Raw genomic sequence first — 85,082 nt, 5'->3', positions numbered from 1 at the left:
TTATATGGTGTTAATAAGGGTTGTTTACTCATGATTATTTTAATTTTTTGATTAATAATTCGGCTACTTTTTCTGAAGATGCAGGATTTTGTCCAGTAATCAATAAGCCATCTTCAACTGCATAAGGCTGCCATTTTTCAATTTTAGAATACTGACCCCCATTTGCTTTTAACATGTCTTCTAATAAAAAAGGGACCACATTTGTTAATTGAACAGCAGCTTCCTCTTCATTCGTAAATCCGGTCACTTTTTTACCTTTTACTAAAGGTTCATAGCTCGTATTTTTTACATATTTAAGTACTGCTGGTGCATGACATACAAAAGCTACCGGTTTATGGTTGTTATAAAATGACTCGATTAAGCTAATTGATGTTTTATCCTCAACTAAATCCCATAACACACCGTGTCCACCTGGGTAAAAAACAGCATCATAGTCTTTCTGATTTACAGTTTCTAATTTGTGGGTATTTGCTAATTTGTCTTGTGTTACTTTATCTTTGTCAAACCTTACGGTGGCCGGCGTTGCAGCATCATCAGACGCACTATTTGGGTCTATTGGTGGCTGACCTCCTTTTGGAGAGGCTAAGGTAACAATATGCCCAGCATCGGTTAATGTATAATAGGGAGCGGCAAATTCTTCTATCCAAAACCCTGTTTTATGTCCTGTATTTCCTAAAGAATCGTTACTTGTCAATACAAATAATATATTTTTCATTATTTTATTTTTTGTTGTTAACAGATACTATCAAAAATATGATATTATCTTGTCATACGTTGTTCGTATGAATCATATCAAAAGTACAATACATAAAGGCCAATTAAATTGACCTACATCAATTAGTAAAATATTAACGTTTTAATTTGGAGCGTATCCTGCTTAAACTTTCTGCCGATACTCCTAAGTAGTTAGCAATGTCATAATCTGGTATTCTGTCTTCAATATTGGGATATGATTCGCAAAATTCCACATAGCGTTCCTTTGTATCTTTTTCTAATGAGGATAAAATACGTTTCCGTTGAGCAATAAAAGCATTGGTGGTAAGCAACCTAAAATACCGCTCGAAAATCGGACCTGTCTTAAAAAGCTGTTGTAGACTGTCGTAATGTATGGAGAGTAAGGTGGAGTGCTCAATAGTCTCAATATGTAATCGCGAAGGAATACCGTTAAAAAACGCATCAAAATCACCAATCCACCAGTTCTCAATAGCAAACTGTATAATATGACTGTGCCCTTTTTCGTCCAGATAGTAGGCTTTTAAACATCCTTTTAAAACAAAATACTCATGTTTAACCTGCGTGCCGGGTTGTAATAAAAATTTGCCTTTGTCAACAGATATAGAGTTTAAACATGATTGAAACAATTGTAAATCATGTTCTGTAAGATTTATGTATTGTTTTAAATGACTTATAATAGATGGATGCATATTACAAATATGATAAATATTTATAATATTTAGACCTTTAAACTATCAACTAATTTGGTTTGTATAACTTATTTTTAGTTATGACTGAACTGATAAAATGAAGGTTTTTGTAATATAGCGCTAAATTATATTTTTCTTTCAAAAAATAAATTCATTCTTTGCTTGCCAATACCTCTCCCGAATATCTTATGGAGTTTCGGGAGCTCCCATAAATGAGTATGTCCGCTTTTAAATTTGGATAAATTGTGATGGTTGTATTAAATTTTTCTGATTTGCTCGTCGCTTTAAATGTGATGGTATAGCTTTTATTTTTGTTCTTTAAAGCCTCGTAATTCTCGATTAGCCCTTCAAATTCAATGGCTGAGTCACGACCACTATAATCCACTTGCATTTGACGTTCACCATAATAGGGTAAATATGATGAAATACTATCTCCTGATATGGTCAAATAATTGTAATTACCAATCAAGTTGATGGCATTTGCGTTATTGCCAACACCTAATATTCCTGAATTAGCTATCTGTTGCATGGCCACTGTAACTTGCGGATATACCCATTCGGATTTAATACTAAATTCTGGTTTCTCCATAATCGAATCCAATGCCTTAATTTGTGATTCAGTTACAAAAGATTTGGATGATGAACAAGATAAGATCGTCACCATCAATATACCGATTATAACATAATTTGACTTCATTTTTTCTCAACCTCAGGTATTACAGCTTGCAAGCATATAAACTATAAATAATTTTATACTATTAAGATACAGAAAAACACCCATGAAGTCCAGGGTTTTTAAAACTTATTAATATAAAATAGAAAAGTGAATAAATTAAAATTCGCGCTTACCAAATTCACTATCAATAAATTTAGATTTGTTTTTAGCTTTGTTGAAGGTATATGATAGATTAAAAATTATCATATCCACTTCATATGCATAGTTTGTTGTGGTAAAAAACTCATTAGGTCTAGAGGTTGTAATGCGTTGTTCGTTGGTATTTAAAAGACCCATATCAATATGTTGCCATTGTAATGTAGCTACTAACTGATTATCTAAAAATGATTTTTTAAATGTTAAGTTGGGAGAATAGAATCTTGAATCTTCTCCCAAGGCCGTATTTCTATTAGAGAGATAATTAAACGTGAATTGCAGTGATGCATTATCCCAAAAATTATAGGTAGAATTTAAATTGACCGAATATATAGTAGATTTACTATCAATATCATAACTTCTTAAAATACCGTCTCTATGTCTAAAATTTAAAACGCCATCAATAGCATAGTTATAAATATTCACTCCAATAAAATTACTCCAGTTTTTAGTTGGTTTTATGTTAGCTGCAATTTCTAAACCAACAGCATTACTTTTCCCAACGTTAGAATATACACGATTAATAATACTATCTATAACGGCGCCATTAGGTTGATATGCTAAAGTATTTACTCGATTAATAACATTATTTACATGTCTGAAGTATGTCGTGGCATAAACCGAATTTCCTCCCTTTAGTTTTTTTGTAAAGCCCAATTCTATTAAATTAATAAATTCTGGACGTAATGTATTATCCCCTTGTTCGAATACTTCTGAATGTTCTCGTTCTGCAAAACTATTCATTTTAAAAGTTGTGGTACGCTCTACACGCTTGCTATAAGCCACTTTTAAGTTGGTTTTATCATTTAATGCATACTGAATAGATGCTGATGGAAATAACTTTACAAAATCGAAATTATAAACATTTGTATTTGTTTCGCTAGCCAGTTTTTCTTTGTAGGTTCTATTCATAGATTCTAAGCGAACACCTGCTGCATAATCCAATTTATTTTTTGAACCCGTTAATTGTGTATAGCCTGAGTAAATGATGCGTTTTAATTCAATATCACTAGAAAATTCTGGAACTAAATTACCATCTCGTTCATATACAAAATCACCTTCATGGTCTAATTTTCGATATTGAAAACCTGTTTCTAATGTTCCAAATGAAAAGGGTTTCCATGTATAATCTATATTAATTCGTGTTCCGTGTAGTGGATTATCATTGGTATTGAATTCTTGCTGATACATAATACTTTGGTCAGGAAAACCTCGGTTATCATTCTCTGTTGGACCACCTAAAAATGTGTACTCATATAAAACAGATGTTGATAATTTAGATTTGTCGTTAAAACTATGCGCATAATCAAAACTTCCTAAAGCAAAATCTCCTTTTCTAACTCTTAGGTTATGGTTGAAATAGATAAACTCATAGAGTCTATTTTCACTTCCATTTGGTAATACGGCGTAGTTATTATAAACAATATCTGCTAATCTATCTTTAGTTCGTTCTCCGGCAAAAAAACCAAATGAAAAGGTGTTATTATTATCAGGCACAAAATCCACGTTAAATCGGCCGTTATAACTTATTTCATCAAAACTACGTTCGCCATCAGATGGTAAAAACGTGGTTTTATTTTCGGCCTGGTTTAAAATAAACATATCACCTTCTCTCCTACCAGTTTTATCATTACGTTGATAGCTTGCACCTATAGAAATGTTCCATTTGTCAGTTAGCTTATTAACGGTAGCATCAATTCCATAACGCTGTGCTGCTACTTGGGTGTCGTAAGGCTCAATAGATGGTAAACCACCGCGCACATTTACCTGAGCAAAAGTTCCGCTTACAGCCCCCTTTTTAGTAATGACGTTTATAATCCCGCCTTTTCCTTCAGGATCGTATTTTGCTGATGGCGCCGTAATAATTTCGACCGTTTCTAATGCATTTGCAGGAAGTTGTGCTAAAATAGTGCTAACATCACCTTGTGTGGGTTTTCCATTTATTAAAACAGCAAAACCTTGACTACCACGAACACTTATTTCTCCTTGACCATCAACTGTAACCGATGGCAGATTTTTTATAACATCAACGGCATTGCCACCTTGACTATTTTGAAACTTAGTACTATCAAAAACCTGTCTATCAATCTTATTTATAATGGTTGAGCGTTCTGCTTTTATCAATACCTCATTAAGTTCACTTCCTAAAGCTAATTTAATGACGCCTAAATCTATTGACTCATTTCTTTCAGTTACCGTAATATCTTTAACTTTTTTGGATGTGTATCCCATAAATGAAGCTTCCAAATAATACAATCCTGTTTTGATATTTTCAATTAAAAAAGACCCATCATCATCTGTAATAACTCCTGTAACTAAACTATTGTCTTGTTGATTATAAAGAGCTGCTGTTGCATACTCTAACGGAGAACTATCTTGATTATCCATAATTTTTCCAGAAATCTGTGAGTATAAGTTACTAGATATTATAAGAGTTAAGAATACCAATAAACTATGATTTATATTCTTAATAATAGATACATTCATTTAGAAATAATTTTTGGTGATTTTGTTTATAAATCTGCAAATATATGTTAAAACCTAACACTTTTTAAAATAAAATAAATCATGTTAATTGAGAATTTTTTACTTTAATGGATGCAACTAATAAAAACAATAAAAAAGACAAATTAATATAACTTATATAATTGTAGGAGGATAATGATGTAAAGCAAAAACTGAATAAACTGGGAGCAATTGCGCTCGCAATTACCAAAAAACTCATCACTTTTCCGGTTATAGAACCCAAATATTTTCTTCCATAAAATCGAGGCCATGTTACAGCATTTATAACAGCGAATAATCCTGACATCACTCCGAGTCCACCTACCAGCATATACAGACCTGTAGTGGACGATAAAAGCATCAAACCTAAAGATGCTATAATCCCACAGGTAATCATGACGTACAAATAGATTTTATGATGTATGTAATCACTTAATATATTACATAGGGTTGATACAGAAATGGCTATAATGGATATAGGTAAAAAGATAGCTATAGCTTCGGTCTTTGTATAATCTTGACTTCCAAAAATAGATACAATATGAAAGGTAAGGCCTGTAGATAAAAAACTATGAAATGCCAATATAAGTCCGAACATCCAAAATGCTCTAGTTTGTTTGGCTTCGTATAAGGTGAAATCAATTTCTGCAGTTTCCATAGCAACGCTCCCCTCCTTTTTAACAAATCCGTCAGGATGTAAACCAAAGTCTTCAGGTTTATTTCGATACAATTGCAAAATACACATGCTAAAAATAAACAAACATATGGCTATGATTTGCCAACTCATTTCCCAACCATGATTGTCTATAAGTTTATTTATTATTACGGGTGCTATTGAAAAACCCAAGGATACGGTAATGCTACTTATAGAATTAATTTTTCCTCGATTTTTTTTGAACCATATCATTATCATATTCCTGGATGCCATAGTTAGCATGCCTTGACCGCTGAAACGAATAAAGAAAAATAATAGAGTAATAAGCACGAAAGGGATAATCCAAGAATTAAAAGATAATAGCGCTTGAATCCAGTCACTTATTTTAACAGAAACAGACATTAATACTAATGCAGTTCCTAACAGGATAGTTGCAAAAAACGCGGTATACCGTGCTCCGTAGGAATCAAACCAAACTCCTGCTTTTGACACAAAAAAAGCACTTAAAAGAGTGCCAAACATATAGGCATTACTAAATTGGTTTCTTGTTAATCCTAAAGCATCTTTTACAGGGTCTGTAAAAACAGAAATACCCATAGTTTGCCCCGGAATACTTGCTAAAACACCTATGCTTCCTATTAAAAGAATAACATAACCGTAAAAAAAAGGGAATTTATTCGGGTTTATGAAAGAATATTTACTGGGGATTGGCATTTTTATAATTAAAAAAGTAAATGTACTCGATTTATTGGAATTTATGTTTCTAATAGGTATATCTAAATTGTAATTTACTTTTTAAAGAAATATTAAATTTTAGAAAATAGTATGACATTATATCTAGTAAAAACCAACATTGTTATATGCATATTAAGGGGGAATAAAAAAGATGTCATATTTTTTAGTGAATGATTACTTTAAAAAATTTCAATTTAAAAGATTATCATTAAAAACGCAAAAAGATTTAATAATAGTTAGTTAAAATAAAATTTTAACTAAAATTATTGAAACATATACTGTAAATTAGGTGTTTTATTTTCTATATCAATGAATCTAAAATTAATTTCACTAACCATAAAAAATTGAAAAAATGAAACCAACACAAATTAGTAGACGAAATTGGTTAAAAAAAGGAGCATTAACTATGGCAGGTATTGCCGTAATGCCTCAGGATATTTGGGCAAAAACTGTTGAACAGGCACAGTTAGAAAATCGTACTTTTTTATTTAATACATCAAATTCATTTAATGAGTTTACACCGCCTATATTTGACGAACCTAAACTTAAAGCGATTTTAAGAGCCAACGAAAATCCATATGGGCCTCCACCATTGGCTGCTAAAGCGTTTCAAGATGAAGTATTTAGTGGAAATCGTTACGCTTGGCAAACTTTAACTAATTTAATTGAGATAATTTCAAAAAAAGAAAATGTAAAACCAGAGCAAATTATTATGGCTCCAGGATCTTCTGATGTTTTAGAGAAAGTAGCTATGGTGTTTTTTCAAAAAGGAGGCGATGTAATAAGTGCAGATCCTAGTTATATGTCGTTAATGAATGTCTCCCAATCAGTTGGTGGCGTATGGAAATCTTACAAGCTATTAAGTGATTCACAACACGATTTAGATGCTATGGAAGCTGGAATTGATGCAGATACCAAGTTGGTATATATATGTAATCCAAATAATCCAACAGGCTCTATTACCGATGCTAAAAAATTAAAAGATTTTTGCAGTAGAGTTTCAGAAAAAGTACCTGTATTTGTTGATGAAGCCTATATTGAGCTATCTGATAATGGTATTAAAGATAGTATGGTTAGTTTAGTAAGTGAAGGTAAAGATGTTATGATTGCACGTACGTTTTCTAAAATTCATGGTATGGCAGGATTGCGCATCGGGTATCTTCTTGGCAAAGAAGAAACACTAAAACGAATTAACGATGTTACTCGTGGTGGTATGGGAATAACAGGGCCTTCTATTATGGCAGCGACTACAAGTCTTAAAGGTGACGAATTTTTAACCATGGCTAAAACTAAAATAATAGAAGCTAGAAACTTCACAAAAGCTTATTTAGATGAGAAAGGCTATACTTCTTTACCTTCTCAAACTAACTTTATAATTTTTGAAATCCCAATGGAAGGAAACCCTTTTTTAGAAAAAATTTATAGTAAACAAGTCGCCGTTAGAGCTTTTAAATTTTGGGATAAAAACTGGTGCAGAGTGAGTATAGGAACCATGGAAGAAATGAAAATCTTTACGAATGCCATGGATGAAATTTTTGCTTAATGTCAGAAGGTTTTATTAAAGCTTTTTCGTTTGTTCTTTTTATTCTTATTGGTGTTTTGCTGAAGCTTAAATTTACCTCTAAAGATGAAGTTAACGGGCTAAAGAAGATTATATTACTTCTGGCACTACCAGCCACTATATTTATTGCTCTTTTAAAAATAAATGTAAATTTCAATTTATTTTTATTGCCATTATTGGCACTAGGGCTTAATTTCTTTTTGTTCTTTATTACACCAAGCCTATTGTTTGTTTTAGGCATAAAAGATAGGCCCACCATTAATACAGCAAAACTTTTAATTCCGTCACTGGCGCCTGGTTTATCATGTTTTCCTTTTATATTAGAATTTTTAGGAGAAGATTATTTAGCAAAAGCAGCTATGGCAGACCTTGGTAATAAATTCTTTGTGCTATTTATTTTGTATCTAATTGCAATTAAGTGGTATTTAAAAAATCAATCAATCGCCAAGCAACCAATGGGCTCTAAATTAAAATCGCTCGCAAAAGCAATGTTCTTCGAGCCGGTAAACGTGTTTATAATTATCGCTTTGATTCTTATTTCATTAGGAATACATAATAACAATCTGCCATTATTCCTTCAGGAAATATTAAATAGATTGAGTTATATTATGACGCCCTTAGTTCTTATATTTATTGGATTATCCGTTAAAATTGAAAAGAAACAGTTTATACAAATATTTTCAATGCTCATGCTTAGGGCTTCTTTAACTATTTTTATTATCGCGTGTTTGGTTTCAATCTTAAAAATTGGCGTTCAAAAAGATATTCTTTTCTATATTTCCTTCGGGCTTAGTGCTTGCAGTTTTTGGCCTTTTGCTCACATTAGTAATGTCGCTTCAAAAGAAATTGATGTCCCACAAAATAGAAAAACATTTAATATAGATTATGCTTTATCAATACTTGCATTATCACTTCCTTTATCTGTCCTACTTATTTTAAGTATTTTAACCGCTGGTAATACTTTTGGTAATATTAATAACCTTTTATTGCTGTCTCTGTTCTTATTTATCTTAGGAATTATGATTCCATTATACAAGTGGTCGAAAAAAGGAGCTCAAATTAAAGACAAATTTAAAAATGTTAAAGAGTCTTAGTATAAGTAAAATTGAAACTCGTTGTGTCTATTTAAGTAAATTTTAATACAAAGGCATTTCGATATCATAGATCTGATGAGTTATAATTACGATTTCTTAAAGGCTCAGTTCACGATATTTATAACTATAAAACATTAGGTGTTTTTGTTTACAGTTTTTTTATTAATTTATATCTATTCGTAGGCACAAAGTCAACCTACAAAAGTTATAGGAAAAGTAATTGATGTTACAACAGGAAGCTATAGTATTTTTCAGTCAGTTCCGTTAATAAAAAAAGAGCTTCGTTTTGCGAAGCTCTCTAATTATTTATAATATTTCTGCTATTATATAATTATTGAAATATCAATTACCTACTGCATTGAAGGAATACTAATTGCATTAAGTTTAATATCTTTTGTAGCTACATACATATCACCTTCCTTTTCAAGTCTCAGCATACTCATAACCGATTTGGCACGACAGGCTAAAGTTAAATTAGGTATTAATGGATCATCATTAAAAAAGAAAGATGTCAATTCGTATTCTGGCTTACCGGGTTCTTTAACAACACGATGTATTTGTTTTAATTCTTTAGAGCGTAAAAATTTACCAGGCATAAACGTATAAAATGTATAGTGACCGTCTTCATCAGTTTTTATCCAAGCTCTATGGTGTACATAGCGTTTACTAGAGCTATCTCTTTTCATATCGAATTTGCCTTTCTCATCAGGCTGATAGATATAAAGAATCACATCTTTCGCAGGCGTTTCTCCATCACTTTGATAAATAGTACCAGAAATCCTTAATTTATTAGGTTTACTATCAAAATCTGCGATAGTATCTATGTTGTTTAAATGTTGTTCTGAATAATCATAAACAGGACTGCGCTTCTTGTAGTCAATTGGAGCTGCATCTAAATTAGCTACATAATCTTGAGCAACAAGTGCATTAAAAGAACTTAAGAAGTACAAGAAACAGATTAGGGAGATTAAATTTTTCATCAATATGTTTTTTAATAATATTCAAAACTAAATAATTTATTCAGTAGCATATAATAAATCATATGAACTATAAATATTCTCGTTAAAATGATTTTTTTTCTTTAAATAGATACTTTTTAACGTTTATTAACAACAACATTAAAATATGTTTTATTTTTATTGAATTAAGGTTTTAAACAGTATTAACTTTTAGCTATAAAGTTTTTTTATAAAATAATTTAAAATAATAATAGTTATATTAACAAAATTAATAGCTTTACTATTATATTTGCGATTATAAATAATTAATTATGGATAAACTGTTCGCCAATATAAAAATTTCAATTCCTGAAATTATATATATTAAAGACCCGGAAACATCAAATCTTGGAAAAAAAATTATAGAGCATAGTATTCTTTTAATCGATGAATTAGGCTTTGATTGCTTTACTTTTAAAAAGCTAGGTAATAAAATTGGGTCTAATGAAAGTTCAATTTATAGATATTTTGAAAGTAAACACAAACTACTGCTCTATCTAACATCTTGGTACTGGGCATGGATAGAATATCAGTTAGTTTTTGAAACTGTAAACCTACCAGACCATCATTTAAGACTAATAAAGGGGATAGAAGTTATCACCAGAACTATTAAAGAAGATTCTAATTACACTCATATTAATGAGCTAGTATTAAATAGAATAATAATTAACGAAAGTTCAAAATCATTTTTAACAAAAGAAGTAGATCAAGAAAATAAAGACGGATATTTTATTATTTACAAACGTTTGGTGCATCGCTTAAAAGACATGATTCAAGCGGTTAATGAAAATTATAAATTCTCATTGAGCTTAGCAACAACCATTATTGAAGGTAGTTTGCATCAACACTTTTTAAAAGAACACTTCACTTCTATTACAGATTGCAAAGAAGGCTTAACTCCGAAAGATTATTTTATTGACTTAACCCAAAACACTTTAAATTTATAAAAACATGATAAAACCTAGTATGTCTCCGTGGAAACGTTTTATAGGGTTATTACAACTTGAAAAACGAGATATTTTACAAATATTTTATTATGCCATTTTTTCTGGTGTTGTGGCTTTATCTTTACCGCTTGGTATTCAGGCTATTATTAACTTAATACAAGGAGCGCAAATATCAACATCTTGGGTAGTTTTGGTTGTATTAGTAACACTTGGTGTTGCCTTCTCTGGTGCTTTACAGCTCATGCAATTACGGATTATTGAAACTATACAACAGCGTATTTTTACAAGGGCTTCTTTTGAGTTAAGCTATCGGTTCCCTAAAATAAAAATGATGGAGTTACGAAATTATTATCCGCCTGAATTAGCGAATCGTTTTTTTGATACCTTAACCATTCAAAAAGGATTATCTAAAATCTTAATAGATGTTCCCACTGCCATTTTGCAAATATTATTTGCACTTATATTACTTTCATTTTACCATCCATTTTTTATCATTTTTGGTATTCTTTTATTAGGATTAATTTTCATTGTATTTAAGTTTACTGCTAAAAAAGGTTTAGAAACAAGCTTACAAGAATCTAAAAACAAATATAAAGTAGCTCATTGGATTCAAGAAATTGCCAGAACTGTAGTGAGTTTTAAGCTATCTGGAAACACCAATTTAGCAATTACTAAAAATGATACATTAGTTAGTGATTATCTTGTTTCTAGAGAAAATCATTTTAAAATTTTGGTGATTCAGTTTATACAAATGATAAGTTTTAAGGTAATAGTAACTGCAAGTTTATTGTTAATTGGTGGGGCTTTAGTATTAAATCAGGAAATGAATATCGGGCAATTTGTGGCAGCTGAAATTGTGATTATACTTGTTATTGCTTCTGTTGAAAAACTAATTATTGGCTTAGAATCATTTTATGATGTCTTAACCTCAATTGAAAAATTAGGTCAAATTGTAGATAAAGATTTAGAAGATCAAGATGCTGAAAAACCTGCTTTTAAAGATACTTTAACTATTGAATTAAATAAGGTTACGTATCGCGTACCAAACAGAGATACTCCTATTATAAATAATGTTTCGTTAAATATAAATTCTAAAAGCAGAATTTTAATTTTAGGAGAAAGTGGCTCTGGAAAATCTTCTTTATTGCGTCTTATAGCTGGCATAAATCAAGTAACATCAGGACATATTTATATAAATAATTTATCAATAAACAGTTTAAATCTAAATCAGTACAGAGCACAATTAGGATTATCATTAACAGAGGAAACACCTTTTGAAGGTTCTATAAAGGAAAATTTAACTTTTGGAAATGTCGCTATTACAGATGATGCTATTTTTGAGATTTTAGAAAAAGTGGGGCTTATGGACTTTATAAAAGAACAACCAAAAGGGCTTCAAACAATATTATACCCAGATGGAAAACAAATGTCTCATACGGTTTCTAAAAAAATAATATTAGCAAGAGCGATACTTAAACAGCCAAAAGTTATCATATTAGAAGATGCATTGGATAGATTTAATACAGAAGAAACAAATGCTATAATTGATTATTTAACCCATAAAGACAGACCATGGGCAGTAATTGTAGTAAGTGGTAGTGATAGCTGGAGAACTAATTGTACTCAAATAATACAATTGGATAAAGGTGAAATAAAAAACATAAAATTTTAACGCATGCTAAATATATCTCATAATCAGTTAAATAAAAAGATAGAGTTGACCGGTTTTAAATCTGGTAAAACTATATTTAGCAAACAGTATTATAAACAGTTTAATAAATTTTTATTAACGTTTGCTATTATTGTTTTCGTTATCCTTTTTCTTCCATGGACTCAAAATATTACGGGTCAAGGACAAGTAACAACTTTAAAACCAAATCAACGACCACAAACGATTCAATCACAAATTCCAGGACGTATTGAACAATGGTTTGTGCAAGAGGGTGATTTTGTAAAAGAAGGCGATACCATTTTAAGAATCTCAGAAGTAAAAAGTGATTATTTTGATGACAGACTCGTTGAAAGAACGAATGATCAAATTGAAGCTAAATCATCATCCGTTACGGCATATCAGGGAAAAGTAGGGGCTTTAAACAGGCAGATAAGTGCTCTACAGAATGAGCAACAGCTTAAATTTAAGCAAGCTAAAAACAAATTGTTGCAGTCTAAACTTAAAGTTAAGAGTGATAGCATAGATTTTGAAGCAGAAAAAACTAATTTCGAAATTGCACAGCGTCAATTTATCCGAACAGAAACCCTCCAATTAGAAGGGTTAAAAGCAGTAAAAGATGTTGAAGAAAAACGATTAAAATTACAGGAAACCCAAGCTAAACTCATTTCTCAAGAAAATAAATTATTAGCTAGCATAAATAATGTAATTAATGCGGAATTAGAGATTTCAACAATAACCGCTACCTATGCCGATAAAATTTCAAAGGCACAAAGTGATATGTTTACCGCAAGATCCGGACAGTTTGATGCGACTGCTCAAGTTACTAAACTAGAAAATAGTTATTCAAATTATAAGAAAAGAAATAGTTTGCTTTTTGTAACCGCACCACAAAGTGGTTATATAAATAAGGCACTAATAGGTGGTGTAGGATCAACATTTAAAGAAGGAGAATCATTGGTAAGTATTATGCCTTCAAAGTATGATTTAGCGATAGATACCTATGTAAGACCTCTTGATTTACCGCTTATACATATAAATGAAAAAGTACGTGTTCAGTTCGATGGATGGCCTGCTATTGTGTTTAGTGGATGGCCAAATGTATCTTATGGTACTTATGGTGCTAAAGTTGTTGCTATCGAAAATTTTATAAGTGATAATGGAAAATATAGAATTTTATTAGCTCCAGATGAAGAAGATCATCCATGGCCAACAGCTATTAGAGTAGGCTCTGGCGCAAAAACTATTGCTTTATTAGAAGATGTGCCTATATGGTTTGAACTTTGGAGAAATATAAACAGCTTCCCTCCTAACTATTATCAGCCAATGAAAAAGGAAGGTTTATCAGAAAAAAAGAAATAATGAAACAACAATTTTTTACTTTTCTGTTCTTGGTGTTTAGTTCGATGATGTTCAGTCAGATCGATACTTCTGTAATAATGACGCTGAATGAATATTTAGGGTATGTAAAATCATATCATCCCATAGTCAAACAAGCAAATTTAATTATAAATGAAAGTGAAGCCAAACTTTTAAAAGAGCGTGGTGCCTTCGATCCAAAAATAGAAGTTGATAGGTCTCAGAAGATCTTTAAAAATACAGAATATTATGATAAATTAAACGCGGCTTTTAAAATACCTACATGGTATGGTGTTGAGTTTAAAGGAAATTTCGAGGAAAATGAAGGTAACTATTTAAATCCTGAAGCAACTGTTCCCGAAGATGGATTATATAGCGTTGGCGTATCTGTATCACTAGCCCAGAATTTGCTAATCAATAAGCGTATGGCGGTTTTAAAACAAGCTAAATTATATGTTCAGCAGGCTAAAGAAGATCGAACTTTAATGGTGAATGATATTTTATTTGATGCGACCACAACCTATCTAAAGTGGTTGCAGTCGTATAACGAAAAAATGGTGTTTAAGGAATTCTTAGATAATGCAAAGATGCGTTTTGAGGGTATTAAAAAGAGTTATGAAGTTGGAGATAAACCGGCGATAGATACTCTTGAAGCTAGAATAACATTAAATACAAGAGAATTAAATCTTGAGAAGGCTCATATCAATCTTATCAAATCATCATTAGAATTATCTAATTTTTTATGGTTAAATGATACACCGATAGAACTTAAAAGTTCTATTATTCCAGATACGAATACGTCCATAGTAATGGATGAATATTATAATGAATTAAATATTGATTTTAACAACTTTGATCTTGAGGAACATCCTAAATTACAATCACTCAATTACAAATACAAAAGTTTACTAATTGATAAACGATTAAAGCAAAACTATTTATTACCCAAGGTAGATTTACAATATAATTTTTTATCAGAAACGCCGGAAGTTGCAAGAACGTTCAGTACTTCAGCCTATAAAAGTGGATTTAATATAAGTATTCCATTGTTTTTGAGAAAAGAACGTGGTGATGTAAACCTTGCTAAAATTAAGCTTCAAAATACCTCTTTTGAAATTCAAGCAACTAGAGTTTCTCTTAAAAATAAAATTGAAAGCATCAATCAAGAATTAGATTCTTATGTTAGGCAAAATGATTTTACGAAAGTTATAATGGAAGATTATGAAGTCTTGTTAAATGCTGAAGAACGCAAATTCTTTTTAGGCGAAAGTTCGCTATTTTTAGTCAATTCTAGAGAGGCTAAACTAATTGACGCAAAACTAAAAGTGATTGATTTAGAGAATAAATTTTTAAACACTAAAGCGAATTTAGTGAATACGCTTTCTTTAGATACTTTACAATAGTCATTATATAAAATCAAATTATTCTAATTCCTATACTCTAATTGAGTATAAATTCTTCCCTTATAATTATTATATATTGCATAAATTGAATATATTTGTTAACCATATGGTTAAACTATTTAGTTAAATGAATAAAACAAAAGATTTAAACACTGAACAAAATATATTAAATGCAGCAAAACATGTATTTCAACGAAAAGGGTTGGATGGTACAAGAATGCAAGAAATAGCCAACGAGGCAGGAATTAACAAAGCGTTATTACATTATTATTTTAGAAGTAAACAATTACTTTTTGAAGCCGTTTTTAAAAGTGCATTTTCTCTTTTAGCACCACAATTAAACAAGATTTTAAATGATGAATCTTCTATTGAAGATAAAATAAAAAAGTTCACTCACAACTACATCACCTTCATCAGTAAGCATCCATACATACCAAATTTTGTGATTCAAGAAATTAATAGAAATCCAGATTTTATAATGAAATTAAGAGACAATCCAAATTTCCCTAATCTAATTAAATTTAAAAATCAAGTTAACGATGAAGTAAAAAATGGCCTTATAAAACCTATAAAGGCTGAACAATTGTTCATTAATATTTTATCATTAAGTGCCTTTCCTTTTATAGGTTCTCCATTAATAAAAACCATTGGAAACATCAATGATATAGAATACAAACAGCTCATTGAAGAACGGAAAACGCATGTTGCAAATTTTATAATCACTTCTATTAAAGCATAATATCATGAAAAACATAGGTTTATATTTTGTTTTGCTTATAACAGCGGGTACTTTTGCTCAAAACCAATTATCGTTACAAGATTGTTATCAATTGGTTGACAATAATTACCCATTAATAAAGCAAAAAGAACTATTTGAAAAACAAAATGTAATTGATTCTGAAGTTATAACCAATAAGTCACTTCCACAATTAACATTAGACGCTCAAGCAACCTATCAGTCTGAAGTTACTCGCGTACCTATTCCGAATATAAATATCGATCCATTAAATAAAGATCAATACAGAGCAACGGCAACCTTTAATCAATTAATTTATAACGGGGGATTAATAGATGCTTCATTACAGGTAAAATCTGCAGATTTAAAAACAAAACAGCAACAGGTTGAAGTCAATTTATATAAGCTCAAAAAGCAGATTAATGAGTTATATTTTTCAATTTTACTACTACAAGAAAAAAAATCTCTTTTAATGTCTAAGAAAAAGCAATTAGAATCAAGAATTAAAGAGGTAAAATCTGGAATAACATTTGGGACTATTTTGCCATCATCAGATAAAGTCCTTGAAGCTGAATTACTAAAAATAAAGCAACAATTCACAGAAATTGACTTCAATAAGAAAAGCTTATTTGAAACGCTATCATCCTTAACAGGAAAGAACATTAATGTAGAAACTATTTTACAAAATTCCCAGCTTAACTTAATAGTGGAACCTCAATTAAATAGACCAGAAATAATGTTATTTCAACTTAAAAGAGAACAAGTTGAAGCAAATAAAAACCTTTTGTTAAAACAAAATGCACCAAAACTATTGGGGTTTACAACTGGAGGTTATGGCAATCCAGGTTTAAATATGTTAGATAATTCCTTTAAAGGGTTTTATACGATTGGCGTAAAACTTAACTGGAATGTATTTGATTGGAATTCTAATAAAAAAGAAAGAACGTCTTTATTAATAAATAAAGATATTATCAATAATGAAGCTGAAATTTTTAAGCTTAACACAAATATTGAACTACAACAACAAGAAACCGAAATAAAGAAAATTGAAGGTATTATTGCTTATGATTATGATATTATTGAGCTTAGAAAAGATATTCTAAAATCTGCTGAATCCCAATTAAAAAATGGAGTTATTACATCATCTGCATACATTACAGAGTTAACCAATTTATTTGAAGATGAAAACAATTTAAAAACCCATAACATTCAACTATTACTTGCCAAAGCAAATTACAATTTAACTAAAGGTCAATAAACATGATAACAAAACTTAAATACATACCCCTATTTGTAATAATTACCACTACCCTATCTTCATGTGGTAACGGTGATAATAAAGCTGATGGATATGGCAATTTTGAAGCTACAGAAATTACTGTTTCTTCAGAAAGCAGTGGAAAACTAAAAATTTTTAATGTGGAAGAAGGACAGCAAATGAAAAAGGAAACTTTTGTTGGTTATATAGATACTGTTCCATTGAGTTTAAAACGTGAACAGTTGGTAGTTTCAAAGGAAATAACCTCTTCTAAATCTAAAGGTGTATTGTCTCAAATAAGTGTTTTAAAAGCACAATTAGATACTGCAAAAAAGAACCAATCTAGAATAGAAAGCTTATTAAAAGATAATGCGGCTACACAAAAACAATTAGATGATATAAATGGTGAAATCAATGTTTTAAATCAACAAATCATTAGTATTGAAATCCAGAACGCCCCAATTATAAATGAGCAAAAAAATATTGATGTGCAAATCAAACAGGTTGAAGATCAAATAGAGAAAAGTAAAATTATAAATCCTATTGATGGAACCGTTCTTGTTAAATATGCCGAACCTAATGAAATTACATCTTTTGGAAAACCTCTTTATAAGATTGCAGATTTAAACATAATGGAATTACGGGTGTATATAAGCGAATCGCAACTTATAAATATTAAAATTGGCGAGGAAGTATCTGTTAAAATTGATAATGTAAAAGACATGAAAACTTATAAAGGAATCATTACATGGATAGCTTCTGAAGCAGAGTTTACCCCGAAAATAATTCAAACGAAAGAAGAACGCGTTGCTTTGGTTTATGCCGTTAAAATTGATGTTAAGAATGATGGTGGCCTTAAAATAGGCATGCCGGCAGAAATGTGGTTAAAAAAACAAAATAAGTAAATAATATTAATAAAAAATTAAATTTAAACACCATGGACAAACATGTTTATAACGTTGACATAGCTTGGAAACAAGACCGTAAAGGAGTTATGTGTTCACCAGAATTAAAAAAAAACACAACCAATGAAATGAATTGTATTGAGGTGGCAACGCCACCTGAATTTGAAAAAGGAATGCCTAATATTTGGTCGCCAGAACATCTATTTACGGCTGCCGTTAGCAGTTGTTTAATGACCACTTTTTTAGCGATTTCTGAATATTCAAAATTTGAATTCATCAGTTTTAAATGCAACTCAAAAGGTATTTTAGATAAAGTAGACGGAAAATTTGTAATGACTGAAGTATTGCTGTTTCCAGAAGTTTTTATTACTGATGAGAAACAAAAAGATCGTGCTTTACGCATTTTAGAAAAATCAGAAAAGGCATGTTTAATTTCAAATTCCATTACCTCTAAAGTAACTATGGAACCAAAAATTACGGTGCAGGAATAAGATAAGATGAGTATTTCTGTCAGTCATATTAGCAAATCCTATAAAGGTACAAATGCTTTAAAAGACATCTCTTTTGAGGTGAATTCTGGTGAACTTTTTGGACTTATTGGACCTGACGGTGCAGGAAAGACAACGCTTTTTAGAATACTAACCACCCTTTTATTTCCTGATCAAGGACATGCTATGGTTGGTGGAAGTGATGTTGTTGAAGATTATAAAAAAATTAGGAACTCGGTTGGTTATATGCCAGGTAAGTTTTCATTATATCAAGACTTAACCGTAGAAGAAAACTTAACTTTTTTTGCAACTATTTTTGGTACAACTATTCAAGAAAACTATCATTTAATAAAAGATATTTACATTCAAATAGAGCCTTTTAAAAAGCGTAGAGCTGGAAAACTTTCTGGTGGAATGAAACAAAAACTAGCGCTTTGTTGTGCATTAATCCATAAACCGAAAGTTCTTTTTTTGGATGAACCAACCACTGGTGTTGATCCGGTTGCCAGAAAGGAGTTTTGGGATATGTTGAAACGCTTACAACAAACAGGAATAACGATATTAGTTTCAACACCATATATGGACGAAGCTTCTTTATGTGATAGAATTGCATTCATCCAAGAAGGTGAAATTTTGGAGGTTGATTCGCCTAAGCGCATGATAAAACACTTTTCAAGAAAACTTTACAATATAAGTGCTCACAATATGTATGAATTGATTAACACACTAAAGTCCTTTGAACATACCTATAGCGTCTATCCTTTTGGCGAATATGTTCATTATACAGATAGTAGACTTGATTTTGATATCGACCAATTACAGGCGTATTTAGTATCAAAGAGATTAAAAAATATTTCTATTACAAACACACAACCAACGATTGAGGATACATTTATGGAATTAGCAAAATAATAACTATGAAGCCGGTAATAGAAGTTGAAGATTTAACTAAAAATTTTGGAGATTTTACAGCTGTAAATGCCATTTCTTTTACTGTAAATAAAGGTGAAATTTTTGGTTTTTTGGGAGCTAATGGTGCGGGAAAAACAACAGCTATAAAAATGCTTATAGGAATCTCTAGGCCTACTTCTGGAAATGCAAAAGTAGCTGGTTTTGATGTTTTTAAAGAAACGGAAGCCATTAAAAAGAGTATTGGTTACATGAGTCAGAAATTTGCACTTTATGACGACTTAACAGTTCGGGAAAATATCACATTTTTTGGAGGTATTTATGGTTTGTCAAGAGATGTTATTAAAACCAAAACGCAATCTTTAATTGAAGAGTTGCAACTAGACGATATTGCAAATCATTTGGTTGGTTCATTACCATTAGGTTGGAAGCAGAAAATATCATTTTCTGTGGCCTTGTTACATAATCCTAAAATTGTATTTCTAGATGAACCAACTGGAGGTGTTGACCCTATTACAAGACGACATTTTTGGGAAATGATTTATAAAGCCGCTCATCAAGGTACTACCATATTTGTAACGACACATTATATGGATGAAGCTGAGTATTGCGATAGGGTTTCTATTATGGTAAATGGGAATATTGAAGCTATAGATACCCCAAAAAATTTAAAGAATACTTATAAATCTAAAACCATGAACGATGTGTTTTTAAAATTAGCTAGAGGATGAAGTTGTTTATAGGTTTTGTTAGAAAGGAATTTTATCACATTTTTAGAGATAGACGCTCTTTATTTATCCTTTTTGGTATGCCCATTATACAGATTCTACTTTTTGGTTTTGCCATAACCAACGAAATAAACAATGTCGATATTGCTGTTTTAGACCATTCTAAAGATGTTACAACGCACAAAATGATAGGCAAGATATCTGCTTCAAAATATTTTAGTCTCAATCAATTTATTGAGCGTGAATCAGATATTGAAAACGTATTTAAAAAAGGGAAAGTAAAAGCAGTAATAATTTTTGAAAAGGATTTTAATAAGAAATTAATTAAAAATAATAATTCTAAAATTCAGATAATCACAGATGCCACAGATCCCAATACAGCCAATACTATTGCCAATTATGTCAATGCCATTATACAATCATATATAAAAGAGATAAATAAGAATACTAAAATTGCCTATCAAATTGTTCCTCATACACGTATGGTTTATAATCCTGAAATAAAAAGTGTTTTTATGTTTGTACCGGGCGTTATGACAGTAATTTTAATGTTAGTTTCTGCCATGATGACTTCAATTTCTATCACTAGAGAAAAAGAGTTAGGAACCATGGAAGTCATTTTAGTATCTCCTCTAAAGCCTATTCAAGTGATTGCTGGCAAAGTAATACCCTATGTGTTTCTATCGGTTATTAATGCCGTTGTTATCATCCTGTTAAGCATTTTTGTTTTTAAAATGCCAGTGCAAGGAAGTTTAATTTTGTTAGGGCTTGAAAGCATTTTATTCATTATTACAGCCTTAGCTCTAGGAATATTAATATCAACAATTTCTGCAACCCAACAAACAGCCATGATGATTTCTTTAATGGGATTAATGCTTCCAGTCATCATTTTATCTGGATTTATTTTTCCTATAGAAAGTATGCCGCTTCCATTACAAATTATAAGTAACATTATTCCTGCAAAATGGTTTATCATTATTTTAAAGGCCATCATGATAAAAGGTGTTGGACTTGCATATATTTGGAAAGAGACTATCATTTTACTTGGAATGGCCTTGTTTTTTATTCTTCTTAGTACAAAAAAATATAAAATAAGACTCGAGTAATGAAGGTATTAGGTTTTATTATTCAAAAAGAATTTAAACAAATCTTTAGAAATAAAGGCATGCTTCCTATCATATTTGTGATGCCTTTAATTCAGCTTATTATATTGTCAAATGCAGCAACTTTTGATATTGAAAACATCAAATTTTCCTTTATAGATGATGATCAAACATCATATTCGAGAGCATTGATAAATAAATTTGAAGCTTCAAAATACTTTAACGTTATAACTGATTTTCCTTCTGAAGAACAAGCTAGTTCTACGATGCTAAAAGGAGAAATAGATGTTATTTTAGAAATTCCAAATCATTTTGAACGCGATTTACAAAAAGAAAAACTTTCTAATTTAAGTGTTACAATAAACGCCATTAATGGCGCTGCCGCTGGTGTTGAAAATGTATATGTGAGTGAAATTATACAGAGTTTTAATAAAGATGTTAGGATTAAATTGCTGCAACCTGAAGATAGCAAAGTCGTGCCAGTCAATATAACAACCATTCCGTCATTTTGGTATAATAAAACTTTAAATTATAAAACGTTTATGGTTCCAGGTATTTTGGTGTTATTAGTTACCATGATTACCTTATTTCTTTCAGGCATGAACATTGTGCGAGAAAAAGAAATTGGTACTTTAGAACAAATAAATGTAACGCCTATTAGGAAACATCAATTCATTATTGGAAAATTATTTCCTTTCTGGATTATAGGTTTAGTGCTTTTAAGTGTTGGACTCATTATTGCAAGGGTTCTTTTTAATGTTCCTATTGTTGGAAATCTTTGGCTTATGTATTTGTATACCTCTGTTTACATTTTGGTTATTCTCGGTATTGGATTATTTATTTCAAATTTTACAGACACACAACAACAGGCCATGTTTATTTCTTGGTTTTTTATGGTTATTTTTATTCTAATGAGCGGTTTGTTTACTCCAATTGAAAGTATGCCCAAATGGGCTCAAATAATAACAGAGTTTAACCCTATAAAATATTTTGTTGAAGTGATGCGTATGGTAATGCTTAAAGGTTCTAATTTTTCTGATATTTTGCCTCAATTTTTAAAAACCATCCTTTATGCCATTATTATGAATGGTTTTGCGGTCTGGAGTTATAAAAAAACAACTTAAAAAATATATGAGTTATCAAAACGTTGGAAAATCCCAATTAATTTTATGTTTATTGGATCTCCAGGAGATAAATTGCCTTATGAATTATATGAATTAGGTGAAGTAAGATTAATTATTTAATTGCTTCTTTTCTTTATAAACAATATTTAAAACAAGTCCTCCAATAATTAAAGCGATTCCTAATAAACTCCAAAAGGTGTAAATTTCATTAAACAAAAAGATTCCAAAAGAAAGTGTAAAAATCACTTCTATATATTTTAAAGGTGCTACTTGACTGGCTTTTGCTATTTGAAAAGCCTTAGTCATATAAACCTGACCAAAATACCCAAATACTCCCAAACCAAAAAGTAATAACCATTCCATGCCTTTCGGGTTTACCCAGTTGTTAATAGACAAAATCCCCCCAGTTATTGTCGCTACAACCATAAAATAATTAACTATAACTACAGGATGCTCTCTCTTTCCAATCTTACTAATAATAATGTAAACCAAACCACTAAAGACTGATGCTATTAAAACTAAAATAAGACCATATGTATCAACACTAGTATCTAAACCTTTTAATACGAGAACCCCAGAAAAGGCCATGAAAAAGAAAATCCATTGAATTGATTTTATCTTTTCTTTTAAAAATAAAACAGCAAATATTGCTGCAAAAATCGGAGCAATATAACGTAAGGATACAGCAGTTCCTACTGATAAATATTTTACAGATATAAAGAACAATGTCATTGAAGTAACGCCAACTACACCTCTTAATATCAATAGATTATGATGTGTTCCTAAAATTGAAATTTTGTTTTTTAAAAGAAAACCAAATGTAAAAATTAAAGAACTAGCAGACCTAAAAAAAACAATTTGGTAAGCGTTAACATCTACTAAGTATTTAACCGTTGCATTCATACAAGCAAATGCCAAAGTGCTTATAATCATGAACTTTATAGCATTTTTAATTTCCAATAGCTAAATCGGTATTTGTTGACTTAAACAGTGCAAAGTTCCGAAACCCCAAATTAAATCAATAGCACTCAAACCAATAATCTCTCGATTAGGAAAACATGCTGCTATAATATTTAAAGCAATTCTATCATTCACATCATTAAAAGTTGGTACTAATACATATTCATTTAGAATAATGAAATTAGCATAACTAGCTGGAATGGTGATACCATCAAATTTTAATTGTGTTGGCATAGGTAGCTCAACGATCTTAGGTGGTTTTCCATTCTCTAAAACTGATTTTTGAAGTCGTTTTAAATTATCCTGTAATGCCCCGTAGTTTTTACTTTTAGTGTTCTGTTCAACTACCGTAATAATAGTGTCTTCATTAACAAATCGGCATAAATCATCTATATGACCATGAGTATCATCACCTACGATACCATCACCTAGCCAAATAACATTAGTTATACCTAAATACTCTTTAAAAATAGCTTCGTAATCGTTTTTTGTGAAATTTTTATTTCTTACTTGAATTGTTGGATGTAATAAACATTCTTCTGAAGTTAATAAAGTGCCTTTACCATTAACATCAATGGCACCACCTTCAAGAATAACGGGTTTTCCTTTAAAGATAACTTGAGTTAAAGGCACATTTAAATGATGCGCAACTTTTGATGGAACATGTTTATCCAGTTGAAAATTTTTATACTTGGCCCATCCATTGAAATTAAAATTTAAGGCTTCTCGTTTAGAACCATTTTTAACTATAATGGGACCAGAATCACGCATCCAGCTTCTATTGGTTTTATGAATGATATATGACACGTTTTCTATATTAACATGTGCCATTTCCAGCATCCTTTGAACTTTACATTTTAGATCTGCATTAGCAACTACCAAAAAAATGGTTTCAACATGTGCTACTTTTTTAATGTATTCAACAAAAGCCCATTGAATGGCTCCATATTTTCCTGGCCAATCGTTACCATTGTGAGGAAAACAAAGAAGAAGACCTTGTTGTTTCTCCCATTCTGCTGGAAATCGTCTCATTAATCTATAGCTCTTTTAATTATGTCACCAAATGCATCAACCCGTCTGTCCCTAAAAAATGGCCAATTTTGACGCACATTTTCTTGTAAATCTAAATCGACTTCGGCAATTAAAATTTCTTCTTTATCATGAGAAGCTTGTGCTAAAATTTCACCTTGTGGTCCGGCAATAAATGACGCACCCCAAAATTCAATACCTTCTGTATTTGGTAAATATTTTTCTAAGCCTATTCGGTTTGCTGCTGCCACATAAATACCATTGGCTACGGCATGGCCTTTCATAACATTCATCCAAGCACCATATTGATTATCTCCGTATTCTTCTTTTTCTTTTGGATGCCAACCAATAGCGGTTGGATAAAACAATACGTCTGCTCCCTTTAAAGCTGTTAATCTTGCAGCTTCAGGATACCATTGGTCCCAACAAATAAGTACCCCAATGTTGCCCTTTTTAGTTGGGTTTGATTTAAAACCTAAATCACCGGGAGTAAAATAGAATTTTTCGTAAAAGTGGGGATCATCTGGGATATGCATTTTTCGATATAAACCAGCTTCAGTACCATCGGTGTCTAAAATATAAGCACTATTATGGTAGATACCGGACATGCGCTTTTCAAAAAACGGAACTATAATAACGACTCCTAATTCTTTAGCCAACTCACTAAAGGCTTTAAATGACGTACTATAAACTGGTTCGGCCAATGTAAAATTATCTGTGTCTTCACTTTGACAAAAATAATGACTACTATAAAGCTCAGGTAGAGAAATAACTTCTGCACCTTGTTTAGCGGCATCTTTAACCCAACTTAAACATTTTTTTAAATTGTTTTCTGGCGTGTTATTTAAATTTAACTGAATAACAGCAATTTTATATGTTCTATGTCCCATATATAAAAATTATGAATACAAAAATAAGTATTTAGATGTAGCTAACTTAACTTTTAAAATAATTACAAACAGAATATATTAAATAACCTTATTTCTTCTAAATGAACTTCTTGAAGTGTTAATAAAATATACTCCCGTTAGAAGAACGATTGCTGCAATAATAGATTGCATGGTAATTTGTTCATTTAAAAAGTACCAACCTAAAATTAATGCAATAATTGGATTGACATAGGTAGATGTTGCTACTTTTTCTGGAGAGACTACTTTTAAAAGATAATTAAATGATGTGAACGCAACAATACTGCCAAAAATAATAAGTAAAAGCATAGACCATTGCACTTTAACAGACCAATCAGTTGGAGCTGTCCAAGTTTCACCGAAACAAAAGCTAGCTATAGCTAACATAATTCCTCCCATAAGCATTTGATATCCTGTATTTACAAAATAATTTTTAGGTAAATCTGCTTTTCCTACAAATAAGCTCCCATATGCCCAACTTATCATACAGACAAAAATCATTATCATACCAATAATACTGCCTTCTTTACTAATTATTTCCTTCTGACTTACTAAAAGATAAATACCAATAATACCAAGTAATACACCTATTACAGACATAGGTTTTATTTTTTTTCCTTGAAGAATACGCATCATTATAATTACGACTAATGGTTGTGCCGATATTTCTAAAGCCGTGAAACCACTATCGACAAACTTTAAAGCCCAAACTACGACACCATTTCCAAATGTAAGAAACAAAAAACCCGCTATAATGGTATTCTTAAATTGCTTTTTTGTGATAGCAATATTAATGCGCATTAATTTCGCCAAAATAAAAATTAAAGTACCTGCTGTTAAAAACCGAATGGAAGCAAGTTTAAATGGTGGTAATTCTGTAACAGCTATTTTATTGAGTAAATAGGTAGAACCCCAGATGACATAAATAGCAAAAAAGGCTAAAACAACAAGAACCTTTTTACGAGGCAAGTTCATAGATTATAAATTATAAAAAATATTTTGAGACCAATATTAGTAATTCAACTTAAATACTAATTTATAGATTATAATCTAATTCATTAAGAATATTTATTTGATTTTAACACCTTAAATCAAATCTTTTTAACACGAACGGCATTCATGCCTTTTAACCCTTTTTCTAATTCATAAGTCACTTTATCTGCCTCTTGAATAGAATCAATTAAACCACTTACGTGAACAAAATGTTTTTCTTGTGAGTCACTATCTATAATAAAACCAAAGCCTTTAGAGGTATCAAAAAATGATACTTTGCCTTGTCTTATTGGGTCAAGTTCTTCTTCTCTATGTTCTTTTTTAGGAATGCCCAATTCAATACTTTCAGCCTCTACCTTTTCTTTCATAGAAGGATCTGGCGGTGTATCTGTTAGATTTCCATTGTAATCAACATAAGCAAATTGAATACCTTTGTTATTTTCTTTAGCTTCTGCTTTTCTAGCTTCTTTTTTCTTTTGCTTATCTTCTCTTTTCTTTAAACGCTTTTTTTCCTTTTCAATTTTGTTAAACGTTACTTGTGATTTTGCCATAGTTTACTATCTCGTAATTTTAATTAGTTTTTTTAGATGTGAATGAAATTTTTAATAAAATCTTGAACAAGAAACTCTTTTGGTATTGAGTAGAATATATAAAAAATTGCCTTAACATGCTTATTTGCCGTAAATGTAGTACATTTTTTAGGTAAGATAAAAAATAGTTTTAAATATTTAATGAAGTAACGCTTTAATCTTTTGGCGCATAACCATGAATATCCTCAAAGACTTCATCAAAATTCGCTCTTAAATAAGCATTTAATTTTTTTCTATAATCACCTTTTAGCCACTCAACAAAATTAAAAGTACTTTTACTTATACATTTTGTATAGCGATTGATTCTAAAATCAATATCATCACCAAGATGTTTAGCAAGGGCTAAGGAATCATAAACATCTTCACTGTTTTCAATGCAGATTTTCGCGTGTTGTGCAATAGAACGTTCTAACACTACTTTTGAAGATTCCCCATTTCTAATAGAATTAACGTAGGTTTCGTGCACATTAAAGGATACATCTTCCGATTTTGAAAATTCAGCTCTTAATTCATCAGGCATTTCATATCTGAAATTGCTTTCTAATTCTTCATCATTTAATAAATTATCTAAATAATAATTTGGTGATTTGAATATGCGTTGCCAATCTAAATTATCACCCCAAGGACCAAAACGGTGGAAGTTATTACCTAAATCAATAACATCAAATGTCGTTTTATTTTTTAGGATACGTGAGCCACGACCTATCATTTGATAATAAAGTGTTAAAGATTTTGTAGCTCTATTTAATATAATACTTTCTACAGTGGGTTCATCAAAACCAGTTGTTAAAATACTTACTGACGTTAGAATAGCATCTGGTGTTTTTTTAAACCATCTTAAAATGAGAGCGCGTTCTTTTTTTGAATTTGTATTATCTAAATGCGCTATAGGATAACCAGCTCGTCTAAAGGTATCATAAACATGTAAAGATGTATTAATACCATTATTAAAAATAAGCGTTTTCTTTCCTTTACAACGCTCTTCATATGCACCGATTAGTTTAGATAACATATCGTTATCTGTATATAAGTCTTCTGAAGATTTTACTGTATAATCACCATTGGCTCCAACAACTAAAGACGTTAATCCGACATTGTAAGTATACATATTGGCACGAGATAAAAACCCATTCTCTATTAAAGACTCAATAGATTCACCAACAATTAATTCATCATAATTGTCGGTCATAGGTAATTCTATATTAGAACTTAAAGGTGTTGCGGTTACACCTAGGACAAAGGATTTGCTAAAAAACTTAAATAGTTTTGTAAAAGAGTTGTAGTGAGCTTCATCAATAATTACTAAACCTATATCAGAAATATCAAGCTTATCATCATTAAGCCTGTTATTTAAGGTCTCCACCATGGCTACAAAACAACTAAAATCATTCTGGTCATCAAGTTTTGCTTTGCTGTCAATTACTTTGTTTACTACACCAAACTCGGTTAACATAGTAGATGTTTGTTTACAAAGTTCTATACGATGGGTCATCACTAATACCTTTTTATTGTGATGTTTTAAATATTGTCTAACAATTTCAGAGAAAATAACGGTTTTTCCGCCACCTGTTGGTAACTGATATAATAAATGATAATCGTCTGGTGCTTCTTCAAATAGTTTAAAAATTTGATTGATAGCGCCTTTTTGATAACTATATAAATTCTTGCCTTCTTTACGTTCTTCTAATTCTGATTTTTTTGACATACTTGAGTTTGATGGTTTGCAAAAATAACACCTTAAAAGCGTTTATAAACAATGTTTAGTTTAAAATTTTAATAAAATTTAAATTTCATCCTTAAACCGCTTTACATTCATTACAGATAGTAAAAATAAAATCATAAAATATAGCATTTTAAAAATGATGATAGATATGTAAGATTGTTCTATAACTGATTGTAATGGATAAGAAATACTTTTGTTCTATGAATAAATAAAATGTTGTTCGAAAAGAGTTTTAAAAGCAGTAATCAATTAACTTCTAATTAACATTGTTATTCTTTTACAACAATAATAGTTGCTTTAGATCCTGTTGCAAGATTCCAACGATTTGCTGAAACTAAACTTCCAGTATCATCAACCACTTGAAACTCCGCTGTATTGGGGCCAGATTCACCCTGATTAAGAGCAACAAAGTCTATTTTATTAAAGCCCTTTTGGAGGTTTAATTTAAATCCCCTAAAACCACCTGTTAGATAAACACTTGGTTTTATAACATCATCATTTATTCTAACTTGAATTAAATCACCATCTACTACGCCATGATCTCGATAAACAACATTAACAAAAGCGGCATTACTTTTAAAGTCGCCAAAGTATTGATCTGTGGTACTGCCATTTACCTGTTCTACTTGTTGTGGTGTTAGCTTGGTGCTTTCTAAATTTTTATTAACTTGTTTATTATAAAGCTCTCCCGGATTCCCAAATGTTTCTCCAAACATTGAAAATTCCTTCTTTGGGATACTAAAATCTGAATTTGTTTTAGGAATTGTCAATCCATTAAAATTATTTTCTGTATTTGATTTTGATGGAAGTATAGTATTTGAAGAATCATTTTTACTTTCAATCGCAGGAATTGGCGTAGCTTTATTTTGACTATCAATTTGAGAATAAAATGATAGAGAGGAAAATAAAAAGATAAAAAGTATAAAAACATGTCTCATAAGGTAAGGCAAATATACATTCAAAGTTATTTCTTTATTTAATTAGATTCAATTTTTACAATCATTTAACAATAATCGTTCCCAAAACTATTTTAAAATATATTGCTACTACTCTATTTACCTATATAAACGTTAAAATTTGTTAATTTATTACTTTGTTATACATAGTACTGTAACAATTTTAATTTATACTCGTCTATATAGTATAAATCAATCAAAATAAAACAAATAAAATAAGAATTATGAGAACATTAAACAATAATCAATTAACAGAATCATTAAAAAATTCAAAAAGTTATAGTTGGAATCATAAAAGACGTTATAGATAAATGTCATCCAAGTAAAATTTATTCATCAATCAATTAAATTAAGCAATAATGAGAACTTTAAACAACAACCAACTTACAAGTACTTTAAGTACAACCAAAAGCTACAATTGGAATACTAAAAGACGTTACAGATAAGTAACCTCTTATTCTAAAAGACATCATCAATCAAAACATTAATCATCAATCAAAATGAAATCAGAAATAAAAATATCAAAACATTTAAAAAGCATCGTTCAAAATCAAAGAATTGTTAACAGAAGATTGTTTGGATTTAGTTGTTCAAACTCTGAAATATGGACTGGTGTTAAGCGATATGCTCACTAACATGCTAAAGTGATATCTGATTATAACTATAAAAGCCTTGAAAGTACTTTCAATGCTTTTTTTTATAGTTTAATGTAACCAATGTTTTCTAGTTTTTATTTCCTTCTATGCCTAACTTAAAGCTCTTATTAATCAAGGGTAATTATTTAATTTGTTCTACTTTTTATGAGTAATATGTTCCTTTGGAAGTCCATATTCTATAGAAATCTTTTTCCTGCCCCAGGCCCTAGCCTCTTTAATATTTAACCCCATATAAATATCAATATGGTTCTTCATTCGAGGATGCATTTTATCTTTGACATAATAAATACCTTCAAAACCTGGTATTTTAATTGGTGTATTATGTTTTAAGCCTTTTTTAATCAAATCATTTGAAACAGCAATATATTTTAAGCCTGGTTTTAAACTATCTCCAAAAGCAGTAATATTGGGATTGGAATCAGTTTGGGATTTAACCGAATTATATGCTGTTGCAGTCACCCGAATAGTGTGCCAGATATATTTATTTTCAAAATCCTCCTTACAACTTAAGGGAAAAATTGCAAGAAATATAAAATATACTAATTTATACATCCAAGATTAGTGCTCAATAAGGATACAATTTAAACATTCTTTATTAAATCAAGATTAAAATTGCCAGATTAAGAGATTAAATTAATGAAAAAAGAGAGCTTAAAGCTCTCTTTTTATTTTAATAATTTTAAATTTCTTTTTACGAGATTTTTATGTTCTTAATTGGTTTTTTCTTTGCCTCTTCACGTTTTGGTAGCAAAACTTTCATAATACCATCATTGTAAGTAGCCGATATTTTATCTATATCTACAGACTTTGGAATTGTGAAGGTTCGTTTAAATGAGGAATAGCCAAACTCCCTTATTGTATAATTTTCTATTCTTTCGTCTTGTTTTGCTTCTCTGTGAACACCAATGGATAATAGACTATTATCAATATTTATGTCAAAATCAGATTTATTTAAACCTGGTACAGCCATTTCTACTATAAATTCATTATCGGAATCTAAAACATTAACAGCTGGTAATGTTAAACCTGTATTAAAATTTGACACAAATTCGTTACCAAAACTATTGCCTAAAAATTCGTCAAACCAAGATGGCAAACTTGGCAAAGAATTAATACTTGAATCATAAATTTTTTTGTTGCCATTTTTAATTGTTGGAATTAATGTAGTCATATCTAATTTTTTTAAGTTAAACTTTAATAACTAACTTCTAAATATCAAATAAAATACCAAGTAAAAACACCTGAAATATTTTCAGTTCAAACTGACATTTTTTCAGTTTAATATTTTATATAACAACCAATTAGCTAATATTCTAATAACTCTTTTAATTCCTTCTCAAATCTATTTTTAGGAAGATATTGGGCTTCTAATTGCTTGATAAATGGAATGGGGGTTTCTAAACTAGCAACGCGTTTAACAGGTGCATCCAGATATTTAAAACAATGTTCCATAATAAGTGCCGAAATGTCACTCGCGATACCTCCAAATAAGGAGTCTTCTTGTAGTATAATTGCACGACCGGTTTTTATAACTGACTTGAAAATAGTCTCCGTATCTAAAGGTTGTAGTGTTCTTAAATCAATGACATCAGCTTGTATGCCCTTATTATTATCTAAGGTTTCTAAAACCCAATGGACTGCCGCACCATAAGAAATAATAGTCACATCATTTCCTTCCTTTAAAAGAGACGCTATACCGAACGGAATGGTGTAATAGTCTACAGGAACATCTTGTCTTATGCTTCTATACAATGCCTTATGTTCAAAGAATAATACCGGATTAGGATCATTTATTGCTGTTGTTAGCAGCCCTTTAGCATCATAAGGAAATGCAGGGTAAACTACTTTTAAACCAGGTGTTTTGGTAAACCAAGCTTCATTAGTTTGAGAATGAAAAGGACCTGCGGTTACACCACCTCCACATGGCATTCTTATAACCACATCGGCATGTTGATTCCACCTGTAATACGATTTGGCCAAGTAATTAACTATGGGATTAAATCCAGAAGACGCAAAATCGGCAAACTGCATTTCAACAACACTTTTCATACCCGCTATTGAAAGTCCCATACCTGCTTCAATAATAGCCGATTCACAAATAGGGGTATTTCTAATTCTTTCTTTTCCAAAATGTTCAACAAACCCTTCTGTTATTTTAAAAGCACCACCATATTCGGCAATGTCTTGTCCCATAATAACCAAGTCATTATGACGTTCCATGCTTTGTTTCAACGCATCAGAAATAGCATCAATAAATCTTGTTTCTTTAAATTCTGAATTATTTTTAACTTTTTGATATACAAATGATTTGAATACATCACTTAATTCTTCAGTTCTACTAGATGTTATTTCTTTTTCCTCAAAAGCTACTTTTAAATGCTTATTAATGTCATGGATAATATCTTCTTTAATGCTGACTTCAAGCTCCTCATTAATAACCCCTTCTTCCTTCAAATACGCTTGAAAATTTTCTATAGGGTCTTTTAAATCCCAGGCATCCAAAAGTTCTTGTGGTACATATTTTACACCGCTCGCCTCTTCATGTCCACGAGCCCGGAATGTTTTAAATTCCAGTAAAACAGGTCTTGGTGTTTTTCGAATGCTTTCGGCAATCTCATTTACTCTCGTATAGACCTCAAGGACATTATTTCCATCTATCATAAAACTTTCCATTCCATATCCAATCCCCTTATCAGCTATATGCTCGCATTTAAACTGTTCGTAAGTTGGCGTTGATAAACCATAGCCATTATTTTCTACACAAAACATAACAGGTAATTGCCATACAGAAGCCACATTTAACGCTTCATGAAAATCACCTTCACTAGTTCCACCTTCACCCGTAAAAACGGCAGTTACTTGGTTTTTTTTCTTAAGCAAACTTGCTAATGCAATACCATCGGCAACGCCAAGTTGGGGGCCTAAATGAGAAATCATACCAACAATTTTATATTGCTGGGTACCAAAATGAAAGGATCTGTCACGACCTTTTGTAAAACCTGAAGCTTTTCCTTGCCATTGTGAAAACAATCGATATAGAGGGATATCTCGTGTTGTAAATACACCTAAATTTCTGTGCATAGGCAATATATATTCATCGTTATGCAAAGCCATGGTAATTCCGACAGAAATAGCTTCTTGACCAATACCAGAAAACCATTTCCCAATTTTACCCTGTCTCAATAAAATGAGCATTTTTTCTTCTATTAATCTTGGTTTTAGAAGATTTTTATAGATTGAAATTAAAGTTTCATTATTAATATCTTGTCGGTCGTATTGTATATTTCCCAACGCGGATGGTGCACTCATAAATTTTAAAATTCAATTACATCAAATATACCATAAATTGATTATCTGTTTTATGAAAGTTAAGTAAATAATATGGGTATAATACCTTATATAGTTTTTGTACATTTGTAGTTATACCTTTTTAATTATTTAATGCATATGAATAAAATACCTAGTGTTGACCTTAATGATTTTATTTCAAATGATGCGAATAGAAAACAAATATTTGTAAACGAAATAGGAAAAGCCTTTGAAGAAATTGGCTTCGTATCGCTAAAAGGACACTTTTTAGATGACACTTTAGTTGAGAATTTATATACAGAAATCAAGAATTTTTTCAGTTTACCATTAGAAATAAAACGAAAGTATGAAATACCAGGTATCGGAGGGCAACGTGGTTATGTGTCCTTTGGGAAAGAAAGCGCAAAAGGTAAAAAAGAAGGCGATTTAAAAGAGTTTTGGCATTTCGGACAATACGTTGATAACAACCCAACTCTAGAAGCTGAATATCCAAAAAATGTTGAAGTTGAAGAATTACCGCAGTTTAATGAAGTTGGAAAGGAAGCATACAAAATGCTTGAAAAAACAGCGAAATACGTCTTACGGGCTTTGGCATTGCATTTAAAGTTAGATGAAACCTATTTTGATGATTATATTCATAATGGAAACTCCATATTAAGGCCTATTCATTATCCACCAATTACCGAAGAACCAAAAGAGGCAGTACGTGCAGCAGCTCACGGCGATATAAATTTAATTACGCTTTTAATGGGCGCTCAAGGTCGTGGTTTACAAGTACAAAATCATAAAGGTGAATGGATAGACGCTATAGCAGAACCAGATGAACTTATGATTAATGTTGGCGACATGCTTTCAAGACATACCAACAATAAATTAAAATCTACAATTCACCGTGTTATAAACCCTCCAAAAGAACTTTGGGGCACCTCTCGCTACTCTATTCCTTTTTTTATGCATCCTATTAGTGACATGAAACTAAACGTTTTAGATGGCTGTATTGATAAAAATAATCCTAAGGCATTTGATGATATTACTGCTGGAGAATTTTTAACAGAACGATTAATTGAATTAGGACTTATCAAAAAATAATTTTAAATGGATTTACAAGACCAGTTAAAAAATCTGTTTCCCGATCATGTACATGAAAGTCCAAATGAAGATACAAATGACGCTTCTAGAATTTGGATGCAAGAAGACCCTTTATTATGTAAATATGAAAAACGTAAAGGGAAGCCTATTACCATTATTGAAGGTTATACGGGGGCTAATGAGGATTTTAAATTATTAGCCAAAGAAATAAAAACAAGCTTAAGTGTTGGTGGTAGTTTCAAAGACGACAAAATAATCATTCAAGGTGATTACCGCGATAAGATAATGCAAATGCTAAAAAACAAAGGGTTTAACGTAAAACGTGTTGGAGGTTAATTTATGTCAAAAAAAACACTTCATATTACCAACGGTAGCAGTTTAACCGCCATTTTAAAAGATTTAGATTTTAGTGGCGATTTTTTTACATGGGAAGAAATGCTGTGTGAAGGGCCTACAATTTCAAATATAGATTCAGATGAATTTTTCGAACTTAGAGCAGCGTTTTTTAGTTCATTTTATGAGATTGATTTAAATTTAGAAGAAATTAAGGAAGAATTAGAATTGCTCAGTCATTCAGATAATTATTCTGAAATTGTTCTTTGGTTTGAATATGATTTATTTTGTCATATCAACATGCTCGGCGTTATAAATCTTTTACATCAAAAGAAAATAGAACTTCCTCTATATTTAGTTAGTAGCGGAAGAATTCCTGGATCTAAAACCTTAAAAGGATTATCTGAACTCACAACCGATCAACTAAATAAGCATTATAAGAATAAAGTAAGACTGACTGAGGAAGATATTGAAATTGCTTTATCGGTTTGGAATATCTACTGTGGCAAAGATCACAATTTGTTAAAGCCATATATCGTTAAAAGTTCTAATTTCAAATATTTAAGCAATTGTTTAAAAGCTCATTTAGAACGTTTTCCTGATTCTGTTTCTGGACTTAATATTCTGGAAAAAAATTTGCTAGAAATAATTAAGAACAACGATTTAAAGTCTAAAAACCAACTTATGGGTTATGCATTAAACTATCAAGGATATTATGGATATGGCGATCTTCAATTTGAAAGAATTATTAAGAACCTCAATCAATTTATCTCTGAAAATCAAGACGGAATATTCTTGAACCGAAAAGGTCATGAGGCTTTATTAGGTCAGCATAATTTCGCAAATGAGATACATGATAGCATTCAATTTGGAGGCATAAAAAAAATAGATTTCCAGTTCAGTAAACAAGAAAATAAACTTATTAAAACCATATAAAATGCCCATAAAAGAATCTGAACTTATTTTAAATCCGGATGGTAGCGTTTATCATTTAAATTTAAAGCCCGAAAACGTTGCAGAAACCATCATTTTTGTTGGTGATCAAAATCGCGTTGAAAAAATCACGAAACATTTTGACTCCATAGAATTTGAAATTCAAAAAAGAGAATTTAAAACCCAAACAGGTATTGTTAATGGAAATAGAGTTTCGGTAATTTCTACTGGAATTGGTCCTGATAACATAGATATCGTTTTAAATGAACTAGATGCGCTTGTAAACATTGATTTAGAAACAAGACAAATCAAAGAAAGACTAACCAGTCTTAATATTATAAGAGTGGGGACATCAGGCTCTTTACAGGATGATATACCAGTTGATTCTTTTGTTATGAGTTCACATGGCTTAGATTTAAATGCAATGCTACATGCCTATCAAATAAATCCTGTTACAAATCCAGATATTGAAAGTGCTTTTATTAAGCACACTAAATGGAATATGGATAAAGGTAGACCTCTCATTATAGATAACAATTTGACTTTAGAGAGAAAGTTTGAAAGTAAGCATGTATTTAAAGGAATAACAGCGACGGCAGGAGGGTTTTATGGTCCACAAGGTCGTGTACTACGTTTACCAATCGAAGATCCAGAATTAAATCATAAAATAGATTCATTTAAATATAAAAATTTACGAATTACAAATCTGGAAATGGAAACATCGGTAATTTATGGTCTTTCTAAATTATTAGGTCACAAAGCATTGTCTTTAAATGCGATTATTGCCAATAGAGCAAACGGAACTTTTAGCAAAGACCCAGGATTAGCTGTTGCAAACCTTATTAAATATACCCTAGAAAAAATTTAGAAATATTATTTTAATGAAGAGAATTAATATTGGAGGTGTGCCTGAGCATTTTAATCTTGCATGGTATTTAACACTAAAAAATAGAGAATATAAAAACGAGAACATTAACTTACGATGGAAGGATTATCCTGGTGGAACAGGAGATATGAGTAAAGCTCTTCGAAATAAAGAGATTGATTTAGCTGTTATTTTAACCGAAGGAATTATAAAAGATATTATTGACGGTAATGAGAGTAAAATAGTTCAAGTTTTTGTACAAAGTCCTTTAATTTGGGGAATTCACGTAGCACAAAATTCAAACTTCCAATCCGTTAGTGATATCAAAGGAAAAAAAGCGGCTATTAGCCGTTATGGGTCGGGTTCTCATTTAATGGCATATATTAATGCCGAAAATAATGATTGGGATTTAGAAAATGATTTAGATTTTGAGGTCATTAAAAATCTAGATGGTGCAGTTGAAGGTTTAACGAATGGCGCTGCAGATTATTTTTTATGGGAAAAATTCACAACAAAACCTTTAGTAGATAATAAAATATTCAGATGTATTGGTTACTGTCCTACACCATGGCCTTGCTTTGTTGTTGCCGTAAGAGAAGAGTTTTTAAAAACTAACCAAAATGACGTCAAAACTATTTTAAATATTATAAACAGTACAACTTTAGAGTTTAAAGACATTCCAAGTATTTATAAAACAATTGCAAATCGTTATAATCAGAAACTTGAAGATGTTCAAGAATGGTTGTCACTTACAGAATGGTCTCAAAAAAATATTGATAAAAAAACGATTGAAACTATTCAAAAAAAGCTTTTTAAATTAAATATTATTTCTAAAATTGTTGATTATAAAAATTTAGTTCAGAATATTTAAATTAAAAAAACAATTTATAATCAAGACAATAATTAGTCAATTGATTAGATTAAAATCAAAAAAATTATATTTTTACATCTTAAAATCAAAAAAAATGAAAAAAACTATTTTTTTACTTACTGCTTTAGCAATTTTTTCTTGTAAACAAGAACCAAAAGATTATGTAACATTGTCAGGGAAAATTATAGATAAAAGCAGTGATTCGTTGGTGGTTAGAAGTAGAACATATTCTAAAACCATAAAAGTAAATGAAGATGGAACTTTTAAAGATACTTTAAAGGTAGAAGCAGCAATTTATAATTTATTTGACGGAAACGAATCCACCAATTTATTTTTGAAAAATGGCTTTGACTTAAATATGACATTAGACACAAAGATGTTTGATGAAAGTATTTCATATACGGGTGTTGGTTCAGAACATAGTAACTATTTAGTTCAGAAGGGCTTAATAGAAGAAAAGTTATTAAATGAAGAAAAATTTAGTAACCTAGATTTAGCTAGTTTAGAAAGTGAGTTAGAATCTGTAAAAAACGATCTCTATGCCTTTTACACTAAAGATGAAACTATAGATACATTAATTACAGCAAGTGCAAAAAAGAATTTAGAGCCGATGCTGAATATGTATAAAAATTATTTTAAAAACTCGATAGAACTTAAAACCCAATTAGCAAAAGGGACACCATCCCCAGGTTTTGATAATTATGAAAATTACGCAGGAGGAGATGTGTCTCTTAAAGATTTATCAGGTAAATATGTGTATGTTGATGTTTGGGCAACTTGGTGTGGACCATGTAAAAAAGAAATTCCATCTCTTAAAAAAGTTGAAGAAGAATACCACGGAAAAAACATTGAATTTGTAAGTATTTCTATTGATGATGATAGATCACATGGTGGTTCTTGGGATAAAGCAAAAGAAGATTGGAAAGCTATGGTAGCCGATAAAGAATTAGGTGGTTTGCAGCTATTTGCTCCAAACGGTTGGCAATCACAATTTGTATTGGATTATAAAATTAATGGTATTCCTAGATTTTTATTAATAGACCCTGATGGAAATATTGTAACGCCAGATGCTCCAAGACCCTCAAGCGCTCAACTAAAAGAGCTTTTTGATAGTTTAGATATATAAGTTCTATTTTAATTTTATAAAAAAAGCTGCTTAATGCAGCTTTTTTTATAACTATTCATTTGGGTTTTTTTTGAGTTTCTATTGGCTCCTGTTGTTTAAATAAATCTATATAAGCAGGTCCTAAATAGTCTATAACATGACTTGCAATTAAACTCTGATAGCCATAATCTTCAACAGCAATATCGGCCGATTTACCGTGAAGATATACACCAAAAATAGCCGCAGATAAAATATCATATCCTTGTGAAACTAATCCGGTTACAATACCCGTTAACACATCGCCACTTCCAGCAGTAGAAAGCCCAGGATTGCCAGACGTATTTATATAGAACTTGTCTTCATATACAGTGATGGTATTAGCACCTTTAATAATTAATACAACCTTATATTTATTTGAAAAAACTTTAACTTTTTCAAGTTTATCAAAATCGTCTTTCCATAGTCCGATTAAACGTTCTAATTCTTTCGGGTGCGGTGTTAAAATGGTATTCGGTAGTAATAAATCTAATAAAACTGGTTTTTTAGAAAGAATATTAATACCATCAGCATCAATCACTAAGGGTGTTTTGTTACTTTTTAAAAAGATTTCAAAAGCATCGATTGTTTTATCAGCGGTACCAACGCCCATGCCAAATGCAATAACGGTTGGTTTTATATCAAATTTTATATTAGTAATGTTATTTTCATTCGTATCTGTGATAACCATCGCCTCGGGAAACGATGTTTGCATGACCTGATAACCACACTTAGGAATAAATGCAGACACCAATCCAGCGCCTGCTGATAACGCTCCTTTACTAGCTAACGTTACGGCTCCTATTTTACCATAACTTCCTCCGATGATAAGCGAATGCCCAAATTGTCCCTTATGTGAAAATTTTTCTCTTGGTTTGTAAATAGGTATTGCTTCGTATTTTCCAATTAAATGAATATCTGTATTTGTTGCCGATAAAAACTCAGAATCTAAGCCAATATCTAAAACTTCCCAATTCGTTGTATATTTAGCAGTATCAGGAAGAAAAAACACTAATTTTGGAGAGGTAAAACTTAGGGTGTAGGATGCCCAAACGACATCATTTTCGTCTTTTGGAGAAGAATTGGTTTGTAACCCTGAAGGAATGTCAATTGATATCGTAAATGCTTTTGAATTTCTTAAATGCTTAAAGAGTGTTTTAACCCAATCTATAACAGGTCTGTTGAGTCCTATTCCGAAAATAGCATCAACAATAATATCGTCTGGTTTGATTTCTGGTAAAAATGCATCACTGGTTAAAAGGTCTGGCCAATTTTTCGTAACATTTTTAACTCTGTCATAATTAATCAAAAAATCTTTTGAACGTTTATCACTATAATTAACAATATATGTTTTTGCGTTGTAACCTTCTAAACATAAATGTCTGGCTAATACCATACCGTCACCACCATTGTTCCCGATACCACAAAAAATATGGATAGGTACTTGAGCACCTTGCATTCTAATATTAATCCAATTAAAAATTTGAACTCCTGCACGCTCCATTAAATCGGTTGAACTAATATTTTGGCGTTCAGCGGTTATTTTATCGCCTTTATAAATTTGTTCTTTAGAAAATATCTTCATTTAAATAAATTATTGATTTTTCAATTCTTAATTACTTTTGCCATTTTTTTTAAAAGAAAAATGGTACAATATAAGAATACTGTAAAAAAAAAGGTTTTGTTTTTTTATAAACTTAAAAGTAATACATTTGACCTGTATTATTGCAGCTATAATGAATCTTTTAAACCAAAATACGACTAGTTTAATTTCTTTTTTTTTAAAAAGAAACACATCTATTTTTGGTACAACTACAATTATTACAACCCTTTGGGGTTGCTAATTAAATATTCTTCCGGTCATAGTTGTAATTTCAATAGTTACAATTTCAAAAATATTTTTTCAAATCTCAATTCATTATAACATGAAAGTTTTAAAATTTGGAGGAACTTCAGTAGGGTCTTCAAAAAACATAAATAATGTCATTAATATTTTAGAAAATTATTCTAAAAAAGACTCTGTAGTGTGCGTAGTTTCTGCAGTTGGAGGTATAACCGATAAATTACTTTTAGCAGGTAATCAAGCAAAAAATAAGGATGATGGGTATTCAGACTCGTTCAATGGTATTACGAATATTCATTTTAATATTATACATGAATTAAATCCTAATAAAAGTTCAGCTATTATGGATTATGTCGATTCAAAATTAAATGAACTTAAAAGTTTATTAGATGGTATATACTTAATTAATGAACTATCACCAAAAACCTCAGATAAATTAGTAAGCTTCGGTGAGTTATTGTCATCTTACATTATTGCAGAAACCATGAAAAATCGAGGTTTATCTTCAGATTGTAAAAATTCACAGGAGTTAATGATTACAAACTCAAATTTCACGAAAGCGGAAGTCCATTACGCAGTCACAAATTCAAATATTCAAGAGTATTTTAAAACTGCATCGGAACAAATCACCATTCTTCCAGGTTTTGTATCTAAGTCAGTTGTCGGTGAACAAACAACATTAGGTCGTGGTGGATCAGATTTTACAGCCGCCATTGTTGCTGCTGCTTTAAAAGTTGAACAACTGGAGATATGGACCGATGTTAGTGGTATGTTTACTACCAATCCGAAATTAGTAAAACAGGCCTACCCTATTGAAAAAATTTCGTATCAGGAGGCGATGGAATTATCACATTTTGGGGCCAAAGTATTATATCCACCAACCGTGCAACCAGTTTTAGATCTTAATATTCCTATTCATATAAAAAACACCCTAGAACCAAACGCAGTTGGGACTATTATTTCTAATGATGAAACTGGTTCAATGAAGGCTGTTAAAGGCATTAGTAATATTTCAAATATTGCCTTACTAACGTTGCAAGGAAGTGGCATGGTTGGTATTCCTGGATTTTCTAAACGTTTGTTTGAAATTTTATCTCAGGAAAAAATTAATATCATTATGATTACCCAAGCATCTTCAGAACATTCTATTTGCTTGGGTATTGATGAAAAAGAAGCTGATGTTGCGAAAGCGGCCATTGACTTTACTTTTGAAAATGAAATTGCGTTAAATAAAATCGATCCCATAATTATAGAAAAAGATCTTTCTATTATTGCTTTGGTGGGAGATAACATGAAAAACCACCAAGGAATAAGCGGTAAAATGTTTAGCACTTTAGGAAAAAATAACATCAATATTAGAGCGATTGCTCAAGGGGCCTCAGAAAAAAATATTTCTGCCGTGATTGCTGAAAATGATGTAAAAAAGGCATTAAATACATTACATGAACAGTTTTTTGAAACTAAAACAAAACAGCTTAATGTATATATTACAGGTGTCGGTAATGTTGGAGAAAAGTTAATTGAACAGATTAAGCAACAACGTAAATACTTGAAAGATAACTTAAAAATTAATTTACGTATTGCGGGATTATCAAATTCTAAAAAAATGCTTTTTGATAATGAAGGCATCGATTTAAAAAATTGGAAAGATCTATTAGAGCAGGGAGAATCAGCTAGTTTAGAAGGGTTTTTTGAAAAAACAAAAGCTATGAACTTGCGTAATAGTATTTTTGTCGATGTAACTGCGAATAGCGATGTAGCTAATTTATATCCAAGGTATCTAAAGCAAAGTATTGGTGTCGTTGCGTGTAACAAAATAGCCTGTTCTAGCAACTATGAAAATTACAAATTATTAAAAGAATTATCCTTAAAATATAATGCGTCTTACTTGTTTGAAACCAATGTTGGTGCAGGATTACCAATAATAGATACGCTTAATAATTTAATTGCTTCTGGCGATAAAGTAACCTCAATTCATGCTGTTTTATCGGGTAGTTTAAACTTTGTTTTTAATAATTTTAATGATACTACTAAGTTTTACGATGTTGTTAAACAAGCGGCTGTCGAAGGCTACACGGAACCCGACCCAAGAATTGATTTAAGTGGCGTTGATGTTGCGAGAAAAATATTAATTCTTGCCAGAGAGAGCGGGGTTGAAATGAATTTAGAAGATATTGAAAATACGCCATTCTTATCAGATTCTGGAATGACAAGTGATACGGTTGATAACTTTTATAAAACCCTAATTTCAGATGAAGCGCATTACCAAAGTTTATATGCTTCGGCTAAAGCGAAAGGGTGTCAGTTAAAATATGTAGCCCAATATAATAATGGAAAAGCGAGTGTTGGATTGGAAGAAATTCCAAGCAACCATCCGTTTTACAATTTAGAAGGAAAAGATAACATCGTGATGTTTTATACACAACGCTATAAAGAACAGCCAATGATTATTAAAGGTGCTGGTGCCGGTGCAGACGTAACAGCTTCTGGCCTATTTGCAGATATTATTAGAATTGGGAATAATTAAATTAAAGAATTGAGAATATAGAAAAGAGCACCAAGACAATAAAAACCGTCTATTATCTTTTCTCTATTGTCTTTTTTCTATAAAATATGAATGAAATAAAACTATTTTCACCCGCTACCGTTGCTAATGTGTCCTGTGGTTTTGATGTCTTGGGCTTTTGCTTAGATAGTGTTGGTGACGAAATGATTATTAGAAAAATCAATAAACTAGGTATTTACATCACCAAAATTGAAGGCTTCAATTTGCCATTTGAACCCGCATTAAATGTGGCAGGTGTTTCAGCTTTAGCCATGTATGAAGCCGCTAAACCAGATTGCGGTTTTGAAATTGAAATCTATAAAAAGATAAAACCAGGAAGTGGAATTGGCAGCAGTGCCGCAAGTGCTGTTGGAAGTGTTTTTGGCATGAACGAACTTCTTGGAAGACCTTTTAATAAAACAGAATTAACAGCATTTGCTATTAAAGGTGAAGCCCTAGCAAGTAAATGTGAACATGCCGATAACCTTGCTCCTGCTATTTTTGGAGGATTTACTTTGGTGAAATCTATTTCACCTTTACAAATACTAGAAATTCCAAGTCCGGATGATTTATATGCTACCATCATTCATCCGAAAATTGAAATTAAAACCTCTGAGGCCAGAGCTATTTTACCTGAAAATGTGCCTTTAAGTGATGCGATTACACAGTGGGCAAATTTTGGGAGTTTAATACACGCATTACATACGAGCGACTATAGTTTAATTGAAAGTTCACTTCTTGATGTTATTGTAGAACCTTACAGAAGTCAATTAATTCCTTATTTTAATGATGTTAAACATGCGGCATTACAAGCGGGTGCTTTAGGAGTTGGCATTTCGGGTTCCGGCCCTTCAATATTCTCTTTAAGTCAAGGTATAGAAACTGCTATAAATGTGAAAAATGCCATGAATAAAATTTACTCAAAAATAGATATAGATTTCGATATACATGTTTCCAAAATAAATAAACAGGGCATCAAAATATTATTATAATTATTTGTCATTACGAAGAGAAACGACTGGATAACCTTTTTAAATTAACATTAAATAATGAATTATTACTCTCTAAATAAACAAGCACCGAACACATCGTTTAAAGATGCGGTTATAAAAGGGTTGGCACCAGACAAGGGATTATATTTTCCTGAAAGCATAACACCTTTACCAAAAACATTTTTTGAAGCTATTGATGATTTATCATATTCAGAGATTGCTTTCCAAACCATAAAACAATTTGTTGTTCCTGAAATCCCCGAAGATGTTTTAAAAACGATTGTAGAAGAAACCTTGTCTTTTGAATTTCCTATTGTTAAATTGAATGATCATATTTCAATATTAGAGTTATTTCACGGTCCAACCATGGCGTTTAAAGATGTTGGCGCACGCTTTATGGCACGTTGTCTAGGGTATTTCAATAAAAATAACGACCAAGAAGTAACGGTTTTAGTAGCCACTTCTGGAGATACTGGTGGCGCAGTAGCTAATGGGTTTTTGGGTGTAAAAGGCGTGAATGTAGTGATACTTTACCCTAGCGGAAAAGTAAGTGATATTCAAGAAAAACAATTAACCACCTTAGGTCAAAATATAAAAGCCCTTGAAGTTAATGGCACTTTTGATGATTGCCAGGCCATGGTAAAAACGGCGTTTTTAGATGAAGAATTAACCAGAAAAATGCAGTTAACCTCCGCCAATTCTATTAACGTAGCGCGATGGTTACCACAATTATTCTATTTTATGTTTGCTTACAAGCAATTACATAAACAACATAAAAACATAGTCTTTTCGGTACCAAGTGGAAATTTTGGTAATATTTGTGCGGGGATGATGGCACAACAATTGGGCTTGCCTGTCCACCATTTTATAGCCTCAAATAATACTAATAATGTCGTAACACGTTTTTTAATTTCAAGACTTTACGAGCCCAAGCCATCGGTACAAACCATTAGTAATGCTATGGATGTTGGTGCACCAAGTAATTTTATTCGTATTCAAGAAATTTACGAAAACAATTTTAATGAGTTGAGAGAAAATCTGTCTTCTTATAGTTATTCAGACGATGAAACTAGAGACGCTATGTTAGAAATATATAATCTTTACAATTACGTGGCCGATCCGCATGGAGCCGTTGGTTATTTAGGTTGTAAAGACTATTTAGAAGAACATCCAGATGCCTATTGTATTTTTTTAGAAACAGCACATCCTACCAAATTTTTAGATGTTGTTGAAGAAGTAATTAAAGAAAAACAGGTGCTTCCTGAACAAATACAATCTGTTATGGGTAAAGACAAAGCATCGTTTAAAATTAGTACTTACAATGAACTTAAATCATTTCTTTTAACTTAAATTAATGAAATTATATTTTTAATTAAGATGTGTAATTTTAAAAATTTAGAAAGGGATAAGCTTCCTGTTTTCAATTTATGACCAATATAGTCAGGGCAACTTTAAAAGATATCGAAATACTAGCTCAAATAGGTAAATCGTCTTTCATTGAATCACATGGAAGAAGTGCTTCTAAAGAAACTATTCAGAATTATATAAACAAGAATTTTACAATCAAAGAGTTTGAAGAAGAGTTAAAAGAGTCTAATAATATTTTTTATATTATTTACTTTGATAACAATGCGGTTGGATATTCTAAAATTATTTTTAATTGTCAACATCCGAATATTCCCATTAAAAATATCACTAAATTAGAGCGTTTATACGTACTTGAAGCCTTTCATTCTTTAAAATTAGGATTAGAACTTTTTAATTTTAACCTTGATGAATCTGTTAAATACCAACAAGTAGCTATGTGGTTATACGTTTGGACAGAAAACTATAAAGCTATCAATTTTTATAAAAAATTCGGATTTAAAATAGTAGGGCATCATGATTTTCAAATTACAGCGACGCATTCTAACCCAAACCACCACATGCTATTAACTTTTTAAAATCAAAAATATAATTCGATGAATGTTATAGACTGGATAGGATTTTTTGGCGTATTCCAAATATTACTCGCTTATATTTTAAACATAACAGGAATAGCAGCCAATAAAAGCCTAATATTTATAATTTTAAACTTTACGGGGGCTGTGATGGCATGCATTGCCTCTATTCTACTTAACTATTGGCCTTTTATTATTTTGGAAGGCGTTTGGGCTTTGGTGTCATTATACGCATTAATATCTTCAAGAAAATAAAAACACATTAAAGACTTAGTTTTGTTTCAAATTCAAAAAAAATAGAATTCAAATTCTTATCTTTCTATAAACTTTAAAGATTTACAATGACAGACGTTTTAGATGATTATTTAGACAATCATTATATCCACAGAAGTAATTGGTTAAGAGCTGCAGTTCTTGGAGCTAACGATGGTATTTTGTCAACAGCCAGTATTGCAATTGGTGTTGCTGCAGCAAGTGACATAAAAGATCCTATAATTTTGGCGACGCTAGCTGGTTTAGTTGCCGGAGCATTGTCTATGGCGGCAGGAGAATATGTATCTGTAAGTTCTCAAACAGATGTTGAAAAAGCTGATATTGATCGAGAAAAAATAGAATTAGAAGAAATGCCCGAATTGGAATTACAACGACTCGCTGAAATTTACGAAAAAAGAGGCTTAAAAAAGGAAACAGCACTAACAGTAGCGAAAGAATTGACCGAAAATGATGCATTAGCTGCCCATATAAGAGACGAACTTGGAATTAATGAGATCAGCCAGGCAAAACCAATACAAGCAGCACTTGCCTCAGGCTTGGCATTCACATTTGGTGGAGTTTTTCCTTTATTAGTAGTTATTTTTTTCCCTGTTAAGAATATGGAGTATTTTCTTTACGGATTTGCCATTATTTTCCTTGTCATATTAGGGTCTTTAGCTGCTAAAACCGGTGGTTCAAGTATTACTAAAGCTGTTATTAGAATTACATTTTGGGGTACTGTTGCTATGGGATTAACAGCCCTTGTAGGATATTTATTCGGTGTTAATCTTGCTTAATAATACAAAACATTAAATCATAGTCTATTGATATATCCAATTAAATGGATTTAGCTTAAATTAGTATTCATCAATATTAAATTAAAGCAATAACTAATAAAATAAGTATGAAAAAATTATTGATTCTTCTTTTACTTTTTTTAAATGCTCTATCCTATGGGCAAATGACTTCGGAAGATGTGAAAACCTTTACTCTAAAAAATGGAATGAAATTTTTAGTGGTGGAAGATTTTTCTATTCCAAATGCAAATATGTATTTATTTTACAAAGTTGGCAGTAGAAATGAATATCAAGGAATAACTGGTTTGTCCCACTTTTTTGAGCATATGATGTTTAATGGAGCGAAAAAATATGGACCTAAAATGTTTGATCAAGTTATGGAATTTAATGGAGGTGCTAACAACGCTTATACCACACAGGACCTTACCGTTTATACAAACTGGTTTCCTGTATCGTCTACAGAAGTTATGTTTGATCTTGAAGCCGATAGAATTTCCAGTTTAAGTATTGACCCTGAAATGGTTGAAAGTGAAAGAGGCGTTGTTTTAAGTGAACGGAGAACTGGTTTAGAGAACTCCCCTTGGAGAAATATTATTCAATCTGTACAGGCTACCGCTTTTATAGAGCATCCATATCATTGGCCGGTAATAGGCTTTGAAGATGACATGAAAAACTGGACTCAAGAAGATTTAGAACGTTATTTTAAAACCTACTATGCTCCCAACAATTGTGTCGTTGTCGTTTCAGGAGCCATAAAATTAGACAAAGTAAAAGAATTGGCGATAAAATATTTAGAACTTATTCCTTCACAAACAGCGCCTCCAGAAGTTCATATTAAAGAGCCAGAGCAAAGGGGTGAACGAAGAATTACTGTTCAGAAAGATGTAGCCAACCCATATTTAGTTATAGGTTATCATGTCCCTGAAGCACAAAACGAAGATTATTATGCTTTAAGTATTTTAAGCTCTATCCTATCAAGTGGAAAATCCTCTAGATTATACGCTTCATTGGTTGATGAAAAGCAATTAGCCACAACAGTATTTACGTCTTATGGGGAAACGTTTAATCCGAATCTTTTCTACTTCTATTCGTCTGCTAATAAAGATGTGAATGAAAACGACCTAGAAAAGGCCATATATGACGAGTTAGAAAAAATTAAAACTCAAGGAATTTCCGAAAAGGAACTGCAAAAAATCAAAAATCAAAAATTGATAGAATTTTATAATCAAATAGAAACCATTAATGGAAAATCAAATAATATTGGTACCTATGAGCTGTTCTTTGGAGATTATAAAAAAATGTTTCAAGCTCCAGAAAACTTCAACAAGGTTACGGTAGAAGATGTTAAAAATATTACAAATAAATATTTCAAAAAAAGCAATAGAACTGTAGGTGTTTTAAAAACAAACGTAGAAGAATAATATTATGAAAGAAATAAAAAAATTAGTTGTACTCCTCTGCTTTACAGTTTTATCATATTCTGGTATGAACGCTCAAGGCTATAAACTACCAGAATTCACCAAATTCAAATTAGATAATGATTTAACCATTTATTTAATGGAACAACACGATGTTCCTCTAATTAGTGTTTCTGCTATTTTTCCAGCTGGAGCTATTTATGATGATATCAAAGCTGGATTAGCGCGACTCACTGCAATGTCATTGAAACATGGCACTAAAAATTTTACTAAAAACGAAATTGATGAAACTTTAGATTTTATTGGTGCAGGAGTAAGCGTTTCTGCATCTAAAGAATATGCAACGTTATCTTCTAAATTTGCAACAAAGGACAGAAATAGTGTTATGACAATTATCAAAGAACTGCTTAGACATCCTGTTTTTGATGAAAGTGAATTTGACAAAGAGAAAAGTCGTGCACTAGTAGAACTAGAAACAAATAAAGAAAGTCCTAAATCAGTTATAGGAGATTATTTTGATAAACTTTTATTTGGTGATCATGTTTATGGTAATTCGCTGAGCGGAACAAAGGAATCGGTAGAAAGCATTACAATCAATGATATTAAGAACTTCTACAAAACCAATTATACGCCAAACAATACGGCTATAAGTATTGTAGGTGATTTCAATTCTAATGAAATGAAGAAAATGGTTACTTCATTATTTTCCGATTGGAAGAAAGACACTTCAATCTTAAATAAGCTAACATCGGAGCCCATTATAAAGCCTACAGACGGACAAGTGTTATTAGTTAATAAAGACGATGCTAATGAAACCACATTTTATATTGGAGCTCTAGGGGTTACAAGAAAGAATAAAGACATCGTAGCTATTCAAGTGGTTAACACCTTATTTGGAGGTAGATTTACTTCCATGTTGAATGAAGAACTTCGAACAAACTCTGGTTTAACTTATGGTGCCAGAAGTAGGTTTAGATATTTTAAAAATGGAGGAACTTTTTATGTCAGCACTTTTACAGCCAAAGAAACTACAGAACAAGCTATAGATTTAGCTTTGGAAGTTACAAACCGATTACATAATAAAGGCATTGATGAAAAATCTTTAGAATCCGCAAAGAATTATGTTAAAGGACAATTTCCACCAAATTATGAAACAATTAGTCAATTATCAGATCTTTTAATAGAAATGTTTTGGTATGATTTAGATAAAACAGTTATCAATGATTTCGAAAAAAATGTTGATGAATTAACAATTGAAAAATCAAAGAAAATAATAGAGAGTTATTTTCCAAAAGATAATCTTCAATTTGTTCTCATTGGAAAAGCTTCTGAAATTAAAAATATTGCGGAAAAATATGGAACGGTCAAACAAGTTGACATAAAAGATTAATGCGCTTATATTGGATGTCTCCAGTACAAGCTGAAATTCAACAATTTATTGACTTTAGAAATAAATATAATGTACCGATATTAATGGGTAAAAGCGTTGAAAATGATAATACTTGGATTAAAGGTTTTAGACAACTATTGGATAAAAATAATATTCACTGGACATTTTAACCTTACAAGAAAATGGATAATACGCGAGGACCTATGAATTTTGAAAATTGCTACCCAAATAAAGACTATTGTGACGCATTAGGTTTAGACTATAATAAAATATCTAATTAACTAAAACGGCATAACTAACGGTTATCAATCTAAATTTGGTAATTCAAAACTTCCGAAAGGACTTGTTTCTTTCATCAAGGCTTCAATCTCATTCGATTTACGTGGCGCTTCATCAGACAAATTAATAGGGCCATTTTCAGTGATTAAAATATCATCTTCAATTCTAACAGCAATGCCCCACCATTTTTTATTACACGGACTTCCGTCAGGGATATAAATGCCCGGTTCTACTGTAATCACCATATTAGGTTGAAAAGGACCTCTTAAATTCGTATCGTGTACATCTAAACCAATGTGATGTGAAGTTCCGTGGGGAAAATAGCGTCTTGCTTCCTTTTCATCTTTTGCAATGCCTAAAGCAATCAATCCTTTATTAACCACTTTTCTGGCAGCCGTATCTGGCGAACGCAAATTATTCCCAACAACAGTAACAGCAATACCTGCTTCTTGTGCGTCATAAACTAAATCATAAATTAATTTTTGTTCTGGGTTAAATGTTCCATTGGCCGGAATCGTTCTGGTTACATCGGCTGTATAACCATGATATTCTGCTCCTAAGTCCATCAATACTAAATCGTTATCTACTTTCATCCGCGTGTTTTCAATATAGTGCAATACACAACCATTATTTCCAGCACCTACAATACTTGGATAACCTTCATACTCGCTGCCATATTTTTTATAAACATATTCATGAACGCCTTGAATTTCTGCTTCTGACATACCAACGTGCATGGCTTTCATAATTTCGCGTTGTCCCATAGCCGAAATGCGCACTGCTTTTTTTAACAACACCATTTCATCGTCCGTTTTAACTTCACGTAAGCCAGCCATTAATTTTGCTAGGGTTTTATGGTCTTTAGTTACTTTTTTTTCTTTAATCGAATTAGTGTTCTGATTTAACTCAATATCCATATCATCGCTAGTAACAACGGTAGTTTCTGTATAATCAATCTGCGATTTAAAGGTTTGAATTAAATTATATAAATCAGTTTTGTCTCGTTTTGAATCTCTATAATCATCTTTAAATTCCTCAAACATTACGGCATCAAATTTGGTAAAATTAATACCGTTATTTATAAAATCTTCTCCATTAAAAGCATTTTGAAAACCCAATTTTGATTGAGCCCCTTCAATGCCTAAACGTTTCCCTGTCCATTGTTCTGCTAATGCATTTCGTTTTTGCACATAGAACAACTCATTATACGATTCGCCTTTTTTATTTGTTTGATTGTCTGAAAAAATAACCAATACCGCATGAGGCTCTTTATAACCTGTTAAATAATAAAAGTTTGGATCTTGATGATACACATACTCAACATCATTAGCCCTATTTCTAACAGGATTCGCAAAAAATACGGCAACTGTGTTTTTTGGCATGTTAGAACGCAGTGCTTCTCGTCTATTCTTATGAAATTCAGATGATAAATAATCTTGAGGTGCACCGTCTTGGGCAAGTACTGAAAACGTCACTAAAAAAAGGCAAAGGAATTGGAAGATTGCTTTCATAAATCTATTTTATTTTTTTTTGAAAAATAATAATAAAAAATGGAAAAGATGGAATGCCTAAAAATTATGACAAATAATTAAGAATACTTTAACGAAAGTAAGGTTTAATCTTTTTGTCACTCCAAAGTAAATCTATAAATTTTCAATACATTTGCGCTTTAAATTTTCAAGCATTTACAGAACTAAAAACCGTTTTTATGAGAAATACAGCCTTAACAGAAACCCATGTTGCTCTTGGAGCTAAAATGGTTCCTTTTGCCGGATTTAATATGCCTGTTCAATATGAAGGCGTAACGGCAGAACATGAAACTGTACGACAAGCTGTTGGTGTATTTGATGTCTCTCACATGGGAGAATTTTTAATTGAAGGCGAACATGCGTTAAATTTAATTCAGAACGTATCAAGTAATGATGCCTCAAAGTTAACCATTGGAAAAGCGCAATACAGCTGTATCCCAAATGATGATGGTGGTATTGTAGACGATTTAATTATTTACAAAATAAAAGAAGAAACCTACCTTTTAGTGGTAAATGCTAGTAACATTGATAAAGACTGGAACTGGATTCAATCTAAAAACAGTTTTGGAGCTGTTATGCGTAATTTAAGTGATGATTACTCTCTACTTGCTATTCAAGGTCCAAAAGCTATTGAAGCGATGCAGTCTTTAACCAGTCATAATTTAGCCGAAATTAAATTCTACAATTTTGTAGTGGGTGATTTTGCAGGGATAGAACACGTCATTATTTCTGCTACAGGATATACTGGTAGCGGTGGTTTTGAAATTTATTGTAAAAACACTGAAGTCAAGCAAATTTGGGATAAAGTTTTTGAAGCTGGAGCTGACTTTGGGATCAAACCTATTGGTTTGGCAGCTCGAGATACTTTGCGCTTAGAAATGGGCTATTGTTTATATGGAAATGATATAGATGACACAACTTCACCGATTGAAGCGGGTTTAGGGTGGATAACAAAATTTACTAAAGACTTTACAAATTCAGAAGCTTTAAGATCTCAAAAAGAAGGCGGTGTTACTCGCAAACTTATAGCATTTGAATTAGATGAGCGCGGTATTCCAAGACATGGCTATGATATTGTTGATGGTAACGGAAACAAAATTGGAGAAGTCACTTCTGGCACCATGTCACCAAGTTTAGGTAAAGGTATTGGTTTGGGATATGTGTCAACTGTTTTTTCGGATGTAAATAGCAAAATCAATATACAAATCCGTAAAAATACTATTCCCGCGACCGTTGTGAAATTGCCATTTTACAAACAGTAACATGCGAAATTTTCAACCAATTCTGAAAGAAATTTATGCCTCTGTTGCTAATACCAAAGACAAAGGTACTGTAGCCTCATACATTCCAGAATTGGCAATAGTTGATAAACAAAATTTTGGCATCCATTTAAGAACCTTAGATGGTTATGAATATGCCATCGGCGATTTTAATAAGCCTTTTTCTATTCAGAGTATTTCAAAAGTATTAACACTCACGAAAGCAACTTCTATCATAGGAAATAATATATTAAAACGTGTAGGAGTAGAACCTTCTGGCCACCCGTTTAATCAGTTAGCTCTGTTAGAAATTGAAAATGGGATTCCCAGAAACCCTTTTATCAATGCTGGAGCTATTGTGATTGCAGATATATTAGTATCACGATTAAAAAATCCGAAAGAAGATTTTTTAAATTTTGTAAAAGGAATTACTAATGATAATTCTATACATTTTAATAAATCAGTTGTTCATTCAGAAAAAATTACAGGATTCAAAAATTATGCAGCTGCTAACCTTTTAAAATCTTTTGGTAATTTAGAAAATGATGTTGAAGATGTTTTAGATTTTTATTTCCATCAATGTTCCATTGAAATGACATGCAGTCAACTATCAACTGCATTTTATTTATTTGCAAATAAGGGAAAATGCTTGCAAAATATTTTACATCTTACAGAAAGTCAAGTAAAGCGCATTAATGCACTCATGTTAACATGCGGTTTTTATGATGAAGCTGGAGAATTTGCCTTTGAAGTGGGTTTACCTGGTAAAAGTGGTGTTGGTGGTGGTATTGTAGCACTTCTTCCGCATGATTTTATTATCGCCACATGGTCACCCGGACTCAATATTAATGGCAACTCTAAACTTGGTATGCAAGCGTTAGAACAATTTACTACCAAAACACAACTATCTATTTTCTAGTAGATTTTTACATTGAATTATGATAGAAAAAGAAAATAAACATAGAATATTAATTTTAGGAGCCAGTGGTTTTTTGGGGGGTGCTATGTACAAAGAGCTATGCTCCTATTTTAGAACCTTTGGGACATATCATAGAGATAATTTTAGCTTTAGTAAAAACAACCATTTTTTTCAATATCATTTAGAGGAAGATGATGTATTTGAAATTCTAAATATTGTAAAACCAACCATCATTATATCATCACTTAGGGGTAATTTCTCAGCGCAAGTGATTGTACACAAACATCTTTCAGAATATATTTTATCAACCGATTGTAAACTCATTTTCTTATCATCTGCAAACGTTTTTGATGCTTACAGCAAATACCCTAGCTATGAAAATGATAAAACACTAAGCAATAGCATTTACGGGCATTTCAAAATAAAAATTGAAAATATGCTATTGAGACTTCCTAAAAAGAAAGTGGTTATCATACGATTACCCATGGTTTTTGGCACACAATCGCCGCGATTAATTAAGATTACTCAAAGTTTAAAAGAAAAAACTCCTATTGACGTATTTCCTAATTTAATTATGAATGTCACAACAGATTCGAGAGTGTCGCAACAAATTCATTATATTATCAATAGAAACAAGACTGGCGTATTCCATCTTGGAAGTAATGATTTAGTGCATCATGATGACTTTATCAAAGAAATTATTGGTGTTTTAGGGGCTAAAAAGGCCATTTTAAAAAACGTTTATACAACTAACGATGAACGCTATCTAGCTGTATTACCAAAAGACAATAAGCTACCCAAACATTTACAATCAGTGAGTCAAGAAATATTATCAGAATTAGAAAGATAATAGAATATTTTATTTTCAAATCAGTAATTTAGTATCATACATAATTAAAATTAAAAAACGATGAATAAACTTTCAGAACAGGATATAGAAAAAAGACTTTTAAGATTTCCAGATTGGGATTATTTTGAGGATGCTATTCATGCCGAGTTTGAATTTGAAAATTTTAAAGACTGTTTTAGTGCCATGAGTAGAATTGCTTTTGAGTGCGAAGCATTAAATCACCATCCAAATTGGTCTAATGTATACAACGTCCTTACCATTTCCTTATCAACACATAGTGCTAATGGTGTTACAGATTTAGATTTTAAACTAGCAGAAGCAATAGAGACTATTGTAGAACCAGAAGACGAATAATTTTATTATTTCAAGTAGCATTATTACTTTTGTAGGCACAAAAAATTACAACTATAAATTTCCTTTTTTAGGACCCAAAAACAAGATATATGGGAAGAGCTTTTGAATTTAGAAAAGCACGAAAAATGAAGCGCTGGTCTGCAATGAGCAAAGCTTTTACACGCATTGGTAAAGATATTGTCATGGCTGTAAAAGAAGGTGGTGCAGACCCAGATAGTAATGCGCGTTTAAGAGCAGTAATACAAAATGCTAAGGCAGTGAACATGCCTAAAGACAATGTAGAGCGCGCTATAAAAAGAGCAAGTGATAAAAGTCTCGGTGATTATAAAGAAGTTATATTTGAAGGTTATGCACCTCATGGAATTGCAGTTTTAGTTGAAACGGCAACAGATAACAACACCAGGACGGTTGCGAATGTAAGAAGTTATTTTAATAAATGTGACGGAAGTTTAGGCACCTCTGGTTCGGTGGTATTTATGTTCGACCATACATGTAACTTCAGAATTGACGCTGAAGGATTAGATCCTGAGGAAGTTGAATTGGAATTTATAGATTATGGTGCTGAAGAGGTTTTTGCGGATGATGATGGTATCTTAATTTATGCGCCTTTTGAAAGTTTTGGTGCTATCCAAGCTGAATTAGAATCGAGAGGAATTGAAATTTTATCGTCTGGTTTTGAGCGTATTCCTCAGGTTACAAAGAAGCTAACACCTGAAGAAGCTGCAGATGTTGAAAAACTATTAGAAAAATTGGATGATGATGATGACGTACAAAACGTGTATCATACCATGGAGGAAACTGAAAATTAAAAATACTGTTTTAAATAATTTTTAATTAAGAGGATTTTATATCCTCTCTTTTTTAAAATATTCTAAAAAAATAATTAAGGAATTCCATTCTTATGACTTTTGTCATAGGATTTTTTTGATTTACTGCTTACATTTATAAGTCATCTTATAACATATTTTAATGATGAAAAGTAGAATTTTTACTATCGCTTTACTTCTAATTATTCTTCAGTTATATGCCCAAAACACACCTATTGAGAGCATAAATAAAAAAGTAGTTGGTAAAAATTTTATTCTTCAAAATAATATAAATGCTAATGAATTTAATTTCTCGAAAAGAATTCATCGTCTTTATATAGATAGCATTTCAGGTTATGCCACTATTCAATTAAGAAAGCTTAGCAAAAATGGCAAACTACTTGGTGTAAATGGACAAATTATTGTTTATGATTTAAAAAATCAAAAAATTAAATGGACAAAAAAAATTGATTATTCTAATTCTAGCCTGAGGCAGTATAATGATATTATTATTTTATCTAAAGGGAATAATAGTATACGATTAGATAATGAAAATGGTTCTACAATATGGAAAATTAAGAATGATTTTTATTATGTAGATCCTTCTGAAAAAATTGGAATAGGTTATAAATATAATGGCTTAGGTGGCCATTTACATACGTTAGAAAGAATTGATCTTAAAAATGGTAATACTATTTGGGAAAGAGAATTAAATAGAGAATATGGATGGAATAAAATAAAAACCTTAAATGAATCAGACTTACTAATTGTTGCAGGAGGTTTACATGTCCTAAACAAAAAAACGGGGTTGGGTTGGGATTATGAAACAGTCACTGGAAAAAAAGACTATACAGAAACTATTGCTAAAAATGTTGGAGGAATTGCATTAGGTGTTCTAACTGGGACGTATGTGGTTTCATCCGGTTCTAATTTGGTTCGAGATATAAATTCTAATGTTATCATTGATAGTATAAATATTTATTTTGCTTCAAAAGAAAAGCTATCAAAGATTAATCGGGTTGATGGCAGTATTGTTTGGTCTTATAACTTACCCGAGAAATTAATGAGCAAATCTTCTATTTTGGAAAAAGATTCTACTTTATTGCTGTTGAATAAAGGGTATGCCTATTGGAAAAATAAATCAATAAATTTTGGCGAACCATTCATGCTATTGATAGACAAAATAACTGGTAAAAAAATCTATTATAAGACCTTTGATGAGAAAGAAAACCCCATTTATGATTCTAAATTAGAAAATGATAGTTTATTACTTTTATTTAGTAATAAACTTGAAAAATATACTTTAAAAAATGGTTCTTTAGTCAGTTCAAAATCCTTTAATTCTGAGCAATTTGGAACGTTCAAATTCTTTATTGCTAATCAGTTATATACAAAATCTGATGATCCTATTTTAAAATATCATACTCTTAATGATTCAGTAAATTATTTCGCACAAACAAGTCTGAGCAAAACTTTGAAAATAGATACAAATCTCAACCTACTCCACGAATATGATTTTGAAGACTTATATCTCGTTAAAACTTCTAAAATCAATAATACTTTTTTAAATAAAGGTGATATAACAATAATAATAGATTTAAATGGTCATCCTATTGCAGAGTTAAATATGTCTTTCCCTTTTACTATATTCGGTAATAAGTTATACGGTATTAAGGAAAATCAATTATTGGAAGTAGACTTAACTGAATTAATGAATGCCGTTAATCAAAATAACCGTAAATTAATTCATTGAATTTTATTATTACTTTTTATTTTTATTCATCAAATATTATATGTTTAATATTTTTTATTTCGAATGACTATAAAGAACAAATTTATATTCAGTATTGTGTAGATATTAGATTGAAATAATATTGTAAATGACTAAGATGTTTTTTAAAATGAGTAGAATTAAGTATGTAAAGAGTGTTTTTATTTTAATACTAGTTTTCAATTTATCATTTCCTCAATTAATGGCACAAGACCATGAATTAAGGTTGGAGTCTATTGATATTCTAAACTATAAATTTAATCTGACTCTATCCGATGATTCAAATGAAATTCAAGGTATTGCAGAAGTAAAAATAAAATTCAAAAAACCTCTTACGGAGTTCAGCCTAGATCTCGTAGAAAAACAACTTGATAATAATGGTATGAGCGTCTCTTCAATATTAGAAGAAAATAATCAAATAGCCTTCACACAAGGAAATCATAAACTGAAGTTTGATATAGATTTAACTAAAAGTGATGACATAAGAACTTATAAAATTACCTACCATGGCATCCCATCTGATGGTTTAATAATTTCTAAAAACAAGTATGGAGACAGAACTTTTTTTGGTGATAACTGGCCAGATCGCGCTAAAAACTGGATTCCTGTTGTAGATCATCCTTCTGAAAAAGCTACCGTTGAATGGGTGATTATTGCACCTTCACATTATCAAAGTATTGGAAATGGTTTACTCATAGAAAAAACTAATTTGAAAGATAAAAAAATCTTAACACGCTGGAAAACGAATACTCCTATACCATCTAAAATTATGGTTATTGGTGTGGCACAATTTGCTGTTGAATATCTCGAAGAAGTTAATAATATCCCAGTTTCATCATGGGTGTTTCCTCAAGATAGAAATAACGGATTTAAAGACTATGCTGCGGCCATACCAGTTTTAAAATTCATGATGGAACATGTTGGTGCCTATCCGTTTAGAAAATTAGCCAATGTTCAGTCGAAAACACTTTATGGAGGTATGGAAAATGCTGGTAACATTTTTTATAATGAGAATTATATTTCTGGTAAAGGCGATTATGAAGATACAATTGCTCATGAAGTTGCTCATCAATGGTTTGGCGATTCGGCTTCAGAATTAAATTGGTATCACGTTTGGTTAAGCGAAGGTTTTGCAACCTATTTTGAAAATCTCTTTTTTGAAAATAATTATGGTCGTGATTCATTTGTTAAAAAAATGAAAGCTGACAGACAAAAAGCGTTACGCTTTTCCAAATTGAGTCAGGCTCCAATCGTAGACACGTCTGTAACAGATTATTTAAAACTTCTTAATCCAAATTCTTATCAAAAAGGTAGTTGGGTACTTCATATGCTAAGAAAGGAATTAGGAGACGACCTGTTTTGGCAAGGAATTCGAGCTTATTATGAAAAATATAAGTTTGGCAATGCGCTTTCAGAAGATTTTGAGCGTGTTATAGAAACGGTTTCTGGCAAAGATTTCTCAACGTTTTTTAAACAATGGTTATATCAATCTGGACATCCAAAATTGGAAGTTAAATGGGAATTTAAAGATGTTTTGATTTTAGAAATCAAACAAACTCAGGATTATCTTTTCACCTTTCCGATTGATATTAAAATTAATTTTGAAGATGGCAGTTCTTCAATCATCACTAAAACAGTTTTAGAACAAACATTAAAAACAATTTTACCAATGATAAAAAACGTGTCATCCATTGAATTAGATCCGAACACATGGTTATTTTTTGAGAAAATATCAATAATTAAGAAAAATTAAACATATTATATTCTTTTAAAATAATCGTTTATAAAAAATATATCCGCTTGTAAAAGTTATTAAAAAATATTATACTTTTAATATAAATTTTATATCGCTATGCGGCGCTACTAATGAACAAATATATTGTTGTCAATCAACCTGAAAAATGGAGTTTTTCGATTGAGAATATTAGAGTCATTTCTTCACAAGATTATCTTACAAATCCAAAATATTCCTTATTAAAAAAAGCAAGAATCTTTAATCTTTGTAAAGATTATTCCTATCAATCTAAAGGATACTATGTATCACTTTTGGCAGAAGCTAGAGGACATTTACCTATACCAAAAGTTAAAAACTTAGTAGATTTAAAAACTTTAAAGTTAGTTAGATTGGTCTCTGAGGAGTTTGATGATGTGATTCAACAAAGTTTAAAAAACATTAAATCGCAAGACTTCACGCTCAGTATTTATTTCGGACAAAACGTTGCTCAAAAATACAAGGAATTAAGCAGTCTTTTTTATAAGCATTTTCAAGTGCCTTTTTTACGGGCCAAGTTTAATCATACAACCAAATGGAATATTCAGAGTATTAAGGTTATATCAGAATCTGAAATTCCGGAAGAGCATATTGAAAGTGTTCACATTTTTGCAAATCAATATTTTTCAAAAAAACGTTATGATACTTTAAAGGTGTTTAATTCAGATTTTGATTTGGCTATTTTGGTAAACCCTAATGATTCTGCACCACCAAGTAATTCAAAAGCATTAAAAAGGTTTATTGATGTTGCTGAAAAGATGAAAATTTATGTTGAAATTATAGAACCTAAAGACCAACCGCGCTTAACGTCCTTTGATGCTCTTTTTTTAAGACAAAGTACCGAAGTTAATAATGAAGCTTACGCATTTGCTAGAAAAGCACAACAAGAAGGTATGGCTATTATTGATTACCCCGATTCTATTTTAAAATGCTGCAATAAAGTGTATATGGCGGAAGCACTTCAAAATGCTAATATAAATACACCAAAAACAATTATTGTACATAAAGATAATCGCAACATTGTTCTTGAACTTATCGGCTTGCCGTGTGTATTAAAAGCTCCAGATTCTACATTTTCATTTGGTGTAAAAAAGGCAAAAACCGAAGATGAGTATAATACCTTGGTTTCTCAAATGCTCAAGGAGTCAGACTTGATTATTGCTCAAGAGTTTTGTCCGTCAACTTATGACTGGCGTATTGGGATCATTGATGATAAGCCCATTTTTGCCTGTAAGTATTATATGGCAAAAGATCATTGGCAAATTTACAATTGGGACGCTAATAAAAAAGATGATCAAGATGGAAATGCTGACTGTTTACCGATTGAGAAAGTTCCTAAAAAAGTGTTGTCCATGGCATTAAAATCGGCTAAATTAATGGGTAAAGGACTTTATGGTATTGATATAAAGGTTATTGATAACGTTCCTATGGTTATTGAAATTAATGATAATCCAAACATAGACTTTGGTGTTGAGGATGCCTATTATGGTGATACTGTTTATACAGAAGTTCTCAACGCTTTTAAAAAACGTTTAGAGTCGCATGAATAAATATCATTTATTTGAAGTTTACGGTATTGAACTTGAATATATGCTCGTAAATTCTTCCAATTTAAAAGTAGCTCCTATAGTTGATGTTTTATTAACAAAAAAGAACGGAACTTTAACCTCTGATATAGAAAATGGACATATTGCCTGGAGTAATGAATTAGTCGGGCACGTTATTGAACTAAAAACAAATGGTCCAAAAACCAGTTTGGAACATCTTTCGGATAATTTTCATGAAAACATCGTTGAAATTAATGCCATTTTAAAGCCTTTACATACTCAATTACTTTCTACGGGAGCACATCCATTGATGAATCCGTTAACAGATATGCAGCTTTGGGAACATGATAATAATGACGTCTATGAATTGTATAATAGAATTTTCAATTGCAAAGGTCATGGCTGGAGTAATGTACAAAGCACACATATAAATTTACCGTTTTTCGATGATAAAGAATTTGAAAAGCTACATGCTGCCATAAGAATTATTTTACCGCTTATTCCTGGATTATGCGCTAGTTCACCTATTTTGGATGGAAGATCTACAGGATTTAAAGATACACGATTGGAATATTACAAATCCAATCAGAAAAAAATACCAGAACTAACAGGATCTGTTATTCCGGAGCGCGTATTTTCAAAAGGTGATTACTATGCATCAATTTTTGAGCCCATTAAAAAAGCAATAAAACCCTATGATAGTCGACATATTTTAGATTATCATTTCCTTAATTCTAGAGGTGCTATTGCTCGTTTTGATAGAAATTCTATTGAAATACGGTTGGTTGACATCCAAGAATGTCCAAAAGCGGATATCGCTATTTGCTCACTTATTATTGAAGTATTAAGGCTTTTAGTTGATAAAAAGTTAGCTTCTCTTCAATCACAAAAAAAATGGTTAAAACAAGACTTATTTGAAATTTTAAATGCGGTTATCAAGGATGCAGAATCTTTTAAAATTTCAAATATGGAATATCTGGATATGTTCGGCATCCATAATCCTTTGAGTGTTCAAAATATATGGACGCATTTATATCAATTAGCTAAGCCTAACATAAACAAATCATATCAAGAAGTTATTGAATTTATCTTGAAAGAAGGGACCTTAGCAACTCGTATATTAAAGGCTGTTGGATCTGATTATTCTGAAAAAAATATTCAAAAAGTATATTCAAAACTAGCTATCTGTTTGCAGGAAAACAGATTATTTATTCCATGAAACTTTTATTAACTTGTGAGCATGGCGGCAACCATGTGCCTGAAACGTACTATTTATGTTTCAAAGAAAATACAGAAGTTTTAAATACTCATAAAGGATATGATTTAGGTGCTTTAGATGTTTTTAACGCTTTAAAACCGCTTTCTGACTATTCTAAATTTAATAAAACAAGTAGGCTACTTATTGAACTAAATAGATCGTTGCATCACAAGAATTTATATTCGGAATATTCAAAACTCCTTTCAAAAACAAAAAAGAAAAGTCTTAAAGACATGTATTATTTACCATATAGAAATGATGTTGAAATTTCTATTAAAACTTTATTGGAGTCAGGAGAAAATGTACTTCATATTTCTGTGCATAGCTTTACTCCTATTTTGAATACTATAGAAAGGCACTGTGATATTGGATTACTATTTGATTCGTCAAACATTTCGGAATGGCAATTTTGCAAACGATTAAAAGCAGAAATAAAAACATTCAATCCGAATCTAAATGTCAGATTCAATTATCCGTATTTAGGTAAGGCTGATGGATTTACAACATATTTACGAACACAGTTTCCAGAAAACTATTTAGGAATTGAACTTGAAATCAATCAAAAGTTTTCTAAAAACAATAGGATGATGTTAACCATTAAGCAAACTCTTTTTCAAGCATTAAGTCAACTTGTTGATTAACTATTTATTCTTCACATAAATTAGTTTGAAACGTCCATTGCTTTGGTCTCTTTGCTCCATTTCAAACATATCTAAAGATTTAAACAAGGGGGTTAATTTTTCAAAACCAAAATTTCTAGCATCAAAATTAGGTTGCTTTTTAAGAATGAGGGAACCTACATCTCCTAAAAACGCCCAACCATCATCATCAGCGGCATCAGACACGGAGTTTTTAAGCATTCGTATTACTTTCGGTGTAAGATTATATAAATTCGCCTTTTCAGTTTTCTTTCCACCTTCAGCTTTGTCATCGACAGTATGTAATATTTCAAGATAAATAAACTTATCACACGCAACAATAAAAGGATCTGGAGTTTTCTTTTCTCCAATGCCATACACCTGTAGACCAGATTCACGTAAGCGTGTTGCTAATTTGGTAAAATCACTATCTGAAGATGCTAAACAAAACGCATCAACTTTATTGGAATACAAAATATCCATGGCGTCAATTATCATAGCAGAATCAGTGGCATTTTTTCCAGTTGTATAACTGTACTGTTGTATCGGACTAATGGCATTTTCAAGTAATACATTTTTCCATTTTGCTAAATGAGGCTTTGTCCAGTCACCATAAATTCTTTTTATGGTAGGAGTTCCGTATTTAGCAATTTCTTGCATCATTTCAGTAATATATTTTGAGGGGATATTATCGCCATCAATTAATACGGCTATTTTGGTGTCTTTTATCATATTCGTTAAAGGTACAAATTAATAGAGATTTGCTAAATTTATATTTACTAAAAAATGAGTTGTAATTATGAATACTCTGTTATTTTCCCGACGACCCCTTTATAAAAATTATGCATAAAAGCGAAATCTTTTTCTATATCATCTGTTGGGTAAAAAGGCTCTGAAATTTTATTTTGTTTATTTTTGAAATCAAGTGTAAACATAATGATTGGTACATTAGCAGTTTTAGCTATATAATAAAATCCTGTTCTCCATTTATCTACTTTTTTTCTGGTACCTTCGGGTGACATAGTCATTCTAAATTCATCTTTATCTTTAAAAAGTTTAGCAATTGCTTCCACTTTATTTTCTTTGGTATGCCTATCTATAGGAGCGCCTCCTAAAGCCCTAAAAAAACATCCAAGCGGAAAAACAAATAACTCTTTTTTACCTACAAAATTTGTTTTTATATTTAAAACAGATCTCAGTAAAACCCCAATATAGAAATCATGCCAGCTTGTATGTGGTGCCGCAATTATCACAGCCTTCTTAATTTTATCTTTTGAAAAGTCAATATTTCCAACAACTTTCCAACCGAGAACGTTATGATAAATAAATTTGGATAGTCGTTGCATATTACATTTTTTGGTAGAGTGCCTTTAGTTTTTCTTTCGTAATTGTTTTTTTCCAGTTTTTTCCAATAGCATTTTCCCAAAGTGGTTCAAGACTTAACGCTATTTTTATCATTTTATCAAATTCTGAGTCACTCAAATTAGCGCAAATTCCTTTTGGCAATCGAATGTTATGTTTATTCTTTATCTCTTTAAAAAGTTCAACACCTTCAGGATAAAACTCTTCTAAGTGATCAAATACGATACAGTTACCTATTCCATGTTTAATACCTAACAGGTAAGCTAACCCGTAACTCATGGCATGAGCAACACCAACTTGAGAATATGCAATACTCATACCGCCATGCCAAGACGCCATCATAAGTTTATCTTGCATCTCACTTTCAGAAAGATGATCTTCTAAAAATATATTTTTACAAAGTTCATGTGCCTTGTCTCCATAACTTTGACTAAATGCATTTAAATAAGAGCCATTTAATGATTCTATACAATGTATATAACAGTCCATTCCTGTAAAAAACCATTGATTTTTAGGAACTCCTTTCGTAAGTTCTGGATCTAAAACAACTTGATCAAAAGGTGTGTAATCAGAATTTATTCCAAGTTTCATTTCTGGTCCTGTAAGAACTGTTGTTCTCGAAACTTCTGCACCTGTTCCTGATATTGTAGGAATACCAACATGGTAAATCGCAGGATTTTTAACTAAATCCCACCCTTGGTAATCTTTTGCTTCACCTTCATTAGTCAACATAATAGATACGGCTTTTGCTAGATCTAACATGGTTCCACCACCAATTCCAATAATACCTGAAGTACTTTGTTTTGATGTTAATATAATATCCTCTACCAAAATATCTACTTGTTCGGTTTTCGGTTCTTCTTTTGAAGAAATATAAATAACGCGGTCATCATAAGCCAAAGGAATTCTTGATGTTAGCCAGGCATCACCTTTAAACACGTCGTCTACCAAATAGATAAACGGAGCGTTTATATTTAATCGCTTTGGGGAAATTATTTCACTTAACTGATTAAAACTACCTCTACCAAAAACAACTCTTGGTACCATGGGAAAGTTTTTATAATTCATCTAATATATTTTCTTTTCAGAGATTAAAATTAATCATTATTTTAAAATATAGAATTTAAATAGTTTTTAAATTATTATCATATAAAAAACTAAAATATTTAACATCTAGAATCATCATTTTCTTTCAATAAAAGATTTATATTTAATTACATTATTAATGTAACAGATTTAATAATTCTATTAAGCTATTAATCTTTTTATAGGCTTTTCCATTGCTTTCCTTTTCAGAGACTTTTTCATGAACCCATGTCGTATGAAATGGTACATGAATAGCTTTTGAATTTAAATTAACTAATGGCAAAATATCAGACTTTAACGAATTACCTATCATTAAAAACTCAGAAGGTTTAATATCTAAATGATTTAAAAGCTTCGAATAATTAGCTTCTTGTTTATCACTTAAGACTTCAATATGATGAAAATAATCTGTTAAACCCGATTTCTCTAATTTTCGTTCTTGATCAAGTAAATCGCCCTTCGTTGCTAAAATTAATCGATATTTTTTAGACAATTCTTTTAGAACTTCTTCAACACCATCAAGCAATTCCACAGGTTTGTCAAGCATCTCCTTTCCTATATTTAAAATAGATTGAATGGTTGCTTGTGAAACGTTATAATTAGATATTTCTAAAGCCATTTCAACCATAGACAATACAAAAGCTTTAACCCCATAACCATATAATGGCAGATTTTTCATTTCCATTTTAAAAAGTTCTTGGTCTGTTTTATTGGGTGTTTCAAATTCAGACATTAAATCACAAAATGCCACTTCAGCTTCACGAAAATAGGTTTCATTTACCCATAACGTATCGTCTGCATCAAAACCAATTACTTTTATATTGCTATAATCTATTTCCATATATTTTTTGCACGTTCTAAATCTTCTGGGGTATCAATCTCAACCCCTTGAACATCTGTTTCTACCATTTTAATGCGTTTACCATATTCTAAATAGCGAATACATTCAATTTTTTCAGATGCTTCTAAGGTTAACATAGGTAAATGGTAAAAGTCTAATATGGCTTCTTTTCTAAAAGCATAGACACCTTTATGTTTGAAGTATTTTACATTAACATCCTTGTCTCTCGGAAATGGAATCGTACTTCTAGAAAAATAAAGTGCAAAGTTATTTTGGTCTACAATAACTTTAACAGTATTCGGATTACTTATTTCATCCCAATCTGTGATATGAACCATTAATGAAGCCAAATCAATGTTTTTATCAAAATCATCTTTAAAAACGTCAATTAATTTTTTTAACGATTCTTTATCAGTAAAAGGTTCATCTCCTTGAACATTAATGACAATATCAATATCTAAAGATTCAACCGCCTCTGCTATTCTATCGCTTCCACATTCATGTTCTTTAATACTCATCATGGCTTTACCTCCATTATTTACAATTTCATCATAAATAATGTTACTATCCGTAACTACAATGACATCATCAAATAAGTCGGTAGCCAGTGTTGCCTCATAAGTTCTTAAAATAACGCTTTTACCTGCAAGATCTTGCATTAATTTTCCAGGAAATCGAGATGCACTATAACGTGCCGGTATCATTGAAATTATTTTCATTTATAAATGTAAATTCAATTAAGTTTCAAAAATATAATAATTATTAGAGATTCTAGACATTAGACTTCCTAAACTTGTTGTAGAGTCTAAAAGTTATGAATAATAAAAAAATAACTAAAACAAAAGCTAGAACTGGCAAAACAAATGAGATTATTGTCATTACAATTGAGGTTCCAGTTTCTACTATTGAAACAACCGGATTTCCAATTCCAGCTGTAGTTACAGTTGATGCCAGTCTCGTTGCACTAGAAGTTCCTGAAATAGCAATTGCTGTGCCACCACCAGCAATTATAGCCAAGGCCCATGTCATTTCTGGACTTAAGTTCACTATGGTTGAGAGCATAACGACTGTGCCAGCCACTGCTGCTAAAGGCACGGCGATACTATCTAATAAATTATCGATATACGGAATAAAGTATGCAAATATTTCAACGATGGTTGAAACCCCTAAAATAATTAATGCTGAAAGACTACCAATCCATCGCCATGAATCATTCAAATCTAAAACATTAAAATAAGACGCTAAACTTAAAGCAAATAAAGGTAAGAAGACTCTAAAACCTGCTGATGCAGCTAGACCAATACCAAGACAAATACTTATAACAGATTCTATATTCATTATTTAAAGATAATCAAAAACTATTCCTCAAAAAAATCATCTTTAAAACCTATTAAATACAACTTTTCTTTGGCTCTTGTTATGGCTGTATAAAGCCATCTAAGGTATTCTTTATCTATACCATTAGGCAAATACGGTTGTTCCACAAATACGGTATGCCATTGACCACCTTGTGATTTATGACAGGTAATGGCATAAGAAAACTTGACCTGCAAGGCATTAAAATATTTGTTGTTTTTAACTTTTAAAAACTTCTTGTAATTACTGGTTTCAGATTCGTAATCTTTCATAACTTCTTGATACAACTTATTGCCGTCTTCATAACTTAAAGAAGGCGATTCAGATTCAATCGTATCCAATAACAAAACAGTTTCAAATGGTCGCATTTTAGGATAATCAACCATTCTAACCTTAACTTCGGCGAAACGAAATCCGTATAAATCAATTAAATTAAAAATTTCTAGTACTTCAATAATGTCTCCATTAGCGATAAAACCAGCTTCAGATGTTGGTTTTACCCAGAAATAATTATTTTTAACCACCATGATATAATCTCCTGGTGTTAATTCATTTTCATTAAATAATATTCTATTCCTAATTTGTTTATTATATAAGTTAGCTCGTTTGTTACTTCTTACAATGATGGTGGTTTCTTCATGTCCTAGATCACTGTAAGAATCATTTACAGCGTCCATAACCTCTTGTCCGTCAATTAACCTTATAACATCCTTAAACGGGCTTAAATCGAACTTAAATGAATCATGAAACCCATTCGATAACGCTTCACGTAAAACGGTTGCATTTGCCAGAATACCCGAATCAAATTCTTGTCTTACCACTTCATCAAGCTCCATTTTAATCACCTCTTTGTTGTAATTTAGACTTAAAGTGTCTTCATTTAAAGCTGGACTTAAGTCTAATTTTACTGGTGGTAATTGTGCTGTATCGCCTATTAAAACAAGTTTACATTGATGACCAGAATATACATATTGCATTAAATCATCGAGAAGAGATCCGTTTTCAAATAATTTGGATTCTCCTGGTGTATCCGGAATCATAGATGCTTCATCAACAATAAAAATGGTGTTTTTATGTTTATTTGGCTGAAGTACAAATTTTACGCCTCCATTTTTTTCTTTTTTTGGAAAATATATTTTTTTATGAATTGTAAAGGCTTCCTTTCCTGAATAATTTGAGATAACCTTGGCTGCTCTTCCTGTTGGAGCCATTAATACAGCACTTTTTTTTGCTTTCCATAGGTTGGTAACTATAGTTCCAACTATCGTCGTTTTTCCAGTTCCTGCATACCCTTTTAAAACATATAAAGAGTTTGGTTGCTTATTAAAAATAAATTCTGATAATTGATTTAATACAATATTTTGCTTTTGAGTAGGTTCAAACGGAAATTCTTGGTTTATAAGTGAATAAAATTCAGTTGACGTCATTAAACTTGATAAATATTTATAATTATTCAAATATAGAAATGATTTTTACGTACATTGGTTTTTACGATTAAAAAAAAATTGTAGATTTGCGTATGACTATTATTTAAAATATTAATAAATAAACTTACTATGTTTAAAATACTTATTATTGCTGTTGTTGTCATCGTAGTTACATACGGTTTAGTTAAACTAGTTGACAAATTTATCCCTTCAAAATTTAAACCATTATTAATGATAGCTCTTTGGGTTGTTATTGGTTACTTGGGATACCAAACATTCATGTCTGTTTATGAGCCAATTCAATTTAATAAAACCAAAAACAAACGGTATGCTAAGGTTATTTCTAATTTAATTGATATTCGAGATTCTCAATTGGCATACAGACAAGTTACTGGAAGGTTTGCTGATGATTTTGATAAATTAGTTACGTTTATTGATACTGCTAAATTTACAATTACTCAAAGAAGAGATACGACGATTGTTGATGAAGAATTAACAAAAAGGTTTGGTGGTGTTGAAACCACAAAATCTATTGTACTTATTGATACTTTAGGATTTGTTCCTGTAAAAGATTCTTTATTTAAAACCTCTACGAGATATAAAACCATGATGAATGTGCCCGTTGGAAAAGAGGGTGCTAAGTTTGAATTAAAAGCGGGTATGTTAGATCAAAATGGCATCAAGATTCCTGTGTTTGAATCTAAAGTTAAAAAAGATATTATTTTGTCTGATCAATCAAGAGATTTGGTAATTCAAGAAAATCAAGTAGTTTCAGTTGATGGTGTAAATGGTGATGCTTTAAAAGTTGGGTCTATGGATGAAGTGAACACGAATGGTAACTGGCCAAAAGTATATGGCGCAAACGACTAATATTTCAAGTAAACATATAAATCAAGATTTGTCCATTCAAGTTAGCTTGAGTGGACTTTCTTTTTGTATACTACAAAGAGATACTCAGACCATTACATATTTAAAACATATTAATTTTGAAAAAAAGCTAAATCCTTTTGAGGTTTTAGAGAGATTAAAGCATGTTTTTAATACAGAAGATGTATTTAGAAGCACATTCAATGCGGTATATCTTACCCACATCAACGAACTTTCAACTTTTGTACCCAAACCACTTTTTAACGAAGACAACTTAGCCGATTATTTGAAATTTAACTCTAAAATTTTAAAAACAGACTTTATAACCTTTGATTCCATTCCGTTAAATGACAGTGTTAATGTGTATGTTCCATATGTAAACATTAATAATTTTATATATGATACCTATGGTAGTTTTACCTATAAACATATTTCAACAGTTTTAGTAGAAAATATTTTAGCTATTGAAAAAAATTCGGAAGATTTAAAATTATATGTAAATGTTAGTGACTCCCATTTTGATATCGTGGTTATAAAAAAAGGAGCACTTTTAATATATAATACTTTTGAATATTCAACTAAAGAAGACTTTATTTATTACATTCTTTTTACTTCAGAACAATTAGAATTAAACCCAGAAATTTTAAATCTTGTTTTTTTAGGGGACATTGATATAGAATCGGATCTTTATAAAATTGCCTTCAAATATATACGAAACGTCAATTTTGGTGACCGAAAAGACTCCTACAATTATTTAGAAGAACCAAAAACAAATTACTCCGATTTCACATTAATAAAAAGTTTTTAATGAGAATTATATCAGGTTTATATAAAAGCAGAAAAATAGTAGCTCCAAAAAACTTACCTGTGCGTCCTACTACAGATATGGCTAAGGAAGGATTATTTAATATTTTAAATAATCATTTCTATTTTGATGATATTTCCGTGTTGGATTTATTTGCAGGCACAGGAAATATAAGTTATGAGTTTGCTTCTCGAGGCACTGAAAATATTACGTGTGTAGATCAAGATTTTGGATGTGTTAAATTCATAAATCAAACGGCAGATTCCTTTAAAATGCCTATTCAGACCATTAAAAGTGATGTCTTCAAATATTTAGAAAAAGCAACGTTACAGGCTCATGTTATTTTTGCAGACCCACCTTATGGCTTTACCGATGAGCAGTTTAGTAACATTCCTGAATTAGTTTTTAAAAACAACCTCTTATTAGAAGACGGCTTACTCATTATTGAGCATTCAAAACATACCAATTTATCAAATCAAGAACATTACAGCTACTCGAAAAGTTATGGCGGCAATGTTTTTAGTTTTTTTGAATTAAAGTAAATTTTTATTCAATGTAGTATAATTCCTTTTTTTTTAGTAAATTAGATTTCTCCTTAAGAGTCCCAGACTCTACTCATACTTATCTTATAGCCAAGAAACATTTGATTATTGTGGCTCTTACATATGGTTTGATATTAATATTAACTAACAAAAACCATAACAATGAAAAACATTTTATTACTTGGAATGTCTTTGATAATGCTTATAGCATGCGAAAAGCAAAAACAACGTTATTTTATCGAATCACCAGAAATTAATGCTTTTAAAGCGAGTATCTCTGAATATGGCAGTGGTGATTGGGAAACCTGGCGAACCCATTTTGCAGATACGGCTAAATTGTATATTAATTCACTTAAAAATATCTCTGCATCTGATCTTGAAAATGCTCAAAAAGAAATGCTTTCAAGCTTTTCATCTTATGGGTTTCAAGAACAAGGTTCTTTTACTGAAATGGTAATTGATAATGATGATGAAACTTGGGTAAACTATTGGGCGAATTGGCATGGAACATTAAAAGATAATGGTAAAGAAATTGATGTCCCTGTTCATATAACAGCTCAATACATTGATGGAAAAGTTGTTGAAATGTATGATTATTACGACTCATCTCCGATTATTACAGCATTAGCAGAAATTGAAGCATATAACGCGATGCCTGCTGATGAAAAAGCAATGATGGATGCAATTGATAAAGTAGTTGCTGGCTGGAATGCCCATGATATTTCAAACTTAAAGTCTTTATCAATTGATAATTTTATCAGAACTGCGAATGGAACCATAATTGCAAACAATATTGATGAATATGAAGTATTCATGAATACCTTCGTTACAGGTTTTCCAGACTTTGCTGTTAAACTTGACAAATATGATATTAAAGGTAACAAAATGTATATAGACTGGACTTGTACTGGAACACATAATGGAGATTTTATGGGAAATGCTCCTACCGGAAAAAAAATAACTACACACGGTTTTAGTGTTTGGAGTATGGATAAGGATGGCCAGTTAACCAGAGAGGATGCCTTTTATGATAACTTAGAAGTATTTAATCAATTAGGTATTACACCTCCTAAAGTTTAATAATAACAATATTGAAAAACCAACCTAACCAGCCAATCATTTTTTTAAATGAAAAACCCTTCTTTTTTAAAGAAGGGTTTTTTATAAGTAAGCAAATCTATAAGCCGAATTCTGTATTACGCCGTGGCGCAACCCTTATCATTTATCTGAGTGTATTGTTACCAATACACTTTAGCTGCCTACCCTCCAGCATCGAGCGTGCAGCCCTCAAACACTGGTATACATGACATTGCACCATATAGAGTTTACCTGATTTCACTACAGCATTACCTGTACATACTTTCTGTTGCACTTTTCCTAGTCTCTCAACTGGTGGCCATTAACCACTATATTGCACTATGGTGTTCGGACTTTCCTCCATTCATTTACATGAACAGCGATAAGGCGATTTACTTGAGCACAAAATTACAATAAACAAATACCAAAATCTAAATATATCTAAACATTTGGGTGTTAGCCTAGAAGGATATCGCTTTAAATTATATCTTTTTAAAATGTCATAGCGAGGATTATGCGACGTGGCTATCTGTTTAATTTTTTGATTGAAAGCTATTTTAGCGCTGGTCAGATTTAAAAAAGATGCCACTACAATCCTTAACGCTTATTTACTAGTTTTTGTTTTAACAGAAAGGTTTTTTTATAGAATTTCGTTTAAGGCTTATTTATATGGAAAGTTACGTGTTTGTGAGCGAGGATTTTCCGAAGGAAAATCAGAAGCTAGCAAACGAGCGATTAACTTTGCTTTAAAATCAGCTCTCAATTACTTGTTTTTTAACTTAGTTATTTGTTTTCGCTTGTTTATTTAGTAATTTCTTATTTATTTCATTAAACAATCAACTAAAGTATAGGATAAATCATTCATTACCTTTTCGGCTTCTATTTTTAAGGTCTTACTCATTTTGAATACTTCTCCTTTCTTATTAAACATGCGTGCCGGAGAAGTACTAGCAATAACATCTCCATTTTTATCGGTAATATTTCCCTTTTTATCCCCTAACATAAATGTTATTGTAATTTCACCATCGGAAAAATTAATAGTGAATAGATAAGGTAAATCACCAATAATATCCAGTCCCATAATTGTGCTAAATTTTATATTTTTTGCAAAGTCATTAATATTAATCTTGTCATTCGGAACGGAAGTTATGGTCGCTTGATTATGAATCTAACAGAATGAATTGGTCCAATTTAGTGTCTTATTATAAATTTCATTTTTACTCAAATTATTGAGAGCTACAACGACAGGAGCAATACCTTTTTTAGTCATCTCAAATGGTGTAAACAATAATTCAACATTTGGTGCTTTCTCTGTTAATTCAGAGGCACTAATTTTAATTATTTCACCTGATTTTAATACAGGTTAAAAGTCAACTACAACATCGTTAAAAAATATTCCCTCAATAAATTGGTATTCCTTCATATTTATAACTCCCAGAATTTTTTCTCCCTCTTTTTTGGATGATACTTTACTAAAACTTTCGACAATTAATTGTTTGCCTCCAAATCCATTTGAGGAATCGACTCGAATTCAATATCTTTTTCTGTAAACTCTTCTTGAATAATTTTGGAACAATAGGCTTTACTTTATTTTTAGAAGCGTAGATGTATACGAAATTACCAGTCTCTGGGTCACTCCCTTTTGCTAAATGGATGATATCTCCTTGTTTAACGGTAAGCGTGTCAAATAAAACTATGGGGCCTTCAATTTTTTTTCAGGGATTTATCCAAATACAGTATTGCTTAAAATCAATATACCAATTATCAATCTTTTTTTCATATTCTAGATTATTTCAAAATACGCTAACTTTAATGATATGAAATCGTTCAAATATTTTATATCAGAAGTTAAACGAAGTTAGCTATTTTTTTTACAAAGTCAAGAGAAACCTACCATGGTCCTATGTTTTATTTTGTTAATAACTCCTATTAAATTCTAAGTTAAGAATTCTAAATTCTGAATTGAATTTTTAACTTTGTTATTCAAGATTTTTCAATGGAACACTTTGTAGTATCAGCCAGAAAATATAGACCTCAAACGTTTAAGGACGTTGTTGGTCAGCAGGCTATTACAAATACCTTATTAAATGCCATTGAACACAATCACTTAGCCCAGGCATTACTATTTACAGGCCCAAGAGGTGTTGGTAAAACAACATGCGCCAGGATTCTAGCTAAAATGATTAATAGTGATGGAAAAGAAACGGGTGATGAAGATTTTGCTTTTAATATTTTTGAACTCGATGCTGCATCAAACAATTCGGTTGATGATATAAGAAGTCTAACAGATCAAGTTAGAATTCCTCCTCAAATAGGGAAATATAAAGTCTATATTATTGATGAGGTACATATGCTATCTCAATCTGCTTTTAATGCCTTTTTAAAGACTTTAGAAGAGCCGCCAAAGCATTGTATTTTTATTTTAGCCACTACAGAAAAGCATAAAATAATTCCAACCATATTATCACGTTGTCAAATATTTGATTTTAAGCGCATTACTGTTAAAGATGCAAAAGACTATTTAAAGTTTATAGCAAAAGAACAGGGTGTAAAAGCTGAAGATGATGCGTTGCATATTATTGCGCAAAAAGCAGATGGCGCCATGAGAGATGCCTTATCTATTTTTGACCGCGTAGTGAGTTTTTCTGGAAAAAATTTAACGCGGCATTCTGTAACCGAAAATTTAAATGTTCTTGATTACGAAACGTATTTTACAAGTACAGACTCTATTATAGAAAATAAGATTCCAGAACTTTTATTACAGTTTAATGAAACACTTTCTAAAGGGTTTGATGGTCATCACTATATTGCTGGACTGGCATCTCACTTTAGAGATTTATTAGTGAGTAAAACTCCTGAGACTATTGAGTTATTAGAAGTTGGCGAACAGACTAAAGCTAAATATTTAGAACAATCAAAAAAAGTTACTCAGGAGTTTTTACTGGAAGGCATAAAACTAGCCAATGACTGCGACTTGAAATATAAAGGCAGTAAAAACCAACGATTACTGGTTGAACTAACACTGATGCAACTTGCCTCTATCACTTTTGATGGAGAAAAAAAAAAGAGTAATCATTACATAATTCCGCCTTCATACTTTAAAAACAAAGGAATTACTCCGATTCCTGTTAATTTCAAAGAAAAAAACGGCAATAATAAAGTTGAAGAATTTTTAGAAGATAATAATAAAACCATTCAACCTACAAAAGAAAATGAGAATGTCTCTGATTCTGATTCAATATCTGACAACCTAGTCGCTGAATCACCACCAAAACTTATTTTAAAATCAGAAAAAAAGAGGACTTCGGGATTGTCGCTTAGTAGTATAAAGGCGAAAAAAGAGCATCTTATTAAACAAATGGATGTTATTGTTAATGAAGAAGATCTCCCAAAAGAAGACTTTACTGAACAAGAACTTATAGAATGCTGGAATGCATTTACAAAAAAGCTTCAAGATGATGGTAAATATAACTTAGCTTCTATTTTATCAATTGACACACCAAAAGTTAAAGAAACTACAGTTTATTTAGAATTTCCAAATTCAACAAATAAAGTGGAGTTAGAAAGACAACAATTTGAGCTATTATCATATATTAGAAAATCTTTAAATAATTTTGATATCAAATTATCTATTTCTGTAAATGAAGAAAAGGAAAAACAATACGCCTACACTTCGAAAGAAAAATTTGAAAAGCTAAAAGAAAAAAATGCGAATATTGATTTACTTAGGAAAACCTTTGATTTAGATCTTTAATATATATATTTTATGAGAGCTTTATTAACACTTATTTTAATAATTACTTTATCAAATATAGGTTGTGACGGCAGGGATAAGGTATATAAAACCAATAAAGAAATTCTTAAAGAACATAAGCTTTATGAATCTTTTTCAGAGCGTATTACTTACATACCGGAAAATTACCAAGAAACGACTACTGATACTATTATGAGTAACGGTTTTTATGTAAAAATAAGATCTTATACTAACATGAATAATAGTACTTTGATAACGTATGCTAAAAATAATCTACATTATAAAAATTTCCATAGAAACATAAATTCGCTCGTTAGTATTTATAAAAACAATCATAAAACGGCTTCAACGCTTGTTACTAAACAACTTTTTATTGATTATGATAAATCATTCAAAACGCTTCTTATAAATAAAGTAATTCAAGGAGTTTGGTTAAATCAATATGCTTCTATCATTAATAATAAAGTCATTTTAAATGTTCATTTATATGAGCCTGAAACCAAAATTGTAACTAATTTTGTTTTAGGTTTTGATGATGAAGGGAACATATTTATAAATGAAGACTTAAAACAATACGGTTAATATGCTAGGTTTAAAACTTCCAACAGACCCAAGATGGGTAAATATTGTAGAAAAAAATATTGAAGAAATTCTAACAGATCATGCGTTTTGCGAACAAAAGGCTACAAGTACTGCTATTTCACTTATTGTTAGTTTTCCTGAATATTCAGAACTAGTTCAAGAAATGACAGCTTTGGTTAAAGAGGAGATTAGCCATTTTAAAATGGTTCATGATAAAATTATTGCTAGGGGATGGAAACTTGGTAGAGACCGACGTGATGATTATGTAATAGAACTAATTAAATTTTTTCCAAAAGGAGGCAGCAGAACCACTCAATTAGTGCACCGGTTGCTTTATGCCGCTTTAATTGAAGCTAGAAGTTGTGAACGTTTTCGATTACTTTCTGAAGAGTTAAAAGATAAAGAATTAGCAGATTTTTATAAAAATTTAATGGTGAGTGAAGCAAATCACTATACGATGTTTTTAGGATTTGCCAGAAAATATGGTGATAGAAAAGAAGTTGATGCCAAGTGGCAACAACTTCTTGAATATGAATCTGAAATTATGCGTAATTTAGGTAAAAAGGAAACGGTTCACGGTTAGAACTTGTAGCCTACACCTAATTGAACATTAGAATTTGTAGCCTTAACTCCTAATTCCTCGTCAAAAATATTTGAAAAACCATAGGCATATCTGACATCTGCAAATATCATTGGTGTAATATTATAAGAAAAACCTCCAACACCAGAATAGGCAAAGTTTCGTATGCCATCATCAACCTTATTTATTTTTAAACTTACTTGCGGTCCAATCTCAAAAAACAACTTCGGACTTAATTTAAAATCAAACAATAAAGGCGCTTGAATATAATCTAAATTCAAAGGTTCTTCTTTTGCTCCTTCTGCAGAAAATTGTAATTCTGGAGAAAAATTAATACTATTAGTTAGACTGTATTCCGCAAAAAAACCAATAACAAAACCATTTCTATGTTTATTATTCGGAAAAGAAGTACCATCAAAATCTAAATTAGAAATGTTTAATCCGGTACGAACGCCATATTTAGCATCTTGCGAAAATCCGTAAAAAGAATAAACAAGAACTAAAACAAAAAGTAATATTTTTTTCATAATTAATAGGTTTGGGTCAATATTTAATTTGAAAAATGTTAACGAATATATATTTAATAATGCATATATATATATTTAAAAGTTAAAGTGCATAATTTTACTGTGTATTGCTTGAAACCGTTTCAAAGTAGATACTTTTAATAATTCCATCTGCCAAACCAATTTTAGGAACATAAATATGCTTTGCTCCACTCCATTTCATAGCAGACATATAAATACGCATCGCATGAATTATAACATCGGCTCTATCTTGATTTAAGTCTAAAACAGTAATTCTCTCTTCGTACGAATAGCTTTGTAATGTCTCGTAATAGGATGTTAAATAAAAATAGGTTAATGGCTTACCCATTGCCTTTCCTGATATCTTAAATATTTTATTAATGTTCCCACCAGAACCAATCACTTCAATTTTATCAAAAGAACTAGATTGAACTTTTATCCATTGTTCTAATTCTTGCCATGCTTCTTTTTTAACCATATCATTAAGTAACCTAACAGTTCCTATTTTAAATGATTTTGAAGCTACTGAATTTCCCTTGTGAATCATGGTAAACTCGGTACTACCGCCACCAACATCTACATACAAATACGTTTTATTATCATCTATATATTTATGCAAATCTGTAGCAGCAATTATAGCAGCTTCTTCTTCTCCATCAATAATATCTATTTGTATTTTAGAGTACTTCAAAACTTTTTTAACTACTTCGTTTCCATTGAGTGCCTCTCGCATAGCAGATGTCGCACATGCCTTATATTTTACAACTTTATGAGATTTCATTAATAGTCTAAAAGCTAACATTGTATCAAGAATACGCTGGGTATTTTCTTCTGAGATTGTTTTAGATATAAAAACATCTGAACCGAGACGAATAGGAACCCTTACTAATGAGTTCTTTTTAAACATAACGGGGTTACCTTCTTCTTCAATAATATTAGAAATAAGCAATCTTACGGCATTAGAACCTATATCTATAGCTGCATATTTTTGAATTGATAACATATTAGTTTTCTAACTTTTTTAAATAATAATCATAAATAGCAAGTTGAGATCTGGTTTTCTCTTTATTATTTTTTCGATATTGATTTTTTTGAGTTTTATTTATAATTCTTGATTTTACGTTATCATTCCAACTAATTTCAAATGTATCTAAAAGTTCTTGTTTTATATGTTCGTCATAAATTGGACAGCTCACTTCTACTCTATTCTCAATGTTTCTTGTCATCCAATCTGCTGAAGAAATATAAACTCTAGGGTTGTTGTTATTTCCAAATACATAAAGTCTTGAATGCTCCAAAAATTTGTCAACGATACTAATAACTTCAATATTTTCACTCATTCCTTTAATTCCAGGAATCAAACAGCAAATACCTCTAACAATCATTTGTATTTCAACACCGGCATTACTCGCTTCATATAACTTATCTATCATTTTGTAACTAGTAATACTATTCATTTTCGCCTTTATGTATGCCGGCTTTCCTATTTCAGCGTTAAATATTTCAACGTCAATTAAATTAAAAATAGCTTTTTCAGTATAATGAGGCGACGTTATAATATGTTTATATTTAAAAATATGGTAATTCGTTTCAAAAAAAGCAAATACCTTGTTAATATCTTTTAATATGCTTTGATTTGCCGTAAACAAGGTATAATCTGTATAAATTTTTGCCGTAGATTCATTGAAGTTTCCTGTACTAACAAAACCGTATCGTTTTATTTTTTTTCCTTCTTCTCGTTCTATAACACACATTTTGCTGTGCACTTTCAAGCCTTGAACACCAAAAACTAAATGGATGCCTTTTTCTTCCATTTGTTGCGCGTAATCAATATTGGCTTGTTCATCAAATCTAGCTTGTAATTCAATAGAAACCGTTACACTCTTGCCATTAATGGCTGCATTCATTAGAGAACTTGCTATATGTGAAATTTGGGCTAATCTGTAAATAGTGATTTTTATCGTTTTTACTTTTGGGTCTAATGCAGCTTCTCTTAAAAATTTAACAACATAAGAGAATGTGTGATAAGGCGCATAAATTAAATAGTCTTTTTTAGATATTTCTGTAAAAATGCTTCCTTCTAGATGTAATCCCTTTACTGGTAGGGGAATAATTTTATCATAAAGGAGATCTGTTCTTCCTAAACTTGGAAATCCCATATAATCTCTTCTGTTATGATATCTTCCACCAGGAATAATACTATCCGCTGAATCAATTTTCATTTTAGACATTAAATACTTTAGTGTGTCTTCATGAATATTTTTGTCATACACAAAACGAACTGGCTGTCCTATTTGTCGGTGTTTTACACTGTCAGAAATTTTTTCGATAAAGCTTTTACTTAAATCGCTTTCAAAATCAAGCTCTGCGTCACGAGTTATTTTTATCATATGAGCTGAAATCGATTCATAATTAAAAATATTGAAGATGTCATTTAAAAAGTATCTCAATAAATCATCAATCATGATAATGTAATTCATCCCATCATGCTCAGGTAACTCAATAAAACGATTAATGCTTTTAGGTATCTCAATAAGTGCATACTGTTTTTGATCTTCTTCCATAATCATTCTAACGGCTAAATAAGCTGCGCTGTCATTTAAATTGGGAAGATCTACTAAATCATTTAAAATAATGGTTACCAGGGCCGGACTAACCGTTTGAATAAAATAATTTTTTAAAAAGTCATGTTGAAAATCTTGGATTTGAGTTTCATCAATTTTAAATATATTTTCATCCTTAAGTTTATTCTCAATGTTATCTAAAATATTTAAACTATCACTTTGCTGTTTAATAACTATTTTGGTAATAATTTCAAGTAACTCTTCGGCTTTAATACCTCCTAACTGATTTTTACCTTCTTTACCAGCTTGAACAATTCGCTTTACCGTAGCATATCGCACTTTAAAAAACTCATCTAAGTTATTTGAAAAAATCCCCAAAAACCTGAGTCTTTCAATAATTGGAACTGACTCATCCGCCGCCTCTTGTAAAACTCTTGCGTTAAATTGCAACCAGCTTATTTCTCTGTTTATATAACTATTGCTGTGTTTTTCTGTTTTTGTCATTTAAAAATAAATCTTATTGGTCACAAATATATTCTATTTAAATAAAATATATAAACTATAACTAATGAAATAAAGGCCTATTTATTGCGACTTTTAAGAGATATGAAATTTACTTTCCATATTGATTAACCACTAAATAAAAGTTTCCTAAATATTTAAAAAACAAATAAAATTAATAAGTATTAAAATTTTAAATCTCGAGGAAATAGCGTTTTTATTGTTCTTCCCTTTTTGAGTTCCTTCCAAGAATTAATTTCAAAAGTTATTATAGTAACGCCGCATGTTGGAACATTATCAATAGTCAAATCTCCAAAACTATTAACAAAGTTTGTGATAGCATTATTATGACCAAAAATCATTAATTCATCAATTGTATCATTGCAATTTTTTATTACCCTTATTAATGACTCTCCAGAAAAATCATATAAATCATTATTTAAATTGAATTTTTCTAAGCTAAAATTCAGATTTTTTATAAAAATTTCAGCAGTTGTTTTAGCTCTTACAGCTTCACTTGATACTATTAAATCAGGATTGATTTGACTTTTTAAATTATGGGAAATCATATCCGCATTCTTTAATCCTCTTGAGTTTAATGGTCTGCCATGATCTGAGATATCGAATTCCCAAGAAGATTTTGCATGTCTTACTAAAATTAATTTCTTCAAAACAATTATTTATAAGATTATTTTATCGATAAAATGTTGTTTTTGTCGTTAAAATGTTGTTTTTGTCGTTAAAACACCTTTTATTTGTAGATTAATATTAATTGAGTTTGAGATTTTTTTTAAAAAATTTACAAATAAATGGTTGATATCAATATATCGCTAAATTAAATGATAATAACGTTAAAATAAAATGTTATAGCGTTTTGTCGAATATTTATGTGCTATAACATATATTTTTTTTTTAGTTGTAACATGTACGTTATTTTGTTCTACATTTCAAATAGAAATTTATGACCCCAAATCAAATTTCGACTATGATTAAAACATTTTTAATCAATGTTTCTCCCTCACTGTTTTTCCCTCAAAAACTTTTATTGTGTTTATTTTTTTAGTTACCAAGTGTGACTAAAAAAATATATTTGGAATCAAACTGAAAAAGATCATTTTTAATAAAATTTTATAAAGTCATGAAAAATAGTTCAACTTTAAATTTTCGATTATCTCTGTTGGCATTATTTATTTGCTTATTTACTTCCCATAATGTAATCTCTCAAGAAAACGATATCTATGAGTTAGATTCGGGAGTAACTAATGTACAGTATAAAGAAAAAAACGGAAAAAGTGATAGAGCTATATTTAATGACTTAGCCTTTAATATGCATACAACCCATTATATCCAAAACCAAAAGTTAAAAAAGTTATATGGTAAAGGTGTTGTAAAAAAACTAACATTAGAAGATATAAACTCTACTAAATTTATAAATGAGGATTTAGAACTTAACTATAATGATGTTGAATTAATTACGATTTGTTTATTAAATGCAAATGACTTGAATGATCATGTTGATTTATTAGATAAAAATCAAGAATTAAACAAATTAAAGTATGTATTTATAAAGTGCAATTTTGATTGTAATAATGAACAAATAAAAAAGTTTATAAAAGTTGATTCGAATGTCAGGGTGTTTTACAAAATCGAAAAAGCATCTTAATAAGCTTCTGTAAAAAAAAATACGAAATGAGAAAACTCTACACTATCAAAGCAAATATACATAGTCAAACATCAAAATTGATATTATTGGCTGTATTGCTCATATTTTCTGCATTCAATAGTTATAGTCAAGAAATAGTTCCTTTTACGCCGAGGGCATCAAGTGCAGATCCTGCCACTACAGTTTATACTGTAAAAGGTGACTTCTCTATGATTGGGAATACCAATCTTACTCTGGTAAATTATAATGATACTAGAAATAACAATAACGATATGATATATGTTGATGAAGATACTGATGATGATACTTGGAATTCATCTTCTTCAACCTTAACTTTTTCTACTGAAAATGGTGCTGTTCCCGAATGTTCAAATATTATCTATGCAGGATTATATTGGACGGGAAGAGCAGGTAATAGTGAAATATTTAGTGTTACTAAAAATGGTATTAGTAAAGAATTTAACAAAAGAATAGTTTCAATTAAAGGACCAACTTCTGGATTTTATACGGATGTTACGGCTAGTTCTACAAGTCTAGTAAATAAAAATATTTATTTTCCATCTGGAACGGAAGGCAATATGTATTCCGCCTACGCTGAAGTTACAGATTATGTAAAAGCGAATGGTTTGGGAGAATATTTTGTAGCGGATATCGCAACACTAGAAGGTAATCCAGATAGTCAAGGTTATCATGGTGGTTGGGGTATGGTTGTAGTTTATGAAAATTCTCAAATGAAATGGCGTGATGTCACTGTTTTTGATGGTCATGCTTATGTGCAGGGATCTACTACAGTTAATTACACATTTGATGTAGATGGTTTTAACACTGCTCAAAGTGGTGAAATCAATTTGAAGCTTGGTGTTATGGCAGGTGAAGGAGATGTTGGTGTTTCTGGAGATTATTTTGAAATACAAAGACAAGATGATAATTCATTTCAACGTCTAAGTCATTCTTCTAATAGTACTACTAACTTTTTTAACTCTTCCATTAACACGGGTGGAAATAATAAAAATCCAGATTTACTAAATAATACGGGGATAGATATATCCATGTTTAATATTGATAATACAAATAATGGTATTATTACTAATAATCAATCACAAACTACCTTTAGATACGGTTCTACTCAAGATACCTATATAATTTTTAACGTTACATTTTCCGTTGATTCTTATGTACCAGAAGTTACAGGTGTTATAACCAATACCTCTATTAACGGTATTCCAAATCCAGCTCCAGTTACGATAGAACCTGGTCAATCTGCAGAATACAAATTAGAAATAAAAAATGCTGGAACTGAAGCAACTAATAATACTGTAATCACAATACCGCTTCCAAATACAGTAAACCCCAGTAATTTAAATATTGTTTCGAATATTAATTATACACCTTCATCAGATTACTCTGCGCCACAATATGACTCAAATATTGGAACAAATGGAGCAATTGTATGGAATTTAGGGACGCTCCCATTGCCATCTGATCCAACAACTGTTTTAGCAGATATAAGTTTCGAACTTATTGCAACCACTGATTGTACTGTATTAGGAGATATTAATAATGCACCATTAATTGAGCTCTATGGAAGTATAAGTGGAATAGGTGCCATATCAAATGTTACATTTAATACGTCGTTAATTCAAGGGTACTCAGTTGATGATATCTGTAAAGACAACCCAATTCCTATTCCAATAATTATTCCTATAGATTTGCAAAATTTTTCAACGGATCCGCCAACAGCGAGTAATCCTTCTCCTATAAATATTGAATGTATAGATGAATTACCAGCCCCAGATATTGAAGTTGTAACAGACGAAGCTGGAAATAACCCTGTAGTAGCATTTGTTTCTGATGTATCTGATGATAATTCATGTCCAGAAATAATTACAAGAACTTATAGTGTCTCTGATGATTGTGGGAATTCAATAAATGTTGAACAAACTATAACAATCAGTCCCACTACTGCACCAGTAATTAGTGAACCTAATGGAGCAAGCGATGTAGATTGTATTGCTGATGCTACCGAAACGTTCACGCTTCCAACAGTAACAGATGCCTGTGGTAATAATTTAACCCCTTCCGCAGCTGTGATTACTGAAAACCCTAATCCATTAAATTGTGAAGGAACGCGCACGTATACCTATACGTATATGGATTGTGCTAATAATACTGCGCAATGGTCGTATACCTATACTATTGCTACTCCGGCTTTCACTATTAGTGACCTTGACGGAGCTTTAACTGTTGACTGTATCGCTGATGCCGATGGATCTGATATAGTACTTCCTACTGTTACTGATGCTTGTAATAACATATTAACGCCTTCATCTGGTGTAATTACCGAAAATCCAAACCCATTAACTTGTGAAGGAACGCGTACGTATACCTATACGTATACGGATTGTGCCGGTAATACTGATTCTTGGGCTTTTGTGTATACCATTGATGTACCTGACTTTACCCCTGCTGCTGATTCTGGTAGTACGGTAAACTGTCTTGCTGATGCGCAAATACCACCTACAACACCCGTTGTTAATGATGCTTGTGGTAATGCTATCACAC

Annotated in this window: 80 protein-coding genes and 1 other RNA gene; 50 read left to right on the top strand and 31 right to left on the bottom strand. The window is 30.9% G+C overall.

Going from position 1 to position 85,082, the window contains the following annotated elements; all coding sequences use genetic code 11:
* Nucleotides 1-34: 34 nt before the first annotated feature.
* The 5 genes from AC15TD_RS14685 to AC15TD_RS14665 form a co-directional block, all read right to left on the bottom strand.
* Entirely contained in the window at nucleotides 35-715 is a 681-nt protein-coding gene (locus AC15TD_RS14685; RefSeq protein ID WP_484452895.1) for a type 1 glutamine amidotransferase domain-containing protein, read from the bottom strand.
* A gap of 133 nt (nucleotides 716-848) precedes the next feature.
* Nucleotides 849-1,424: a Crp/Fnr family transcriptional regulator gene (locus tag AC15TD_RS14680; protein ID WP_484452894.1), complete on the bottom strand. Its 576-nt coding sequence runs from the start codon at nucleotides 1,422-1,424 to the stop codon at nucleotides 849-851.
* A gap of 151 nt (nucleotides 1,425-1,575) precedes the next feature.
* A complete protein-coding gene (locus AC15TD_RS14675; RefSeq protein WP_484452893.1) occupies nucleotides 1,576-2,088 on the bottom strand; it encodes a DUF4251 domain-containing protein in 513 nt (170 codons plus the stop codon).
* Between the two features lie 168 nt (nucleotides 2,089-2,256).
* On the bottom strand, nucleotides 2,257-4,782 hold the full coding sequence (locus AC15TD_RS14670; protein ID WP_484452892.1) for a TonB-dependent receptor: 2,526 nt from the start codon (nucleotides 4,780-4,782) through the stop codon (nucleotides 2,257-2,259).
* A 79-nt stretch (nucleotides 4,783-4,861) separates the two neighbouring features.
* Nucleotides 4,862-6,169 (bottom strand): MFS transporter, encoded by a 1,308-nt coding sequence (locus AC15TD_RS14665; RefSeq protein WP_484452891.1) that lies wholly within the window; start codon nucleotides 6,167-6,169, stop codon nucleotides 4,862-4,864.
* Between the two features lie 373 nt (nucleotides 6,170-6,542).
* Here AC15TD_RS14665 and AC15TD_RS14660 point away from each other — a divergent pair, with 373 nt between their 5' ends.
* Together AC15TD_RS14660 and AC15TD_RS14655 are read left to right on the top strand one after the other, a co-directional pair.
* Nucleotides 6,543-7,733 (top strand): pyridoxal phosphate-dependent aminotransferase, encoded by a 1,191-nt coding sequence (locus tag AC15TD_RS14660; protein WP_484452890.1) that lies wholly within the window; start codon nucleotides 6,543-6,545, stop codon nucleotides 7,731-7,733.
* Nucleotides 7,733-8,845 (top strand): AEC family transporter, encoded by a 1,113-nt coding sequence (locus tag AC15TD_RS14655; protein WP_484452889.1) that lies wholly within the window; start codon nucleotides 7,733-7,735, stop codon nucleotides 8,843-8,845. The genes AC15TD_RS14660 and AC15TD_RS14655 overlap by 1 nt, the downstream gene beginning before the upstream one ends.
* Before the next feature lie 350 nt (nucleotides 8,846-9,195).
* On the opposite strand, the gene AC15TD_RS14650 is transcribed toward AC15TD_RS14655, so the two are convergent.
* On the bottom strand, nucleotides 9,196-9,825 hold the full coding sequence (locus AC15TD_RS14650; protein ID WP_484452888.1) for a hypothetical protein: 630 nt from the start codon (nucleotides 9,823-9,825) through the stop codon (nucleotides 9,196-9,198).
* Between the two features lie 290 nt (nucleotides 9,826-10,115).
* On the opposite strand from AC15TD_RS14650, the gene AC15TD_RS14645 reads away from it, so the two are divergent.
* The 12 genes from AC15TD_RS14645 (at nucleotide 10,116) to AC15TD_RS14590 (ending at nucleotide 22,472) form a co-directional block, all read left to right on the top strand.
* Nucleotides 10,116-10,790, top strand: coding sequence for a TetR/AcrR family transcriptional regulator (locus AC15TD_RS14645; RefSeq protein WP_484452887.1), 675 nt, complete (start codon nucleotides 10,116-10,118; stop codon nucleotides 10,788-10,790).
* A 4-nt stretch (nucleotides 10,791-10,794) separates the two neighbouring features.
* Nucleotides 10,795-12,462, top strand: coding sequence for a peptidase domain-containing ABC transporter (locus tag AC15TD_RS14640; RefSeq protein ID WP_484452886.1), 1,668 nt, complete (start codon nucleotides 10,795-10,797; stop codon nucleotides 12,460-12,462).
* A gap of 3 nt (nucleotides 12,463-12,465) precedes the next feature.
* Nucleotides 12,466-13,821, top strand: a complete 1,356-nt coding sequence (locus tag AC15TD_RS14635; protein WP_484452885.1) for an HlyD family secretion protein — start codon at nucleotides 12,466-12,468, stop codon at nucleotides 13,819-13,821.
* Nucleotides 13,821-15,221 (top strand): TolC family protein, encoded by a 1,401-nt coding sequence (locus tag AC15TD_RS14630; RefSeq protein WP_484452884.1) that lies wholly within the window; start codon nucleotides 13,821-13,823, stop codon nucleotides 15,219-15,221. The genes AC15TD_RS14635 and AC15TD_RS14630 overlap by 1 nt, the downstream gene beginning before the upstream one ends.
* 127 nt (nucleotides 15,222-15,348) lie before the next feature.
* Nucleotides 15,349-15,960, top strand: a complete 612-nt coding sequence (locus tag AC15TD_RS14625; protein ID WP_484452883.1) for a TetR/AcrR family transcriptional regulator — start codon at nucleotides 15,349-15,351, stop codon at nucleotides 15,958-15,960.
* 4 nt (nucleotides 15,961-15,964) lie between these two features.
* Nucleotides 15,965-17,215, top strand: a complete 1,251-nt coding sequence (locus AC15TD_RS14620) for a TolC family protein (RefSeq protein ID WP_484452882.1) — start codon at nucleotides 15,965-15,967, stop codon at nucleotides 17,213-17,215.
* Between the two features lie 2 nt (nucleotides 17,216-17,217).
* On the top strand, nucleotides 17,218-18,120 hold the full coding sequence (locus AC15TD_RS14615) for an HlyD family secretion protein (protein WP_484452881.1): 903 nt from the start codon (nucleotides 17,218-17,220) through the stop codon (nucleotides 18,118-18,120).
* Between the two features lie 32 nt (nucleotides 18,121-18,152).
* A complete protein-coding gene (locus AC15TD_RS14610; protein ID WP_484452880.1) occupies nucleotides 18,153-18,611 on the top strand; it encodes an OsmC family protein in 459 nt (152 codons plus the stop codon).
* A gap of 6 nt (nucleotides 18,612-18,617) precedes the next feature.
* The gene (locus tag AC15TD_RS14605) at nucleotides 18,618-19,520 is read left to right on the top strand and encodes an ABC transporter ATP-binding protein (protein WP_484452879.1); all 903 of its coding nucleotides are present in this window, start codon (nucleotides 18,618-18,620) and stop codon (nucleotides 19,518-19,520) included.
* Between the two features lie 5 nt (nucleotides 19,521-19,525).
* Nucleotides 19,526-20,248 (top strand): ABC transporter ATP-binding protein, encoded by a 723-nt coding sequence (locus tag AC15TD_RS14600; protein WP_484452878.1) that lies wholly within the window; start codon nucleotides 19,526-19,528, stop codon nucleotides 20,246-20,248.
* Entirely contained in the window at nucleotides 20,245-21,351 is a 1,107-nt protein-coding gene (locus AC15TD_RS14595) for an ABC transporter permease (RefSeq protein WP_484452877.1), read from the top strand. The genes AC15TD_RS14600 and AC15TD_RS14595 overlap by 4 nt, the downstream gene beginning before the upstream one ends.
* Nucleotides 21,351-22,472, top strand: a complete 1,122-nt coding sequence (locus AC15TD_RS14590) for an ABC transporter permease (RefSeq protein ID WP_484452876.1) — start codon at nucleotides 21,351-21,353, stop codon at nucleotides 22,470-22,472. Before AC15TD_RS14595 ends, AC15TD_RS14590 begins: the two co-directional genes overlap by 1 nt.
* A gap of 108 nt (nucleotides 22,473-22,580) precedes the next feature.
* On the opposite strand, the gene AC15TD_RS14585 is transcribed toward AC15TD_RS14590, so the two are convergent.
* The 7 genes from AC15TD_RS14585 to AC15TD_RS14555 form a co-directional block, all read right to left on the bottom strand.
* A complete protein-coding gene (locus AC15TD_RS14585) occupies nucleotides 22,581-23,405 on the bottom strand; it encodes a DMT family transporter (protein ID WP_484452875.1) in 825 nt (274 codons plus the stop codon).
* A gap of 30 nt (nucleotides 23,406-23,435) precedes the next feature.
* Nucleotides 23,436-24,464, bottom strand: coding sequence for an agmatine deiminase family protein (locus tag AC15TD_RS14580; protein ID WP_484452874.1), 1,029 nt, complete (start codon nucleotides 24,462-24,464; stop codon nucleotides 23,436-23,438).
* Nucleotides 24,464-25,351, bottom strand: a complete 888-nt coding sequence (locus tag AC15TD_RS14575; protein ID WP_484452873.1) for a carbon-nitrogen hydrolase — start codon at nucleotides 25,349-25,351, stop codon at nucleotides 24,464-24,466. Before AC15TD_RS14575 ends, AC15TD_RS14580 begins: the two co-directional genes overlap by 1 nt.
* Nucleotides 25,352-25,429: 78 nt before the next feature.
* Nucleotides 25,430-26,344: an EamA family transporter gene (locus AC15TD_RS14570; RefSeq protein WP_484452872.1), complete on the bottom strand. Its 915-nt coding sequence runs from the start codon at nucleotides 26,342-26,344 to the stop codon at nucleotides 25,430-25,432.
* Between the two features lie 116 nt (nucleotides 26,345-26,460).
* Nucleotides 26,461-26,913: a cold-shock protein gene (locus tag AC15TD_RS14565; RefSeq protein ID WP_484452871.1), complete on the bottom strand. Its 453-nt coding sequence runs from the start codon at nucleotides 26,911-26,913 to the stop codon at nucleotides 26,461-26,463.
* Nucleotides 26,914-27,106: 193 nt separating this feature from the next.
* Nucleotides 27,107-28,657: a DEAD/DEAH box helicase gene (locus AC15TD_RS14560; RefSeq protein ID WP_484452870.1), complete on the bottom strand. Its 1,551-nt coding sequence runs from the start codon at nucleotides 28,655-28,657 to the stop codon at nucleotides 27,107-27,109.
* Nucleotides 28,658-28,944: 287 nt separating this feature from the next.
* On the bottom strand, nucleotides 28,945-29,613 hold the full coding sequence (locus tag AC15TD_RS14555) for a hypothetical protein (RefSeq protein ID WP_484452869.1): 669 nt from the start codon (nucleotides 29,611-29,613) through the stop codon (nucleotides 28,945-28,947).
* Between the two features lie 518 nt (nucleotides 29,614-30,131).
* On the opposite strand from AC15TD_RS14555, the gene AC15TD_RS14550 reads away from it, so the two are divergent.
* Nucleotides 30,132-30,266: a hypothetical protein gene (locus AC15TD_RS14550; RefSeq protein ID WP_484452868.1), complete on the top strand. Its 135-nt coding sequence runs from the start codon at nucleotides 30,132-30,134 to the stop codon at nucleotides 30,264-30,266.
* A gap of 156 nt (nucleotides 30,267-30,422) precedes the next feature.
* Here the strand turns inward: AC15TD_RS14550 and AC15TD_RS14545 are convergent, their stop codons facing one another.
* The 3 genes from AC15TD_RS14545 to AC15TD_RS14535 form a co-directional block, all read right to left on the bottom strand.
* Nucleotides 30,423-30,839, bottom strand: a complete 417-nt coding sequence (locus tag AC15TD_RS14545) for a 3D domain-containing protein (protein ID WP_484452867.1) — start codon at nucleotides 30,837-30,839, stop codon at nucleotides 30,423-30,425.
* 139 nt (nucleotides 30,840-30,978) lie between these two features.
* Nucleotides 30,979-31,458 carry an Hsp20/alpha crystallin family protein gene (locus tag AC15TD_RS14540; protein ID WP_484452866.1) on the bottom strand — a complete coding sequence of 160 codons (480 nt, stop codon included), beginning with the start codon at nucleotides 31,456-31,458 and terminating at the stop codon, nucleotides 30,979-30,981.
* Nucleotides 31,459-31,592: 134 nt separating this feature from the next.
* Nucleotides 31,593-33,596 carry an alpha-ketoacid dehydrogenase subunit alpha/beta gene (locus tag AC15TD_RS14535; RefSeq protein WP_484452865.1) on the bottom strand — a complete coding sequence of 668 codons (2,004 nt, stop codon included), beginning with the start codon at nucleotides 33,594-33,596 and terminating at the stop codon, nucleotides 31,593-31,595.
* A 138-nt stretch (nucleotides 33,597-33,734) separates the two neighbouring features.
* Here AC15TD_RS14535 and AC15TD_RS14530 point away from each other — a divergent pair, with 138 nt between their 5' ends.
* The 6 genes from AC15TD_RS14530 to AC15TD_RS14505 all read left to right on the top strand — a co-directional run bounded on the left by AC15TD_RS14530 (nucleotide 33,735) and on the right by AC15TD_RS14505 (nucleotide 38,813).
* The gene (locus AC15TD_RS14530; RefSeq protein ID WP_484452864.1) at nucleotides 33,735-34,685 is read left to right on the top strand and encodes an isopenicillin N synthase family dioxygenase; all 951 of its coding nucleotides are present in this window, start codon (nucleotides 33,735-33,737) and stop codon (nucleotides 34,683-34,685) included.
* A 6-nt stretch (nucleotides 34,686-34,691) separates the two neighbouring features.
* Entirely contained in the window at nucleotides 34,692-35,021 is a 330-nt protein-coding gene (locus tag AC15TD_RS14525) for a translation initiation factor (protein ID WP_484452863.1), read from the top strand.
* 3 nt (nucleotides 35,022-35,024) lie between these two features.
* The gene (locus AC15TD_RS14520; RefSeq protein WP_484452862.1) at nucleotides 35,025-35,954 is read left to right on the top strand and encodes a DUF1835 domain-containing protein; all 930 of its coding nucleotides are present in this window, start codon (nucleotides 35,025-35,027) and stop codon (nucleotides 35,952-35,954) included.
* Nucleotide 35,955: 1 nt separating this feature from the next.
* A complete protein-coding gene (locus AC15TD_RS14515; protein WP_484452861.1) occupies nucleotides 35,956-36,819 on the top strand; it encodes a nucleoside phosphorylase in 864 nt (287 codons plus the stop codon).
* A 13-nt stretch (nucleotides 36,820-36,832) separates the two neighbouring features.
* The gene (locus tag AC15TD_RS14510) at nucleotides 36,833-37,687 is read left to right on the top strand and encodes a substrate-binding domain-containing protein (protein ID WP_484452860.1); all 855 of its coding nucleotides are present in this window, start codon (nucleotides 36,833-36,835) and stop codon (nucleotides 37,685-37,687) included.
* A 94-nt stretch (nucleotides 37,688-37,781) separates the two neighbouring features.
* The gene (locus AC15TD_RS14505) at nucleotides 37,782-38,813 is read left to right on the top strand and encodes a TlpA family protein disulfide reductase (RefSeq protein ID WP_484452859.1); all 1,032 of its coding nucleotides are present in this window, start codon (nucleotides 37,782-37,784) and stop codon (nucleotides 38,811-38,813) included.
* Between the two features lie 55 nt (nucleotides 38,814-38,868).
* Here the strand turns inward: AC15TD_RS14505 and AC15TD_RS14500 are convergent, their stop codons facing one another.
* Complete coding sequence (locus AC15TD_RS14500) at nucleotides 38,869-40,413, bottom strand: NAD(P)H-hydrate dehydratase (protein ID WP_484452858.1); 1,545 nt, start codon at nucleotides 40,411-40,413, stop codon at nucleotides 38,869-38,871.
* Nucleotides 40,414-40,753: 340 nt separating this feature from the next.
* On the opposite strand from AC15TD_RS14500, the gene thrA reads away from it, so the two are divergent.
* The 9 genes from thrA (at nucleotide 40,754) to AC15TD_RS14455 (ending at nucleotide 50,175) form a co-directional block, all read left to right on the top strand.
* A complete protein-coding gene (gene thrA / locus AC15TD_RS14495; protein WP_484452857.1) occupies nucleotides 40,754-43,198 on the top strand; it encodes a bifunctional aspartate kinase/homoserine dehydrogenase I in 2,445 nt (814 codons plus the stop codon).
* An 86-nt stretch (nucleotides 43,199-43,284) separates the two neighbouring features.
* On the top strand, nucleotides 43,285-44,208 hold the full coding sequence (locus AC15TD_RS14490; protein WP_484452856.1) for a homoserine kinase: 924 nt from the start codon (nucleotides 43,285-43,287) through the stop codon (nucleotides 44,206-44,208).
* Nucleotides 44,209-44,265: 57 nt separating this feature from the next.
* Nucleotides 44,266-45,558, top strand: a complete 1,293-nt coding sequence (gene thrC, locus AC15TD_RS14485; protein WP_484452855.1) for a threonine synthase — start codon at nucleotides 44,266-44,268, stop codon at nucleotides 45,556-45,558.
* A gap of 77 nt (nucleotides 45,559-45,635) precedes the next feature.
* Nucleotides 45,636-46,151 carry a GNAT family N-acetyltransferase gene (locus AC15TD_RS14480; protein ID WP_484452854.1) on the top strand — a complete coding sequence of 172 codons (516 nt, stop codon included), beginning with the start codon at nucleotides 45,636-45,638 and terminating at the stop codon, nucleotides 46,149-46,151.
* A gap of 18 nt (nucleotides 46,152-46,169) precedes the next feature.
* Nucleotides 46,170-46,403, top strand: coding sequence for a CBU_0592 family membrane protein (locus tag AC15TD_RS14475; RefSeq protein WP_484452853.1), 234 nt, complete (start codon nucleotides 46,170-46,172; stop codon nucleotides 46,401-46,403).
* 86 nt (nucleotides 46,404-46,489) lie between these two features.
* On the top strand, nucleotides 46,490-47,197 hold the full coding sequence (locus tag AC15TD_RS14470; protein ID WP_484452852.1) for a VIT1/CCC1 transporter family protein: 708 nt from the start codon (nucleotides 46,490-46,492) through the stop codon (nucleotides 47,195-47,197).
* A gap of 107 nt (nucleotides 47,198-47,304) precedes the next feature.
* Nucleotides 47,305-48,618 (top strand): M16 family metallopeptidase, encoded by a 1,314-nt coding sequence (locus AC15TD_RS14465; RefSeq protein ID WP_484452851.1) that lies wholly within the window; start codon nucleotides 47,305-47,307, stop codon nucleotides 48,616-48,618.
* Between the two features lie 4 nt (nucleotides 48,619-48,622).
* Complete coding sequence (locus AC15TD_RS14460; RefSeq protein WP_484452850.1) at nucleotides 48,623-50,005, top strand: M16 family metallopeptidase; 1,383 nt, start codon at nucleotides 48,623-48,625, stop codon at nucleotides 50,003-50,005.
* Nucleotides 50,005-50,175, top strand: a complete 171-nt coding sequence (locus AC15TD_RS14455; RefSeq protein WP_484452849.1) for a hypothetical protein — start codon at nucleotides 50,005-50,007, stop codon at nucleotides 50,173-50,175. Before AC15TD_RS14460 ends, AC15TD_RS14455 begins: the two co-directional genes overlap by 1 nt.
* Before the next feature lie 135 nt (nucleotides 50,176-50,310).
* On the opposite strand, the gene AC15TD_RS14450 is transcribed toward AC15TD_RS14455, so the two are convergent.
* Nucleotides 50,311-51,795, bottom strand: coding sequence for an aminopeptidase P N-terminal domain-containing protein (locus AC15TD_RS14450; protein ID WP_484452848.1), 1,485 nt, complete (start codon nucleotides 51,793-51,795; stop codon nucleotides 50,311-50,313).
* 197 nt (nucleotides 51,796-51,992) lie between these two features.
* On the opposite strand from AC15TD_RS14450, the gene gcvT reads away from it, so the two are divergent.
* From gcvT to AC15TD_RS14400, 10 genes are all read left to right on the top strand, one after another.
* Nucleotides 51,993-53,075: a glycine cleavage system aminomethyltransferase GcvT gene (gene gcvT / locus AC15TD_RS14445; protein ID WP_484452847.1), complete on the top strand. Its 1,083-nt coding sequence runs from the start codon at nucleotides 51,993-51,995 to the stop codon at nucleotides 53,073-53,075.
* Nucleotide 53,076: 1 nt separating this feature from the next.
* On the top strand, nucleotides 53,077-53,991 hold the full coding sequence (locus tag AC15TD_RS14440) for a glutaminase (protein ID WP_484452846.1): 915 nt from the start codon (nucleotides 53,077-53,079) through the stop codon (nucleotides 53,989-53,991).
* Nucleotides 53,992-54,010: 19 nt separating this feature from the next.
* Nucleotides 54,011-54,841, top strand: a complete 831-nt coding sequence (locus AC15TD_RS14435) for a sugar nucleotide-binding protein (protein ID WP_484452845.1) — start codon at nucleotides 54,011-54,013, stop codon at nucleotides 54,839-54,841.
* 60 nt (nucleotides 54,842-54,901) lie between these two features.
* On the top strand, nucleotides 54,902-55,195 hold the full coding sequence (locus tag AC15TD_RS14430) for a 4a-hydroxytetrahydrobiopterin dehydratase (RefSeq protein WP_484452844.1): 294 nt from the start codon (nucleotides 54,902-54,904) through the stop codon (nucleotides 55,193-55,195).
* Between the two features lie 89 nt (nucleotides 55,196-55,284).
* Nucleotides 55,285-56,004, top strand: coding sequence for a YebC/PmpR family DNA-binding transcriptional regulator (locus AC15TD_RS14425; RefSeq protein WP_484452843.1), 720 nt, complete (start codon nucleotides 55,285-55,287; stop codon nucleotides 56,002-56,004).
* A gap of 163 nt (nucleotides 56,005-56,167) precedes the next feature.
* Nucleotides 56,168-57,754: a PQQ-binding-like beta-propeller repeat protein gene (locus tag AC15TD_RS14420; RefSeq protein ID WP_484452842.1), complete on the top strand. Its 1,587-nt coding sequence runs from the start codon at nucleotides 56,168-56,170 to the stop codon at nucleotides 57,752-57,754.
* Nucleotides 57,755-57,902: 148 nt separating this feature from the next.
* Complete coding sequence (locus AC15TD_RS14415; RefSeq protein WP_484452841.1) at nucleotides 57,903-59,525, top strand: M1 family metallopeptidase; 1,623 nt, start codon at nucleotides 57,903-57,905, stop codon at nucleotides 59,523-59,525.
* 113 nt (nucleotides 59,526-59,638) lie between these two features.
* Complete coding sequence (locus tag AC15TD_RS14410) at nucleotides 59,639-61,093, top strand: RimK family protein (RefSeq protein ID WP_484452840.1); 1,455 nt, start codon at nucleotides 59,639-59,641, stop codon at nucleotides 61,091-61,093.
* Entirely contained in the window at nucleotides 61,086-62,309 is a 1,224-nt protein-coding gene (locus AC15TD_RS14405) for a glutamate-cysteine ligase family protein (protein WP_484452839.1), read from the top strand. Before AC15TD_RS14410 ends, AC15TD_RS14405 begins: the two co-directional genes overlap by 8 nt.
* Entirely contained in the window at nucleotides 62,306-62,989 is a 684-nt protein-coding gene (locus AC15TD_RS14400) for an N-formylglutamate amidohydrolase (protein ID WP_484452838.1), read from the top strand. Before AC15TD_RS14405 ends, AC15TD_RS14400 begins: the two co-directional genes overlap by 4 nt.
* Here AC15TD_RS14400 and AC15TD_RS14395 read toward each other — a convergent pair whose 3' ends face one another.
* The 7 genes from AC15TD_RS14395 to AC15TD_RS14365 form a co-directional block, all read right to left on the bottom strand.
* Nucleotides 62,990-63,718, bottom strand: coding sequence for an NYN domain-containing protein (locus AC15TD_RS14395; protein ID WP_484452837.1), 729 nt, complete (start codon nucleotides 63,716-63,718; stop codon nucleotides 62,990-62,992).
* 65 nt (nucleotides 63,719-63,783) lie between these two features.
* On the bottom strand, nucleotides 63,784-64,332 hold the full coding sequence (locus tag AC15TD_RS14390) for a 1-acyl-sn-glycerol-3-phosphate acyltransferase (protein WP_484452836.1): 549 nt from the start codon (nucleotides 64,330-64,332) through the stop codon (nucleotides 63,784-63,786).
* A gap of 1 nt (nucleotide 64,333) precedes the next feature.
* Nucleotides 64,334-65,416 carry an iron-containing alcohol dehydrogenase family protein gene (locus tag AC15TD_RS14385; RefSeq protein WP_484452835.1) on the bottom strand — a complete coding sequence of 361 codons (1,083 nt, stop codon included), beginning with the start codon at nucleotides 65,414-65,416 and terminating at the stop codon, nucleotides 64,334-64,336.
* Between the two features lie 154 nt (nucleotides 65,417-65,570).
* Nucleotides 65,571-66,275 carry an HAD family hydrolase gene (locus AC15TD_RS14380; RefSeq protein ID WP_484452834.1) on the bottom strand — a complete coding sequence of 235 codons (705 nt, stop codon included), beginning with the start codon at nucleotides 66,273-66,275 and terminating at the stop codon, nucleotides 65,571-65,573.
* Entirely contained in the window at nucleotides 66,266-66,994 is a 729-nt protein-coding gene (gene kdsB, locus AC15TD_RS14375; protein ID WP_484452833.1) for a 3-deoxy-manno-octulosonate cytidylyltransferase, read from the bottom strand. Before kdsB ends, AC15TD_RS14380 begins: the two co-directional genes overlap by 10 nt.
* Nucleotides 66,995-67,046: 52 nt before the next feature.
* A complete protein-coding gene (locus tag AC15TD_RS14370; protein WP_484452832.1) occupies nucleotides 67,047-67,613 on the bottom strand; it encodes a DUF4126 domain-containing protein in 567 nt (188 codons plus the stop codon).
* Between the two features lie 20 nt (nucleotides 67,614-67,633).
* Complete coding sequence (locus AC15TD_RS14365; RefSeq protein WP_484452831.1) at nucleotides 67,634-69,058, bottom strand: ATP-dependent DNA helicase; 1,425 nt, start codon at nucleotides 69,056-69,058, stop codon at nucleotides 67,634-67,636.
* 129 nt (nucleotides 69,059-69,187) lie between these two features.
* On the opposite strand from AC15TD_RS14365, the gene AC15TD_RS14360 reads away from it, so the two are divergent.
* From AC15TD_RS14360 to AC15TD_RS14345, 4 genes are all read left to right on the top strand, one after another.
* A complete protein-coding gene (locus AC15TD_RS14360; protein ID WP_484452830.1) occupies nucleotides 69,188-69,928 on the top strand; it encodes a hypothetical protein in 741 nt (246 codons plus the stop codon).
* Nucleotides 69,912-70,733, top strand: coding sequence for a DUF3822 family protein (locus AC15TD_RS14355; RefSeq protein ID WP_484452829.1), 822 nt, complete (start codon nucleotides 69,912-69,914; stop codon nucleotides 70,731-70,733). The genes AC15TD_RS14360 and AC15TD_RS14355 overlap by 17 nt, the downstream gene beginning before the upstream one ends.
* The gene (locus AC15TD_RS14350; protein ID WP_484452828.1) at nucleotides 70,733-71,272 is read left to right on the top strand and encodes an RsmD family RNA methyltransferase; all 540 of its coding nucleotides are present in this window, start codon (nucleotides 70,733-70,735) and stop codon (nucleotides 71,270-71,272) included. The genes AC15TD_RS14355 and AC15TD_RS14350 overlap by 1 nt, the downstream gene beginning before the upstream one ends.
* A gap of 162 nt (nucleotides 71,273-71,434) precedes the next feature.
* A complete protein-coding gene (locus tag AC15TD_RS14345; protein ID WP_484452827.1) occupies nucleotides 71,435-72,352 on the top strand; it encodes an ester cyclase in 918 nt (305 codons plus the stop codon).
* A gap of 84 nt (nucleotides 72,353-72,436) precedes the next feature.
* Here AC15TD_RS14345 and rnpB read toward each other — a convergent pair.
* Nucleotides 72,437-72,748: RNase P RNA component class A (gene rnpB, locus AC15TD_RS14340), an RNA gene on the bottom strand.
* A gap of 421 nt (nucleotides 72,749-73,169) precedes the next feature.
* Nucleotides 73,170-73,430 (bottom strand): hypothetical protein, encoded by a 261-nt coding sequence (locus AC15TD_RS14335; RefSeq protein WP_484452826.1) that lies wholly within the window; start codon nucleotides 73,428-73,430, stop codon nucleotides 73,170-73,172.
* A gap of 148 nt (nucleotides 73,431-73,578) precedes the next feature.
* On the opposite strand from AC15TD_RS14335, the gene AC15TD_RS14330 reads away from it, so the two are divergent.
* From AC15TD_RS14330 to AC15TD_RS14315, 4 genes are all read left to right on the top strand, one after another.
* Nucleotides 73,579-73,716 (top strand): hypothetical protein, encoded by a 138-nt coding sequence (locus AC15TD_RS14330; protein ID WP_484452825.1) that lies wholly within the window; start codon nucleotides 73,579-73,581, stop codon nucleotides 73,714-73,716.
* A 629-nt stretch (nucleotides 73,717-74,345) separates the two neighbouring features.
* Entirely contained in the window at nucleotides 74,346-76,103 is a 1,758-nt protein-coding gene (locus tag AC15TD_RS14325) for a DNA polymerase III subunit gamma/tau (RefSeq protein WP_484452824.1), read from the top strand.
* A gap of 12 nt (nucleotides 76,104-76,115) precedes the next feature.
* Nucleotides 76,116-76,685: a hypothetical protein gene (locus tag AC15TD_RS14320; RefSeq protein ID WP_484452823.1), complete on the top strand. Its 570-nt coding sequence runs from the start codon at nucleotides 76,116-76,118 to the stop codon at nucleotides 76,683-76,685.
* A gap of 1 nt (nucleotide 76,686) precedes the next feature.
* Nucleotides 76,687-77,268: a MiaE family protein gene (locus AC15TD_RS14315; RefSeq protein ID WP_484452822.1), complete on the top strand. Its 582-nt coding sequence runs from the start codon at nucleotides 76,687-76,689 to the stop codon at nucleotides 77,266-77,268.
* Here AC15TD_RS14315 and AC15TD_RS14310 read toward each other — a convergent pair.
* From AC15TD_RS14310 to AC15TD_RS14295, 4 genes are all read right to left on the bottom strand, one after another.
* Nucleotides 77,265-77,792 carry a porin family protein gene (locus tag AC15TD_RS14310; protein WP_484452821.1) on the bottom strand — a complete coding sequence of 176 codons (528 nt, stop codon included), beginning with the start codon at nucleotides 77,790-77,792 and terminating at the stop codon, nucleotides 77,265-77,267. The two genes, AC15TD_RS14315 and AC15TD_RS14310, sit on opposite strands and share 4 nt — an antisense overlap.
* Nucleotides 77,793-77,889: 97 nt before the next feature.
* Nucleotides 77,890-78,795 (bottom strand): Ppx/GppA phosphatase family protein, encoded by a 906-nt coding sequence (locus AC15TD_RS14305; RefSeq protein ID WP_484452820.1) that lies wholly within the window; start codon nucleotides 78,793-78,795, stop codon nucleotides 77,890-77,892.
* Nucleotide 78,796: 1 nt separating this feature from the next.
* Nucleotides 78,797-80,860 (bottom strand): polyphosphate kinase 1, encoded by a 2,064-nt coding sequence (gene ppk1 / locus AC15TD_RS14300; protein ID WP_484452819.1) that lies wholly within the window; start codon nucleotides 80,858-80,860, stop codon nucleotides 78,797-78,799.
* Nucleotides 80,861-81,042: 182 nt separating this feature from the next.
* Nucleotides 81,043-81,528, bottom strand: a complete 486-nt coding sequence (locus AC15TD_RS14295; RefSeq protein WP_484452818.1) for a SixA phosphatase family protein — start codon at nucleotides 81,526-81,528, stop codon at nucleotides 81,043-81,045.
* Between the two features lie 467 nt (nucleotides 81,529-81,995).
* Here AC15TD_RS14295 and AC15TD_RS14290 point away from each other — a divergent pair, with 467 nt between their 5' ends.
* Together AC15TD_RS14290 and AC15TD_RS14285 are read left to right on the top strand one after the other, a co-directional pair.
* Complete coding sequence (locus AC15TD_RS14290) at nucleotides 81,996-82,520, top strand: hypothetical protein (RefSeq protein ID WP_484452817.1); 525 nt, start codon at nucleotides 81,996-81,998, stop codon at nucleotides 82,518-82,520.
* A 26-nt stretch (nucleotides 82,521-82,546) separates the two neighbouring features.
* Nucleotides 82,547-85,082 (top strand): HYR-like domain-containing protein (locus AC15TD_RS14285; protein WP_484452816.1); only part of this gene is annotated, 2,536 nt, incomplete at its 3' end.

It is taken from the genome of Yeosuana sp., assembly GCF_057126245.1.
This window is presented reverse-complemented; position numbering and strand designations above follow the sequence as displayed.

What these genes read in the sequence shown, in the direction of transcription:
- AC15TD_RS14685 (WP_484452895.1), bottom strand. Translation starts at nt 715, where the DNA reads ATGAAAAATATATTATTTGTATTGACAAGTAACGATTCTTTAGGAAAT.
- ppk1 (WP_484452819.1), bottom strand. Translation starts at nt 80,860, where the DNA reads ATGACAAAAACAGAAAAACACAGCAATAGTTATATAAACAGAGAAATA.
- AC15TD_RS14545 (WP_484452867.1), bottom strand. Translation starts at nt 30,839, where the DNA reads ATGTATAAATTAGTATATTTTATATTTCTTGCAATTTTTCCCTTAAGT.
- AC15TD_RS14520 (WP_484452862.1), top strand. Translation starts at nt 35,025, where the DNA reads ATGTCAAAAAAAACACTTCATATTACCAACGGTAGCAGTTTAACCGCC.
- AC15TD_RS14400 (WP_484452838.1), top strand. Translation starts at nt 62,306, where the DNA reads ATGAAACTTTTATTAACTTGTGAGCATGGCGGCAACCATGTGCCTGAA.
- AC15TD_RS14555 (WP_484452869.1), bottom strand. Translation starts at nt 29,613, where the DNA reads ATGAGACATGTTTTTATACTTTTTATCTTTTTATTTTCCTCTCTATCA.
- AC15TD_RS14505 (WP_484452859.1), top strand. Translation starts at nt 37,782, where the DNA reads ATGAAAAAAACTATTTTTTTACTTACTGCTTTAGCAATTTTTTCTTGT.
- AC15TD_RS14680 (WP_484452894.1), bottom strand. Translation starts at nt 1,424, where the DNA reads ATGCATCCATCTATTATAAGTCATTTAAAACAATACATAAATCTTACA.
- AC15TD_RS14325 (WP_484452824.1), top strand. Translation starts at nt 74,346, where the DNA reads ATGGAACACTTTGTAGTATCAGCCAGAAAATATAGACCTCAAACGTTT.
- thrA (WP_484452857.1), top strand. Translation starts at nt 40,754, where the DNA reads ATGAAAGTTTTAAAATTTGGAGGAACTTCAGTAGGGTCTTCAAAAAAC.
- AC15TD_RS14565 (WP_484452871.1), bottom strand. Translation starts at nt 26,913, where the DNA reads ATGGCAAAATCACAAGTAACGTTTAACAAAATTGAAAAGGAAAAAAAG.
- AC15TD_RS14440 (WP_484452846.1), top strand. Translation starts at nt 53,077, where the DNA reads ATGCGAAATTTTCAACCAATTCTGAAAGAAATTTATGCCTCTGTTGCT.
- AC15TD_RS14410 (WP_484452840.1), top strand. Translation starts at nt 59,639, where the DNA reads ATGAACAAATATATTGTTGTCAATCAACCTGAAAAATGGAGTTTTTCG.
- AC15TD_RS14355 (WP_484452829.1), top strand. Translation starts at nt 69,912, where the DNA reads ATGGCGCAAACGACTAATATTTCAAGTAAACATATAAATCAAGATTTG.
- AC15TD_RS14655 (WP_484452889.1), top strand. Translation starts at nt 7,733, where the DNA reads ATGTCAGAAGGTTTTATTAAAGCTTTTTCGTTTGTTCTTTTTATTCTT.
- AC15TD_RS14470 (WP_484452852.1), top strand. Translation starts at nt 46,490, where the DNA reads ATGACAGACGTTTTAGATGATTATTTAGACAATCATTATATCCACAGA.
- AC15TD_RS14585 (WP_484452875.1), bottom strand. Translation starts at nt 23,405, where the DNA reads ATGATTATAAGCACTTTGGCATTTGCTTGTATGAATGCAACGGTTAAA.
- AC15TD_RS14370 (WP_484452832.1), bottom strand. Translation starts at nt 67,613, where the DNA reads ATGAATATAGAATCTGTTATAAGTATTTGTCTTGGTATTGGTCTAGCT.
- AC15TD_RS14550 (WP_484452868.1), top strand. Translation starts at nt 30,132, where the DNA reads ATGAAATCAGAAATAAAAATATCAAAACATTTAAAAAGCATCGTTCAA.
- AC15TD_RS14320 (WP_484452823.1), top strand. Translation starts at nt 76,116, where the DNA reads ATGAGAGCTTTATTAACACTTATTTTAATAATTACTTTATCAAATATA.
- AC15TD_RS14315 (WP_484452822.1), top strand. Translation starts at nt 76,687, where the DNA reads ATGCTAGGTTTAAAACTTCCAACAGACCCAAGATGGGTAAATATTGTA.
- AC15TD_RS14620 (WP_484452882.1), top strand. Translation starts at nt 15,965, where the DNA reads ATGAAAAACATAGGTTTATATTTTGTTTTGCTTATAACAGCGGGTACT.
- AC15TD_RS14525 (WP_484452863.1), top strand. Translation starts at nt 34,692, where the DNA reads ATGGATTTACAAGACCAGTTAAAAAATCTGTTTCCCGATCATGTACAT.
- AC15TD_RS14570 (WP_484452872.1), bottom strand. Translation starts at nt 26,344, where the DNA reads ATGAACTTGCCTCGTAAAAAGGTTCTTGTTGTTTTAGCCTTTTTTGCT.
- AC15TD_RS14365 (WP_484452831.1), bottom strand. Translation starts at nt 69,058, where the DNA reads ATGACGTCAACTGAATTTTATTCACTTATAAACCAAGAATTTCCGTTT.
- AC15TD_RS14335 (WP_484452826.1), bottom strand. Translation starts at nt 73,430, where the DNA reads ATGGGACTGGATATTATTGGTGATTTACCTTATCTATTCACTATTAAT.
- AC15TD_RS14665 (WP_484452891.1), bottom strand. Translation starts at nt 6,169, where the DNA reads ATGCCAATCCCCAGTAAATATTCTTTCATAAACCCGAATAAATTCCCT.
- AC15TD_RS14660 (WP_484452890.1), top strand. Translation starts at nt 6,543, where the DNA reads ATGAAACCAACACAAATTAGTAGACGAAATTGGTTAAAAAAAGGAGCA.
- AC15TD_RS14465 (WP_484452851.1), top strand. Translation starts at nt 47,305, where the DNA reads ATGAAAAAATTATTGATTCTTCTTTTACTTTTTTTAAATGCTCTATCC.
- AC15TD_RS14580 (WP_484452874.1), bottom strand. Translation starts at nt 24,464, where the DNA reads ATGAGACGATTTCCAGCAGAATGGGAGAAACAACAAGGTCTTCTTCTT.
- AC15TD_RS14380 (WP_484452834.1), bottom strand. Translation starts at nt 66,275, where the DNA reads ATGGAAATAGATTATAGCAATATAAAAGTAATTGGTTTTGATGCAGAC.
- AC15TD_RS14645 (WP_484452887.1), top strand. Translation starts at nt 10,116, where the DNA reads ATGGATAAACTGTTCGCCAATATAAAAATTTCAATTCCTGAAATTATA.
- AC15TD_RS14500 (WP_484452858.1), bottom strand. Translation starts at nt 40,413, where the DNA reads ATGAAGATATTTTCTAAAGAACAAATTTATAAAGGCGATAAAATAACC.
- AC15TD_RS14650 (WP_484452888.1), bottom strand. Translation starts at nt 9,825, where the DNA reads ATGAAAAATTTAATCTCCCTAATCTGTTTCTTGTACTTCTTAAGTTCT.
- AC15TD_RS14510 (WP_484452860.1), top strand. Translation starts at nt 36,833, where the DNA reads ATGAAGAGAATTAATATTGGAGGTGTGCCTGAGCATTTTAATCTTGCA.
- AC15TD_RS14415 (WP_484452841.1), top strand. Translation starts at nt 57,903, where the DNA reads ATGAGTAGAATTAAGTATGTAAAGAGTGTTTTTATTTTAATACTAGTT.
- AC15TD_RS14305 (WP_484452820.1), bottom strand. Translation starts at nt 78,795, where the DNA reads ATGTTATCAATTCAAAAATATGCAGCTATAGATATAGGTTCTAATGCC.
- AC15TD_RS14540 (WP_484452866.1), bottom strand. Translation starts at nt 31,458, where the DNA reads ATGACTACATTAATTCCAACAATTAAAAATGGCAACAAAAAAATTTAT.
- AC15TD_RS14490 (WP_484452856.1), top strand. Translation starts at nt 43,285, where the DNA reads ATGAATGAAATAAAACTATTTTCACCCGCTACCGTTGCTAATGTGTCC.
- AC15TD_RS14640 (WP_484452886.1), top strand. Translation starts at nt 10,795, where the DNA reads ATGATAAAACCTAGTATGTCTCCGTGGAAACGTTTTATAGGGTTATTA.
- AC15TD_RS14405 (WP_484452839.1), top strand. Translation starts at nt 61,086, where the DNA reads ATGAATAAATATCATTTATTTGAAGTTTACGGTATTGAACTTGAATAT.
- AC15TD_RS14670 (WP_484452892.1), bottom strand. Translation starts at nt 4,782, where the DNA reads ATGAATGTATCTATTATTAAGAATATAAATCATAGTTTATTGGTATTC.
- AC15TD_RS14530 (WP_484452864.1), top strand. Translation starts at nt 33,735, where the DNA reads ATGAATAAAATACCTAGTGTTGACCTTAATGATTTTATTTCAAATGAT.
- kdsB (WP_484452833.1), bottom strand. Translation starts at nt 66,994, where the DNA reads ATGAAAATAATTTCAATGATACCGGCACGTTATAGTGCATCTCGATTT.
- AC15TD_RS14390 (WP_484452836.1), bottom strand. Translation starts at nt 64,332, where the DNA reads ATGCAACGACTATCCAAATTTATTTATCATAACGTTCTCGGTTGGAAA.
- AC15TD_RS14515 (WP_484452861.1), top strand. Translation starts at nt 35,956, where the DNA reads ATGCCCATAAAAGAATCTGAACTTATTTTAAATCCGGATGGTAGCGTT.
- AC15TD_RS14595 (WP_484452877.1), top strand. Translation starts at nt 20,245, where the DNA reads ATGAAGTTGTTTATAGGTTTTGTTAGAAAGGAATTTTATCACATTTTT.
- AC15TD_RS14605 (WP_484452879.1), top strand. Translation starts at nt 18,618, where the DNA reads ATGAGTATTTCTGTCAGTCATATTAGCAAATCCTATAAAGGTACAAAT.
- AC15TD_RS14290 (WP_484452817.1), top strand. Translation starts at nt 81,996, where the DNA reads ATGAAAAATAGTTCAACTTTAAATTTTCGATTATCTCTGTTGGCATTA.
- thrC (WP_484452855.1), top strand. Translation starts at nt 44,266, where the DNA reads ATGAATTATTACTCTCTAAATAAACAAGCACCGAACACATCGTTTAAA.
- AC15TD_RS14675 (WP_484452893.1), bottom strand. Translation starts at nt 2,088, where the DNA reads ATGGTGACGATCTTATCTTGTTCATCATCCAAATCTTTTGTAACTGAA.
- AC15TD_RS14475 (WP_484452853.1), top strand. Translation starts at nt 46,170, where the DNA reads ATGAATGTTATAGACTGGATAGGATTTTTTGGCGTATTCCAAATATTA.
- AC15TD_RS14560 (WP_484452870.1), bottom strand. Translation starts at nt 28,657, where the DNA reads ATGTCAAAAAAATCAGAATTAGAAGAACGTAAAGAAGGCAAGAATTTA.
- AC15TD_RS14430 (WP_484452844.1), top strand. Translation starts at nt 54,902, where the DNA reads ATGAATAAACTTTCAGAACAGGATATAGAAAAAAGACTTTTAAGATTT.
- AC15TD_RS14480 (WP_484452854.1), top strand. Translation starts at nt 45,636, where the DNA reads ATGACCAATATAGTCAGGGCAACTTTAAAAGATATCGAAATACTAGCT.
- AC15TD_RS14425 (WP_484452843.1), top strand. Translation starts at nt 55,285, where the DNA reads ATGGGAAGAGCTTTTGAATTTAGAAAAGCACGAAAAATGAAGCGCTGG.
- AC15TD_RS14350 (WP_484452828.1), top strand. Translation starts at nt 70,733, where the DNA reads ATGAGAATTATATCAGGTTTATATAAAAGCAGAAAAATAGTAGCTCCA.
- AC15TD_RS14635 (WP_484452885.1), top strand. Translation starts at nt 12,466, where the DNA reads ATGCTAAATATATCTCATAATCAGTTAAATAAAAAGATAGAGTTGACC.
- AC15TD_RS14590 (WP_484452876.1), top strand. Translation starts at nt 21,351, where the DNA reads ATGAAGGTATTAGGTTTTATTATTCAAAAAGAATTTAAACAAATCTTT.
- AC15TD_RS14610 (WP_484452880.1), top strand. Translation starts at nt 18,153, where the DNA reads ATGGACAAACATGTTTATAACGTTGACATAGCTTGGAAACAAGACCGT.
- AC15TD_RS14600 (WP_484452878.1), top strand. Translation starts at nt 19,526, where the DNA reads ATGAAGCCGGTAATAGAAGTTGAAGATTTAACTAAAAATTTTGGAGAT.
- AC15TD_RS14455 (WP_484452849.1), top strand. Translation starts at nt 50,005, where the DNA reads ATGCGCTTATATTGGATGTCTCCAGTACAAGCTGAAATTCAACAATTT.
- AC15TD_RS14420 (WP_484452842.1), top strand. Translation starts at nt 56,168, where the DNA reads ATGAAAAGTAGAATTTTTACTATCGCTTTACTTCTAATTATTCTTCAG.
- AC15TD_RS14395 (WP_484452837.1), bottom strand. Translation starts at nt 63,718, where the DNA reads ATGATAAAAGACACCAAAATAGCCGTATTAATTGATGGCGATAATATC.
- AC15TD_RS14575 (WP_484452873.1), bottom strand. Translation starts at nt 25,351, where the DNA reads ATGGGACATAGAACATATAAAATTGCTGTTATTCAGTTAAATTTAAAT.
- AC15TD_RS14615 (WP_484452881.1), top strand. Translation starts at nt 17,218, where the DNA reads ATGATAACAAAACTTAAATACATACCCCTATTTGTAATAATTACCACT.
- AC15TD_RS14535 (WP_484452865.1), bottom strand. Translation starts at nt 33,596, where the DNA reads ATGAGTGCACCATCCGCGTTGGGAAATATACAATACGACCGACAAGAT.
- AC15TD_RS14460 (WP_484452850.1), top strand. Translation starts at nt 48,623, where the DNA reads ATGAAAGAAATAAAAAAATTAGTTGTACTCCTCTGCTTTACAGTTTTA.
- gcvT (WP_484452847.1), top strand. Translation starts at nt 51,993, where the DNA reads ATGAGAAATACAGCCTTAACAGAAACCCATGTTGCTCTTGGAGCTAAA.
- AC15TD_RS14630 (WP_484452884.1), top strand. Translation starts at nt 13,821, where the DNA reads ATGAAACAACAATTTTTTACTTTTCTGTTCTTGGTGTTTAGTTCGATG.
- AC15TD_RS14345 (WP_484452827.1), top strand. Translation starts at nt 71,435, where the DNA reads ATGAAAAACATTTTATTACTTGGAATGTCTTTGATAATGCTTATAGCA.
- AC15TD_RS14625 (WP_484452883.1), top strand. Translation starts at nt 15,349, where the DNA reads ATGAATAAAACAAAAGATTTAAACACTGAACAAAATATATTAAATGCA.
- AC15TD_RS14360 (WP_484452830.1), top strand. Translation starts at nt 69,188, where the DNA reads ATGTTTAAAATACTTATTATTGCTGTTGTTGTCATCGTAGTTACATAC.
- AC15TD_RS14450 (WP_484452848.1), bottom strand. Translation starts at nt 51,795, where the DNA reads ATGAAAGCAATCTTCCAATTCCTTTGCCTTTTTTTAGTGACGTTTTCA.
- AC15TD_RS14435 (WP_484452845.1), top strand. Translation starts at nt 54,011, where the DNA reads ATGATAGAAAAAGAAAATAAACATAGAATATTAATTTTAGGAGCCAGT.
- AC15TD_RS14310 (WP_484452821.1), bottom strand. Translation starts at nt 77,792, where the DNA reads ATGAAAAAAATATTACTTTTTGTTTTAGTTCTTGTTTATTCTTTTTAC.
- AC15TD_RS14385 (WP_484452835.1), bottom strand. Translation starts at nt 65,416, where the DNA reads ATGAATTATAAAAACTTTCCCATGGTACCAAGAGTTGTTTTTGGTAGA.